Source organism: Pseudomonadota bacterium (assembly GCA_039028935.1).
Lineage (GTDB): Bacteria > Pseudomonadota > Gammaproteobacteria > Steroidobacterales > SZUA-146 > SZUA-146.
In genome coordinates, this window is sequence record JBCCHD010000003.1 from 57,672 (window position 1) to 173,014 (window position 115,343).

The following is a 115,343-nucleotide window of genomic DNA, read 5'->3' on the forward strand; positions in this document are numbered from 1 at the left end:
ACCCCCGCGCCGCGGCATGACCCGCGCGCCTATCGGCAAGCGCTATGCGACATCATTGAGCGCGAACAGGTGGCATTGGTCGTGCCGGTGTCTGAGGAGACGCTGCATGTTGCCGCGCTGGCTGCACAGATCGATTGTCCGCTCTATTGCCCCCCGCCCGCGGCCCTGCTGACCTTGCATGACAAACTGCTCTTTAATAAAGCGGCGCACGCTGCTGGTTTGAGTGTACCGCGGTCCTGCGCACTGGATTCAGAGCAGTCTGCGATCTTGGCAACGGACGCATGCGTGGTGAAACCTCGCCTGAGTTGTTCGGGGCGCGGCGTCGTTCATTATGCACCGGGTGAGCTTTTGTCGTGTTTGCCGTCGCCCCATCGTACGGAAGATCCAGAGCACCCAGATCAACAGACCAAAGTGCCATCCCAGCTTGGCCTGCCGCAGGACTCGCTGGTGCAGCAAGCGGTGGAAGGGCAGGAGCTGAGTTCGTTGGCGCTTGCGCGTGATGGCCAGGTGGTGGCCAACGTGGTGTATCGCGCCAACGTGCGGTCCGGCAGCGTAGCGGTGGTTTTTGAGCGTGTCGCGCACCCGGCAATTTCGCAGTGGGTCGATGCGTTTGTGGCGCACCAACGCCACACTGGCTTTATTGGCTTTGACTTTATTATCGATGCGCAAGGCGTACCGTATGCGTTGGAGTGCAATCCACGGGCAAACAGCGGAATCCACTTTTTCTCTGGTTCTGCGCTTGCGAAGGCGATCCTCGACAGCGAGCAGGTTAACGTTCGTGCCGAATCGGTTCTCCAAGAGAGCTATTCAACCTTTACGACCGTACTCGGGCGTCTTACGAATCGAGACGCCCGACGCGAGGCGTTTGGCTGGCTACGACGTGCGCGCGATGTCACCTGGTCGAGAGACGATCCTTGGCCGTTTTTGCTGATGACAATCAACACCTGGCCGTTGATCTATCGGGCGATTCGACATCGTCAGACCTTTGCCGAAGTGGCGGCATTAGATCTGGAATATTCGCGTGAGTAAGCCGTTATTTGAACGCGGTGATCGGTCACTGTTGTGGCGAGACGGCGCGCTCGAGTTGACCGCTTGCGCGGGCCCGCCACAGGCGGAACGCCAAGCATTTGCATCGCTTATCGCACGCACCGAGTTTGGTGAAGGCGGTATGCGCTACCGGCGCCTGGATGTGGATCGCTCCCTCGAGTCTCTCGGTCGTGATGTCGCCTACGTACGCTTAGTGCGTGCGGACACACTGGTCGGTACGTATCTGCTGCGGCGTCACACGCTTTTGGTACACGACCGCCCAATTCTCGGTGTGTATCGCTCGTCGCTCTGCCTTAACGCGTCGATGAAAGGCAAAGGGTTAGGCACACGCATCGTGCAGCAAACACTCAGTTGGTTGGATGGACTGGCGGCCCGTAACGGCGAATCGTTTGTGAGCTACGGGTGCGTGGAGCGCGCCAATCAACCGTCGATGGGGGCACTCTCGGCGCATACGACGTCTATCGGTACACTGCGGACTCAGCTGGTTTACCGCCAATGGCCACGCGCAACCTTAGCGCTGACCGAACTCGACGCGGACGATCCCCGCGTTATACAGGCGCAGGCGCAGACCTATGACGACTGTGGTGTCAGGGTTGCGAGTGATGCGCCGTTTTTAGCGAAAGTGGAAGATGGTCAAATTGTGGCCGGCGCGCAAGCGCGCCTCGTTCGCATTGATTTTTCAAGAATCGGTCAGCCGTGGGACTTTTTGAGTAAGCACGTGTTCGCGTACGCCTCGCCGGCGCGTCGACGCTTTGATCCTCATGACTTTCGCTACGTGCAGCTTGATAACGCGGTGGTTTTACCTGGGTTTGAAGCCGTATGGAAACCTCTGCTCGCGACCTTTATGGCACGCGCCAACACCCACATGGCCATGCTCACGCTGGATCCGACCTGTCAGGCCAGTTCGCGGCTTGCGCCCTGTATTAGTGGTTATTTTGCGCGAGCCACCCAACAGCATGTGTCGGTGTTGGCCAGAGCGCATGGGCGCGTGCCGGGCTTTGATCAGCTAGCAACAGCGCCGCTCGGTCTCAATCCACGTTGAATCGTTGCTTGGAAAGATTAAAGTGACGCAAAAAACGCATCGAGATGCGCTGCAAACTCGTCGCACTCGAAATGTAGCAGTGCGCCGGCGTCATACGCGCTGACGGTCCAGTTATCGCGTTCATCAGTCCAATCTGCACCACGAAAATCGGCGAAATCGCCTCGTGTGCCGTGCGCCAGAAAGACTGGCAACACGAGCGCTTCATAGATTGTGCGAATGTCCTTGCTAAAGAGCACGCCACTTAGAAAGGCAAACGGAGCACGATCCGCACCAGGTTGATGAGTGGTGGCGTCGCAATAAAGAGCGAGCTTCTCATCAATGACACCAGAACCATAAGTCCGACGGAGAAAATAGCGAATGCTGCGCGGACTGACTAGGGCGGCAAACAGCCGTTTCCGCCACAACGGAAACCGCAGAACTTTGTCGAGTATCGGCATGTAGCGCGTGGTGCCGGGCGGCGCGCGTAATCGATTTGCACCCACGTTAAACCCGGTAGGTGTAATGAGCGTCAGTGAGCGTAATTTGTGTCGCTCGTGTAACGCGGCTCGGGCCAAAAATTCCGCCGATAGCGACAGCGCGACGGCATCAATTGGCGTATCGCATTCTTCATAGATGACGTCGATGATATCTTGGATTGCGGTGACAAACAGAGTGACCGTGTACTCACGCTCACTGCGATCAGAGTGTCCAAAGCCGGGAAGATCAAGCGCAAACACAGTGCGATGTCGACGCAGGTGTTCGAACAGTGGCGCCATTTCGGCGGTTGATCCGGCGGCATTAATGCTGTGAATGAGCAGTACGGGCGGGCCACTGCCCGCACGATAATAGGCCAATCGACCGGCGCGCCCGTTGAGTGCGATAAGCGGCGCATCGACCGCATTAGGCAAAGAAGACGTCAACGCCAACTGTTCCGCTTGAATTGTACGCTCAGCGCGGCGCGAGCCCTAGCAGGTGAGCCATGTCTTTGAAGAAAATCCGTACGTGTGCCACAGGCTTGGCACGGACGAGTTTCTTATTCATATACGCCTGCCAAGTGAGCGTTTGTACATCGGGATCTTTGCAGATGCTGACAAAGCGTTCGCGGCGCTTGTCGCTCGAGTACCAAAAGCGCTGCATGATGCCCAAAATCCAAAATACCCGGCCGTGAAGGCGCATAAAATGTTTGCGCGCAAGCTTGAGTGCTCGAGCATCATTGGTTGCCAAAAACTCGGCGACCGCATCGCCGGCACAACGCCCGCTGAGCATTGCGTAGTAAATGCCTTCGCCCGAGGCGGGCGCGACCGCTCCCGCCGCGTCACCTGTTACGACGACATCGCGACCATTGTCCCAACGTTTGCGGGTTTTCAGTGGTATCGGTGCGCCTTCCGTACGGACGGTTTCGGCATCGCTGAGACCCGATTGGGCGCGAAGTTTTGATACGGAAGCGCGCAATGAAAAGCCCTGTTTAGCGGTGCCCATGCCGACACTGGTCTGCTCGCCGTGCGGAAATACCCAACCGTAAAAATCAGGCGAGCACTGACCCTGGTAATACACATCGCAGCGTTTGGGGTCAAAGTGAATATCGTCGTTAATCGCTTGCGGTGATTTTACGATCTCATGATAAGCAAAGACATTCGGCAGTGGTTTTTGATCATTGAGACACTGCTTAGCAACATTCGAGGCAGCGCCATCGGCACCGATAATGGCACGCGTTCGAATGCGGTGGGTCGCGCCTTTACTGTCCTTGAATTCAATGATTGGATGGACTTCATCGTCGCGCGTTACGCGTGAGAATTTCCCGGTGATACGCGTGGCGCCATTTTTCGCGGCGCGGCTGCGTAGCCATTCATCGAAAGTGCCGCGATCGACCATGCCAACCCAACCACCGATGGGCATGTCGACTTTAACTTTGGTCGGTGAAATCATACGAGCGGTTGTGACTTTGGCCTCGAGTAATGATTCGGGAATATCAAATTCACGCACCAAAATGGGGGGCACAGCACCGCCGCATGGCTTGATCCGACCGTCGCGATCGAGCAGCAATACGCTGAATCCTTTCTGGGCTAAATCGTTGGCCGCGGTAGCGCCACTTGGACCCCCACCGATTACCGCTACATCAAAAGTATTCATTGCCCTATGTCCCTGTTCGAGTGGGTCAAGAACCACCTATTCTGTGTTCTGATCCCAGTGTTAACGTGTCTGCGTCGTTCCAACCCAGTGTGTTGTCCGATTACCGCCGGTATCGGCAGGCCCGGCGGTCGATCGTTTTAATTCGCCGTCAGTGCTGCTGAGCGGCTATCTCGTGCCCAGTGTTCGCGCGCCTGCTGCGAGCTCAAGCTGGCGGCTAGATAACTTGCTACGAGAAAAAACAGCGCCTGAATCGCAAAGGCCGTGGCGTAGGCGGGTGCGGTTGTGCCGACGATGAGGCGGATAACGTCGATCACGCCTGTACCCAGCAGTCCACCGAGGCCAAATGCAATAGCCTGAGCTGCGCCCCATACACCCATGCGTAGGCCATCGCGCTGCCGTCGACCGCTGCTGACGAGGCTCATCATGCAGCCAATCGCGGCGACGGCGAAAATGCCATTCGCTGTGCCAAGCCCAAACACGACTTGGCGAAGTGGCCAACCGACGCCCTCGAATGCGCCAAACGACAACATGCCCAACGCGGCGGCTGATGCCAGGCATCCTCCGATCATGCAGCGCCTGAGTACGTCGTGTTTGCCTTTAGCGATGCCGCTACCGATTAATGCGACGAGCAACATACCGAGCAGTACGCCGCCATGTTGGACACCACCCAGTTTGGTCGACTCGCCTGGCGTGAAATCAAACACCGCGCCGGCGAAGGGTTCCAACAGTAAATCCTGCGCGCTGTAGGCCAGCATCGAGATAAACACAAATAAGGCGAAGCGACGGGTGAGCGGTTCGCTCATGACGTCGCGCAATGCGGAGAGAAATTCGTCGCGCGAGGGTGCCGATTCGGCGCTCGTTGGATTGCCCAGAGTGGACGGCACTGATGCCCGTTTTTCAATGCCCGCTACCGCGAGCGTGGTAAACAGTACCGCGAGTCCGCCAACTGCCGCGGTGAGCCACACTAGTCGACCAAAGGTAAAAGGATCCAGCAGTTGACCGACGATGACGGTGGTGAGCACAAAGCCCATAATCATCATGACCCAGGTGATGGTTGCGGCAGCGGCGCGGCGCGAGGCACTGACCGTGGCGGCGAGTAACACCAGCAGCGAGGTGCCACTTGCACCGACGCCTGCGCCCACGAGTAAAAACGCGAGTGTCGCGACGATGACGCCCATCAAAGTGGAGTGCGCCATCACCAACGTCGACGCTGCCGCCAGTGTGCCACCAAGCGCCAGTACGACCATGCCACCGATGATCCACGGTGTGCGCGACCCGCCGCAGTCGGACGCGTAGCCGAACTTAGGGCGCAGTATTTGCACGGCGTAGTGAAGCGCGACCAGCGCACCCGGAAGCATGGCTGGCAATGCCAGCTCAACGACCATCACACGATTAAGCGTAGAGGTAGTGAGAACGACAATCGCGCCGAGAGAGGCTTGAATGACCCCCAGCCTGAAAATACCAAACCAGCCCAGCCCTGTCGTCATGAGAGCAGCACCTGACGAATCGCAAATGCCGTGAATAACATTCCGCTGACATACAGTGTCACGCCAAATGCGCTATACCAGGTGGCGTATCGAATTGGGTTGCTCAAAAAGCGGCGCATCATCACAAGCTGCACGCCGAGCAATGCGGTGACCGCAAGCGCATGGAAGGGCATGTCGATGTACACGAGTAGCGCAACGACCGCTACTTGCGCCAGCGCCATAATCACGCACGCAATGCGCGCGGCACCATCGGCACCGTGCAGCACGGGCAAACTGTTCACACCCATGCGCGTGTCGCCTTCGATGGCTTTAAAATCGTTGAGTGTCATGATGCCGTGGGCACCAACACTGTAAGCGAGTGCGGCGACAATCGAATGCCACGTGGGCAACATACCGCTGATCACCGCGGCGGCGGTAAACCATGGCAAGCCCTCGTAACAGATGGCCACCGCGCTGTTGCCCCACCAGCCATTCGCTTTGAGCCTGAGTGGTGGGGCGCTATAGACCCAAGCGAGAAGTAGGCCGACACACGCGGCGGTAAACACCCAGGATCCGAGCACTGACGCCACGGCCAGTGAGAGCGCGGTCCAGATCAGAGCAAAATAAAACCCATGGCGACCCGGTACACGGCCTGACGGAATAGGCCGGTCGGGTTCATTGATCGCGTCAACGTGACGGTCATACCAGTCGTTGACGATTTGGCTGGTGCCACAGACGAGTGGACCGGCCAGCGCCACACCGCCGACTACGAACCAGGCCCTCGAACCCAAAGTGGCACCGGAGGCGACCAGCCCACAGCTGAACGCCCACATGGGCGGAAACCAGGTTACGGGCTTGAGTAATTCAAGATACGCACGCCAGGTCGGCGCGCGACTATCCAGCATCGGCGAGGACGTGCGTTCCATCCAATGACCCTAGCGCTGAGGGGCCAATATGTCAATTTGAACTGACAGTAATGCTGGGTTTACAGATTAGTCGCCGGCGGGGTCATCGGCATCGGGGTCACCGATGTCGAATCGGCGCAGCTTGACGTAGAGACTCTGCCGGGAAAGGCCCAGCATGTCGGCCGCTGAGGCGCGGTTATTCGAGGTCATCTTAAGCGCGGCTTCAATGCACAAACGTTCAATCAAATCAGTCGTTTCGCGCACTAGATCCTTGAGAGGCACGCGACCGACTAACTCGGTCATTTGTTCCAGAGACTGGCCGAGCGGCTGTTTGGCCATATCGTCGGTTCGTCGAGGTCGTTTAATGATTCGCCGAATCACGAACCCAAAGCACGGTATGTCACTTTGCAGCGCGGCCACCGCGGACAACTCAACATCGACCGGTGCCCCGAACTCAGGATTTATCTGAGTGCCATACTGACGAACGACCCCTCTTTGCTGCAGGTTCTTACGCAACACGCCGACGTCGACGCCGGGACGTCCCAGCCAATTTTCTAGCGGCTGCAGCTTGATTTGCAGTTCGGACGTGACCTGGCACATTTCCATAAAGGCATCATTCGCCAACAAAATGCGCGCGTCGGGATCGACCACAACAAACGCGTCCGACGAATGCTCGATGATGTTCATCACCGTGCTGGAATGGTGTCCTTCAGCGCGCGAGCTGGCGTCGTTCGATTTGAGATGAATCAAAAAGAGCGACGCGTCGTCCTGCCGCAACAGCTCGGCATTAAGCACGAAATGACTGCCGCGCTGGGTTTCTACCTTAATCGCCGCGCCTTGGCCTGTGGCGCGCACGCTCGCCAACAATTGTTCAATGCTATTGGCACTGTCTTCGATAAAAAACTTCCCGAAACGCTTGCTCACCAAATGTTTGACGGGCTGATCCAAATATTCGGACGCAGCGGGATTGGCCTCTACAATATCCCGGCCGTGCGCATCGACAATAAGGATTGCCTCTGACGACATCTTAAACAGCATTCGATAGCGCGTTTCGGCCTGATACAGCCGTGCATAGTCGTCTTCCATCGAATGCTGCACGTCGAGCAGTTCTTGCTGCATGACCGAGAGCGCACGTAAATCGCGACCCATAACAATCTTGTCGCCATTGGATTTGACACTGAAAACGCGAAAGAGAATCGCGGTGTCGGCTTCTTCGTCTGTGGGTAGATTCACTTGTCGCCAACGTGATGGCGAGCGCTCAGGCGTCGTGCGAAGAAGCGCCTCGATTTTGGGTCGGCTCTCGATGGTGACGGTGTCGACCCAGGACCGACCGATCCAGGCGTTCAGATCGCCAAAAGCGGCCGCGCCTTGCTCGGCGAACGCGTCGACAATTACGCCCTCACCGTCGACAACAAGCGCCACGTCATTGGCTGAAGAGACGATTTGCGCAACGCCGGCTACGTCCAGTTCCGACACGAATTCGGAGGCAATTGAAGTCACAAACAATCCTGTTCTAAGCGAATACCAAGCGCTTTTCTAACGGTTCACTGAAAACTCGAGGCGGTTCGGACCGCCTCCTCGCCGTCGTTGGCAAACCCATCCGCACCATAATCTTCCGCTTTGCGGTCCGTCTCCAAAAAGGCCCTTCCACCGACAAGAATTCGCACGCCCTTGTGCGCGGACTGACGACGGATATTGCGGAGTAAACCGGCAAGCCGATCCAGGTGTCGGTCGGCCGAAATCGACACGCCAATGATATCAAATTCTTGTTCCGTCACGAGTTCAATAATGGCCTTTGTTGTGCCCGGTGCGCCGCTCCACACGTGCCACCCGGCACGGCGGAAAAACTCAACAACCATGAGGTGGCCGAAAGTGTGTTGTTCGCCCGGCATCGGCACGATCAGAGCGGATCGAGTGTGATCAGATTCTGACGTGGGATGCGCGCAAAAACAGGGGCTAAACATGTGGAGTATCTGATGCATCCGCGCAACGCCGACCGTTACTTGAGTAAAGTCGCAGTCGTCGTCCTCCCACATGACGCCCAGACGGCGCGCGGCCGGCGCCAGCAGGGCCAAATAGATATCTCGAAGACGCGCGCCGTCGTCGACGAGCGTTGTAATGTAGCGGGTCGCGACATCGATGGTGTTATTGAGGATTAGCTCCACAAACGCGTCAACTTCGCCGGTCAGACGGGCGTTGTCCCAACTGTCATCGACGACGTCAGTGCTCGCCCGGGAATCGTCAAACATGACCAGCAGTCGCGGGATAATCTCGCCCTCAATCGTTTGGCTCAGCTGCGCCATTTCTGGTGTCAACCGCGCTCGTGAAGATGTCGATGCTTCGTCTTCTCTACCCATTGCTGCCCAGCACTCGTCGTTGACGCGTGACTCTTTAAACCCCATGGCCCGGCCCCCAATTCGCGTAATCGCTACTCGATCATACACACAAGCTTGGGTGCATGTTGACGCGCCGCGCCATAACAAAGCGAACAGCCGTTTGGCTATTTCCCCAAAGTAATCAAACCCCGTAGGAATAAAATTGTCAAGATAAATTGACGTATGGTTTAGTTGACACTGTGTATAAAGCCCTCTAGATTCGGAGTTTGGTAACGACCCATCTGCAAACACCCGAAAGACGGTTCTATGACCACCAAGTCTGAGAGTTCGGCGACATTGTATACGCCTGAGCAGCGCGCCCGACGCGACGCGACGCGCTGGACGCTGGTGCAGGGCGTGCTGGCGCCCCTGCAGTTTGGGGTGTTTTTAGTCAGCGTAGTGTTGGTCGTTATGGCGCTCGATGACCCGTCCTTGGCGCCTCATGCGACGCTGTCTGTTATCGTTAAGACATTGATTTTATACACAATAATGATAACGGGCTCGCTTTGGGAGAAAGCGGTCTTCGGTCAATATTTGTTTGTACGCGCCTTTTTTTGGGAAGACGTGGTCAGCATGCTTGTTCTGGCCCTTCACACGGCCTATCTGTTGGCGGTGTGGCAGCAGTGGCTGCCGTTACGCGAGCAACTGCTGCTGGCGCTGGCCGCCTACGCGGCGTATGTGGTGAATGCTGCTCAGTTCTTGCTCAAGCTTCGTAAAGCACGGCTGACGTCAAGCCCATCCCTGTCGCCGGCCACAGTGAGGGCCGGGCCATGAATAATAAGGAGAAGTGATGGACGGCGCTGTTGTGGGGAGTAGCGCGGTAATCGCCAAAGGGTCGCCGGGTGGGAAATGCGATGCACCGGTGATTCGGCAGCGTGGCCAGCGTGAGGTTTTTTGTGGCCTCACCGGTATCGTGTGGATGCACCGAAAGATTCAGGACGCGTTTTTCCTCGTGGTGGGGTCGCGCACGTGTGCACACCTGATCCAATCGGCCGCCGGCGTTATGATTTTTGCTGAGCCTCGGTTTGCAACCGCCATTATCGACGAGCGCGATTTAGCCGGTCTTGCCGATGTAAATGACGAGCTTGATCGAGAGGTGGCGCGCCTTCTCGAGCGTCGACCTGACATCAAACTTCTTTTCCTCGTGGGCTCCTGCCCGTCAGAGGTGATCAAACTCGATTTATCACGTGCGGCTGAACGGCTATCGCGCGAATACCTGAACAAGGTTCGCGTACTCAATTATTCCGGCAGCGGCATTGAAACAACCTTCACTCAGGGCGAGGACGCGTGCCTGGCGTCGTTGGTGCCGCTCATGCCCGAAACAGACGAGCGCTCGCTTCTGGTAGTCGGCACGCTCGCAGACGTGGTGGAGGATCAGTTTCGTAAACTGTTTGATGGGCTTGAAATCAACGCTCAGTTTCTACCGCCGCGCAAGGCAGCCGAACTTGTCTCGGTTGGGCCCAATACACGATATCTATTGGCGCAGCCGTTTTTAGCGGACACGGCCCAAGCGCTTGAGCGACGCGGTGCGCGTCGACTGCCGGCGCCCTTTCCAATCGGTGAAGAGGGAACGACTCAATGGTTCCAGGCGGCCGCAACGGAATGGGGTGTGAGTGCAAACACCTTTAAAGCGGCCACACAAGCGCCGCGCCGACGAGCGCGCGCAGCCGTCGCCAAGTCACGAGCGATGCTCGAGGGTAAACGCCTTTTTTGTTTCCCCGATTCGCAGCTTGAGATCCCGCTCGCGCGCTTTTTGTCGCGAGAGCTGGGCATGGTCTTGACCGAAGTGGGTACGCCCTACTTGCATCGCGAACATCTCGATAACGAGTTGCCGCTGTTACCGGCCGGTACTCAGTTAAGCGAAGGGCAAGACGTCGATAAACAGCTCGATCGGTGTTTCGCCGCCGAACCTGATTTGGTGTTGTGCGGTTTGGGCCTTGCGAATCCACTCGAAGCGCGTGGGGTTACGACCAAGTGGGCCATCGAGCTGGTGTTCACGCCCATTCAAGGATTCGAGCAGGCGGGTGATGCCGCTGAGTTGTTTGCCCGCCCACTCAATCGCCGCATGGCTCTGGCGGTCTAATATGAAACTAACGGTTTGGACTTACGAGGGCCCGACGCACGTTGGTGCGATGCGCATCGCCACCGCGATGGAGGGGTTGCATTACGTGCTCCACGCGCCGCAAGGGGACACCTACGCCGATCTTCTGTTTACGATGATTCAGCGTGACAACAAGCGTCCACCGGTAACCTACACCACGTTTCAAGCGCGCGATCTTGGCAGCGATACCGCGACGCTTTTTCAACAATCAATGATCGATGCATACGAGCGCTTCAAGCCCGACGCAATGATTGTCGGTGCGTCGTGCACCGCCGAACTCATTCAGGACGATCCCAATGGATTGTCGCAGGCGCTGAATCTACCGATTCCAGTGGTGCCGCTCGAGCTACCGTCGTATCAGCGCAAAGAGAACTGGGGCGCCTCCGAAACGCTCTATCATCTTATTCGTGCGCTGGCCGGCCCACACGCCCCCGCGCCCGGTAGCACCCGCGCTCCGATAACCGAGCGCGAAGCAGGAGTGCGGCCAAGCTGCAATTTGTTGGGGCCCACTGCGCTAGGGTTTCGTCATCGCGATGACGTAAGAGAGATCACAACTCTGTTAGATCAATTGGGTGTTGATGTTCACGTGGTGGCGCCGATGGGGGCGACACCGGCCGACCTGGCCAACATTGGTGCCGCTGATTTTAACGTGCTCATGTATCCCGAAGTTGGGGACACCGCCGCGCGTTGGCTCGAGCGTACATTCAAACAGCCGACCGTGCGCACCGTGCCGATCGGTGTCGGTGCCACCCGGGATTTTGTGCAGGAAGTGGCCGCGCTTACGGGGCTTGACCCCGAGCCGGTGTTGGCCGGTGATCCGAGTCGTCTGCCTTGGTATTCGCGCTCCATCGATTCCACGTATTTGACCGGCAAACGCGTGTTCATTTTTGGTGATGCAACACACGCAGTGGCCGCCGCACGAGTCGCGCACGAGGAGATGGGTTTTAAAGTCGTTGGGCTAGGAACATACAGCCGGGAGTTTGCGCGCGAAGTACGTGCCGCTGCCAAACTATATGACGTTGAGCCACTGATAACCGACGACTACCTCGAGGTGGAAGAGGCCGTTAACCGACTTCAGCCAGAAATGGTGTTGGGCACCCAGATGGAACGCCACATCGCAAAACGTTTGGGGATTGGTTGTGCGGTGATATCCGCGCCGGTGCATGTGCAAGATTTTCCTGCGTCGTACTCGCCACAAATGGGGTTCGAGGGTGCAAACGTGTTGTTTGATACCTGGGTGCATCCGCTCATGATGGGGCTGGAGGAGCATCTGCTGGGTATGTTCCGCGAAGATTTCGAATTTAATGATGACGTGGCGCCTTCCCACCTTGGGGGTAAAACGCGGGTTGAAGCATCCGTCAAAGACCCGCAACCGTCACCGGACGGTGACACAAGTTGGTCGGAAGACGCCGAAAAAGAACTGGGCAAGATTCCGTTTTTTGTGCGCGGCAAAGCACGTCGCAATACTGAGCAATACGCTCGCGATAACGGTGTCACCACTATCACCACCGAGATTTTGTACGATGCGAAAGCATTCTTCAGTCGCTGAGCGCCACTATCGGGTGACGATTGTCAGTCTTGACGGCCACCTGGCCGGCGCCGCTGAACGCGCGTTTGCTGGGTTGCGTAAAGATCTGCCGAATCTTACCGCCACGCTGCACTGTGCGGGCGAGTGGAAGAGTGACCCGCAGCGCCTTGAAGACTGTCGCGCTGATATTGCACAGGCAGACATTGTCATTGCCTGTATGCTCTTCCTCGATGAGCATATTCAGCAGATCGCACCCGCGCTAAAGGCGCGCCGCGATCAGTGCGACGCCATGGTGTGTTTCATGAGCGATGGCGAGATCATGAAGCTTACCCGCATTGGTCAGTTCAAGATGGACGGTTCAACAAGTGGGCCGATGGCGTTGCTCAAGCGATTGCGTGGCAGTAAGAAAGCGCAAAAGAGCAACGGCGCTAAACAGGTGGCGATGCTGCAACGATTGCCACGTATTTTGCGTTTTATTCCCGGCACAGCACAGGATGTGCGCGCGTACTTTCTGACCATGCAGTACTGGCTGGCGGGTTCCGAGCAGAACATCGCCAACATGGTGCGTTATTTAACCCTGCGTTACGCCGATGTCGCCGGCAAGCCCGCGCGTTGCGAGTCGGGCGTACCGCTGCCGGTGGACTACCCGCAGGTGGGTATCTATCACCCGTGCATCAAGCAAGGTGTGAGTGAGTCACTCGACGACCTGCCCGCGGAGAAGGGGGTTCGCGGTACGGTAGGCCTGCTTGTGATGCGGGCATACGTTCTGGCGGGCAACTGCCGTCATTATGATCAAGTTATCCGTGCCATGGAGGCACAGGGGTTACGAGTGATTCCGGTGTTTGCGAGTGGTCTTGATGCGCGCCCGGCGATTGAGCAGTACTTTGTGCATGAGAACGAGGCGGTTGTCGACGCGGTAGTGTCGCTAACCGGGTTCTCGTTGGTGGGTGGCCCCGCTTACAACGATTCGGCGGCGGCTGAGGATATGCTGGCACGTCTCGATGTGCCCTATCTTGCCGCGCACTGTAGTGAGTTTCAGTCGCTGGAAGAGTGGGAAGACTCTTCGCGCGGTCTGCTGCCAGTGGAAACCACCCTCATGGTCGCGATACCGGAGCTCGACGGTGCCATTGCGCCAACGCTGTTCGCCGGTCGCTCAAACACCAATGACGATGCAGGTCGCGACATGCTGCCGCATACCGAGCGCATCGATACGTTAGTCGCTCGAACTTGCAAGCTCATTGATCTACGCCGAACGTCTCGCGCCGATCGCACGCTTGGTGTCTTGCTTTTCAACTTTCCACCTAATGCAGGGGCTACCGGGTCTGCGGCCTTTTTGGCGGTCTTTGAGTCGCTGTACAACACGCTTCACACGCTGGCGGACGCCGGCTATACCGTTGAGCTTCCGGAGAGCGTAGATGCGTTGCGAGAGGCGATACTTACCGGTAATGCGGCCGATTACGGAACCGACGCGAATGTGCTCGCGCATATTCCTGTGGATGATTACGTACGACGCGAGCGATGGCTGGCCGATATCGAAGCGTGTTGGGGTCCGGCGCCGGGTAAGCACTTATCAAACGGCGACGGCTTATTTGTTCTTGGCAAGCAGTTTGGCAATGTGCATGTGGTGGTGCAACCGTCGTTCGGCTACGAGGGTGATCCGATGCGTTTGTTGTTTGAGCAGGGTCACGCTCCGACACACGCGTTCAGCGCATTTTATCGCTACCTTCGTGAAGACCTTGCGGTCGATGCGATGCTCAATTTCGGCACGCACGGCGCGCTTGAGTTTATGCCGGGTAAGCAAGTTGGCATGAGCGACGCGTGCTGGCCTGAGCGACTGCTCGGCGACGTGCCCAACTTTTATCTGTATGCCGCCAATAATCCTTCCGAAGGCGTGTTGGCCAAACGGCGCTCGGCCGCGACGCTGATCAGCTATCTGACGCCAGCTATTACTGAGGCAGGCCTCCATCGTGAACTCAGTGATTTGCAAGAAGCGATCGATCGCTGGCGTGAGCAACCGCCCGAAGCGCAGTCCGAGCGCGATGCGCTCGCATCGACGATTCAAGCACAGGCGATCGACCTTGAGTTGACCGCGCCTGAGCCAGTCTGGGACGGCGACGCCGACCTGCACATTATGACACTCATGGCGCGGCTTAATGAGTTTCGCGAGACGCTGATTCCTCACGGCATGCACGTTGTGGGTGAGCCGTTGACGCGCGATGTTCGTCGCGACTTGCTCAAGGCGATGGAGGGGGGAGACACACTACCGGCAAAGGCGCTCGACGCGCTGGTCGATGGTGGCGCAGTGGAAGAAGTATGCCGTGATAGCCAACTCAATCAGGATGCCGTCACGCGCCTGGGCCAGGCAGCAACGCTATTGAGCGAGGAACATCGTTATGAGACCGACGCGATTGTGCAGGCCTTGGATGGTCGCTATATCCGACCGGTAGTGGGTGGTGACCTCATCAAGTCGCCGGACATCTTGCCGACGGGCCGAAACATTCACGGCTTTGATCCATTCCGAATTCCAAGTAGCTTCGCCGTGAGCGACGGCGCGCGACAAGCACAACTGTTGCTCGACAAGCATCTCGAGACGTCAGGAACCCTGCCGGAATCTGTCGCGTTTGTCTTGTGGGGCACGGACAACCTTAAAAGCCAAGGTGGTCCAATCGGACAAGTGCTGGCACTACTTGGCGCGCAACCGCGCTACGACAGTTACGGTCGACTTTGTGGTGCTGAACTCATTCCGCTTGAAACACTGGGTCGTCCACGAATCGACGTGGTGATGACCCTGTCCGGCATCTTTCGCGATCTGCTGCCGCACCAAATCGCAATGTTGGCTGAAGCGGCGTTTTTAGCCGCCAGTGTCGACGAGCCTGCAGAACAAAATTTTGTGCGTAAGCATGCGCTTGCCTATATGCAAAGCTGCGATTGCGATCTTGAAACGGCCGCCATGCGCGTGTTCAGCAATGCGGAAGGAGCGTATGGCGGGAACGTCAATCATTTGGTCGAAAACAGTCACTGGCAGGACGAAGACGAGCTTGCCAACACCTACATGCGCCGCAAGTGTTTTGGCTACACACGAGACGGTCTCCCTCAGCGTCAGCCAGAATTACTGAGCCGTTCGCTGCAGGATGTCGATCTTGCGTACCAGAATATCGAATCGGTGGAACTCGGCGTGACGTCGATCGACAACTACTTCGATACGCTGGGCGGCATCACAAAGGCGGCGCAGCAGGTGAGTGGCAAACAAATTGAAGTGTATATCGGCGATCAAACCGATGGTCGAGAACAAGTGCGCACGTTGGCTGACCAGGTCGCGCTCGAGGCGCACTCGCGCATGCTGAACCCCACGTGGTACGAGGGCATGCTGCGACACGGTTTTGAAGGCGTGCGCCAAATCGAGAATCATGTGACGAACACCATGGGCCTGTCGGCGACAACCGGCAAGGTGGCGCCATGGGTGTACGAAAAACTCACGCAACTTTACATTCTCGATCCCGAGATGCGCGATCGCATGGCCGAGCTCAATCCCACCGCATCGGCGCGTGTGGTTGGACGCTTACTGGAAGCGCAAGAACGAAATTATTGGAGCCCCGACGAGGAGACGCTGGAGCAGATCCGCGACGTGGGTGATGAATTGGACGATCGACTTGAAGGCATAAAAGAGGTAGTAGCGGCATGACGCAAACTCAGTTTCCCATCCCAGTAAAGGTAGTACCCAAAGTGCCCGACGGTGAGGGTAGCGTGCAGGTCGCGCTAGACCCAAACGATAAGATTTCTGGCGCCAAGGTGTTCGCGGTTTACGGCAAAGGGGGTATCGGCAAGAGCACCACATCATCAAATTTGTCGGCGGCGTTCTCGAAGCTTGGAAAGCGCGTGTTGCAGATCGGTTGCGATCCAAAACACGACTCGACGTTTACGCTCACCAAGCGACTCATGCCAACGGTGATCGATGTGCTCGAATCGGTCGAATTCCATCCGGAGGAACTGCGCACCGATGATTTCGTGTATGAGGGTTACAACGGTGTCATGTGCGTCGAAGCCGGCGGCCCGCCTGCGGGTACGGGCTGTGGCGGTTATGTTGTGGGCCAAACGGTCAAGCTGCTGAAACAGCACCACTTACTTGACGATACGGATGTGGTTATTTTCGATGTGTTGGGTGATGTGGTGTGCGGCGGGTTCGCGGCACCCTTGCAGCACGCGGACCGCGCTTTAGTCGTGACGGCCAATGACTTTGATTCGATTTTCGCTATGAATCGCATTGTCGCTGCGATCAAGGCCAAGGCCAAAAATTACAAAGTGCGACTGGGCGGCGTAATTGCGAATCGCAGTGCGGACACGGATCAAATTGATGGCTTTAACGAAGCGATCGGCTTAAGTCGGCTCGCGCACTTTCCGGATCTCGATGTTATTCGACGCAGCCGCTTGAAAAAGTCGACCTTGTTTGAAATGGACGATGCACCGGGCCTCGAAGAGGTGCAGAACGAGTATCTTCGTCTTGCTCAAGTGCTGTGGGATGGGACTGATCCGCTGATGGCGTCACCCATGGCGGATCGCGAGATATTCGATTTCTTGGGTTTTGACTGATGCACTCAAATACGTATCAACATCGTCGCCAAAAATTGACGACCTACTTTGATCAGACCGCAGCGGACGCCTGGTCGCAGTTAACATCGGATGCGCCGGTGGGTCGCGTTCGTGCGACGGTGCGAGCGGGACGGGATGCGATGCGCGCGCAACTGTTGAGCTGGCTGCCGGCGTCTTTGCAAGGAGTGCGATTACTGGACGCCGGTTGCGGTACCGGCGCGTTAGCCATCGACGCCGCCATGCGCGGTGCACATGTTTTGGCGGTTGATGTGTCCTCGACCCTGGTCGATGTGGCGGCGCGTCGCACGGACGCTCAATTACTCGAGCGCATTGACTACCGCGTAGGCGATATGCTCGATGAGTCGTTTGGCGAGGTTGATCACGTGGTGGCGATGGACTCGTTGATTCACTACGATAGCGATGACATCGTCTCGATGCTGGGCACCTTGGCGGCGCGCACTCGACGTTCTATTTTGTTTACAGTTGCACCGCGCACACCGGCGTTGACGGTGATGCACGCGGTGGGTCGTCTGATACCTTATCGTGAACATCGGGCGCCAGCGATTGTCCCGGTGGCAGCGAGCGGGCTGCACGCGCGCGTTGCCGCTTCCCCGGTATTGAAGGGCTGGTCGCTCACCGACAGCCAACTGATCAGCAGCGGCTTTTATAAGTCACAGGCTTTTCGGCTGGAGCGTGTATGACCAAAACGCGCGACAAGGCGGCGAGTTTCTGGATGCAGGTGGGCAGTGGCTTGTTGCCGTTTGCCGATGCGGCCAGTGACTCATTGCCCTTGTCGCGTCTTCTCCGCCTGGCGTTGTTTCAGGTCACGGTCGGCATGGCCGCGGTGCTGCTCACGGGCACATTGAACCGCGTCATGATTGTCGAATTGGGCGTCCCTGCCTGGTTTGTGGCGCTCATGGTCGCGCTGCCGCTTGTGGTTGCACCGTTTCGAGCGCTGATTGGCTTTCGTTCCGATATTTACTCGTCAGCGCTTGGCTGGCGACGCGTACCGTTTATCTGGATGGGTACGGTGTTGCAGTTCGGTGGTTTGGCCATCATGCCGTTCGCGCTCATTATTTTGTCGGGCGATACGCAGGGCTCGATGCTTACCGCGCAATTGGCGGCGGGCTTAGCCTTTTTGCTGGTCGGGTCGGGGATGCATGTGACGCAGACCGCCGGTCTAGCGCTCGCAACCGACCTTTGCCACGAGGAGCAGCGCCCGCAAGTGGTGTCGTTGTTGTTTGTGGTGTTATTGCTCGGCATGCTGCTTGGCGCTGCAGTGTTTGGCTGGTTGTTGCACGATTTCAATCAGGTACGTCTGATCAAAGTCATTCAGGGCGCGGCGGTGGTTACGCTTGTTCTGAACGTCGTGTCGCTATGGAAACAAGAGCCACGCGATCCCGCTCGCAATCAATTTGCACAAAATACGAAGCCCAGTTTTAAAGACGCCTGGCGTCAGCTTAATTCGGATGCTCGCTCCGCTCGTTTGCTTGTTGCCGTGGCGCTTGGCACAGCCGGCTTCACGATGCAGGACATTTTGTTGGAGCCCTATGGTGGTGAGGTGTTGGGCCTCAGCGTCAGTTCCACGACCGCACTCACGGCGATATTAGCCGGCGGCACTTTGATCGCTTTCGCGCTGGCTGCGCGTCTATTGCATAGAGGTATTGATGCGCACCGATTGGCCGCCTATGGCGCATTGGTGGGCGTGGTGGCGTTTGCCATTGTGTCGATCGTTGCAGGGTTGCGTATTCCTGGCCTATTTCGGGTGGGCGTCGCGTTGATCGGATTTGGCGGTGGCCTGTTTGTTGTGGGCACGCTTATCGCGTGCATGAACCAAGCACGTGAAGGTGGCAGCGGATTGGCGCTGGGTGCCTGGGGCGCGGTGCAGGCGACGTCGGCCGGCGTGGCAATGGCGCTGGGCGGTGCATTGCGCGACGGTGTCGGTGTGTTGGCTGAGAGTGGGGCGTTAGGTGATGCACTCGCCAATCCAGCGACCGGTTACTGCGTGGTTTACCAGCTCGAAATTCTTTTACTTTTCGCGACGCTTGCGGTGTTGGGGCCGCTAGCGGCGCATGCGGGTCGGCCAATGGATGCAAAAGCATCGGTTGGTCTGGCCGAGCTTCCCAATTGATGATGCGATCAGGAGGTTCGTCATGAACGAGTCGATTGACTTAGTAGAAATTTTATTCACATTGTTCTGGCTGTTCTTTTTCGGCCTGGTGTTTTATTTGCACCGCGAGGGCAAGCGCGAGGGGTACCCACTCGAATCGGATCGAACCGACCGTTCGGGTGGGCGCGTGAAGGTACAAGGTTTTCCTGCCGCGCCCCCTAAGAAGTCGTTTCTTGCGCCCTTAGGCGGTGTGGTTTACGTGCCCCGGGATGAGGTCGAGCGGCCATTAGCCGCTGAACCCGCAGCACCGTATCCGGGCGCGCCGATGGTGCCTACCGGTAACCCGATGCTGGACGGTGTCGGCCCCGCTTCTTGGTCTGATCGGGCGGATGTGCCGGACAAAACTTTGCACAACGAGAATCGCATCGTGCCGATGCGGGTGGCGACCGATTTTGTGGTTATGGACCGCGATCCGGATCCGCGTGGTATGCAGGTTGTGGGTGCCGATGATGTGGTGGCCGGTACGGTTTCCGATGTCTGGGTCGATCGGGCGGAACCGCTCATTACGTTCTTCGAGGTTGACTTGGGCAGTGCCCACAATAACAAGCACGTGTTGCTGCCCATCGGGTTTTCGAAGATTCACGCGAAAAAGCGACAGATCAAAGTACGCTCGATTTACGCATCGCAGTTTGCAGATGTGCCGGGACTGGCTTCACCGGATGAGATCACCCTGCGTGAAGAAGACCGCATCATGGGGTACTTCGGTGGCGGCACATTGTACGCGGATGCGGCACGGCAGGAGCCGAAGTTATGAGCGAACCCATCAACGACGTGTACGCCACGGATAGCGAGTTTGAGCCGGTGCCAGGATTGCCGGAAGAGCTACCGGAAGGCGAACACATCCTATGGCAGGGTGCGCCAACTTTTCGCAACGTGGCGATCCACCAGCTGCATCTTCGCAAACTGGCGGTCTATTTTGTGTTGATTCTCGGTCTGCGTCACCTGTGGTTGGCCAGCTCCGGCCATGGTTTGATGACGGACCTTGCCGGCACAATGGGTCTGCTGGTTGCGGCGAATATCGCACTGGGCATTTTGCTGCTCATTTCCTATTTCATTGCCCGCACGACGCTCTACACCATTACGAATCGACGCGTGGTAATGCGGATCGGTATTGCGCTGCCGATGCCGCTCAATCTTCCGTTCAGCGCGCTGAGCGGAGCGGATCTGCGATTACACCGAGATGGCAGCGGCGACATCCTACTGCAGGTTGCCGATCGCAAGCGACTCAGTTACGTCGTGCTGTGGCCTCACTTGAAAATGCGAGGCCTGCTCAATGTGCAGCCAGCACTACGTAGCCTCAATGCGCCGCAAGAGGCTGCTACCACGCTCGCTGCGGCCATTGCCGAGACACCCAATGCGTTGCCGTCGTCGGAGATCGACGCGTCGCCGGTCGTTGCGTGAGGAGAAATCGATGAACAGAACGCCGATGGAAAGACGCTTCCCGCCAATTATGGTGGGCGCCATGATCACTCTGGCGCTGATCGGTACGGGCTACAAAAGCTGGTTCGATCCCAACGGGCCGGCCGTATTGCCCGAGACCCCCATTGAAGCGTCAAGAGCCCTGCGCTTTGAGGACGTGAGCGATGGCCGTGTGGTTGTAATCGACGCGCAGACCGATCAGCCGATCGAGTATCTTGAGATCGGCACCAACGGCTTTCTACGTTCGACGTTACGTGGCCTAGCACGTGCCCGTGCACCTTATGGCCGCGGCGCCGAGACGCCCTTTGTGATTGAGCGCCGGATCGATGGTCAGATCTTGCTGATCGATCCGGTTACGCATCGCTTTTTGGACTTGCGGGCCTTTGGCAAGATTAATGCCGATGTCTTCGCGCGCTACCTTGATCGCGATAGTCCAAGTCCCGCCGTATCAACGGAGGCGCGACTGTGACGCGATGGGCTTTCATTGCGAATACATGCCGACGTCCAGCGGGTAGGTCACGTCGATGCCGGCGCGCGCCAAGCAGGACGCGCGTCGGTTAGGCGGTTCGGGCGATGACCTGGTTTGTGGCAATTGCCATCGCGGTTGCGATGTGGTGGCTGACGACCGTTGTGGCGCTCTATCGTATCGGTCTGCCCGCGTCCACGTATAGCCGCACCTACGGCCTGGCAACTATCGTACTGCTGGTCGGCGTGGTAGCGGTCGCATTTAGTCTACGACTCCCGACCGTCCTAGGGGCGTATCTGGGCTTTACCGGCGCCCTATTGATTTGGAGCTGGCACGAGCTTAGTTACTACTTGGGTTTCATCACCGGCCCAGCACCTCGTGCTTGCCCTCCCAATCGTTCAACTGTTGAGCGCTTCGTCCATGGCGTAAGAGCGAGTTTGCATCATGAGCTTGCCATCATCGCCACCGCGCTATTGTTGTTTGTGATGGCGTGGCGCGCACCAAACCTCATCGCTTTCCATACGTTTTGTGTGCTGTGGCTCATGCGCTGGAGTGCCAAGCTGAATATTTTCTTTGGTGCCCGCAATGTGCACATGGAGTTTCTGCCGAGTCACCTGCAATACCTTGCGACGTATATGTCCTCCCGATCAATGAATGCGCTGTTTCCGTTTGTTATGGCGGCAGCCGTGTTTGTCATTTACCAGCTTATCCGCACGGCACAAGACGGCTCGGCCTATCTGGTAACGACCCATGCACTGCTCGCCACGCTGCTCTTTCTGGCGATTCTCGAGCACGTTTTGCTGATGGTGAAAGTACCCGACGGCATTCTCTGGCGACTCGGCACCGGGTCCCGTGAGGCGAACTCCACGTGAGGGTTTTCATGCGCCGTTTACCGTCGATCTCCTAATGTCCAAAGGCATGGACAGCTTTCCTTTTTCTGCCATCGTCGGACAGGACGACATGAAACAGGCACTGCTGATCAGTGCCATTGACCCAGGTATTGGTGGCGTGTTGGCGTTTGGCGATCGCGGTACCGGCAAGTCCACGGCGGTGCGCGCTTTGGCGGCGCTGTTGCCGAAAATCCGCGTGGTGAAAGATTGCGTCTATGGTGCTGAACCGCTGTCGGGTCGTTGCACCTGCGAGGCGTGTGCCGCGTTTGATCCGGGCAAGCCGCGTCTATCGCGACTTGTGCCGACACCTGTGGTCGATCTACCGCTGGGTGTTACCGAAGATCGCGTCATGGGTGCGCTCGATTTAGAACGAGCGCTGGCGCATGGCGAAAAAGCGTTTGAACCGGGGTTGCTGGCTCGCGCAAACCGGGGGTTTTTGTACATCGACGAGGTGAACCTGCTGGAGGACCACATTGTTGATCTGTTGCTTGATGTAGCGGCATCGGGTGAAAACCTTGTCGAGCGGGAAGGATTGAGTGTGCGACATCCGGCTCGATTCGTACTGATTGGAAGCGGTAATCCCGAGGAAGGCGAGCTGCGTCCACAGCTGCTCGACCGGTTTGGTTTGTCGGTGGAAATCACGACTCCGGTTGAAATCGATCAACGAGTAGACATTATTCGGCGGCGCGCGGAGTACGAATCCAATCCCGAAGTGTTCCGCAAGAAATGGTCGCGCAAAGAGGGCGCCGTGCGGCGCAAGGTCAGTCAAGGTCGTGCGCAGCTTGAACAGGTGAAAACGGGCGATCAGATGCTGACACGCGCTGCGGAGTTGTGCGTGGCGCTCAACACGGATGGTTTGCGGGGCGAGCTCACTCTCATTCGCGCCGCTCGCGCGCTTGCGGCACTAAAAGGAGACAAGCAGGTCGACGTTCATCACTTGCGAGCGGTTGCCGTACCGGCGCTCACCCACCGATTACGCCGAGCCCCGCTCGATGAAGCGGGTGCCGCGGTGCGCATCGAGCGCGCAGTGTCGGAGGTGCTAGGCGATGACTGATCCAGTTGAGACTGCGGGTACCAATCCTCCTGAGCACGCCGACGTGTTCGATGCCTTACAGGCTTTGCTTGTGTTCGCTGTTGATCCTGTTGGATTGGGATTGTGTGTTCGTGGTCGGCACGGACCGGGTCGGTCCGCGGTGCTGCGGGCGATCAAAAGCCTCTATCTCGATACACCGTTTCGTAAGATTCCATGTCACATCGACGAGGATCGTTTGTTGGGCGGGCTTGATCTCGGTGCAACGTTGGCGGCCGGTAAGCCGCTTGTGAGTCAGGGTGTGTTGGCGTCCACGCATGACGGAGTGGCGGTGTTATCGATGGCCGAACGCTTACCCGGCCGCACGATTACGCATCTTGTGCACGCCATGGACACGCATCGCGTGCGGCTTGAGCGCGACGGTTTTTCGTCGATACTGCCCGCTCGTTTTGCAGTCGTTGCGCTGGATGAAAGTGGTGATGATGAACCCGGGCTGGATCCCAGGCTGGCTGATCGACTCGCACTGCAATTCGATGCCGATCGATTGTCGCCCGAAGCGGTCGATGAGTTGCCGCTTACGCCGGCGGATCTGCTTGCGGCCCGCAAAGGTTTGCGCGATGTGACGATGCCCAAGCGCGTGATAGAGGCGCTTTGCCGTACCGCGCTCGGACTGGGCATCACATCAATGCGAAGTGCAATGCAGTGTGTGCAGGCGGCTCGCGTGCTTGCCGCGCTGGGTGGTGAGACCGAGGTTGGGGATGAGCAGGCGGGTGCCGCCGTGCGTCTTGTCCTGGCCCATCGTGCCGTACAGCTACCTATTCCTGAGGCCGAAGAGGAATCGACCGAAGCTCCGCCGGATGAAAATAAAGCGGATGATTCCAACGCCGAATCGACAGAGCAAAAACCGCTGGACGACCAGCTGATCGACGCGGCGATGGCGGCGCTACCGGACGGTTTACTTGAGCTGCTCGCCAGCGGCGCGCACCGGGAACGTAGTGCGCATGTTGCCCGTACGGGCGCGGCGGTGCAGGGTCCGCGTGGACGGCCGATCGGCGATATGCCGGCGAGTCGCGATGCGCGGCTCAATGTCTTGGCGACGCTCCGAACGGCTGCGCCATGGCAGAAGATTCGCGGTGCGGACAAGCGCTTAGCGATAAGACGCAGCGACTTTCGCACCACGCGCCGCAAAAGTAGCACGCAGTCGGTCAATATTTTTGTGGTAGACGCGTCGGGTTCTTCGGCCGCTCAGCGGCTGAGCGAGGTGAAAGGCGCGGTACAGCTGTTGCTCGGTGACTGCTACGTACGTCGCGATCAAGTTGCATTGATTGCCTTTCGAGGCGCATCGCCCGAATTACTGCTCGCGCCGACACGTTCGCTGGTTCGCGCCAAACGCGAGCTGGCCAACCTGCCAGGTGGTGGTGCCACCCCGCTGGCAGGGGCGTTGGATGCGACTCGTGAGCTTGCGCGTCAAGTGACCAAGTCGGGGCAGCGACCAGTGGTGATTTTGCTCACGGACGGACGTGGAAACGTGGGTCGCGACGGCACACCGGGCCATGCGGACAGTGCTCAGCACACCGAAGCGGCCGCCCACGAATTGCGAGCCGCCAGCGTGTCGACGTTGCTGGTGGATGTCGCAAAACGGCCGCGTGGCCGCGGCCGCGACCTCGCCGTTGCGCTCAACGCGCGGTATCTCGCGTTACCGTATGCGTCTTCGCAATCCATTGTCGAGGCGGTTCAGGCGTCGGGGGTTGCCGCATGACGGTCGTGGCACATCCGATGCGTGGCGCTACGTCTGAACGCATCGCTCAGCATGAGCACGTGTCGGCTAAGCGTATTAAACAAGTCGACACGCAGCGTGTGGGGTGGAGCGTCGCGCAATCGGGCCGTGGCCCTGGTCTGCTGTTCCTGCACGGCACGGGTGCGGCTAAACATTCTTGGCGCACGCTTGCGCCGCTCATCGATCACCGCTTTACCGTTTTCGCCCCCGATCTACCGGGCCACGGCGACAGTGAGATCTTTGATCCCTCAGTCATGTCGCTGGCCGAGATGGCTCGCGAGACCGGTGCGTTGATCGACGCGTTAAACGTCAGTCCACAGGTTATCGTCGGCCATTCTGCGGGCGCAGCGTTAGCAATGCGACTGGTCTTGGATGGCTATGCCGCACCCTCAGCGATTGTATCGATTAATGGTGCATTTATGGTCTTTGGTGGTGTCATCAACAGTGTGCTGGCACCGCTTGCGGGTCTGTGTTCAGGCAGCCGCCTGGTCACTCACGCATTGGCTCGAAAGGCGCGGGACTTGAATGCCGTCAAGCGTGTGATCGCCAGTACGGGCTCCAAGCTCGATGATGACAGCATCGCGCGGTACCGCGCGGTATTGCAAAAGCCCGCTCACCTTGAAGCCACCTTCGCCATGATGGCCAATTGGGATTTGGGTACGCTAAGACACGACATGCGTCGCAATAGCATTCCGCTGCATTTACTTGTCGCAACACAAGACGGTGCGGTGGAGCCGCGGCAAGGCGCCATCGTCGCGCGCGAATGTCCACATGCCACGCTTCAATACTTGCCGGGACTCGGTCACGTAGCGCATGAAGAGGCGCCCGAGCAAGTGGCGCAATATGTGCTTCAAATGGCACAACAGTGGGGAGGATAGTTCGGTGAGACGCACTAAAGATCACCCACAGCGCCTACGACTCAACAACGAGGTGCACGCTCGGCCACCTGGCGAGATCAACGGGTCGAAACAGATTACCTATTTGGCATGGATGACCGAGGGCGATCAGGTGGACTTCGAATGGCAGCGGTTGACCAAGCTGTTGGAACATTTCGGCGTCGACATTGGCGAGCCGTCAAATCATGTGAGTGTGAATCTCGGTCCCTGTCATATGCGGTGGGAGCGCCATACGGAATTTACCCGTTTTACATTGATCGACAACGAACCGCTGGGTGAACCATTCGCCAAATCTGTGCTTCGCCATATTCCGCAGACGTGGCTCGACGAGTGCCAAAATCGTGTCATCGTTGCGACAGAGGTGGCGCAATTGATTGAACATGAACCGTCGCGCAGTTTCGGCGAAATCGCCGACCGTTTTTTTGATGGTAACGTTCTGGTGGGGTCGCAAATCGCCGAAGGCGCAGCCATTGCGCTCACTGACTTCGCCGTTCGGAGCGATGGTTATAGTCGGCTGTTGCTGATTAATGATGCGATGCCACCCCAGCAGGCCGGGCGCATGTTGCAGCGGCTACTTGAGATCGATACATACCGCATTATGACTCTGTTAGCGTTACCGGTTGCGCAGAGTTTGAATCCGTTTTTGAACGGTATTGAGGAAGAGTTAGTCGAACTCAGTGAAGCGCTGAGCGACAGTGATGAGCTCGACGAGCAACATCTTTTGGATGTGCTAACTAAAATGGAGGCGGTTAGCGAAAATCGGCAGCTTGCTACTGGCTATCGCTTTAGCGCAGCACGTGCCTACAACGACTTGGTTGATCGGCGTATCGACGAACTGCGCGAAGTGCGCATTCCTGGAAAGCAAACTTACCGCGAATTTACGCAACGACGCTTGTCACCCGCGGTGAAAACCTGCGACGCGATTGCCAACCGCCAACACTCGCTTGCGCTGAGGATGTCCCGTATTACAAAGCTGCTTTCAACGCGCGTAGATATCGCCCGGCAACAGCAGAATCAACACCTTCTTGAGTCCATGGATCGGCGTGGTCGTGTGGCATTGCGCCTGCAACAAATGGTTGAAGGGTTGTCGATCGCGGCGATTAGCTACTACGTCGTAGGCCTTGTTCAGTATCTGGCCAAGGGGCTTGAAGCAGCTGGCTTTGGTGTCAATCCGACGGTAATCGTGGCGGCGAGTGTGCCGTTTATTGTGGTGATTGTGGCGGTAGCGACGTACACCGTGCGCAAGCGTATCGAAAGGGACACTAACCCAACTTGACACTTTAACGAATCGTGCCCAACAGGCACTAATGCATCCACGCAAGGTGGTGACCTATGAATAAACAATGGCAGGCGCTAAGCGCCACAGAAAAGCAGGATATTGCGCTATGTCGCGAAACCCTGCGGCAGGGATCTCAGTCGTTTTATGCGGCATCACTAATTCTACCGCGTGATGTGCGCGAGCCGGCGTCAGCGCTGTATGCGTTTTGTCGATTGGCCGATGACGCGATTGACGTGCCGGGCGATTCGACGGCAGCGGTCCGTGATCTTCACGCACGTCTGGACAGTATCTATGCCGGCGAGCCACAGCACGACCCGGTCGATCGCGCGATGGCGGCTGTTGTGCATCATTACTTTATTCCGCAAACGCTGCCCGCCGCCTTAATTGAGGGTTTCGAGTGGGATGTCGCGGGACGTCGGTATGCGACTCAATCTGACCTTTACGACTACGCTGCTCGGGTTGCCGGCACGGTGGGCGCCATGATGGCGATGCTCATGGGTGTGCGCGCGCCAGATGTGTTAGCGCGCGCGTGCGACCTGGGGGTGGCAATGCAGTTAACGAATATCGCGCGAGATGTCGGAGAAGACGCACGCGCGGGAAGGCTCTATCTACCCTTGGACGCATTAGAACGAGTGGGAGTCGATGCTGATGGGTGGCTTGACAATCCGGTATTCACACCCGCCATCGGTAACGTAGTGGAAGAGTTGCTGACCGCGGCGGACGCCCTGTATACGCGCTCGACGTTCGGTATTGCCCAGTTACCGGTGCGTGCTCGACCCGGCATCTATGCCGCGCGTCGAATCTATGCCGAAATCGGTCGCGTAATCGAATCTCGTGGACTGGACTCGGTGTCTAGCCGAGCGGTTGTGACGCGGTCGCGCAAGCTGGCGCTCCTTGCGCATTCACTTTTATCGACGATAAAACCACGTGTACGTGACTACGCGCCGCCTTTGCGGGAGGTCGAGTTTTTGGTCGATGCGGCCTCGTCGGCTTATAGCTAAGGATCGGCGCATCGCGGCTATGACGCAGCACGTTTGCCGTCAAGTCAGTGAAAGGTCGATGCGACAATCGCGATAAGTTCTGCGCGTGTGGACCGTTAACGCACGAACGGAAACCGCATGCGAAACGGAATCAAGGTAGTTACCCAATTTGCTCTAAATCGAGCAAGCGAGAGACTCTCGTGCATTGTGTGCGAACGGTCTGCGCCGGTGCTGAGCAGCGATCGCGCGTAAAAGGGTGTGTCTTCAAGCGTTTGACTGATCTTCGGTGATGCCATCAGATGCGCGGTTCGGGGTGCTCGCCATAGGCGCGTCGCCGGTAATTGGCACGCTACCGCCGGCTGGGATTTTGCAATTTGGCCATCGTCACGAATCTGCAGAGACAATGCCGACGGTGCGTCGTGACGATCACGCGCATGGTATTCAATACGCGTGTGGTCACGTTCGTGGGTTCGACTCCAGTGCCAGTCGTTAAACCCCTCGTGCAGCGGTTCATCGCCTTGGTTGCTGTCAAAGTAGCCATCGCCTGACCAGCGGATGTCGGGTTTTTCAAACTCAAGCTCAACGCGTGTACGTGGACTAACCGGCCACCAGCGATGCTGGCGGCGCGCATCAAGCTCGTACTCAGTGGATGTGAGGCTATGAGGATGGACGACGATGCGTCCTTGCACCTTGAACGGGAGCGGTGCGGCGCGATCGTTGACGATAATTTCAATCGCATCCTGTCGGTAAACCAATTGCGTGTTCCCAAGATAAAAATGATCGGCGCCTCGCTCAACCTTTGAAGGGTGTGGTTCAGTCATGACCCACCGAGCGTGTTGTCGAGAGTAGAGCGCGACATTGATGGCGCAATACTGCATCGGGTCGGCGCGGCCGCGTGCGACTGCCCGTTTATAAAATGGGGAAAACACGCTGCCGACAAACGCGATCACCACCAGATGATGCTGGCCATCTGAACTACTCGCATCGAAGTACCACCATTTGTAACCCCGATCGAGCACCGGTGTATCGAAAGGCGGAAGTGGGGAAGGTGTGGTGATCAATCGGGTCTCCTAGAGCGGGTGGGCATCAAACGTATACTTGTGCGAAGCAGCAAAATAATGGGTTGACGCGCCGAAAGCGGTTGACGCGCCGAAATTCGATGTCTATTGTAGTTTACAAGCAAAGATGACAACAAAAACTGACACTTTAGCGTGTCTGACCACCGGAGTGTACGCTATGGACCCGCAGACTCGTATCGACACCGCGCTTGAACAGGCGCTTAGTGCCGCGCAACACGAGGATTGTCCGCCTCGTTTGCGAGAGTCGCTGTCGTATGCGGTATTCCCGGGTGGCGCGCGGGTGCGTCCCCGCCTTACGTTGTCGGTCGCCGCCGCGTGCGGTGCGTCAAACGACGCGGTAGTCGATGCGGCCGCTGCGGCGCTGGAGTTGCTGCACTGTGCGTCGCTTGTGCACGACGACATGCCATGCTTTGACGATGCGGATAAGCGTCGCGGTAAAGCCACGGTGCACCTGGCCTTTGATGAACGTATCGCGGTGCTGTGTGGGGATGCGTTAATCGTGACCGCGTTTCAATCCTTGGCAGAAGCGGCCGCATCTTCCTCCGCGTTACCCGAACTAATTCGACTCTTGGGCCAGGCTGTGAGCGTGCCACGGGGCATTGTGGCGGGTCAGGCCTGGGAGTGCGAGCCGGATGTGGCACTGGAGCGCTACCAGCAGCAAAAAACGGGCGCCTTGTTTGTCGCGGCCACTCGGCTAGGCGCGGCGGCAGCCGGGGTGGATTCGGCGCCGTGGGCGCGGTTGGGTGAGCGTATTGGTGAGGCCTATCAGGTGGCGGATGACATTCTTGATGTGACCGCGAATCCCGATGAGATCGGCAAACCGGTGGGGCGCGATGCCGCCCGCCTCAATCCCAATTCTGTACTCGAGATGGGTATGGATGCGTCTGTGTTGAGACTAAAGAAACTCATAAAAGCGGCGGTCGGATCGATTCCACCCTGCCCTGGTCATGAAGCACTTCATGAAACCATAAAGATCGAAGCTACCGCTCTGATGTCAGCGGCGCTTACTTGTCACGCCGCCGCCTAATTCATCGTAATGCCATTGCGCGCGCTGCGCCTTCAGCTCCTTAATTTGCGCAACCATTTGTTGGCAAGCCCGCGTTTTCGCCGTGCTGCCAGCGCGTTTTGGCCCACGCAGCGCATCGCACGGGCACGTGCCCGCGACGTATTCGATTTGGTTGCCGGTTTCACCTATTCGCAAACGTTGTTCGCCTGTATCGAGCTGGGACTATTGGCGTTGCTTCGTCGCGGTCCGCGCACAATACGCGCGCTGAGCGACGCGCTGTCGCTCGATGAGGACGCGACCCGCGCGCTTGCAGAAGCGGCGACTGCGCTGCGATTGCTGCAATCAACTGGCGACGATGAATATGGCTTGGGTGTGCTGGGGGCGGCTGTGGTCGATGACCAAGCCGTCCAAAATATGGTTACACATCATGCGCATTTCTATCGCGATATGGCCGATCCGATTGGGTTGTTAAAGGCGCGTCGACACGACACTGAACTAGCGGCGTATTGGCCCTACGCGGAGGGCAACGATGTGGCGATGGATGAAGAGGCCGTCGCTCGCTATACGGCGCTCATGAGTTCATCGCAGCCTATGATCTACGAGCAAGTGCACGCCGCCTTTCGGATAAATAATCATCATCATCTTTTGGATGTCGGCGGCGGGAATGGCGCGTTCGTCGTGTCTGCGGCTCAAATCGCACCGAGCCTTAAGCTCTCCTTGTTCGATATGCCGCCCGTTGCCAAATTGGCTGAGCAACACTTGGCTGCAGAAGGTCTCTCTAGTCGCGTCACCGTTCATGGTGGTGACTTTACGCGTGACGCGTTGCCGGAGGGGGCGGACCTCATTTCGCTCGTACGGATTCTGCATGACCACGATGACGACGTGGTGCAAGCGCTGCTGGCTAATGTGTACCGCGCACTGCCGGCGCGTGGGCGGGTGTTGATTGCCGAACCCCTGGCGGCTACAGCGGGGGCACCGCGCATGGGGTCGGTGTATTTCACGTTTTATCTTCGCGCGATGGGGAGTGGACGACCCCGTCGTTTTGATGAACTGGCCGGCAGGCTCAAAGCGGCCGGATTTATTGCGGTGCATCAAGAAAAAACGCCCATACCGATGTTGGCGAGCGTCATTCACGCTGTCAAACCCGGTTAACGTCAGCTTTAGTTGACAACATAAATAGTCAGCGTAAACTGACACTTCTCATGAAAAGCGAAATAATTAGCTCATCAGTTTCGGGGGAACTGCACGCGCTAAGAGCGCGGGCCGTGGTGCTCGATGAACCGCACAAACTGTGCGTTCGCGAACTCGATCTGACGCCCCCTGGCCCCACCGATGTGGTGGTGGAAGTGGAGTGGAGCGGGATCAGCACAGGCACCGAACGATTATTGTGGTCGGGTCAGATGCCGATGTTCCCCGGCATGGGCTATCCCTTAGTACCCGGCTACGAGTCGGTGGGCCGTATTACACAGGCTGGCAGCCAAGTGCCAATGTCACCGGGTACTCGCGTATTTGTGTCGGGCGCCAGTTGTTTTGACGACGTTCGAGGCTTGTTTGGTGGTGCTGCCTCTCGTTTGGTCGTTCCGGCCGATAAAGTGATTCCAATCGATGAGACCCTCGAGCAACGGGGTATTTTGCTTGCGCTAGCGGCCACGGCAGTGCATGCGTTCAATCTCGATCGTGCGCCCGAGTTAATTGTGGGCCATGGCGTGTTGGGTCGGTTGCTCGCACGGGTAGCTGTGGCAAAAGGCGCCGATGCGCCAATGGTGTGGGAGATCGACGAGGCGCGCTGCGATGGCGCAGTGGGGTATGACGTGTGTCATCCCGAACAAGACACGCGCACCGATTACACCTGTGCAATTGATGTCAGCGGTGCGCCGCAAGCACTCGATACCGTTATGGCGCATCTTGCGCGCCAGGGTGTTGTGGTGCTGGCTGGTTTTTATTCGGCACCTGTTTCGTTCGCGTTTCCGCCGGCGTTTATGCGCGAAGCCTCAATACGAATCGCCGCCGAATGGCAACCCAACGATTTGCTCGAAGCAACCGAACTGGTGAGCAGCGGAGCGCTATCGCTCGATGGGTTGATCACGCATCAAGCAAATCCACACGACGCACCAAGTGCGTATCGCACCGCGTTCAATGAACCGGCGTGTTTGAAAATGATTCTGGACTGGAGAGAAGTGGCATGAGCGCAAGCGAAAAAGTCGCGGCGGTAGATACCGCTCAAATAAAAATGCGAAATGCGTTACGCGATGAGGCGGCCGTCGAGCCTGATCCGGTACCGAGCGGAGAGCCGGCGAAAGAGACTCAGATTATTGCGATCTATGGCAAAGGAGGTATCGGCAAGAGTTTTACGCTCTCCAACCTCTCTTACATGATGGCGCAGCAAGGCAAGAAAGTGTTGCTCATTGGCTGTGACCCAAAGAGCGACACAACTTCGCTGTTGTTTGGTGGCCGCAGTTGCCCAACGATTTTGGAAACGTCATTGAAGAAAAAAGAAGCCGGTGAAGAAGTGGCAATCGGCGATGTGTGTTTCAAGCGAGATGGGGTATACGCCATGGAGCTAGGCGGTCCCGAGGTCGGCCGCGGCTGCGGCGGGCGCGGCATTATTCACGGTTTCGAACTGATGGAAAAGTTGGGTTTCCATGAGTGGGATTTTGATTACGTGTTACTCGATTTTCTTGGCGATGTTGTGTGTGGCGGATTTGGGCTGCCGATTGCGCGCGACATGTGCCAAAAGGTGATTGTTGTCGGTTCCAACGATCTGCAGTCACTATATGTCGCAAACAACGTGTGCTCCGCAGTGGAGTACTTCCGTCGCCTTGGTGGCAACGTCGGTGTTGCGGGCATGGCGATTAATAAAGATGACGGAACGGGCGAAGCGCAAGCGTTTGCTGAAGCGGTGGGTATTCCTGTGTTGGCGGCCATTCCGGCGGATGAGGATATTCGCCGAAAGAGTGCCAACTACGAGATCGTCGGTATGCCTGGCGGCGTCTGGGCGCCACTGTTCGAAGAGCTCGCTGTAAACGTGGCCGAAGCACCGCCGAAACAACCCACGCCGCTTGATCAGGACGGCTTGCTCAATTTATTTGATGGCGAATCGGTCGGGCGAGATGTGCAGCTTGAGCCGGCCACGCCCGCGGACATGTGTGGTGCCATGGCCCAAACCAAACCGTCACTTGAAGTGATTTACGACAGCGTGTGATTTGTGACTGAAGCGAACAAAAAAACAACGGCTAAAAACCCGGACAAAACACCGAAGGGTGGCTGTCACGCCAAAGACGAAATGCGTCAGGCTGCGGCGGCCGCTGGCAAATCAGAAATGCTGGACCGCTACGCCAAAGACTACCCGATGGGACCGCACGACCAGCCTCAGAGCATGTGCCCCGCATTTGGTTCTTTGCGCGTTGGGCTGCGCATGCGACGCACGGCGACGATCTTGTCGGGTTCCGCCTGCTGCGTTTACGGTCTGACGTTTACCTCCCATTTCTATGGGGCGCGACGCACCGTCGGTTATGTGCCGTTTGATTCAGAGACGTTGGTAACAGGCAAGCTGTACGAGGACATCCGGGATGCGGTTCACGAAACCGCTGATCCCGAAAAGTACGACGCGATCGTAGTAACCAATCTATGTGTGCCGACCGCATCGGGTATTCCGCTACAGATGCTTCCGAAAGAAATCGATGGTGTGCGCATCATCGGCATCGATGTGCCCGGATTCGGTGTGCCAACCCATGCCGAAGCGAAAGATATCTTAGCGGGTGCCATGCTCAACTACGCCCGCAACGAAGTGCAGGATGGGCCGGTTCAGGCACCACGTGAACAGAGCGATGGACGTCCGTCGGTTGCGTTACTCGGCGAGATGTTTCCAGCGGACCCGGTGAGTATCGGTCAGCTTTTAGAACCGCTGGGTTTGAATGCCGGGCCCGTTGTGCCCACTCGTGAGTGGCGCGAACTCTATGCTGCGCTGGACGCGCGAGCGGTCGCTGCGATTCATCCGTTTTACACCGCATCGTGCCGCGAATTTGAAGCGGCTGGTCGACCGATATTTGGTTCAGCGCCGATTGGCCACGACGGGACGGCTGACTGGCTCGAAGCAGTCGGTAAAGCCTGCAACATCGATGAAGCAAAAATCGGCGCTGCGAAAGATCAGTTTTTACCGATTATCAAAGGCGCGCTGGCGGCGTCACCCATCAATGGACGAATTACCTTGTCGGGTTACGAGGGCTCTGAGCTCATCGTGGCGCGATTGCTCATCGAATGTGGTGCCGATGTACGCTATGTCGGAACGGCTTGCCCACGCACCCCATGGTCGGACGCCGACCGCGAATGGCTCGAAGCGCGCAATGTGCATGTGCAGTACCGTGCGTCGCTCGAACAAGACGTTGGCGCCATGAAGGAGTTCAAGCCGGATCTGGCCATTGGCACCACGCCGGTGGTGCAAAAAGCGAAAGAGCTGGCGATCCCGGGGCTCTATTTTACAAACTTGATTTCGGCGCGGCCGTTGATGGGTATTCCCGGGCCAGGCGCTCTGTCGCAAGTGATTAACGGCGCGATGGGGCAGAAAGGGCGCTTCGATGAGATGCGCGAGTTTTTCGAGGGCGTTGGGGCTGGCGATAAAGCCGGGGTATGGAGCGAAACACCGCCGGAACGGAAGCGCGTACATAAGCCGCTGCGTGGCCCCAAGAGCGCCAAGCTGGTCGCGGAGTCGGTGGTCTGATGTTGGTTCTCGATCACGATCGCGCGGGTGGCTACTGGGGTTCGGTGTATGTCTTTGCCGCCATTAAGGGCCTGCAAGTGATTATCGACGGTCCGGTTGGTTGTGAAAATCTGCCCGTCACGTCGGTGCTGCATTACACCGACGCATTGCCACCGCACGAATTGCCAATTGTGGTCACCGGGCTTGGTGAAGAAGAGCTCGGTCAGCACGGCACAGAGGGTGCGATGAAACGGGCGCACGAAGTGCTCGATTCCGATATGCCAAGCGTGGTGGTCACCGGTTCGATAGCCGAGATGATCGGTGGTGGGGTGACGCCGGAGGGGACTAAGATCAAGCGCTTTTTGCCGCGCACGATTGATGAAGATCAGTGGCAGAGCGCCGATCGAGCGCTAACGTGGCTTTGGACCGAATTTGGCCCCAAAAAAGGCAAAGTACCGCCGCGCAAGAAGCGCGCGGACGGTGTGAAGCCACGCGTCAATATCATCGGCCCCAGCTATGGCTATTTCAATACACCGTCTGACCTGGCCGAAATTCGACGTTTGATCGAAGGTATTGGCGCAGAGGTTAATCAGGTGTTTCCGCTAGGCAGTCATACATCCGACGTGCGCAAGCTCGTCAATGCCGACGTCAACGTTTGCATGTATCGAGAGTTTGGTCGCCAACTCTGTGAGCAGCTGGAGCGACCGTATTTGCAGGCGCCAATCGGCTTGCATAGCACAACGAGCTTTCTGCGCGAACTGGGGTCTTTGCTGGAGCTCGATCCCGAGCCGTTTATCGAGCGAGAAAAACACACCACGATCAAGCCGCTATGGGATTTATGGCGGTCAGTGACGCAAGACTTTTTTGCAACCGCCAGTTTTGCCATCGTCGCCAACGAAACGTACACACGCGGCGTGAGAAATTTTCTCGAAAATGACATGGGGCTGCCCTGCACTCTGGCCGAGGCGCGTAAGCCGGGCGTTAAGCCTAAGAACGACTTAGTTCGAGAATCATTACGCGACAATCCACCGCTCATTATGTTTGGTAGTTATAACGAGCGCATGTACTTGGCAGAGACGGGCTCAAAAGCGATGTACATCCCGGCGTCCTTCCCAGGCTCGGTAATTCGCCGGCACATCGGTACGCCGTTTATGGGTTACAGCGGTGCGACCTATCTCATTCAAGAAGTGTGCAACGCCTTGTTTGACGCACTGTTTCATATTCTTCCGCTCGGTACCGAACTCGATAAGGTTGAGCAAACACCGGTTCGCGTACTCCACGCAATCGAATGGGAAGATATCGCGAAAAAACGGCTCGACGAGATTGTCGAAGCGCGGCCGGTTTTGGTTCGCATCTCTGCGGCCAAACAGATGCGCGATGGGGCCGAAAAAATTGCGCGCGACGAGGGTCGCGAACGGGTAGACGTTGAGTGTGTAGAAATTGCTGCACGCAAAGTGAATCAGGCTGCTGCATAGAGCGGCCATCGGAGAGGGTATGAATTCTGTCACAACCACATCGACTCTAAGTAAATCGCGCGTTGACGTGTCGTTTTTTGGTCGAGCGTTGTTTGCCGTGTTGTTTGCGGTGCTGCTGCCTGTCGCGCTGATTGCGGCTGCGACGGGGTGGCGTTGGCAGCCTTGGTCGCCAGGTGTCCAGGGTTACCGGAACTTTCTTGTAGAGGCGAAAATAGCCGCGCGTATTGCAACGGAGACGGCATTGTCGCTTTAAGTATTTCGCTAGACGCGTAAGCGTCTGGTGATTTTCCCCGCCGTGCGGGATTTGTGCGGTAACGGCCGAAAGGCCAAGTCATAAGGAATACTACTATGGCTGAAAATGGAAATGCGGGGGGCAGCATGTCCGGTCTTTCCGCAAACGAAGCGAAGGCGTTCCATCGATTTTTTATGATGGGCATCATCGCATATGTCGTGATAGCAATCATTGCGCACTTTTTAGTGTGGCAGTGGCGCCCATGGTTCCCCGGAGTCGACGGGTATGCGTCATTAACGGATAGCGTTAACGCTATCTCAAACTTCGTGTTTACGCGATTCACATAGGAGAAATGTTATGTGGCGTATTTGGTTGATGTTTGACCCGCGCAGAATGATGATCGCACTGACCGTTTTTCTCGCGGTACTGGCATTCTTCCTTCACTTTCTGGTTTTGAGTACCGACCGATTCAATTGGGTCGAAGGTACGACTAAAGCAGCATCAGTGATCGAGGTGCCGGCTATGGACGACGTAACGTTTCGCGTTACGGAGAGTTCACTGCAAATTGTTAGCTAGACAAGGTGTAGCTGGCGGCCCACTCGCTTAGCGTGGGTCGCCTGCTGCATCACCTAATTGACTGACACAATTTTTTGACAGGCTGCATGGTGCAGCGTGTCCGCTAGCGGAGATGAAGCCGTGGCAATGCTAAGTTTTGAAAAGAAATACAGAGTTCGCGGGGGCACGCTGATTGGCGGCGATCTGTTTGATTTCTGGATGGGGCCGTTTTACGTCGGTTTCTTCGGGGTGCTGACCGCATTTTTCGCGCTGTTGGGTACAGCGCTAATATTTTATGGGGCGGCACTCGGGCCGACCTGGAACATATGGTTGATCAGCATCGATCCGCCGCCGATTAGTTATGGACTCGGTATGGCGCCGCTGCAGGAGGGCGGGCTTTGGCAGATCATCACGCTCTGTGCGATCGGCGCGTTCGTGTCGTGGATGCTGCGTGAAGTCGAGATCTGTCGCAAGCTCGGTATGGGCTATCACGTGCCGTTTGCGTTTGGTGTCGCGATTTTCGCCTATGTGACGCTCGTTGTGATTCGGCCGGTGCTGATGGGTGCATGGGGGCATGCGTTCCCGTACGGCATCATGAGTCACCTCGACTGGGTGTCGAGCACAGGCTATCGCTACCTGAACTTTCACTACAATCCCGCGCACATGATCGCCGTATCGTTCTTTTTCGCAACGACACTGGCACTTGGGCTACATGGCGGCGCCATTCTGTCGGGTGCTAATCCGAAAAAGGGTGAGCGTGTGAAAACGGCGGAACATGAAAACACGTTTTTCCGCGACACGATTGGCTACTCAATCGGATCATTGGGTATTCACCGGCTCGGCTTGTTTTTGGCGCTGAGCTCGGGAATCTGGAGCGCCATTTGTATTGTCATCAGCGGTCCGCTTTGGACGCGCGGTTGGCCGGAGTGGTGGAACTGGTGGCTGGCGCTACCGATTTGGAGTTAATGGGGTATCCGGATCATGGCAGAATATCAAAATATTTTTACGCGAATTCAGGTTCACTCTGGTGGTGAAGAAAGCGTGCCGTTTGAAGGCGGCAGCTGGGTACGCCAACTGGGACCTTATCTTAACTATTGGCTGGGCAAAATTGGTGATGCACAGATCGGTCCGATCTATCTCGGCGGTTTGGGTGTTGCGTCATTGTTGTTTGGTTTTATTGCGTTCGAAATCATCGGACTCAATATGTGGGCATCCGTAAACTGGGATCCACTCGAATTTATTCGACGTCTTCCTTGGTTAACGCTTGATCCACCGGCGGCAAAATACGGCTTAGGCATTCCGCCCATGAATGAAGGTGGTTGGTGGCTACTCGCAGGCCTGTTCCTCACGATCTCTATCTTGTTGTGGTGGGCTCGAATGTATCGGCGAGCGCGGGCACTCGGCATGGGCACGCATGTGGCCTGGGCGTTTGCCGCAGCGATCTGGCTGTACCTGGTGCTGGGTTTTATCCGTCCACTTATGATGGGGAATTTTTCGGAAGCGGTGCCGTTTGGTATTTTCACCCACCTTGATTGGACCAACGCGTTTTCATTGCGCTATGGCAACCTGTTCTACAACCCCTTCCACATGCTCTCGATTGCGTTCCTGTATGGATCGGCGTTGCTTTTTGCCATGCATGGCGGGACCATTATTGCGACTGAGCGTTATGGTGCACACCGGGAGCTTGAGCAGATCTTGGATCGCGGTACAGCGGCCGAACGCGGTGCCTTGTTTTGGCGCTGGACGATGGGTTTCAACGCCAGTATCGAGTCGATTCATCGCTGGGCCTGGTGGTTCGCTATTTTATGCCCGCTAACCGGTGGCATCGGTATCTTGCTCACTGGCACCGTGGTTGATAACTGGTATTTGTGGGGACTTGAAAACGGTCTGGCCGCGCCATAGCGATCAGACTGACACCGTGCATCCCGTAGTCGGCACCACACCGGCTACTTAAAGGGTGCGACAACCCGAGCAAACCATGTTTGCTTTCATCATCACATTGCCCTGCTTCGGCAGGGCTTTTTTTTGTCTGCGAACTGCTGATCACGCGGGAGCTATCAGGGCGGATTGCGCGGAACGGCCCTCGCTCGCTCATGAAATGAACCGGTCTGCCGCTTTTTAGAGGTCGAAAATTATGGGTAAAATCGACATTTTTGCTTTTTAATATAGGCACTTATATTGCTTTGGTTGTCGATGGTCTAAATGCCGCGTGACACGACGCTCAGTGGGCCTTTGCTAAATCGGAATCAAATGTATAATGAGAATCATTCGCAAATATGCGGGTGCTGACGGGTGCGACGTTAAGACTGTGCAATACGGTCAACACGGCGTGTCAGCAATATACAGCGAACAATGACAATAATATTTTTTGGAGGGTTCCCTATGTTATTTCGCAAGTCTTTGATGACTGCTATGGCGCTGATGGTCGCAAGTGCCGGCAGTCAGGCGTTTGCCGCGTTTCAGGATCCAGCAACCGCCAGTTGGGGTGGCTGGGATCGCAATACTGGTGCAACGATCTACGTGCATTGGGATGATTTTGCCTACGATCCCGATCCGGCACCGGCTTTAACGGACGGTACTCCTGACGTTAACAGCTATGGCGTTGCTATCGCCGGTGTTACGGCCAACAACCCCACAACACTCGTTACGAGCACGGAGAACCTGTACACCCCAGCGGGGCCAGCAAACTTCACCGTGTCGGTCATTGCCGATGTGCTGTTGGATGAGAGCGCAAATGGTGTGACCGTGGCGCTGCAGTTGGCGACGCTCGGTACGCAGCTGGATGCCTCAAGCGTGTTTCTGACCGACGGGGTGAACAGCCCGATCATTCCGGATTCAGCTGAGTCTAGTTTCTCTGCTGGCTTTACGGAGTGGCTGTTCTTGTGGAACCTGGATGCAGACGTATCGACCTACTTCTTCAACTTCAGCTCCATGACCAATAATCTGTCACTCGCCGCAGTATCGGTCGACATCGGTCCTTCACCTGTGCCTGTACCGGCTGCCGTGTGGCTGTTTGGCTCAGCGCTGCTCGGCCTCGGCGCGATGCGCAAGAAAGGGTAAACCTTAACTGGTTTTTACCGCCTCAGACGGGCTGCTTCTTCGGAAGCAGCCCGTTTGTTTTGCGCGATCAAAAACCACGCGAACTGTGTGCCGAGCAGAGAGTGCAAATCATTGGTTTTTATTATGAAAAAGCGTTAAATTAACACCTCGCATACCGGTAATTACAAGGTTGAACACTATGTCATCGAATTTCTCTCGCGTCAGCGCACTGTCGCTGGCCCCGATCAAAAATATCTCACTGGTTTTGACGGCGCTTGCCGTGTTGTCATTGAGCGCCTGCGGTGGTGGCGACGACGCGAAATCAGCGGCTAATGCCGTCAAGGACGACATGGCTAAAGCAGCGGAAACGGTTAAGGAAGAAGTTGCCGACGTGGTTGACGATGTTAAAGAGGAAGTGGAAAAAGCCATGGACGACATGGACCACAGCGCGATGTCAACCGAACCGCCAACAGCTGTCGGCGGGGATGACGGTGATCCGTGCAACATTACCGTGACGGTGGGAGACGCGATTGCGTTCAGCACCGATGCCATCAGCGTACCGTCATCGTGCGGTACGGTTAACGTCACACTCACGCATACCGGCAAGCTGCCCGCCCAGGCGATGGGGCACAACTGGGTGCTGCTACCGGAAGACTCGTTGGCCGAAGTCGCGGGCGCGGGTATGGGCTCGGGTCTTGAAGGGAACTACTTGCCGGCTGATGAGCCGCGTATTGTGGCCGCGACCAAAATTATCGGTGGTGGTGAGAGCGCATCGGTCTCCTTCTCACTCGACAAACTCGAAGACGGGCGGGACTACATTTTCGTCTGCACGTTCCCCGGTCATTGGAACATCATGAAGGGCACATTCTCGGTGAGTGGCTAAACCTCACGTTGAGCAGAAACGGCCGGCTTGCTTCGAGCGAGCCGGCCTTTTTTATGGCGGCTGCTGTTGATCGAGAAAGGTGTGGATCAACACGTTCGCTGCTCGCCGTATGGCGATAGCCTGCTCCACCGTCACTTCCAAAAACCACAGCGCATCACCTGGTCTGGCTTGTGCCAATTGATCGATGTCGGCTGAAATCACGGTCGCGATTTTGGGGTAGCCGCCGGTGGTCTGATGGTCGGCCATGAGCACCGTCGCGTCTCCGTTACCCGTCACTTGAACCGTGCCCCGCACCAGTGCTTCGGACGGTAAGGCCAACGATGTGTTGATCGACAGCGCTGGTCCAACGAGCTGAATACCCATCCGATTGTAATGGGGTGTGATTGTAAACGGCTCCGAGCAAATTGCCTCGGCAGACGCTTCAGCGAACGCGTCGATTTGCGGTCCCTTAACAACCCGCGCCACCTGATTGAATGCCGCGAAATGTGGGACGCTCAATGGCCGGTGCCATGTCGACTCCACGTGAGCGTCATCCAGTGTCAGTACGTCGCCTTGCCGGAATGGATGGCCGCAGAGTCCGGAATCCAAATGCGTTGCACGACTTTCTAACCAGATGGGCGCATTGATGTTCGCGCAAAAACCAATATACGCCCAACTCCCTTTTTCGCCTGCCTGTACCGACAGAGTTGATCCCTCTTTGAGCTCGAAAACCGACCAGGGTGGCTGTTCAATGCCATCGATGTGCACGCAAAACTCACCTCCGGTGACACCTGTGGTGATATTGCCCGCTTGGCATGTGAGCGAAACGCCCTGTGCGGACACTTCGATGGCGCTAAAGTTGTCCGCTTTTCCGAGTGCGCGATGCAGAGTGGCAAACGCCAGGCGATCCATGGGTCCGGACCTCGGTACACCGAAGCGCATGTGACCGGGACGACCGGTATCCTGCACCGAGACGCCGGGTCCAACCTGGTCGAAGTGAAGTGTGGCGCTCATGCGTGATCGAGTGTGTCGAGTTCGTGGAGCGATACGCGTCGAAAGCGAATCGAACTGCCCACTGGAATTGGAAATGGATCTGCGGATTGGCCGCGCAGAAATCGAAAGGGCGAGAAGCCGACACGCCACCAACCTGCTGGCATAGTCAACGTGGTTACCAGGCACTGTGGTCCGGCTATGATCACACTGCCGGCCGGAACGCCGCTAACCGGAGTGGGCTTGCGGGGCAATTGAATGGACGTGGGGACACCGCGCATGTACGCATAGCCCGGCGCAAATCCATAAAGACTCACATGGTAGTCGCCGCTTAAATGGATATTGATGATGGCGTCGCGGCTCATGCCGAGCGAATTGGCTAAGACAGCCAGGTCATTGTCATGCGGTCCGTCGTAGCAGATGGGCACGTCATAATGTGGCGCCACCGGTATCGCGTGCGCGTCGTCCAATTCGAGTAGGTCTAGCTGCGCGCAAATCGACGCGTAGTCGGTAATTGCAGCATCGTAGCCAATAAACAGCGAAGTATAGGAGGGGATGGTTTCCGTGACGCCGGGAAGCTCGGCGGCGAGTATCGCACGATCGGCGGCTTGTACGGTGTGTTCCGCGGCCTCGGAGATGGCTTGATCAACTCGCATAAGCACGCCGACATCGGCAACGGGTACACACTCGAACTGGCGTAGCACTAACGGCATGAGGGCAGCGTCGGATTACTCAGTCGCGTGACAAAACGGTTGTATAGCAACCCCTGCCTGCTGCAATCCGTCCCGAACGCCTTTGGCCATTTGCACAGCGACGGCGCTATCGCCGTGCACGCAGATCGACTCCGCCCTGAGCTCGACCTCGCCCCCGTCGTGAGTGGGCATGCGACCGGTCTGAATAAATTGAGCGAGTCGTTCGATCGCGAACGGTACATCGTGTATAAGGTCGCCCGCCTGGCCTCGGGGAATCAGGCCGCCCTGCGCGGTGTAGCCGCGGTCAGCAAAGATCTCACAGACCGCGACGATGTGATGAGCGTCCGCTGCTTTGACCAATTCCGATCCGGCAATGGCCAATACGCGCGGATGCTCGGGCATGACGGCTTTTACGGCGCGCGCGATTGCGTTGGCCACCGCTCGGTCCTCTGCGGCCCAGTTGCCCAGCGCGCCATGCGGCTTAACGTAGGCCACGTGGGTGCCCGCTAGTGCTGCGATGCCGCGTAGTGCGCCCACTTGCGATGCCACTAGACGTTCGATGTCTCGCTCGCTAAGTGGCAGCCGTCGTCGTCCAAAGCCCTTTTTATCTTCAAAACCAGGGTGTGCGCCGACCGTGACGCCGGCTTTGGCGGCGGCGGACACGGTATGGAACATGGTGTCACTGTCGCCGGCATGGCCACCGCACGCAATGCTGGCGGACGTCACGATGTCCAGCATGGCGAGATCGTCGCCCATTTTCCAGGGCCCGAAGCCCTCTCCCAGATCGGCGTTGAGATCGATGCGCATCGGCTGGGTCATTTGCTGCGGTACTTCTCGAACCAGGCCAGAATATGATCGATCTTGGTAATGAGTTGGCTGGGTCGTCTGGCGATGAAGTGGGAGGCATCGGGTATTTCAACCAACGCTGTGTCGACATCGCGAAGCTTTAAGGCATGGTAAAGCTGCTTCGATTCGGACAAAGGTGTGCGCAAGTCGTTAGTGCCCACCATTACCAGCGTCGGCGTCTCGATATTGCCCACGAGCGAAAGTGGTGAATACTTCATATAGGTCTCGAAGTTCTCCCAGGGCTGGCCTGGGTAGCGGTAGTCGGCGTAGCGATTGTAATTGTCTGCCACCAGCGTTTTGCTCACCCAATTCATAACCGGTTTGATGACGGCAGCGGCCTGAAAGCGATTATTCTTGCCGATCATCCAGGCCGTCATAATGCCGCCCGCGCTACCCCCTGTGACATACAGTTGATCCTCACTGGTCAGACCTTTTTTGATGAGCACATCAACGCCGTCCATCACATCGTGATAGTCGTCGCCAGGGTAGTTGTGATACAGCAAATTACCAAACGCCTCGCCATAACTCGTGCTACCGCGTGGGTTCGGATAGAACACCAGGTAACCCGCCGCCGCGTAGAGCTGAATTTCCGGTGAGAACCAAGGGCCGTAATTAAGAATTGGACCACCGTGGTTCTCGATCAGCAGAGGATAGGTTTTTCCAGACTGATAGCCGGGCGGCTTAACGATCCACCCTTGAATGTCTCGTTCGTCAACACTGGATTGATACCAGATTTCTTCGACTTCACCGAGCGTACGATCCGCCAATAGCGCCTCGTTGAACGCGGTGAGGAGCCGTGGTTCACCGCGGCCGTCGGTAACCGCTAATTCGGCGGGACGGTAGGGTGTGCCGTGAGTAAATGCAATAGTGTTGTTCTTTGCCACGGAGAATGCGCCGCCGCTGTAGGGGCGACCGATCGAGACACCGCCCACGTTCTGTGTGATGTCTCGATAGCGGCCGCGCAATGACACAAATCCGACTTTGGTGTCGCCATGATCGTTGTACTGCACAAACAGCCCGTTGCCGCGGCTATTCCACGCAATGGCGCTAATGCTGCGATCAAGGTCATCAAGCAATGTTTGCGTATTGCGGCCGTCGGCATCCATCACATGGAGTCGCATCAGCTGGTAGGTTTGAATCCGATCTTCAAAACTTAAGTACGCAATTTTCTTGCCGTCGGGGGACACTTTCGGATGTTGATCAGGTCCGTTGCGGTCGGTTAATGCATCGATTGCGCCGTCCTCGAGCGCCACACGATAAATCTCCGAATTTCGATAATTGCGTTCCCAGTCGACATTGCGATTGCCGGAAAAGACTAACGCCCGACTGTCGGCTGTCCATTGTGGTGTGCCGCTGTGTTGAAAATTACCGTGTGTGATTTGGCGTGCCGTGCCGCCGAGCGGTGAAATGACAAAATAGTGTTGGTATCCAGGCTCAATAAAGCCCGCGCCATCGCGTTCGTGATTGAGACGCGTGGTGACGCGCGGCTCTTTGGCCCAGTTGGCGTCGTTGGGTTTGGGTGGCGCTTTGACCAGCACCGGTGGTTTCTCAGGCACGAGCATGGAAAACGCGAGGTGCTGTCCATCCGGTGACCAGCTCAAACCGGAAGGGGTACGATCCAGTTGCGACAGGCGCATGTTCTTGCCGCTTTTGATCCAATGCACAAACAGTTCGGTGCCGTGTTCGGTGCCGGTCGTATAGGCCACGCGGTCACCATTTGGCGACCAGGTCGCATTGGCTTCATTGGCATCGCGACCGGTGAGTGGTTCATTGTTGGTGCCGTCGATATTGATAATCCAAAGTCGAGCGGTGCGCTTATCGGTCATGATGTCCATGCCGTTGCGTGTGTACACCACGCGGCTACCATCCGGGGAAATCACTGGGTTTGATACCCACTGGAGCGCAAACACATCCATGCGGTCGAATGGGGCTTTCGATTGCGCGTAGCCAGACGGACAGAGCGCAAGCGAAAGAAAGAGCGCCGTGAAGAGTAATCGCATGGCATTTTCCATTGGTGAGCAAAACGCCACTATACCATCGTGCTTGAAGGGTCAGGACGTTTGCCGTTGCGCCGTGCGAGTGGGTGGCTTTATGCTTTGACTTGGGTTTTTAAAAGAAAGAGCGCTATGACGCATACGGGTCTGATCGATGCGATTGGCAACACGCCGCTGATCCGTCTTAACACGGTGTCCGCCGCGACTGGCTGCCACGTTTTTGGCAAAGCCGAATTCATGAATCCAGGTGGCTCGGTCAAAGATCGAACTGCATTGGGTCTGGTGCTCGCGGCGCGCAAATCCGGCGCGCTGAAAGAAAGGGGTGTCATCGTTGAAGGCACGGCTGGCAATACCGGTATCGGTCTTGCGATGGTCGGCGCCGCGCTCGGACATCGCACGATCATTGTTATGCCCGATAATCAAAGTCGCGAAAAAATCGATGCATTGCGCTCATTTGGTGCGGAGGTGCGCCTAATTCCCGCAGTGCCTTACAAAAATCCGAATCACTTTGTGCACACGTCTGAGCGCCTGGCCCAGGAATTGAATGCGCACCAACCCGGTAGTGCGTTTTTTGCTAATCAGTTTGAAAATCTCGCGAATCGTCACATTCACGAAACGACGACCGCGGAAGAAATTTGGCGTCAAACAGACGGCGCGGTCGATGGTTTTGTGTGTGCCGCGGGAACCGGCGGCACGTTGGGTGGTGTGGCGCGAGTGTTGAAGCATAAAAAACCCTCAGTCCGTGTGGCGTTGGCTGATCCAGGCGGGTCTGGACTGCACCACTATTTCGCGCATGGAGAACTAAAAATTGAGGGCAGTTCGATTTCCGAAGGAATCGGCAACAGTCGTATCACCGCGAATTTGGAGGGCGCGCCGATCGACCAGAGTTTTCGCATTGTCGACGAGGAAGCCATACCGATGGTGTACACGTTAATTCGAGAAGAGGGTTTGGCGTTAGGTAGTTCGAGCGGCATCAATGTGGTGGCGGCGCAAAGGCTGGCCGAAGAACTTGGGCCAGGGCACACGGTGGTGACGATACTGTGCGACGCGGCGGCGCGTTACAAAGAGCGTTTGTTTAATCGCGAGTATCTGACGTCGAAAGGCTTGACGCTACCGGACTGGTACACCTTGGCCTAAGCGATCCTAACGGGCGATCGCCCAAAGCGCATCGACAAGCCGGTTTCGACGGTTTTTGCGTAGCGCGAATAGGCCAACTTCGAGTGGTTTGAGCACTGGGCGGATGGGCAATACTCGAACGCGATCCCGAATCGGACTGTTATCGAGCACGATTCGCGGCACCACACCCACGCCGCTGCCCAGGCTCACCATGCTGACAATAGCCTCGTTTCCAGCAACCTGCGCGGCCACATCTGGTGACAGCCGTTGTTGTCGAAACCATCGCGTCACGCGCTCGCGCGCGACACCACGCTGCGGCAAGATCACGGGTCCATCAATGCGATTGGCGCCGCGGCGCGTGCCCGTCTTGGGGGCGATGAACACCAGCGGCGTGGTGGCAATGGTCTTAAAAACCAAACCTGCTGGCATCGATGCCGGCCGCGCACCGATGCTGACCAATGCCTTGCCCGATTGCACTTGCTCCACCGCGAGCTCCGGATCGCCGGTTTGCAAGGCTAAGCGTATCCCGGGGTGTTGTGTGCGCAGCTTGGCGAGCAGGTCAAATAAAAAACTGTAGCTCGCCGTCACGGAGCTGTAGAGCTGCAACGTGCCGGTGAGCTGGCCGCTCTCATGCTGGAGCGAGTTATGGAGTGAGCGCCAAAGTGCGCGCGCTTCTAAGGCGTATTGTCGAAAAAGCTCACCTTCGCGCGTCAACGTCACGCTGCGATTGTCGCGCTCAAATAGCGTGGCGCCCGCGTCCTGCTCGAGCTGCTTGATCGCGCGCGTGAGTGTCGAAGGACTCATGTGGCACGCATCGGCGGCCCGCCCAAAGTGAAGGGTGTCGGCGAGCGTCAAAAACGCGGTAAGGGCACGCATGTCCATGATCCTATTATTGCACTAATAGAAATCATAAATTGAAAATATTTCAATTTACGCAATCATGTGGAGCCGATATGCTAGACCGTATTCCCATCAAATCATTGAGTTTAAGGACAACGGCCATGAATATTTATTACGACAAAGACTGCAATTTGGATCTGATAAAAAACACCAAAGTGACGATCGTGGGCTATGGTTCGCAAGGTCATGCTCATGCCTTAAATCTCAAAGACAGCGGCGTGGACGTGACCGTTGCGCTGCGGCCCGGATCGGCCTCGGTGGCTAAGGCTGAAAAAGCCGGACTGAAGGTGGCCAATGTTGTCGATGCGGTCCGTGGGGCAGACTTGGTGATGATGTTAACGCCTGACGAGTTTCAAGCGCAGCTGTATAAAAACGACATTGAACCCAATTTGCGAGAGGGCGCCACGCTGGCGTTTGCGCACGGTTTTGCCATTCACTACAACCAAGTGGTACCGCGGGCGGACCTCGATGTGATTATGGTGGCACCCAAGGCACCGGGGCATACGGTGCGAAGCGAGTTTGCCAAAGGGGCTGGCATACCGGATTTGGTGGCGATTGCGCAGGACGCATCGGGTAACGCGAAAGCGTTGGCGTTGTCTTACGCGAGTGGAATTGGCGGCGGACGCACGGCCATTATCGAAACCACCTTCAAAGATGAAACCGAAACCGATCTATTCGGCGAGCAGGCGGTGTTGTGTGGCGGTGCCGTTGAATTGGTGAAAGCTGGATTCGAAACGCTCGTCGAGGCCGGTTATGCGCCGGAATTGGCCTACTTCGAATGCATGCACGAGCTCAAATTAATCGTCGATCTGTTGTTTGAAGGCGGCATCGCCAACATGAACTACTCGATCTCGAATAATGCTGAGTTTGGCGAGTACGTGACCGGCCGTAAGGTGATAAACGAGGAATCGCGCAAAGCGATGAAAGAGGCGCTACACAACATCCAAACCGGCGAGTACGCCAAGCAGTTCATCAGCGAAGGCGCGCTGAACTATCCGTCGATGACGGCGCATCGTCGACTCAACGCCGCGCATGAGATCGAACAGGTGGGTGGCCGCTTGCGCGATATGATGCCCTGGATTACCGCCAATAAACTGGTGGATAAAGACGTTAATTGACAAGCAACCGGCTGGCGCTGGCCGGTGGGCGTGGTCGCCGTTGAACTTCGCTGCGTTCGATTTTGTTGCGCGATGATCGAACGGGGAAGCGTAAAGGCTGGTCAGCAGGTCTCGGCGTGACTTTGCTGCGTCGCAACGTTCCCATTGTGAGCACGTGCCCGGGCAAGGGTCGGCTGCGTCCGGTTGAACATCAGGGCGCGAGCAAAAACTGGCCCAACGGCCGGTAGTTAGGTGCCGGTCAGGCCACAGAAGAAAACAGCGAGGTCTTCACCGCTCGCCTCGGATGATTTGACAATAATGAAATTTCCCGACTTTATGTAATAAATCCTACAATTTTTAATATCTTACGCGACTGCTAAGCGTTCTGCAGGGTAGCGCTCAACGGCCGGTTGAGGTATCTTTTTAAGACACGCTCGCGCCGAGCTGCGCGACAAAATAATAACGACAACACTAACGATAAAATTCAGGGTAAGAGAATGAAGAATTTCAAACTGATGTTAGCCACGCTGCTGATGGCGTTCAGCTCGGCAACATTCGCCGCGTCGATGACGTTTGAGCTTGGCAATCACGAAGACGGCGCGCTGTACGATGGTGTGACCAATCCCTACGGGCTGCGTCTGGACGATTCGGGCCAGACCTTCACCGTTGGCGACAATCTACCTGCCACGTTTACCGGCGCCTCATTGTTTTTGACGTTTGATCCCGATGATCTGGCGGCTGGCGCCGTGCTGTCGGGCACGATCGTCGACAACGCCAATGGCGGCGCGTGGGTGGTGAACTACACGCTATCAGATTTGACCGCGGCGCCGAACGGCGGCTTCATTGCGCAAACCGGCATCGGTACGCTAACGGAAGTGGGCGGCACAACGGTGTTCGACCTCATCGGGAAATCGAACGGAACCGGCGCGTTCATTTTTGACAACGATGGCCACCGTCTCGGAACGAGCGATGGTTGGGTGGGTCGCGGCTGGGTAGAGGGTTATGGCAGCGCCAATGACTTCCTTGTCATTGCCACACCAGTTCCCCTTCCGGGCGCCATCTGGATGATGGGCGCCGCAGTGATCGGCTTATTCGGTGCTCGCCGCCGACGCTAGTCCGGTCACACTAAACGACACAGAAGAGCCCGCCGTTTGTGCGGGCTTTTTTGTTTTGCACGGATCCCGACGCTGACTTTCTGGTGAATCGTTGAGGATCGACGGGGAATCTCAGTCCGGCCGGCGCGTCGTCCGCGCGTCGGAGACGCCTGCCAGCCGCGACGGATTGGCTCGATTGGTGCGATGCGAAAAAGACTGGCCTGCCAGACGGTTAGTTTTCCATGCTCGATACGTGACAAAAAGCGAGCGGTAAGTGGTGACCCAAATCCACTTTACAATAATTCTATTCTGTTAAGTTGAGCCTGGAAATCGTTTCATTTTTAACGGCTTGCACCAAATTAGTGTGTAAAAAAAACTGGCAGTGAGGAGCGGGTTATTGTAATGTCACGTGACACGCTCGCATCAAATGATGCCTCGAATAAGACAAACAGGGTACTCACCATGAAAAATATAAGAATGGTTCTTGCTGCGCTTCTGATGGCGTTCAGCACCGCGACATTCGCGTCAACAATGACTTTTACCGTCGGCGACCATGAAGACGGTGTGCTGTATGACGGCGCCACAAACCCATACGGTGTCCGTGTGGATGACACTGGCCAGCTTTTTTCGACCGGCGATAATCTGCCCGGTGCCTTTGGTGGCGCGTCGGTTACGCTGAGTTTTGACCCAACGGATCTGGCGGCGGGTGCTGTTTTGATCGGTACGGTGATCGATAACGCTACCGGCACAGCGTGGGAGATCGATTACGTACTGTCTGACTTGTCGGCGGCAGCCAACGGCGGGTTTATCGCTCAGATGGGTGTCGGCACACTCACCGAAATCGGCGGTAGCGGTATGATTGACCTCATCGGCGAATCGAACGGCACAGGCGTGTTCGTCTTCGATAACGATGGTTTCCGTCTTGGCGCGAGCGACGGCTGGGTAGGCCGTGGCTGGTTCGCTGGAAGCGGTTCGGCGAACGATATCCTGATTGTCGCCACACCGGTTCCGCTGCCCGGCGCGATCTGGATGATGGGCGCTGCACTGCTGGGACTGACCGGTCTTCGCCGACGTCAATAAAGAAGGTCCAACTGAATAATAAAAGCCCGCTTAAGCGGGCTTTTTTTATGTGGGTGACCGGTGGTCACTCCTCGACCGATCGTGGTGTTCTTATTCGGTCGAAAGACGAGGCGTCACGCCGGTCGAGTGATGACTAGGCCTGGAGGCGTGAACGTCTTGCGAGAACAAGCCCGAATAGGCCGGTGCCGAACAGGATGAGCATGCCAGGCTCAGGGACGGTTGCGGCTCTTAGATTGTCCACTGACAATGCCATCCACGTGTCGCCGCCATCGATACTAAATCGACCGCTTTGTCCGCCGTTGCAGCAGGCTTCGGCCCAATAAACATCCAGGACGTTGGTGCCATCGAAAAGAGCGGCGCCATGACTCAGTAACGTCTCGCCGGTGCGCGTCCAGTTGTAGCCCCACCATAGGTCCGTCGCGCGTTGCTGCACGAGCGTATTGTTCATGTACAGCGCGCCGCCGAACCCCGCGTCGGGTGCGATCTGAAAGAGGATGTTGTCCAACGCGCTGGCGTTGAACTCAACGCGAAGGTGTGAGTGATGGTGCGAACCGGGCGCTCGAATATTGGTGAGCGAATCAATCTCGATCGTTGTGATTGCCGAGGTTTGGGCGTTCCACGAAGCGAGATAATCCGTGTTGTTCACACCCGAGTTCGTATGACGAACTTCATAGGTGATCAACGTTGCCATCGCGCTGGTGCTCACCAGGGCGGTAACCGCGATGAGGAGCGGTTTGATGGCACTGCGCAGTCGGCGTATGTAAATTGACATAGTTCTTGGCCTTTTGTTAACTAATTCATGGGGTTGTGTCGGATTCAATAGTGCAAGAGCCATGCCAGTAAACGGCAATGTGAACGCGGCGAGTGACTTGCGGACGGCGCTCTTTTTTATGGTGAGTCAAATTCGTTTGACGTGTAAATTATCGCGTCACTCCCGGTGAAACATAATAGAATAGTGAAGACTAACCGCGTCCGGTTGAGGTGACTTAATACGAAGCCAACACGCATGCTGTACGACGTATCGTGCAGCGTGAGTTGGCCGCAATCGTTGAGCAACATGGTCACCGTTTAACTAGGCCGCTTGTGGGACTCACACACCCCACCATGACCAGACGTTCCCACTCACACTGCAGAGAACCCAATGACCGATTTCTTATTGTTAGCGTTTATTTTTTTGATTTCCGGTGTGATCGCCGTACCGGTCGCTTCGCGGCTCGGACTCGGCTCGGTGCTGGGCTACCTCATTGCCGGCATCGTAATCAGTCCGCTGCTCGCCTGGCTGCACGTCGATGTCATTTCCATTCAGCACTTCGCCGAATTCGGCGTAGTGATGATGTTGTTCTTAGTCGGGCTTGAACTCGAACCCAAGTTGTTGTGGTCGATGCGTTCGCGGTTGCTCGGGTTGGGTGGCGGCCAGGTCGCCCTGACCACCGCGGTGGTTATGGCCGTAAGTTTGGCGTTGGGGCAGACATGGACGGTGTCATTGGCAATCGGACTGGTGATGGCCTTGTCGTCGACGGCCATTGTGCTGCAAACGCTCAGCGAGAAAGGGCTGATGAAAAGTGATGGCGGTCAGTCGAGTTTTTCGGTCTTGCTGTTTCAGGACATTGCGGTGATTCCAATGCTCGCGTTAATTCCACTGTTAGCGATGCCCGAGTTGGTTGACACGCTAGCGCAGGATTCACATGGCGGAGAGGGTGGTCACGGCGCCGGTTTTAGTCTGGTTGACGGCCTGCCGGGTTGGGCTGCGGCGCTGGTTACGCTGGGCGCCATTGCGGCGGTGGTGGTGGTCGGTTCGTTTTTAACCGGGCCGATTTTTCGTTTCATTGCTGACGCTCAACTTCGCGAGCTGTTTGTCGCGACGGCGTTAATGATTGTGATTGGCATTGCGTTGCTCATGTCGATGGTGGGTTTGTCTCCAGCACTCGGTACTTTTCTGGCCGGTGTGGTGCTGGCAAACAGTGAATACCGACACGAGCTTGAGAGTGATATCGACCCGTTTAAAGGATTGCTTTTAGGGCTGTTCTTCATGACCGTTGGAGCCAGCATCGACTTTGGACTGCTGGCCGATAACGTGGGGATGATTGTCGGCCTGACTCTGGGTCTTATGGTCCTCAAGATTGCTGTGCTGTACGTCATGGCGGTGATATTCAAGATTCGTGGCCCAGGCCGATGGTTGTTTGCTCTTGGACTGGCCCAAGCGGGAGAGTTTGGGTTTGTACTGCTGTCGTTCACGGTCGCAAACGCTGTGATACCGGCGGCGCTTGCCGATCAATTGCTGCTAATTGTGGCGTTGTCGATGCTACTGAGCCCCGCGCTCTTTATTTTATACGATCGGGTCATCGCGCCGCGCTTTTCAAATGCCGAAGAACGCGAGATGGATGAAATTGATGAACAAAGCCACATCATTATCGCTGGACATGGTCGTGTTGGTGGAATCGTTAACCGCATTCTACGCGGCAGTGGCTTGGCCCCGACTGTGATGGACTTCAGTTCAAAGCAGCTGGCTATGATTCAAAAATTTGGCATGCACGCGTACTACGGGGATGCGACGCGGCCGGACCTTCTGCATGCTGCGGGCATCGCCGACGCGAAGCTCCTAGTCATTGCCATCGATGACAAAGAGCAGATTACGCAGCTGACCAAGTATGTGCTGCACCACTACCCTAAGCTCCATGTTGTCGCGCGTGCTGTTGACCGCAACCATGTCTATGACCTGTGGTATGCCGGCTGTCGCGACATTATTCGTGAAACATACGATAGTTCGCTGCGAATCGGGCGCTCTGCGTTTGAAGCGCTGGGCCATTCGCGAGAGCAAGCCGAACGAATGGTGGACGTATTTAATGATGTCGACCAGAGCATCATGCGAACCGCCGCCAATCACTATGACCCAGAAATTCCGATTGAAGACAACGAGATCTATATCCAGAAAATTCGCGAGATGCGCGACGAATGGGAAACAGACCTCAAAAACCGCATGTTAGCGATTGTGGCTGAGGGGGAGGCGGAATCAGCGTAAGTGCCTCTTGAAGTTTGGTGTTTCGACCGCACTTTACTATGCACACTGCCGGAGAACCGACATGCTGAAATGGGATGATGTGCTCGCCCTTGCGCAGGGTGACAACCTGGCACCAGATCGTCGCGTTGAAAAATCGATGGATGAATGGCGCGCGTTGCTCACGCCAGAACAGTTCGCCATTACGCGCCAGAAGGGCACGGAGCGTCCGTTCAGTTCGGATGCCTGCAGCCTGTTCGAGCCGGGGCAGTACAATTGCGTGTGTTGCGGCGCCGCCCTGTTTGATTCCAGCACGAAGTTCGAATCCCACTCGGGCTGGCCATCCTTTGACCAGCCTCTAACGGATAACGCAGTGGCGTACCATGCCGACCTCTCTCACGGTATGGCGCGCATCGAAGCAGTGTGCAATACGTGTGACAGTCACTTAGGCCATGTGTTTCCCGACGGGCCGCCGCCCAGCGGTCTGCGCTACTGCATTAATGCGTTGGCGCTTGCCAAGCAGGCCGCTTAACGACTGCGTTACATTTTAACGCTTTGATTGCGGCCGTTTCGTTTGGCTTCATAGAGCGCTTTATCGGCGCGTGCAAACACGGATTCGGGCGTGTCATCTTCTCGAAAGTCCGTTACCCCACACGATGCGGACACCGACACCGGTTGGCCCTTGCACAAAAAATTTGCGGCGTGAATGCGCTCGCGGATCTGTTCAATTTTGCCTAATGCACTGGCTATGTCGGTTGAGGGGAACAAAGTGACGAACTCCTCGCCACCGATTCGCGCGACAAAATCTTCCGTGCGCGTAGACTGCGATAACATGGCCGCGATCACTTTCAAGACGCGATCGCCTACCTGGTGGCCATAGGTGTCGTTTATGCGTTTGAAATGATCGACATCCCAGATGGCGAACGTTACGGGTTGCCCATGGCGCCGCCATCGCTGGCATTCCTCTTGCAATCGCTCGGTATAGGCCAAGCGTGAGTGCACACCGGTGAGTGTGTCGTGCATCAGGCGTCGTTCGTGATGGCGACACTGCTCCGCGAGCTGCGCAGTGCGCGATTTAAGCTGATTCACTTCTTCACGCAGTTGTTGATTTCGTTCGCTAGCCTGGGCGGCACGCAGCGTCTCGCGTTCACGGAATTGCCGGAGCTGATCCGCCACCGAGTCGAGCCGCTGTTGCACGCGCGCTTTTAGGTCGACGGTGTCACGCGAATGATCAATGTCCTGTTTCAGTCCGCCAAAGTGACGCTCAACGTCGACTTCCAGGGCAAGCGTGTCGCGCTCTCGCGCCTGCCGCTCCTGTTCACTACCCTCGGCCCAGTGCTCAAACTGTGCGAGCTGTTGTGTGACCTGCTCTAGAAACTGCTCGAGTTCTTTCTTGTCCTTGCTGACGGAGTCGATGACCTGGCGCACGGCGACCGCCAAGTTCATCAACAGTGTATCCATTGATTCGTTCGATAATCCCGCATCGATTTGTTGCTGCAAGGATGCGACAGCCAGCTCGAGTTCAGGCACGCCACTCATGTGTCGAGCGAGCGCACTGAGCACGTCGCCGAGGGTGCTTTCGGTAGTGTCCGCGTCATCAGCCTCGGTGAGCAGGTCATTCAACTCGCTCGCCAGGTCTTTAAGCGCTTGGGCGCGAATGATGCCCGTGTCCGACTCCCAGCCCTCAATGAATTTCTTTTGCAGCGGTGTATCGAGCGGCAGACTCGTGACGAATCCAGTCAGGTCAGCGTTTTCGTCAACGGTAATCTGCTTTTCGTGACGCATGACTTCGGCGGCTAGACCATCGAGTTCTCCTTCCAAAGCATGGGCCGGTTTACCGTTTTTGAGCACCTCGAGAATGGTGTTGAGGTAATCGTCGACTCGCGCGTCGCGGCCCATGGCCGCGATGGCTAGGCGAACCGCCACGCCTCGGAGGGCGGTTTCTTCCTGTTCCCAGGCCCCCTCCTTTTGATCGAGCTCGCGCAAAAGTTGGCGATACTTCGATTTCCAGTCATCCAGGCTGATGGCTTCGGTCATGCGCGGTTCCAGACAATCACTCCCCTTTGGTTAGCGGCCGAAAACCGAAAAACATGAGAACGATGACGTGCCGCCGGTTTGATCCAGGGCGCGATGGCCGCGGGGCTTCATCACGCCGTGGACACTGTGAATTGGCTTCCCTCAAGCCATCAGCATTGGAGCAGGGTACGGGCCTGCCCATCCTGGCGTTAGCTCAGGTCATCGGTGGCTTCAATCAAAAAATGGACGCTATGGGAGCCCGCTGTTCGAGCTTCTAAGTGCGGTATGTAGTCCGGGTCGCTCATGAAATTCAGCGCCGCCTCTTGTGTTGGCCATTCGATGATGATGCGCAGCGCCGCCGGCTGTGACTCGCCTTCGATTTGCTGGTGTGCGGCGGTGCGTGCCAAATAGCGGCCGCCGTGTTTGGTGACGAGCTGATTGGCGGGCCCGATGTAGTCGGCAACCCAGGCGTCGGTGGTGGGGGTGACGGCCAGTACTGAGTAAACGGTCATGTGTCTGCTCCTAAATTGGATAAGTAAGAGGCGCCGCAGAGATCAATCTTGATAGGACGCGATAGACACAGGGTATTGGTATAGTAAAAACAGATAAACAGGTCTATACGAGTTTTAATATATTGAAAAACCGAATAATAAGAGAGCGAATCAGGACTAAAGGGCCTTTGGAGGTCGATGTTGGGCGCCGGAAGCGGTGGCGTGAGCGCGACCTCAAGGAGGGCAATAGAAAGAGACTATCAAGAGCATAAATACAATCAATTTCAAAAATGACCGAGCGACCAGTATTCTAAGCCCATCTTTTCAACAACCCGACCTAAGGAATTTTCAAGATGGCGTTAATCAACACGAAAATTAAACCCTTCAATGCCTCGGCGTATCGCCAGGGCGAGTTCGTTGAGGTATCCAGCGACGATCTCAAAGGCAAGTGGGCGATCTTTTTCTTCTACCCAGCTGACTTTACGTTTGTCTGTCCCACCGAACTGGGAGACCTGGCCGATCACTACGCGGATCTACAAGGACGCGGCGTCGAAGTGTACTCAGTGTCGACCGACACGCACTTCACGCACAAAGCCTGGCACGACGCCTCCGACACCATCGGTAAGATTCAGTACACCATGATTGGCGATCCAAATGGCGAGATCACGCGCAACTTTAAGGTGATGCGCAAAGGTCAGGGCTTGGCGGATCGCGCCACGTTTATCGTCGATCCTGACGGCATTATCCAGGCCATGGAAATCACGGCAGAGGGTATCGGCCGCGACGCCGCGGAACTTGTGCGCAAGGTTAAAGCGGCACAATACGTCGCTGCCCACCCGGGCGAAGTCTGCCCTGCGAAGTGGCAGGAAGGTGAAGAAACACTCGCACCTTCACTGGAGCTTGTCGGCAAGATCTAGCCGCTGACGAACGCTGTCAGCAGCACGGCAGGACGCAGGGTCGGCAGGATGCCGACTCTGCTTCCGGCCCACCATCCGCGCTCAACACCGAACAGAGATACACCAATCAAGGACTCCACTATGTTAGACGCAAACATCAAACAGCAGCTCAATACGTACCTTCAAAATTTGGTGCAGCCCATCGAGCTTGGACTCGCGCTCGACGATTCCAATAAGGCGCGCGAGCTTGAAAACCTGGCGAATGAGATTGCTGGGTTGAGCGAGTATGTGAGTGTTAAGACGATCAATGAGCAGGAAGGTCGTCGACCACTCATGAGCGTTGGTGCAGTGGGTGAGACGGCGCGCATTCATTTCGCTGGCGTGCCGTTGGGCCATGAGTTTACGTCGCTCGTGCTCGCACTTCTTCATAGCGGCGGACATCCACCCAAAACTGAGCAGACGCTGCAGGATCAGATTAAGTCACTCGATGTATCGCTTCGGTTCGAAACCTTTGTCTCACTGTCGTGCAAAAGCTGTCCGGATGTGGTGCAAGCGCTCAACCTCATGGCGGCTCTGAATCCGAATATTGAACACACCATGATCGATGGTGCGTTATTTCAAGATGAAACCGAAGAAAAAGACATTCTGGCTGTGCCGGCGGTGTACCTCAACGGTGAACACTTTAGTCAGGGCAGACTGACACTCAATGAAATCCTAGCAAAAGTTGACACAGGTGCTGCGGAACGGGCGGCAACGGAACTTAATGACAAGGCGCCTTACGACATGCTGGTGCTGGGTGGTGGTCCGGCTGGCGCGGCAGCGGCAGTGTATGCCGCCCGCAAAGGTATTCGCACGAGCCTGGTTGCCGATAAGCTCGGCGGCCAGTTACTCGATACGCTGGGCGTGGAGAATTTTGTCTCCATCAAGCAAACGACCGGCTCCGAGTTAGCCAATAATCTTGTGCAGCACATCAACGACTACGAAGTGGATGTGATCGAAAACCAGCGTGCCAGCGCTTTGACGCGCGGCGATTTTGTCGAAATTGAACTGGAAAGCGGCGCGACCCTGAAAAGTCGTGCAGTAGTGCTTGCCACAGGGGCCCGCTGGCGCGAACTCAATGTTCCTGGTGAACACGAATACCGCGGTAAGGGAGTCGCCTACTGCCCGCACTGCGATGGCCCCTTGTTTAAGGGCAAGCGAGTGGCGGTTGTGGGTGGCGGCAACTCAGGCATTGAGGCGGCGATTGATCTGGCCGGCATCGTTGATCACGTCACTGTGCTGGAGTTTGCCGACAAACTGATCGCCGATGAGGTATTGCAACGCAAGGCGCGGTCATTGCCCAACGTTGACATTATTTTGAACGCGCAAACGACGGAAGTTACCGGCGACGGGAGCCGAGTGAATGGCCTTGTTTATACCGATCGGGTGAGCGGCGAGTCACAAACCGTCACGCTGGCTGGCGTGTTCGTGCAGATCGGTTTGATTCCCAATACCGAGTTCTTGCAAGGGAGTCTTGCTTTGTCTGACCGTGGCGAAATTGAGATCGATGACCGAGGCCAAACTTCGATGAAGGGTGTTTATGCGGCCGGTGATGCCACCACAGTACCTTTTAAACAGATTGTCGTGGCGTCCGGCGCCGGGGCTACGGCCGCGCTCGGCGCATTCGATTATTTGATTCGCGAATCGGCACCGGATCAAGACGTGCAGGAAGACGCCGCTTAGCCCGTTGCGATGTACGGTCAATTGGAGGGTGGTTTTGGCGAGTCGCGTCGCTTAGAGGTCAATGTGCATGACGGGCGCAACGCAATTGACGGTGGGCATGGAAGCCGACCGAGCAATGGCAGAAGGGCTGGTTAACGCCTCTTCCACGGGCTTGCGAGTGTAGTCATTCACCTTGGTCCAAACCGCCAGATCCGAAAGCGCCAGTGCGGCCAGCGCAATAAATAAAAATATTTCCCGTGTCGTAAACATGGTTTTCTCCGGCCGGTTGCGCATGCTCCGGCTAATGCATAGCGATCGGATCGGGGTTAGCCGACGATCGTAGCGACGGTTCGATCGAGGTCGTCGCGTGTTCAAAATGAAGACCGCGTCGCGCAAAGTCACGACATAGATCGGCGGCACTGAGTAAGAACTGTCCCTGAAAGCCCTCGTCGACCAGCGAATTGCAGTACGCTTTGGCATTCATGACATTACCGTCGTACAGCGCATCTAATACCTGCAAGATTGCCTGCTCACGTTGATCGATAAATCGTTGACAGACCGGCGGCCACGTTTTGATCGTTGCGCGCTGCTCCGATAGACAGACGGCGAGCTCGCATAAATTAAGGTAGCCCTGATCGAGCCCGGCCTGCGAAAAGCTTTGCCAAACGCAGGGTAGCGAGGCGGTACGATGACCCGACGCAACGGGATACAAATGCCGCAATCCCCACACCGTTAGCTGTGCGCCAATCGGTAAGGTTAGAAACAATGGAGGCTGGTTAAGGTCGTTCTGGATCAATGGGGTCACCTTGCAACTGCTGTTGACCCCTCGATGTTAATGCGAATGAATCTTATTTACAAGTGAGAATTATTCTCGAATTGATGACATAACGTCTGACCCGTGAACCTGACAGCGCGTCAGCAACCTCGCGTGGCAACCGACCCAAACGGCGGACGGTTCGCTGGACACAATATCTTGTAACCGTTTGATAGCGAACTACTAAATACGGGATTGCAGGCGCCTGTGGGCCGTCTCCCGCCTCGTCCGTACGTACCCAGTCGTCGCCGCGCTGAGTCGGCATGAATTGTTAGGCTCGGCTCTGGGCTGATCGCTGTTGGCACGCGTGTTGCGCGAAAGACCATGGGCGGTCCATGGGATGTCGGATTCCTCTTTAAGAGGGGAAAACCGTCGTCTAAACAGCGACATAAACTCGTCGATAGTCGGTGTTGACGCCCGGTAAATGGCGGGGTCGACGCGATGCACGGTGCGGCGAGTTCATGGCGGTTGTCTTGCGTGCTGAGACTATTCGGCCATAACGCGCGCGATTGCTTCGGGAGTCTTCCAACGCCCGTGCCACAAGCGGCCCACAAACACGATAGCGATGGCGAAAATCATGAAGCAAAATGCGATCCAAGACGCTTTTGCCCCAAGATTCCAGACGCGAATAATCAAAAACTGCGCGACTAACATCGCCCAATGCAACGAGACGGACGCCACCATGATCCATCGAGTGTCTCCTGCGCCGCGCAATATGCCGCTTGATACTAAGATCACGGCATCGGCAACCAGGTAACTGGACAGACCGATCATCATGAAGGCGGTCAACTCACGGATGGCAGTAAAGTCGCCTGTCGGTGGTGCGAAGACTTCGACCAGAGGATAGCGAAACACAATGTACGCTAATGCCAGCACGCCGGCATACAACATGGCGACCGAGAAGGCCGCCGTGGTCACTTCATTGACGCGCGTCATATCGCCACGCCCCACGTAGCGGCCCACCATGCTGATGATGCCGACATTTAGACCGATTAATGGAATGAACGAGAGAATGTCCCAGTTAAAAACGATGGCCGCGGCCGCGCCCTCTGTGATGCCGTAAGACTGGAACATCAACAAAAAGAGATTAAACGCCGCGACATTCAAAAAGAGCTCGAGACCAGAGGGAAAACCGAGCCGCCAGTAGCGTTTAAGAATACGCGGTTCCAATGTGAACGAGCGCATGACGCCAAACGCGTCACGGTGTTTCTTGCGAAAGTAAAACCAGGCGAAGAGCGAAAACGACAAAACGGTGGCGACAACGGTTGAGATGGCCGCGCCGGCAATCCCCAATTCTGGAAAACCGAATTTGCCAAAGGCCATCGCGTAGCACAGCGGCACGTTAATAATGAGCCCAAACACATCGCAGATCATCACAATGTGCGTGCGACCAATGCCTGCGAAATAGGACGATAACACCACTTTAGCAAGCGTAATGAGAATGCCTGACATAAGGATCAGGTAATACACGCGTTCTAAAGCGACCTGTTCGGGTGGGTGATCCATGCTCTCGAACACACCAGCGACCAAAAAGGTGATCAACGTCAGAAACGGCAAGCTCATCAGCGTCATGATCCAGCCCTGCGTCACGACTTTTGTGCACTTTTCGACTTCATCTGCGCCAAGATACTGCGCGGCCATGGCGTTGGCGTAAGAGAGCAACCCGATGAAAAAACTGAAAGAGAAAAAGGCCGCGACGCCACCACCCATTGAGGCGGCGATGTGCACTGGATCGATTTGGGACATGAAATATCGATCAGTGAAAATCATAACGGCGAACGCGCCCTGCGACACTACCATTGGCAGCGCCAGTTTCAGTAGTTCGATCGTGGTGCGTCGATCAAAATAGCGACCGATTGAATTCATGGGTTTGTCACCGCGTGCGTGATGTGGATAGTCGGTTGTTGTCCTCAGGCGTGATTCTACTGCCGGAACACCGAGCAACGCTATCCACAATTACCTTGGCCGTTTTGCTCGATGTGCCGAGCATAAAAAGGCGTGATGGTGTCCGCTCACCCGCGCGTACTGATACGGCCGAGCGATCGCCGTGACCGATCACGGGGTCAACAATCAAAAAGAGTGGGCACAGGGTTCAGTGGTATGGGATAAACCGCCAAACAGCGTGCGATATCTCGATGCGTTGTCGTTTGGGTGGAGGCAGGAGGCGACACAAAAGGCGGCGCCAACGGAGTTCGGTGTCTGGCAGGGAAGCCGTGTCGCGTCGTTCGAGCCGCGTCATGAATGCGAACCACTCAGTAGTGATGGTAGGCCTGTGCTGTCGGACTGCTGAGGCGATAGGGCCAACGGTATAGCGTTGCAATATCGTCACAAATTGTCACAACAAAACGTTGGTGTGTGGCCATAGGGTAACGCCACATTCTGTGACGATCTGCCTAACGTAAGTGCATCGCTAGAACCGAAAGGCGTTTCGGGGTTGATCGCTTAAACAGCGTGAATACAGCGTTTTACGCTCCCCCGATATTCGTCGCCATAAGACAAGCGGTGTGCAGCAGGCAACGTCGCTTCTTATCCACAACGGCTTGGCGATAGCTCAATCGACAGGGAGAGAGGCAAGTTTAGTCGCTTGAGATATGTAAAACGGACGCTGTTTTGCTGACGAAATATGTCAACATTACAGTGCAGGTCACAAAAGATCCGCCCTAGGGAATGGCGCGATCGAATAAGAATTTGGGTACAGATTATGGCTTTTCAAATCGCATTAGAAGCGGCGCTTGCGCCTTTTATTTTCTTTGGTTGTGAGGTCGCTGCACTGGATCACAATACGATGCAACGGGCGTCGGATGTGGGCTCGAGCGAGTGCGTGGTGGCACAACCGTTGGCGGCCATTGATCGATTGAACACCGCTCGTTTAGGGGCCTGTTCCATCACAGGGCAGTCGGCCAGCAAACAGCCAGTTAATAGTCCGATCGGTTCACCGCACATCGGTGACCTGCCCGGAGGCAATTTGGGCGGTGTATTTACCGGCTCGCAACCCGGTGGCGCGATCAACCCTGCACCGCCTGGTGTTAATGCGCCTGCCGTCACCCTCATCGCTAATCCCAGCACGATTCAGACCGGACAAACCGCGATGCTGGTTTGGGAAGGACGCAACGTGGACCGGTGCGTTGGCGGAGGCGGCTGGTCCGGCGAACGTAACACGACTGGCACCGAGTCGACGACAACGCTTTCTGACGACACCACTTACACGCTTCGCTGTGATGGGCCGAACGGTCAAATAGTCGGCAGCGTGGTGGTTAACGTATTTAATCCTAACCCACCACCCACGCTGAGCTTTAGTGCCAATCCGGCGACCATCGATGGCGGCACGGCGTCGACATTGTCCTGGTCTGCCAGTAACGCGGATTTTTGCGTGGCTAGCGGCGGTTGGAGCGGTATGCAAACCCTGGTTGGTTCGCAATCGACCGGTGCACTCAACGAAACGAGCACCTACACATTGGCATGCGCCGGATCCGGTGGGTGGGTGTCCGACACCCTTGTCGTAACGGTCGATGGGGCACCTGCGCCGCCCGCGGTGTTTGCCAAAAATTCGATCGATACGGATCGAGCCCCGTGGGGTAAGAACTTAGCTGACGTCGACGGGGATGGCGAACTCGATATCCTGACCGGCGGTGGTTTACTGGGCTCGGATGTGTACTGGTATCGCTCGCCGAATTGGGAGCGTTTTCAGATCGGCTCCGTTGGTGGAGGTGACGATCTTCAGGCCGGTGACATCAACGGCGACGGCGCAATCGATATCGTTGTCAATCGGGACCCGATTGCGTGGTATGAAAACCCCGTTGGCTCGGGCGGTAACGTTGAAGATCCATGGCTGGCCCATACGATCGTACCCTATCGCTCGCACGACATTGCACTGGTTGATATGAATAGCGACAACAAGCTCGACGTGGTCGTTCGTTTCGCTGGGGTCACGTTTGGCACGACGCGGGTGTTTCTGCAAGGCGCAACGCCAGATACCTGGACCACGGTGATTCTCAGTAACGATTCCAACGGCACGGGCGGACTGAAAGTGGCTGACATTGATGATGACGGTAAACCGGATGTCCTCGGCGACGGCTATTGGCTGCGGCAACCGGATGGCGATATCACGGTTGGCGGTGACTGGCAGCGTTACCCGATCGGTGACTGGCCGGCCGGTTCAAGTATCGACGCGGCCGATCTCAATGGTGACGGCAACATCGACGTAACGCTCGCGGTGTCGGAAGTGGGAGTCGGCGAATTTTCGTGGTTTGAAGCGCCCGATGATCCACTGACCCAGCCCTGGATTCGACATGTGATTGACAGCTCGGTGGAAGACGTTCATCGACATCACCTTGTCGATCTGAATAACGATGGTCAGCTCGATATTCTGTTTGCCGAGATGTTCCAGTCACAAACCGATCGCGTTGGTGTGTATTACAATGACGGTAACGCGGAAAGTTGGACGCTTGATATTCTTGAAACGCATGCGTCGCACAACCTCGCCATCGGGGATATCGGAAACGATGGCGACATCGACTTTCTGGGGTCTAACTGGCAGCTCAATGCGCCTGCGGGTGGTGATATATTCCTTTGGATTAACGAGTCTAACTGATTCACGCAAAACCTCGCTTAGAAAAACGCCCGCGTCGCGGGCGTTTTTTTATGCGTTGACTCAGTGTTAAAAGTTCGAGCCTTACCGTGTCCGTGGGGTGGCGCTCCGATTGACGTTCGCAGGTTAAGCGCGTTCGGACTGTGTGGTCAGGATGAGCCCATAACCTGGACCTAAGCGGCAAGTTCGAGCTCAAGCTGCTCGAGTGACTTGCCACGCGTTTCGGGCATGAGCCAAACCATCAGCATAAGAAATACTACGGCCGAGGCGGCGTAAAGCATAAAGGTACCGGCACTACCCAGCGTCGCCAGCTCCCATGGGAAAACGAATTGCACCAGCCAGGATACGCCGCTGTTCACCGTTCCCATTAGGGCAATGCACAGCCCTCGAATTCGGTTTGGGAAAATTTCAGAAAACAACACCCACATCACGGGGCCCAACGAAAAGGCGAACGATGCGACGAATCCCATAATGCCAATTAGGATGATATTGGCGTTCATGTGGACGGCGGCTTGAATAATGGCGGCCTCGTGTTTGACCAGTGCGGTTTTTCCAATGACGGCTTCCGCCGCGGCTTTAAAGGCAACATCATTTTCAAAGCGCTGCCCGACAAGTGGCTCAAGGCCGCTGAGGCTGTGTTGATCCGACAGCATGACAAATTGCTCGATCGGAAGCTCATAGTACGCGGCATAAAACCCATACGCCGCCAGCGCCATACTGACCGCGACGCCCGCCAGCCCAGCGAGCATTAACGGTTTACGGCCAATTTTATCGATCAAGGCGATCGCCAGTAGCGTGAATACGACATTGATGAGACCGACATAGGTTGCTTGGGCAAACGCGGCATTTGTTCCAACACCACTTTGCTCAAAGATAGTCGGCGCATAAAAAAACACGACATTTATGCCGCTGCTTTGTTGCGCAACCCCCGCTATGAGTCCAATCACAAGTACTCGTCTCAGTTCGGGGCGAAACAGGTCGCGAATTTTTCCGATCAGCCGATCCGTAGCATCCACGGAACTGGCAGCGATGCGCTGCACGAGATCGTCGATCTGTCCGGCTGGTGCGATCCGCGCTAATATTCGGCGCGCCTCGTCGGTACGGTTCTGCAGCACGAGATAGCGCGGGCTTTCGGGTGCGAGCAGCATAAAAAAGAAATACGCCAGTGCAGGTAGCGCCTCCAATCCAAGCATATAGCGCCAGGCGTTGTGTTCGAGTGATAGCGCTAACGCCAGGTCGGACTGGCCCTGGCTAAGATTTAGAATGAAGTAGTTAGCAAAGTATGCGGCGGAAAAACCGACCACAATATTGAGCTGATTGATCGATACCATGCGACCACGAAGATGCGCCGGTGCTAGCTCCGCAATGTAGATGGGCGCTAGCATCAGCGTACCGAAGGCCAGCCCGCCAATAAATCGGGCAATCAAAAGCGTAGTGGCATCGGGAGCCAGTGCGGACGCCACTGCAGACACTGAGTAAAGCACAGCAAGTCCGAGCATGACTTTTTTACGGCCGATGTAGTCTGCCAACGGCCCAACAACGAGTGCCGCGACTATCGCCCCCAAACTGGGTGCACTGACAATGGCGCCAATCCACCATTCGTTTAGCGCAAAGTCATTGCTGACAAAGCCGACGACGCCGGAAATGACGGCGGCATCAAAACCAAACAGAAAACCGCCAAGTGAAATGATCGTTGCGTAGAATAAGGCGGTGCGGTCGGTGGGGTTCATCGAAACGAGTTCCGGTGGTCGCGGTAAGGCGGGCGATGCTAGTCGTGTTCAGCCACACTGTAAGTGTCTACAATTCGAACTTCAATACGTCGGTTATGGAATAGATAATGAACACCCATTCGCTTCCTGATATCCACGCTTGTGAAATCGTATCGCACTCGGGTCTGCGCCTGAGGGTACTGAATCTTGGAGCTACCTTGCAGTCAGTCGAGGTGCCGACGCACGCCGGTGTTCTAAGCGCAATACTCCAACATGAGCGGATCGACAACTATCATACGGACACTGTCTTTCTGGGTAATACGATTGGACGCTATACCAACCGCATTAAGGCCGCGAATTTTGCGTTGGATGGGAAAGCGGTCTTGCTGGATGCCAATGAAAACCCGGCAGGCAATTGCCTACATGGCGGTGACTGGGGGTTTCATCGGCGTTATTGGTCGCTTGAGCGTGCGCCTGATGGTCAATCCATCACCTGTTTTTATCGGTCGGCGCACGGTGAATGTGGTTTTCCCGGAAATCTCGATGTGACGGTCACGTATCGACTCATCGGGGAGTATGGTTTTGGCATCGAATTTGAAGCTCATACCGATCGCGATACGGTGGTGAGCTTAACTAATCACGCTTATTTCAATCTTGATTTAATCCCAACAACTATCGATACGCATTCGCTCGCTGTGTATGCAGGCGCCTATACGCCCACTGATAAACACCTTATTCCAACCGGGTCGATCTGCGATGTGTCGCACACCCGATTCGATCTGCGTGAGCAGTCCTCGCTCGATCGTGCGGAAAATGCTGGTGTGTTCGATCACAACTTTGTGTTACCAAACGTTGGCGGGCGATTGCAGCGGGCGGCGGAACTGCGCGGCGCGGACGGTATCGGCATGGTGTTTTACACAACCCAACCAGGTCTGCAGGTCTATACCGGGGAGTATCTGACAGAGCCGTTTGTGCCGCGTCAGGGCCTTTGCCTTGAGAGTCAGTGTTTTCCTGATTCCCCAAATCAGGCTGACTTTCCCAGCGCCGTGGTGCGTGCCGGTGATACCTACCGGGCGAACAACGTCTACGAATTTTCGGTCGGAACCCTTTAACGCCGTAGCGATCCAAAGACAGGCGCGCCAGAAACTACTGCCGATTTTAGGCCAGTCTGCGCATCGAGGGTGTCGCACGCGCGTTCATACAGGGGGCAATATGGATAAGATTAAGTGGACGGCGTTGCTGCTAGTGCTGCTAAGCGCGGGTTTGTTGATTTTACAACAGAGCAAAGTTGGCGATTCGGGGCAGATTGCATCGGATAATGTGCTGGTGACGACGTATCTTGAGGCGGATCAACGTTGGCGCGACAGGCTTGAGGAAATCAGCGCCGGGCCGGGCACCTATGAAGAAAAGGATCCTCAGCTGGAAGTGGTGCGACAACAACGGCCGGATGCAGAGCCGGCTGTGTCCGCTGCGATACGCTTAACACAGTCCGATGCGTCGCTTGACGACAAGACGCGCGCTGCCGATTTTTTAATCTATCGTGCGCAAGGTGCGGAACATCGCGATGAGGCGATTCTCAAAGGCATGAAGGCCATGGCCAAGCTCGACGCCGATTATTCGGAATGGCAAAAGGCGCTGCTTCTTGCCGATATCTACATGCCTCCGGGATTCAACACAACACTGGATGCGTTCTTCGAAGAATTCGACACGTACGTGTCACAGCCTAACGCACGCGCCGCGGCTCGCTATCATGCCGCTATGCGACGCATGATGCTCGCCAATCGAGGCGACGAAGCGGTGGAGGTTCGCGCGGCGCATCGTGCGCGGGCGCTCGAGCTGGCGCAGGGATTGAGTGTGGGGGTAGAGAACGACACATTAATGAGGCGACAGCCCCCTGATCAAAAGGGTGAGCGTCAGCCTTATCCGACCTTTTCGGTTGCGGAGAAAGAGTTACTGTTTTTGTTGAACGCGGTGACGCTGGGTCAGCCTCTACCTAACGTCGAACAACCCGCGATCGAGGGTCACACAGATTCACTGGCCGCGTACCGAGGCCGCACGGTGCTGCTGGATTTTTGGGCGACCTGGTGTTCGCCGTGCATCGACGCGTTGCCAACCCTCGACACGTTAAAAGCCGAACTTCCCGATGAGAAGTTTGAAATTATCTCCATCAATACAGACGCAGAGTTGGAAACGCTGAGCCGTTTTCTAAACGAACGGCCAATGCCATGGGTACATTGGTATGTGGGCGAATACTCCCCTTGGTTGCAGCAGTGGTCGATCCGCGGCTTCCCCACGTATATGCTCGTTGACGGTGAGGGTGTGTTGGTGGCCAAGCAGCATGGGATTAATGACGAGTTTCTGACGCTGGTGCGCGATACAGCCTGCCGCGGTACGTCCGGAGTATGTTGAACGAAGATGTTCAATTGCTTACACACCGATCTGTGTTGACGTGTCGAGGGTCGTTGCGTGGAGAGGTGATTGACGCGGGGATAGGGTAATATGCGCGGCCTATGAGTGCACAGTTTTTATCCATCACGAATGTGATCGTCATTGGGACCTGCATCATTTCCTTTGCGTTGATGAACAATCAAGAAGGAAAGGCGGCCTTAATTTTCCATCCGGTCACCATTCGGCAGAATAATCAATGGTACCGTTTCTTAACGTCCGGCTTAATCCATGGCGATGTTTGGCATCTGCTGATCAATATGTTTGTTCTTTGGTCGTTCGGAAACGCGGTCGAACGCTTGTACTACCCCTATTTTCTCGGCGAAAACAGCGGATTGTTGTTCCTCATCTTGTACTTTGGCGGTGTCATTGTGGCGTCGGTGCCGAGCTATCTTCGTCATGCCAATGATGCGCGATATGCGGCGCTAGGGGCGTCAGGAGGCGTATCGGCGGTAGTCTTTGCCATTATTTTGTTTGCCCCTTGGGATAACTTGTATTTGTATGGCGTAATTGCGATACCGCAGATTCTTGCGGGTGGGGCCTATCTGTATTATTCGTGGTACCAAGATAAGAACGGCCATGACAACATCGGGCATATGGCTCATTTCACTGGAGCGATATGGGGTTTCGCCTTCACGGTTTTGATGAATACGCAGTTGTTTGGTCGTTTCGTCGGCCTGACGCTACAGGGACCTGACTGGGGATAGTGCTGATCGGCCTTCCGCACGGATAGAGCCCTCGGCGATCTGAACACCTCCGCTGCCAAGGTCAGTCGCGTTCTGGTCGCGGAACATCGCGCGGCCGGTTGAGCGTCGATGAATGAACTCGATACGCTCATCATTTACTTTTACGGAACCATCACCATGAGCATATTTAATCGAAGAGGAGTCATTTGCGGAGCGATGTTGGCGATTTGCGGGCCAGGCGTTGTTCAAGCCGAGGTCGTGACCTCATCCGACACGCATTACGTACTCAAACACGAAGGGAAATCGACGCTTGAACCTCAAGCACTTTGGCGCAAGCTCATTAAACCCGCCACCTGGTGGCACCCGGATCATACGTATTCGGGTGACGCGACCAACCTCTCGCTCGCCGCTATCGCTGGCGGGGAATGGCGGGAGGATTGGGCCGGTGGCTCTGTCTTACATGGGAAAGTGGTCTTGGCGTTACGCCATAAGACGCTTCGGCTTGAAGCGCCTTTTGGCCCATTGCAGGAACTCGGTGCTTACGTTATTTGGACCATCACCCTGACGCCGAATGATGGTGGCTCCAACGTGGTGTTCGAGGAACGGGCAGTCGCGCCGATGGGCTCGGCGCTCGATTCGTTGGCACCGGTTGTGGATGGTGTTAAGGCCGAGGCGATGAGCCGACTGGTCAACGAGTAGCTCATAGTCAAACGGTTGGGCTCCTTCTTTCGAAGGAGCCGTTTCCGCCCTCATGTGATGGTTTGCTTACACACTTTCGGTTGCATGTTGATACTGAATCGGGTCGTTTGATCCCACGTCGAATCATGCCGCGATTCACGCTTAATCCGGCTAATACTCCGCCGCGCGAACAAGACCCACAATGCCTTATGCACGCCTAAGCGCTAACTAACATGCGCGTAATCCGAGAGAGGATTGCGTTGAATCTTAGGGGAATTCATGCGCGTATTTTCTCGGGGTCTTACACGTTGTGTCGCCATCCTCGCGACACGGAATGCCATATCAGATCAATCGATATGGCCGAAACACTGGGTTAAAAGTTCACCGTAAACGCCAGCGACACAACCGGGTAGTGCTCGTAGTCACTGATGGCGTCCTCTAGCTCTTGACGCTCAACGTCAAGCTCGTTTTGAAAGGTGGGGTCCGTGGCGATCGGCCCTGTCGCGTTCACAACCACATTGGCGTCGCCTTGAAATAGCACACCCGCGTCCAGACTAATGCCCACTGTGTCCGCGACCCGAAAATCAAGACCGACGCCGGCGTAGGGCGCCACACTGTCAAACTTGCTACGCGCCTCAAGGCGGCCCAGATCGGCGGCTTGATAAGTCGTGCTACCGATAACGAATGAATCACCATCACGGCTATTTAAGACCACTTCATTGCCGTTGGAGAAGACACCTGCCGTAACGCGAAATGGGCTGAGCGGCATGCGTAGATTAGCGGTTACAAAGCCGGTGCTCAGGTCGAGCTCACCATCATAGGCAATGCCGGCTTCGTCGCGACTGTCTTCATAGGAAAAGGCGTTGTAGCCTGCGCGTAGATCGAGATAGGGAACGGGCCGCCAGGTCGCTTCGAGCCCCAGGCCTAAGGTGCCGGCTTTGACGCCGAACCATAGGTCATCGTCGGCGGCGGCGTGTGCACCGACGCCCAGAGTGAGGGCGGCGGCGAGTAGAATCTTCTGCATGTTGGAACTCCGATTGGCGTGGATCATGCGTTGAGTGTACAAATCCTGTCGCCCGAAAATGTCGACTCCATCTCACTTTCCATCACGCAGTGTGACGTAGAACCATGTCCATTACGTGCAGCCATAAAGACTCAGTGTTGTGCGCAACCATTAAGTCAAGCCAATGCCTAGGCGGGCAGTAGTGTTGCCATTGGGAACCACGCGCCGAGAGCGTGATAAGATGTAGAGGATGACGTAGGGGGAAGCGATATGCCTGAGATAATTCCACTCGGCTGGTTTCATACGATTGTGGGTATTGCAGCGTTGCTCAGCGGCGCCGCCACACTCATCCGTTATAAAGAAATCGGTGTGCACACGCGCACCGGTCAATTTTACTTGCTCGCCACATTGATCACGGCTGCAACGGCACTGGCGATTTTTCAGCACGGCTTTTTTACGCCAGCTCATGGTTTAGCGGTGCTGACGCTGATCGCGTTGGCTGTGGGGACGGTTGCCGCCGTATTCAAGCCGATCGGCGGCTGGTCACGCTATCTGCAAGCCTTGGCGTTTTCGGGCACGCTGCTGTTTCACTGTATTCCCGCGATCACGGATGCCTTGCTCCGCTTACCGGTGGGTGATCCGATTCTCGATTCAATCGAGAGCCCCGTGCTTAAGATGGCCTATCTTGGGTTGCTCGTCTTGTTCTTGATTGGGATTGCCTTTCAGTTTCGCTGGATCGCTCGAAATAACAAAGAAACGAGCGACGTAGCAGCCACAGTCGCGACGGGATAATGGGTATGACAGACCCATCACTCGAGGCGCTGGAGCATATGCTAAGTGCCTGGAATGAGCAGGATGGCACCAAGCTGCGGGGACACCTTGAACGAGCGCTTACCGACGATGTGCACTTTGTCGATCCATCGATCGATCTCCACGGCATCGACGCATTTGAGCAAAACGTTCGGTCGGTACATGCGCGACTACCGGGCGCGCGGTATCTACGCACCAGTCGTGTGGATGCTCAGCATAACTGGTGTCGTTATCATTGGGCGATTGAGCACAACGGTGTGACCGTTATTGAGGGGTTTGACACAACCGAATTGCGCGACGGGCGCGTAAGTCGGGTGGTGGGATTTTTCGGTCCACTGCGTATTGAGCGTTCTTCCAATTCGTAACCAACTGAAAAAACTAAAGATTCGAATAACCGTCTAAGCGTGCGACGACCATTCGTCGGTGACAACGTTGTCAGGGGTGCGCTATTCTTTGACGGAATACGAACCTGACCGTACTGCGAAAACAATAATGAGAAGACACATGCTGGCGGTGTGCCTGCTGGGATTCGCCACGAGCGCCTGGGCCACCGATAACGACGGCGATGGTGTGCCCGACGCCATCGATAATTGTCTTTACGTAGCGAATCCCGATCAGCGCGATACCGATGCTGATTGGATCGGCAACGCGTGCGATGCCGATATCGATAACAATTGCGTGGTCAATTTTCTCGATCAAGCGGCGTATGCCGCGAACTTCTTTCAGTCAGGGGATTTGCCTACCGACAATAACGGGGACGGTGTCACCAACTTTCTCGATTTCATCGTGTTGCGTGATCAGTTTTTTGCGAGCCCCGGACCCAGCGCGCTATTCGGCGCGTGCAATTTCTCCAGCGAACTCGATGCGACGGCGACATCGGACTCTGAATTACAGCCGTCGGGGTTGGCGATCGACAATAATATGGCGACTCGCTGGGAGTCCGTGCACGGTGTCGATCCGGTGGTGCTGACTCTGGATCTTGGGCTCAGCTATGCACTAAGCCATGTCGATATTCACTGGGAAGCGGCCAATGCAGGCAGCTATTTGATTGAAGCGTCGAATGACGGCCAAACTTGGACGGCATTGTCCGCTCAATTTGGCGGTCAGTTCGGTGACCGCACCGATACGGTGACGCTGAGCGGCTCGTGGCGTTATGTGCGGATGAACGGACAGACACGCAGTCCGGGTAATGTCTACGGTTATTCGATTTGGGAAATGGATGTGTATGGTGATGTTGATAGCGGCTTTACTGTCGATGTCGACGCCGACAACGATGGCGTAGTAGACGCGCTGGATGCGTGTCCCAATACGCCTCCCGGGGTAACTGTGGATGCTCAGGGCTGCCAAATCGTCGTGCCGATGGTCGAAGTGAGCGTCGACAATGCCATTTTGGTAGGCGGTGCCGGTTCAAGCCGACCCGGGTTTGCGTTGTATGTCTTTGATGACGATGTGGGCAGTTCAGGCAGCACGTGCAATGAGGCGTGCGCGGTCACATGGCCGCCCTTGCTGCTCGAAGACGGCATCCCCAATGGCGCCGCGGGATTGTCGTTTATTACGCGAGACGACGGCACTTCACAAATAACACATCAGGGACGACCGCTTTACTTTTACGCCAATGATTTGATCTCAACAGATAGGAACGGCCAGGGCGTGGCAGGCGTATGGTGGTTGGTCGATTACACGACGGCGTATGATCCGCTATTTGATGCGTTCACCCCGCTTGAACCGGCGTTGCAGGACGATACGCCATCGGCGCTGATTACACGTTTTTCTGACCGGGCTCGGGATCGCCATGCGCGGGAAGATCAGTTTCAAGCCTACGATCATTACCTTTCGTTTTACTGGGAACACCGTACGGCGGCGGTTGAAATAATCGATCCCATCGGCAAAGGCGGTAACACCATTACTTTTAACGTGACCACACAGTGGCCGTTGAGTCCCATCGAAGCGGAGCTTCGCTTTTTCTACCGCGGTTTAAACACGGTGGCGGAATACCACAACAACGGTGTGATGAGCCTTGTGAGTCCAAACCAATACACGCGATCAGTGAGTTGGAATAACAAGACCAACGCGCCGCTTCAGGTTGGCGATCGACTGGAGTTTGAGCTCAGTCAGTTTTTGCAAGGGGTTCCAAACGGCCGCAACAATTACTACGGCACTGCGTTTCTCTACATTGTGGGGCAGGGGCTGGTGCCATGGGAGGCGCGCGGCGAATTTGGCAACCCGGCAACCGAACGTGAAGACTCCTACCCGATACCGCTCGTCGGCTGGTCAGGCGGTGACGGCACAGTGTCGTATCAATATTCGAACGAACCCGACAACTACTTTTTGCAGATGCCGACCAATTTGTCAGACGTCAACGGTCAAGTATTTGTCGAAGGCCGTCGTGTCCATCACACCGACTTTGGCGATGGTACGCACAATGAGGCTCCAGATAACGCAGCCTTCCCGGCGCTGGCCGGTGCGCTGGGCAATCACTATGTCAATCGTTCGTGCGTGTCGTGTCACACACGCAATGGACGAGCGCTGCCACCGGATACTGGCGTCGCATTATCGCAGTACGTTGTGTCGGTGAGCGATGAATTTGGGCAGCCGCATCCTGATGTTGGAGCAGTGTTGCAACCGCTATCCACCACACCGGGAACCGAAGGCTCAGTGCAGATTGCGAGCTGGACACAAAGCGATGGATTGCGATCGCCCAATTTTCAGTTTAGCGGCGTGCAGCCACAATACTTCTCCGCGCGCATCGCACCACAGCTTGTTGGGTTGGGCCTACTCGAGGCGATCGATGAAGCGGATTTGGAAGCGCTTGCCGATCCAGATGACACCAATAATGACGGCATTTCAGGCCGCCTGCGGATCGTGAACGATGCCGTCACCGGTCAAGCGCGCGTTGGGCGTTTTGGCTGGAAAGCCTCGCGGGCGAGTGTACGTGATCAAGTCGCGTCGGCGCTCAACACCGACATTGGTGTGCTCACGTCTGTTGAACCTCAGCCGGATTGCGGTGCGGCTCAAACCGACTGCGGTGCGTCAGTCGAGGAACTCAGTGATGACAATCTTGATAAGCTCACGGCATATATCGCGCTGCTTGGCGTTCGCGCGCGCCGTGACTTGGGCGACCCAGAGGCGCTGGCGGGTGAAGCATTGTTTGCATCGGCTCAGTGCAACCGCTGTCATGTCGAGACTTTTGAGACCACGGCTTTTCACCCCCATGCCGAATTGCGCGGCCAGACCATTCACCCGTACACCGACTTGTTGCTTCACGATATGGGTGATGGACTGGCAGATACACTGGTTGAAGACGGCGCGACGCAACGCGAATGGCGAACACCGCCCTTGTGGGGTATTGGTTTAACCGCCGGCGTCAGTGGTGGTGAAGCCTATCTGCATGACGGACGCGCCCGTAGCTTGCATGAGGCCATTCTTTGGCACGGTGGCGAAGCCGAGACCGCACGCGCTGCCTACGAGGCAATGTCTCAGACGGATAAGGACGCCCTGTTGGTGTTCTTGCGTTCGTTGTAATCGGCCGGCGTTGCGCTGACTTGAGTCGCGATGCTGATGTCGGTGGGCGATAGTCGAAGACGTTAGGCGAGCGTAAGGAAGGAGTCGTGATCTTGAGCGTGAAGTTAGCCCTGAAGCTCCGATTTCAAACACGAAATGCGCGAAAAGGCGTGGTTGTTTTTACGGGTTTGAATGAGTGACTAAATCGCGGACTTAGCGTCGGCGAACAAACCAATCAAGTTCATTGCCATGGTGGCGGCTGCTAATGCGGTGATCTGACTCACATCATAGGCGGGTGCAACTTCTACCACGTCGGCACCGACAAGATTAATGCCTCTGAGGCCGCGCAAGATCTGTTGCGCCTCCATTGTCGTCAAACCGCCAATCACGGGCGTGCCGGTACCGGGTGCCATTGACGGGTCAATGCCATCGATGTCAAAGGTGAGGTATACCGGTCGTTTGCCCACTGTTTCGATCACTTTCTGAATGACGACTTCAACACCGACGCGCCGTACGCGCTCGGCACTGATTACATTGAAGCCGTGCGAGTCTTCGTTGTAAGTGCGAATACCGATTTGCGTCGAGTGCTCCGGCGCGATGAGCTGTTCGTTAGCCGCGTGATAGAACATCGTGCCATGGTGCAAAGACTGTTTGTCTTCAGACCAAGTGTCACTGTGCGCATCGAAATGGACCAACGCCAGAGGTTCGCCGATATGTGTTGCCAGCGCTTGCAGTACCGGATAGGAAGCAAAGTGATCGCCACCCAGCATGAGCGTTTTGACGTGCTGTGCATGAATCTTAGCAAACTCTGCACGAATCGCGTCGGGCACCGTATGTGGCTGTCCATGATTAAAATAGACGTCGCCATAATCGATGACCGACAGCCGTGTAAACGGATCGTAATCCCACTCATGCACCCGATCCCAAGCGACCATCGACGACGCCTCACGAATAGCGCGTGGTCCTAAGCGGGCACCGGGGCGGGAACTGGTGGCAAGATCAAATGGAACACCCACGACAGCGACATCTGCGCCATCGAGCGTTTTGGTATAGCGTCGGCGGGCGAAACTTAAGGCACCCGAGTAAGTGGGTTCCTCAACGGTGCCGGAACCCGTCTCACGCGTGAACGCCAAATCCGTTTTCGAGGGATGATCGCTCATGACCGCGCTAACAACACCTCTTTATCAATCTGGTCGTCACACCGCGCCGCGCCGGGCCTCGAGCTGCGTACGAATATCGTTGGCACGATCTTCGGTGAGTGAGTACGACCAGATCGCCCAAATCGCGATGGCCGATGCGGCGGCAGGAATTAACACGTCAAACAAACGCAATAGCAAGAGTGTTTGCTCGGTTTGATCGCCACCCAGGTCTACATCGAATCCGGTCGCATTGAGAAGGAAACCACTGGCACCGAGTGCGGCGGCCATGCCGAGTTTAACGACCCACCAAAATATTGAGCCGTACATGCCCTCTCGGCGTTCTTGTGTTTGGAGTTCGTCGTAATCGACCACGTCTGCAATCATTGACGGCATGAGTGTAAACAAGCCGCCCAGTCCGAAGGCAATAAGCGGTGCTGGCACCAGGATGAGCCAAGGAATCTCGGGGTTATAGCAAAACCACTTGAGTAAGTAGCCGACAATGGAAATACCAGTGGTGACAAAAAACACTTGGCGTTTGCCGTAGCGCGGACCAAATTTAGTGATGGCGGCGATAATGAAAAACGTGGACACGGCGCCGATGGCACCCGCATGGCCCACATACTCAGACCCTGCTTTGGTGTCGCCGCCAAACACATAATAAATAATCACGTAGGACTGAAATGCCGCAATTAGCATAAAGCCGTTAAAGACCAAAAAGGTGGCGACCGCGAGTTTGAGAAAGGGCTTGGACTTCATCGTTGTCATGAACCCTTTGAAAAACTCAGCAATCTTGGTGCCAATTGAGGATTTGGTCGAACTACCATCGCCGCTGTCGACGAAGCGTTCGTGTAAAAACAGAGCCGGCAATACGCCGAGCGACACGACCACAATCGCAATCACAATCGACAATCCGGCTGCCCCATCGACCATGTCGTCAAAATACCGCTCGTTTTGCATGATGAGCAGGAAGTAGGGCGCGATCACATATGGAATTTGGCCAATAAAATTCTGCACGCCCATCAAACGAGTGCGTTCATGGTAGTCGGGTGTGAGTTCGTAACCTAGCGCGACCCACGGCGTGACGAAGATGGTGTAGGCAAGATAAAAGAGCAAAGAGCCGATCAAAAAGTACCAAAAATAGTACGACTCGCTTCTTGCCTCGGGTAGCTGCCATAACAGTGCAAAGACGATGGCCACCAAAACGGCGCCGCAAAAAATATACGGTCTTCGTCGTCCCCACCGCGAACGTGTATTGTCTGAGATATAGCCCATCAGTGGATCGGTTAGCGCGTCGGTCAGTCGGGGCAGCATGCCCAATAGTCCGACCAGTGCTGGATTCATGCCAAGGCCGAGATTGAGCACAATCATCATGCCGCCAATCGACGCGGCGAGCAGATTGTTGACGAACGCCCCGGCGCCGTAGAGAACCTTCTGAATAAACGGGATGCGATCAGCGGGCGCGGTGGTGTGTTCCTGGCTCATGCTTTTTCTCTTGTTAAACCGAGGTTGAATCTGTACGTGCACGCATCGTGTGTCAAATTGACAGCGCTGTCAAATATTGCTAAAACGGCCCAACTCCGCTGCACGCCACACATCTTGTTGCCCGTCCGCGGGCGATTGCTTTGCTGCGCGTCTACGACATGAATGCACATCTTTCCTCAAGTCACTCTCCCCATGACCAACGCATTACTGCGCAGGCGCAAACGCTGCTGGCGCAAATGACGCTCAACGAGAAAATTGGTCAGATGAATCAAGTTCACGCGTGCGATGGATTTGCGCCGGATTATTTAGGCGACGAAGTGCGAGCCGGCGCGATCGGTTCGGTGATAAATGTCGAGGATCCCGCTGCCATCCGTGAATTGCAGCGGTTGGCCGTCGAGGAGAGTCGACTCGGTATTCCACTGCTGGTCGGTCGCGATGTGATTCACGGCTTTCGTACGATTTTGCCTATTCCACTTGGCCAGGCGGCGAGTTGGAATCCGTTGCTGATTGAACGCGGCGCGCAGGTGGCGGCCAGCGAGGCGGCCACGGTGGGGATCAACTGGACGTTTTCACCCATGGTGGATTTGGCGCGCGATCCCCGGTGGGGCAGGATCGCAGAGAGTTTTGGCGAAGATGTCTTTTTGAATCAATGCTGCACGCGCGCGATGGTGGAGGGCTATCAAGGGAATAATTTAACGGATGCCGGATCGATTGCCGCTTGCGTTAAACACTTCGCCGGCTATGGCGCCGTTGAAAGCGGGCGTGATTACGCAACAACTCTGGTGCCTGAACTGGAGTTGCGCAGTGTTTATCTTCCGCCCTTTCAGGCCGGTGTCGACGCGGGTGCCCTGTCAGTGATGACCTCGTTCAGCGATTTGAACGGCGTGCCCGCCACTGGCAACGCGTTTTTATTGCGCAATGTGTTGCGGGAGGAATGGCAGTTCGATGGAATTACCCTCAGCGATTGGGATTCGGTACGACAGTTGACCATTCACGGCGTGGCCGAGAACGAACGAGATGCGGCGCAACAAGCGGTCGTGGCCGGCGTCGACATGGAAATGGAGGGGCGATCCTTTTTGCGGCACCTCGAATCACTTGCCAATGATGGTCAGGTCGAGATCGAGCGCATTGATGAAGCCGTGCTCAATATTCTCTCGGTCAAACTCAAGCTGGGCTTGTTTGAACAACCGTATGCGCGACGGGACGAGCTTCCGCCCGTTCTTGATGGGCACGCGCTCAACGTGGCCCAAGAACTGGCGACACAGAGTGCGGTGCTGCTAAAAAATGATGAGGCACTGTTACCGCTCAATTCGGCCAAGCCGCTGAAAGTGGCCGTGCTCGGGCCGCTTGCGGATGCGCCGTACGAGCAATTGGGCACGTGGATTTTCGACGGAGACGCGAACGACTCGGTCACGCCATTAATGACGCTTCGCGACCGGTCGAATCTTGCGTTAGCCGTTGAGCCGGTGTTCGCCCATTCGCGCGACCGGGATCGGTCGAGGTTTGATGCAGCCGCGGAGTGCGCCGCCTCAAGTGATGTGGCGCTGCTGTTTTTAGGTGAGGAATCGATTCTCTCTGGAGAAGCCCATTGCCGGGCGAATATTGATCTACCTGGTGCGCAGGCGGAACTGGTGGCGCGCCTGCGTCAAACCCAAACACCGCTCGTGGCCGTCGTGATGGCGGGTCGACCGCTGACACTGTCGAACATTCTAGGCAATGTGGATGCACTGCTTTATGCCTGGCATCCCGGCACGATGGCAGGCCCAGCACTGGTCGACTTGCTGTTTGGCGAGGCGGTGCCATCAGGTAAACTCCCGGCCACTCTGCCGCTGATGGTCGGACAGATTCCGATCTACTATAACCAGAAGAACACCGGTAAGCCGCCGTCTCCTGAAACGGTTGTGCACATCGATGACATCGATACGTTTGCGCCCCAGACTTCACTGGGAATGACCGCGTTCCATTTGGATGCGGGTTATCGTCCTTTATTCCCCTTCGGCTTTGGTTTGTCCTATACCACCTTCGACTATTCTGATACTTGGGTCAGTGCTCAGCAGATTGCGGTGGACGACTCGATAACCGTTTCGTCGACGGTCACCAATTCAGGTGGTCGCGAAGCAGAAGAGGTTGTGCAGCTGTATTTGCGCGACAAGGTGGGCACTGTGACGCGGCCGGTGAAAGAGCTTAAAGGGTTTCAACGTGTGCGGCTGCGCCCGGGCGAAGCCTTGGAGGTGTCGTTTGTGATCACGCCCGAGGCGCGTCGGTTTGTGGGGCGCCAGATGGTCGAAGAGCCGGGCGTTGGCGAATTCGCCGTAGCGATTGGCGGGCACTCCGATGTGACGCTTAACACGACTTTCTATGTCCATCCAGGATCCTTCGATTAAGGCGACGCGACCATGATCGTTATTCACAAACGTAAATCTGCGCTGCTGATAGGGCTGCTCTTTGTGCTCACAGCTTGCGAACATGTGCGAGATACTATGACCAATTTTGATCACACTAATCGAATTGCCGGCGAGGTACTGGCGGTTGCCTATTCCGGTTTTCGGGAGGGGCAGCATCCCGATCGGGGCGACGGCGCCGTGAACCCCAGTCGCGAGGAGATTCTTGAGGATCTCAACATTCTCGTTGCTCACAATTTCAATCTTATCCGCTTATACGATGCAGGCGACAACAGTCGAACCACACTGGCACTGATTCGTGAGCACAAGTTGCCGATCAAAGTGCTACTGGGGATGTGGTTGCAAGCCGAAGTCAGTAACCATGAGGGCTGCCCCTGGCTCGATGAGCCGATCCCCGACGAGGTGCTACGCGCCAACACTCAGTTAAATCGCGAAGAAGTCGACCGAGGTATTGCATTGGCCAGGGCATACGCCGATGAGGTGGTGGCGGTGAATGTGGGTAATGAAGCATTGGTCAGCTGGAATGACCATATGGTGAGTGTTGAGTCGGTGATCGACTACGTCAACGATGTAAAAGCTGCCATCGAGCAACCCGTAACCGTGGCGGAAAACTACGTTTGGTGGGCAGAATCGGGCGCCGAACTGGCCCAGCACGTCGATTTTTTGGGTGTGCACACGTATCCGGTGTGGGAAGAACGCGACATCGAACAAGGCTTGAGCTACACGCTGGAGAACATGGCCTGGGTGCGCCAAGCGATCCCGGACACGCCGATCGCGATTCTCGAGGCGGGATGGGCGACGACCGCCAGCGAATTCGGTCCACGTGCATCTGAGGCCAAGCAGGTTCGCTATTTCAACGAGTTGTATGAATGGGCGGCGCGCGAGCACATAACGGTGTTCTTCTTCGAGGCATTTGACGAGCCGTGGAAAGGGAATCCGGCCGACCCACTCGGCGCGGAAAAGCATTGGGGGCTGTTCAAGGTGGATCGAACACCCAAGCAAGTCATCCACGGCGAGCACTGGCGCCGGGTGGCTCCGTGAGGCGTCGCCTCAAGAAGGTTATGTCAATTATCAGATCGGTAAACGCCTTACCGGTGTGTGGTCAGCCGGTTAAATTTCACACAAAAACGACTTTTTATCTGTAAGGCTTAGGCTGACGCCGTGCGCGTGCTCGGTTGGCCGTGACCACAGCATCAAAATCCGCTTGACAACGTTGTCCGCCATTTTTGACAACGTTGTCACCTTTTGCTTAGTATTGATCGACCGGCGTCGCTTGCTCGGGTGCACCCCTCGCCGCAGATCGATAAATCGAAGAGTCGCCAGCGCGACCAAAAGAATAAAAGCACGCCTTTTCATATAGTTAGTTTGAGATTTTGTGATGTATTTGAACGTAATTAAGCCGTCCTTTCGTTTGCTCACTCTTTTGGCCGCGTCGTTGGTACTCGTGGGATGCGGTCAGGGTTCCGGGCCGGAGCCTGTCGCCGGCACGCCGCAGCCCCCTCAAACCGGTGTGCTCGTCGATGCGCCGGTGTCAGGCGTTGCGTGGTCCGCATCGGGTGGCGCGTCGGGTGTGACGACGACGGCGGGTGAATTTCAATACCTACCATTGGAAACCATCACGTTTTCAATCGGTGACATCATGCTCGGAAGCGTGGCGGGCGCGCCGTTTGTCACGGTGGTCGAACTCACCAACAGCGTGTCACCAACCCAGCAGGCCGCGGTCAACCAGCTGGTATTTTTGCAGAGTATCGACGAGGACGGCGATCTATCCAACGGTATCCAGGTTAGTGCCACTGCCACTGCAAACGCGGGTGGCGTGACGCTCGACTTCACTGCCGACGATTTTCCGATGCAAGTGGCCACAGTGGTCGAAACACTGATGGGTGCCGGCGCCGAAGTGCGCAGTGAGTCTGAAGCACTGAACCATTTCTATAATACGTATGCCGAGATGGGCGGCACGGACACCTTCGGCTTTTTGTTCCCAGGCTATCCACCGGTCGGTGGGGGCAACGACACGTTCGAATTAGTGTTTGCCGACGAGTTTGAGTCGGGTTCGGTGCCGGATCCGACGAAGTGGACGCTTGAAACAGGCTATGGCCCTAACAATGACGGTTGGGGTAATAATGAATGGCAGCTTTACACCACGTCGCCTGACAACGTGCGTGTCGAGGAAGGCAACCTGGTTATTCAGGCGCGCTGCGATACGCCCCCGTGTGGCTCGCGCGATGGCACAGTGACCTCCGGCAAGATCAACACCCTCAATAAATTCAATTTCCGCTACGGCAAAGTTCAGGCGCGTATCAAACCGCCTGTTGGCGTTGGCGCGTGGCCTGCGTTCTGGGCGCTCGGGGCTAATCATCCGGTCATCGGCTGGCCGCGCTCTGGCGAAATTGACTTTATGGAAATGCATAACGCGATTTCCAACAACCGCACGACACACTCCACCATTCATTGGTGCGACGAGACCATTCAAGCACCAGCGCAATGCACGTTCCCTGATGGTTGGCGTTTCGATTCGCAAACACGCGAGTTTGCCACGTCGCTGGGTGATGACTTCCATATTTGGGAAGCCGATTGGAACGAAGATCGCATCACCATGAGTATCGACGGCATTACCTACTTCACACGCAACATTCAGCCGTCGACGATGGAAGAATTTTTGCGTGAGTTTTATATGATTTTGAACGTTGCCATGGGGGGCACGTTAGGCAGCAACAGCCAGCCGCCAAGTGGACTGGAAACATGGCCACAGACGATGCTCGTCGATTATGTTCGCGTTTTCCAAAACGTAGGCGACTCGTCCGGTGGCAGTCAAGTCATCGACTTTGAAGAGGCGCCGGAAAACTATGACTTTGGTCCATCCGGTGGATTCGGTGGTGGTGCGGCTGCGGTGATACCCAATCCCGTGGCAGAGGGTATCAATACCAGTGCGCAAGTCGGTCGTATGCTCAAGTTTAACGGCGAACTGTTTGCTGGCAGTAAGCTGACGCTATCGTCACCGATTGCCGTGCCGTCCGGCAGTGCGTTCACGATGAAGGTGTGGTCGCCGCGCGAAGTCGATGTGCTGTTTAAACTCGAGGGAGAATCTGAAGCCGAGCGCGAGGTGACGCACACCGGCTCGGGTTGGGAAGAGTTGACCTTTGACTTTGGCTCGACGAGCCTGACCGCCGAAGCGATCACCTTGATTTTTGACAACGGCACCGCCGGTGATGCGGAAGGTGATCCCGATAACTGGACGTTCTATTTCGACGACATCACGTTTACACCGTCATCTGGTGGTGGTTCGCCGGGCGGTGATGCGACCTTCCCGATCGACTTCGAAGAGGCGCCCGAGAGCTACAACTTTGGTATCGACGGCGGCTTCGGTGGCGGCGCTGCAGCAGTCATTGATAATCCGGTTGCGGATGCGAATAACAACAGCGCGCAGGTAGCGCGCATGCTCAAGTTTAGCGGCGAAGTGTTTGCCGGTTCGCTACTGGAGTTACCCACGCCTCTAGATGTCGTGTCGGGCAGTTCGTTCACGATGAACGTGTGGTCCCCGCGCGAAGTGATGGTGCTCTTCAAGCTCGAAGGGGAGCAAGAAATTGAACTCAACGTGCCGCACGGTGGCACTGGCTGGGAAACGCTGACGTTCGATTTCGGTAGTTTTGCCGGAACAGCAGAAGGCATTACGTTCATTTTTGATCTGGGCGTGGTCGGTGATGCGACGGGCGATCCGGATAACTGGACATTCTACTTCGACGACATTGTTTATCTGCCTGGCGACGACGGCGGCGCAGGCGGTGGTGATACCGATGACTTTGGTGGCGATTTTGAAGCGCCCGCATCGACTTACGATTTCGGTCCTGATGGCGGCTTTGGCGGCGGTGCCGCGGAAGTGATTTCAAACCCGGTGCCGGGTGGAATCAACACCAGCGCCCAGGTCGTGCAGATGAGAAAGTTCATGGCGGACGATTTCGGTGGCGCCAAATGGAATCTGCCCACGCCGCTCGATGTGATGGCCGGCAGTACGTTCACGATGAAAGTGTGGTCGCCGCGAGCGGTCATGGTGCTGCTCAAACTTGAGGGGCCGACGGAAGCGGAAATTAATTTGCCGCACAGTGGCTCCGGATGGGAGCTGTTGACCTACGACTTCAGCGCCTTCTCGGGCATGGTAGAAGGCATAACCGTGATCTTCGATCTGGGTGTTGTCGGCGATGCGGGTGGCGACCCCGATAACTGGACATTCTACTACGACGACATCACGCTTATTCCGCCCGATGACGGCGGTGGAATGGGCGGTGGATTGGCACAGATCGATCTGCCGATCACGTTTGATGACGCGTCCGTCGATTACACCGTGACGGATTTTGGCTCGCCGGTGGCAAACATGACCACGATCGTGGTGGATCCGGAAAATGCCAGCAATATGGTTGCGTCGACAACCAAGCCGATGGGCACGCCCGTCTGGTCAGGGACAACGATGAGCACGACCGATGGGCTAGCGAGTGCGATTCCGTTTACCGCGAACGACACGACAATCGGTATGCGTGTGTACTCGCCGGCGGCCGGATTGCCGGTCCGTCTCAAGGCGGAAAATGTGGTCAGTGGTGTGATTGGTGTTGAAACCGAAGTGTTGACCACAGTGGCCAATCAGTGGGAGACACTGGTCTTTGATTTTGCCAATCCGGTCGCGGGCACGCCGGCCCTGGATTTGAATACGAGTTACCGTTCGCTTTCCGTGTTCTTTAACTTCGGCACCTCGGGTGATGACGCCGGTTCGCTCACCTTCCTGTGGGACGATGTTGAGTTTGGTGTGCAGCCAGCAGGCGATACAACCGCGCCGACGCTAACTGCTCTGACGATCGCATCAAACAATACAGCAGCCGATCAGGCGCAGTCCGGCAACACAGTGACATTGAGTATTACCTCCGATGAGCCCATCGGCGCACCGACTGTCACCATTGGCGGTGGTGCGGCAGATAGCGTCACTGGCGCCGACGCAAGTTGGATGGCCAGTCGGGTGCTGCCGGCAGGCACGGCACAAGGGCCGGTGGCGTTTACCGTTGACTACGCCGACCTGGCGGGCAACGCCGGTGTAACGGCTACGCAGGTGACTGATGCCAGTGCGGTCAACTTCGACTCGGTGGCGCCCACGGTTGCGATTACCGGGTTAGACGCCGCGCTCAATTCGCTCGACCCCGTGACGCTCACCTTTACCTTTAGCGAAGACGTCACCGGCTTTGACGCGTCGGACATTGTGGCGATTAATGCCACCGTGGCGAATGTAGCGAGTGTCGATCCGGCAACCTACACCGCGGACATTACGCCTGTGGCGCAGGGCGCATTGACAGTCAATGTGGCGGCGGGTGCTACCCAAGATGCCGCCGGTAACGACAGTGCTGCCGCGACCGAGGCCGCGAGCACCATCGACACGGTGGCGCCGTCGGTCAGCATCACCGGTCTTGCAGCCGATTTTGCGACGCTCGACCCGATTGCGCTGACCATCCAGTTCAGCGAGGCGGTCAATGGCTTTGATGTGACCGATATCGCTGTGACGAACGGTGTGGCGTCGAACTTTGTGCTGGTGGATGCCGCTAACTACACGGTTGACGTGACGCCGGATGGTGGTGGCGATCTCACTGTCGCTGTTACCGCGGGTGCGGCACAGGATGCGGCGGGCAATGGTAATCTCTTCGCCGATGCCGGGTCGTTGATCGATGGTGTTGCACCAACGGTATCGATTGATGGGGCGCCGACGGAGTTTACGTCGCTGACCGCCATTAGCTTGACGGTTCAGTTTAGCGAGGCCGTGAGCGGCTTCACGGCGGTGGATGTTCAGGCCACCAACGGAGCGGTCAACACGCTCACCGCGGTTGATGCCGATACGTACACCTTGGACGTCACGCCCACCGGCGTTGGCGACCTCCTCATCGATGTCGCGGCAAACGTGGCGCAGGATGGCGTAGGCAACGGCAACACGGCGGCGACGACGGTGACGATCACCAACAATCTCGATACCGATGCGCCGCTGTTGACCGCGATCAGTATTGCGTCGAACAACGCGGACACCGCGCTTGCGACGGTGGGCGATGTGGTCTCGATCACGATGACCGCGAACGAGAACATTACCGCGCCGACCGTCACGATCAACGGCGTTGCCGCCGATTCGGTAACGGGCGCAGACGACACGTGGAGTGCTACCCGCGTGATGACGGGCGGCGATGCGGAAGGCGTGGTGGCCTTCACCATCGACTTTGCGGACATCGATGGCAATGATGGTCCACAGTCGACGGTGACCACCGACGGATCGAGCGTGACCTTTGATCTGGCGCCGCCCACGCTGACTACCGTGAGTATGGTCTCCGACAATGCCGACACCACGCTGGCAAAAGCCGGCGACACCGTGACGATATCGATCACCGCCAGTGAAGACATCGCCGAACCCACCGTGACGATAGCCGGTTCGGCGGCTAGCGTGACAGGAAGCGGCGACACCTGGTCGGCATCGCGTGCACTGTTGGTCACTGATGTCGAAGGCGCGGTCGCCTTCACGATTGATTTTGTCGACGCCAACGGCGTGGCGGGTACACAGGTGAGTGCGACAACCGACGCGTCGTCGGTCGAGTTCGATCGTACCGCACCGACTCTGGCTATTACGGGGCTGGGCGCCAACTTCACTTCACTCGACCCGATCACGGCGACCTTTACTTTCTCTGAAGAGGTCAGCGGATTTGCGCTGGCGGATATCGACGTGACAAACGGTACGGCCGGCTCTTTCGCCACGACGGACGCGGCCACCTATACCGCTAGCATTACACCTACCGGGGGTGATCTGGTCGTGAGCGTGTCCGCCGACGCGGCAGCGGATGCGGCTGGGAACGGCAGCGCTGGCGCCACGGAAACCGTGCTCAGTCAGATTACGGAGTGGTCATTGGTGTGGTCCGATGATTTTGAATCGGGCGCGTTAGAAGGGGCCAATTGGACCGCGCGTACCGATGCGGATTGTCCGGCACCGTGCTCCGGTCAGCAGTCTTACGCGACGGCTAATGTGTCCGTAGCGGGCGGCGTGCTGAGCATCGAAGCGCAGCAAAATGCCGGGCCGTCTTATGTGTCTGGGTTTGTCGATTCTCGCGGTAAGCAGGAGCTGACCTACGGCCGCGTTGAGATCGATGCGCGTATGCCGGGCACGCCTGGTTCGGCACCCGCGCTGATGTTGCTTCCAGCCAGCGATACCTACGGTGCTTGGCCCCTGTCAGGCGAAATCGACATCGCGACCGCGCCGGACCTCGGTGGTGGTAATGCCGATGTCGAGCAGTCGCTGCACTATGGTCTGCCGGTGCCAGAAAACACGACAACGACCGGCACGTATACCTCACCCACCGCACCCGATACGGCGTTTATCACCTATGCCATCGAATGGGAGAAAGGTGAAGTGCGCTGGTTTGTGGACGATGTTCATGTGCTGACCCAAACGTCGGGCAACTGGTACACCTATGCCGAAGATGCGGATGGGGTCTTCGAAGTCGGCGCGGGGGCGGCCCCGTTCGATCATGCCTTCTACGTTGCGATTGGCTTTGGTGTGAATGACAACGCCGGCGGCGGCACCTTCCCGCTAACGCTTCAAGTGGATGAAGTACGTGTGTACGAATGCGCCAACCCGACTGATCCAATGGCCGGCACCGGATGCAGTACGGGCGATCCGGGTGTCACACCCGTGGTAGCACCGAATGCCCCCGCGACCGCCATGCTGGAGGTGTACACGGATGCACCGGCGACGGTATCGCTCGATGGGGTCGATAACACCCTGGTCCCCGCTTCCTCAGGCGGCGTAACGGCCAGCGACACCAATGTCGATGATGGTGGCAACACGATTTGGCGCGTGAATGTGAGCGGTTCGGGCTCAGTCTCGATGAACTCGCAGGACTTTAGCGCCGATCCGCTAGTGGAATCGGGTTTCAACCTCAGTGGCGCTGATGCAGCCGGTGAACTGATTTTCGACATGCGCGTGAACTCGGCCACGGTCGGCACCACGCTTGCTGCGCGCCTAGACAGCGGTAGCGGTAATGGTGGCTCAGTGGCGATACCGTTACCCGGGGACACCAACTGGAATACCTACTCGGCCAAAATCGCCGATATGCTCGGTAACCAGACCGGCACCGGTTTGAATTTAGAGCAGGTCATCGCCTTGTTTGGTTTGGATGTGGCGAGCGGCACGGCAGAGATTGACGTGGACAATATTCGCGTGAAGGTGGCTTGTCGGGACGCGGGTACCTGTGATCCGGCGGCACTACCCACCGATGTGTTCTATGCGCAGGATTTTGAGGCCATGACGCCAGCACAGAACGCCGTGCCAAACGACTTGAGCGAAGATGGCTGGTTGGTCGGTGCGAACGTCTTTGATCCAGGCGGTACCTTCCTGTTCAACTACTTCTCATTCCCATCGCCAAACGGTGGCGCAGCGTTCTCGGCTGTCGTTGACGGCCAGGGCGGCGCGCCGCAAGGGCTCAACTCAATGTCGGTCTATAACGACTACAACAATACGGGCGCTCATGATGTGGGTAACCGGGTTGAAGCCAACGTGTTCCAGGAATTCACGATTACTGCCGATGATGTCGGCAAGACGTTCTATTTCAGTTTCGATGCCAAACGCGGCAATATTAATGACGCGACTGAGTGTGCGGCAACGACCAATCCGCCCTGCGACTCAACGGCCCAGGCGTTTCTGAAAGTGATTAATCCGTCTGCTGGTTTTTCTGAGACCACTAGCGATACGGAAGACACCACGAATCTGACCACCACCTGGGATCGCTACACGCTGGTGGTTGACGTGACGGATGCGAGCTTTATTGGCCAGCTTCTACAGTTTGGCTTTTTGAACAATGCATCAAACTACGAGCCATCGGGTGTGTTCTACGACAATCTGGAAGTAAGAACATCGCAGTAAACGCACGACAACACGCAATTTATTAACCTTTAATAACGAAAAGAGTAGTAGTTATGGCGTACAACAACGTCCTGTCTGGGGGTAAGACGATTGTCGCTCTGGCACTTGCTTTGGTGAGCTTGATGGTCGCCAGCAACGCCGCGGCGCAGGCCGATCGGGTCACCACCTACAAAGACGATCAGGGCTGGAAGCTTCAGGTCAATGGTGAAGACTTCTACATTAAGGGGATCGTGTGGGGCTATACGCCACGCAACGAAAACTACTCGTATAATTTGTGGGGGCATTCCGACGATCATATTCGAAAGGTGCTCGATTACGATTTTGGCCTCATGAAGGCAGCGGGCGTTAACGCGATTCGCTCGTTTTCCATGATTCCGCCAAAGTGGATCACGTACATCTACCGTGAGCACGGCATTATGACCGTGGTAAACCCATTAATGGGTCGCTATGGCTATTTAGTGGGTGGGCGCTGGATTCCGAATACGGACTACTCTGACCCACTCACGCGTGCCACGCTCAAAAAAGACATGCTCGAAATCGTCAATCAATACAAAGATGTGCCGGGCGTTCTGATGTTTGCCTTTGGTAATGAGAGCAATTACCAGCTCTCTTGGACGAGTTTTGAGATTGAAAACTTGCCGGAGGGCGAACGCAACACAGAAAAGGCGCGCTACTTGTATAGCTTGTTTAACGAGGTGATGAAGGCGGGTAAAGAGATCGCACCGAATCACCCATTCACCATTGTTAATGGTGATATCCAGTACATCGATCTGATTGCTGAATACTGCGTAGACATGGATCTGCTTGGCAGTAACGTGTATCGCGGCGTGAGTTTCACCGATTTGTGGGCGCGCGTCGACGAGAAGCTCGACGTGCCCGTCGTGTTTTTTGAGTTTGGTAGTGACGCGTTTAACGCGCGCGAGTTTCAAGAAGACCAATATGCTCAGGCATCTGTGCTGCAGCAGCAGTGGCAGGAGATGTACAACAAGAGCTACGGCAATGGCGAAGAGGGCAATGCAATCGGCGGCTTCGTGTTCGAATGGCGTGACGAATGGTGGAAGTACTTGCAGACCGAAAACCTCGATGTGCAAGATAACAATGCCTCGTGGTCGAACCAGGCTTACTTGTTCGATTGGGCAGAAGGCAAGAACAACATGAACGAAGAGTGGTTCGGTATTACCGCTCTGGGTACGCGCAACAGCGATGGTGTCTACACCGCGCGACCGCGTATGGCCTACGATGTGCTCAAAGAGATTTGGGCGCTGGATCCGTACAATCTTAAGAAAAGTTCATTTAATCAGTCGATACGCGACATCAATATGGACTACCTCGAACTCAAGGGCGAGGTGCGACTGCTCAAGAGCGAATCGAAAGAACAAAAGCAGAAGCTGCAGTTCACCGGCGGCAGTCTGATTGGAGAGCTGGTGCTTAAAGGCACTGAACAGGACATTAGCCTTAATGGCGAGAACGGCACCGAGTTCGAAGATGGGCAGATGATCTTCCTGGACTTTGGTCTGCAGCCAACCGACAACATTGAAGGCCAGTTCACGCTGAACATACTGGGCAATGTGGCGGACAAAGAGCCCCTAGAAATTCAGTATGGTCGTCGAGGCTTGCCGCTGGTGTTGCGTGGCCTGCAGCAAATTGGCGAGGAGTTTGAGACGCGCGATATTACCTTCAATGATCGCGAACGCATCGAGATCTACGACTTTAGCGCCACGTATCAAGGCGAAAATTTCGATGTCGAGGCGTTTTACCACGTGCCGCGATTCCATTGGGGTTACAAAGGCGATTTCTATGGCCTGCTTTGGGAAACCACGGACATGGAGGGGCAGGACATCTGGAACTCGAAGGCCCCTGAAGGGATTGAGTTCATCGGAAAGAACCAGTTCGAGGGATTGACGATTCTGGCCGGGCCCGAGGTCTACTGGGGCGCCAACCCCAAGATTATGCTCAAGTATGATCGTAAATTCGGCAAAACCGACATGACTTTCATACACTCTGAAGACATTGCGCGGCAGGGTGAGTCTTCATCGGCGACGGCGGCGACCCTTCGCCAGTCGCGTCAGACTACGGTTTATGCCAAACGTCCGCTCACCGACGGGATGACGCTGGAACTCGGTGCCATTGTGTCCAGCACCGAAGAAATCGATGAAGAGTTTTCGCGCGTGGTGGGTACGGAAATTATTCGCGATCAAATCGATTTTGAAGACACGCTCGGTGTAAAAGCCAAACTGTCGTTCCCGCTGTTCGGTTCGTTGGCGTACATCGGCGCCAACTACGGTGGTTTGGTGGCGGACGGCGGGCAGCCGCTTCGCGAGCTTGGCACACAACTTCCGTATTCGTCACAAGGCAACAAGCAGGAATACGAAGCCGGTGTGATGATGAATTTCGGCTACTGGATGGTGTTCCCGCGTATTCTCTATCGCGATAACTTAGTGCACGCCAACCCTATACTCGAGTCTTCGGTGAGCCCATTGGGTGTACTCAACCCCGGCATCACGCCGCGAGATACCGATAGCGATCCGTTCGCCGTGTTGGACGCGCGCGAGGCACGCTCGGCCGAGTTGATGATCACCTATGACCCAACTGGTGCGACGCCGTTTTACGATTGGGATAACGATCTTCGCGAGGACGCACCGTTTGCATTCAATATTGGTCTGAACTATACGAATTACCCGACACCAACTGATGCGAGCCTGTTCTTCTTTGAGCCGGCCAGTATCAACGCCTCGTTTGGGGTTGGACTGCCGGCGGAGGAAGTGTGGTCGGTACGAAGTCGCATGGTGTTTAACCCCAACAGCCGAATGAAATACATCGCCAACTTTATGACCGGTAAACAGCAGTCGACCGGCGACCCTAATGGCGGCACCCGTGAGTTTTGGGAGCTCAGTGGCAAAGCGGTGATTGGTGGTAAACACATAATCTCGGGCTACTTCAAAAAAGACGCGTTCGGTCCTTATGACTTCCATCGCCAGTTCAATGTCACGTTCCCGGAGCAATACAATATTGATTACTCGGTGATATTGGATGGCAGTGGTGACCAGTTCGGTTCAACGGTCGGCAATGCAACCAAGGTGGGCATTCGCGCGCTGTACCGTACGAATGATGAGAACTCACCGCTGGACGAGTTTTTGGATGGTGAAAACGACTACATTTTTCAAACCGTGTTCTACTTTAACTATCTGTTTTAACGGGTGGTTGACCAGCACGTAGAGGGTCGGTGCCGAGTAATGTGTTGAGCACAGCACCGCAAAGAAGTAAACAACTTGTTGCAAGCGCACACAATCCGCAGATAGCGATAACGGCTGAGTGCGATATTTAGGAACTATTATCATGAGTCATCAAACCTCTAACACATGGCGCGTCCGCACAGCCGGCATGGTGTTCGCCGCGACAGCGCTGCTTGTCTTAAGCGGTTGCAACGAACTGGAGCGTGATGAAAGTGACGGCGAAGTCGTTACCGAAATCGTGCTGCCAACCGATACCTTGCTTAATCTTTCGTGCGCCGATATGGGTATCTATATTGAAACGTGCGTGCTCGAGGATCCGGACAATCCTTTCCGCGATGCGCTTATTCGTGAGTTTGATGTCAACAACTCTGAGGCGGAAACCAAATTTGATTTGGTTAACCAAATTCCGGCTGGTCCCAACTATGCGAAAGCGCGCGTTTATTTTTGGTCGACCGCACTGGCGCGACGTGCCTCAGGGGAAAATCAGTGGTTTACGGCCCGCGCGCTGCACGAGTTGTTTAACGTCAATGGCGACCCGATCATCCAACAACAAGCTCTGCGAGCGTATCGCTCGGTACTCGATAACTTTTTTGGTTCAGTGGTGTTTTTCGAGTGCTGTGCCAATGTCAATCCGAGTGGCAATCCCGTGCCATTTTCCATTCCGCTCAACGAGCTCGCGGCGGATGACATCTACCGCACGGCCGCGACTGGTTTTGCGCGATTGATTCCAGGGGATCCGCTGCTCGCGCTGTCAGCATTGTCTGAGTGGGGTTACTCGTATCAACCGGCTACACCGCCCAATTTTGATAACGGTGTCGTCAGTATTAACGGTGGCTAGCAACCCATTCAACAACGCACAGCCATCCTACCCAACGCGTTGCGCCACACTGTCTAGGCGTTGGGGTCTCTTCAGCATATTGGCCGGTGTGTTGATCCATGCGTGTGATTTGCCCAAGTCGATTGTCCGACGACAACGACTGGTTCGTGATGGGATTGTCCGCGCGGCCATCGCGTTGCTCGGATTTGCAATTACGTCTCCGGTCCTCGCTGAGCCAATTCCTGTCACACTCACGAAAACGGACAGTGGCTGGCAGCTCCTGAGGGGCGGCGAGCCATACGTAATTCGTGGCGCGGGGGGCACCGGCCCGATGGCGCAACTCGCGGCCACGGGCGCAAACTCTATTCGGACTTGGGGCGTAGAAGGCGCGGATGCCATTCTTGATGAGGCCCACGCGCTTGGACTGACCGTCACGATCGGCATCTGGCTCGGTCACGAGCGTCATGGCTTTGACTATGGCGATGAAGCGCAGGTGGCCGAGCAAATGGCACGGGCCAAAGCGGCTGTGCTCGCCCACAAAGACCATCCGGCATTGCTTATGTGGGGCATTGGCAATGAAATGGAGGGCTTTGGTGACGGCAATGATCCGACGATCTGGAAAGCGGTGAACGATATCGCGGCAATGGTCAAAGAACTGGATCCGCATCACCCCACTATGACCGTGACTGCCGAGATTGGCGGTGATCGAGTTGAGTGGCTGCACCGGCGCAGTCCGGCGATCGATGTGCATGGCATTAACTCCTACGGCGGCGCGCCCTCCTTGCCCAAGCGCTTGGCCGAGGCGGGCGCCACAAAGCCGTATGTCCTGACCGAATTTGGCACCGTCGGCTCGTGGGAATCGGGTAAGACCGCGTGGGGTTCGCCCTACGAGCAAACCAGCACCGAAAAGGCGGCGTTTTTTAAACTCAGCTATGAATCCGCCGTGCTTGAGCAACCGGGCAAAGCACTTGGCGCGTATGTCTTTACCTGGGGTTTCAAAATGGAGGGCACCGCGACATGGCTGGGCTTACTTTTGCCCGATGGTTCAACGATTGCCACAGTCGACGCCATGACCGAATACTGGACTGGTGAACCACCGGCCAATCGTTCTCCGGTGGTGACGCCTCTGCGCATCGACGGACCTGATCAGGTGAAACCGGGCGCGTTGATCTCCGTATCCACCGACGTGTCCGATCCAGAATCCAAGTCGCTGACCGCCCGATGGACGTTGAGGCCCGAGTCCAGCGAAATGTTGACGGGCGGTGATTTTCGCCGCGATCTGCCCGATATACCCGAAGCGATTGTTGAGGCAACCCTCGATGACGTGCGACTGCGCATGCCGCCTGAACCTGGCGCGTATCGTCTCTTCTACTACGTCAATGATGGAGCGGGAAAAGCGGCGACTGCCAGCCTGCCGATTCTCGTGATGGGCACGCCGCGTCCCCGTCTGCCAATCGACGTTTATACCGACGGGCTTGAGGCGATGCCCTGGGCGCCGGCTGGCTGGATGGGTAACGTCGATGACTTGACCCTCGACGGGGATTATCGAGCTAGCGTCCATCGTGGTGATCGCAGTGTGCGTCTGCATTACACTGGCACCTTTAACTGGGTAGGCGTGGCCTGGCAGCACCCGCCCAACAACTGGGGTGATCAAGAAGGTGGCTTCGACGTGACCGGCGCGCGCGCGCTGGAAGTCTGGGCGCGCGGTGAATACGGCGGGGAAAAGGTCACCTTTGGCGTTGGAATTATCGGTAACGACAAGCCTTTCGCCGATTCGGCAATCGTCAAAGGCAAAGCGGTCGAGCTGACCGATTCTTGGACACGCTACACCGTGCCGCTAAGTCGCAAAGATCTCAGCAGTATCAAAACGGCGTTTGTGATTACGATTAGTGGCCGCCGCACACCGGTAACCGTGTATCTCGACGACGTTCGTTTCGTAAAATAAGCCCATAATCGGCGTCACAAAAGTGACATAAAACGATCACACTCTCGTCATATCGGTGTGGTCTCCTACAATTATCTTCCTGATTGTACGAGATGCGATGCCGTTTGCCAGTATAGTTCTTGCGGATTCTAATCCAACGATTGCCGAAGCGGCGATTCGAAAACTAGCCATTTCGGGTCATTCGGTAAGACGCGCAGAAAACGCGTGCGGCGCTATGTCGCTGCTGCGCGACAGCAAGAGCGAACTCATTATTGTTGATTTCAATCTTCCCGACGTTGTCGGATTGGATCTGCTGCGCGAAATCAAAAATGACCCCCGACTTCATAGTGTACGCGTGCTGATGACTTCACCGAATGGTCATCGAGATGCCGTCGAAGCACTTGAGGCAGGGGCCGATGATTATTTGCCTAAGCCTTATAGCCTCGATGAATTGAATGCACGCGTGGCCACAGCATTGCGCCGGCCGCCGGTTAGTCGCGTTATTGAGACAACAGAACGAGTGGGTTCAATTTTAGTGGATGATGTGAGTTGTCAAGTCACCGCCAATGGTTCCCCAGTAGATCTTTCGCCGCTCGAGTACCGCTTGTTGAGTTTCTTGATTAGAAATCCCGGGCGTATGTTCACACGAGGTCAGTTAATCAGCAACGTCTGGCATGACGTCGAGTGTGTACACGCTCGCACTGTTGATGTAAATGTGCGGCGCCTACGTAGTCGTCTTGCTGAACAGGGTTGCGACCGTTACATACAGACCGTGCGTGGAAAAGGGTACCGGCTTCAAGCGCAGTACAGCTAGTCGTTGAATTTACAACAATTAGTTTTTTGAAATAAAACTTTAACATTCGTGAAACGGCTTTGTCACACAAGCCGTAGAACATGCCAGCCGAAATGCAGGTGTTCTCGTGTCAAGTGAAAAGGATCTTCCGCGCCTGTTAACAGTAATTTTTTGGAGTGTAAGAAAATGATTTTTAAGCGCGCTCTCGCGATTTCGCTGGCCTGTGTACTCGTTGGTTGTGGGGGAGGAGACATCAATATAGAGCCTCGAACCACGGTGGAGAACAGCAACAACACTACCAACACGGGCGCTACTAACCCAAATGCCAATGCTAACGATGTATGTGCTTCGTATACGAATTCAGGGGGCCAAGTCATCGAGGGCGTGTTTGATGGCACCAACTGTAACTATAGCCCTTCGTTTGTCGATGCCGGCAACAACCTAACTGTGGATATGACCATTCCAGCGCTTGATAACGGCGGCGCACATATCTTCGAGGGTAGTCTCTTCGTCGGCGAAACGTACGACAATGATTCTGACATGATGGTGGCAGGCATTTCAGAAGGTGGAGATGGCCCTGTTTTGACGGTTGAGGCGGGTGCGACGGTTGCCTTTCAGTCCAGCTCTGACTTCATGATCATTAACCGTGGATCTCAGTTGTTTGCGGTTGGCACTGCCGATCAACCGATCACTTTCACCTCGGTGTCGGATGTTACCGGCACGTTGCCAAGCTTCGACGCTGTGCAGCAGTGGGGTGGCATGGTGATCAATGGTTTCGGCGTGACGAACAAATGCGACTATACGGGCTCAAGAGCGGGCGGCGATCTCGCCACCACGGACTGTCATGTCGATGCAGAGGGCGCCGCGGGACTCGATGAGTCGCAATACGGTGGCGATAATGACGATGATAGCTCGGGACGCCTGGAGTACGTTGTCATCAAGCACACGGGTGCAACGGTTGGCAACGGCGATGAACTTAACGGCATTTCATTTGGCGGAGTGGGCCGCAACACGATCGTCGAGAATTTACAAGTTTACTCTACGTTTGACGATGGCATCGAAATGTTCGGCGGTGCGGTCAGTTTCAAGAATTTTGCTGCGCTATATGTTCGTGATGATTCAATTGACATTGACGAAGGCTGGTCCGGGTCGATTGAAAATGCGTTGGTGATTCAGGCCGGTGGTATTGGTAACCATTGCATCGAAGCGGATGGGATTGGCTCATTTAGTGGACTCACTGCGGTCGAAGTCGAAGCGGTAATCGCTCAAGGAATCAACTCTCGGGCCACAATTAGCAACCTCACGTGTATTATTTCTCCGAGCGAAGCTCAGGGTGATTTTGATCCCGGCGCGGGCTGGCGCCTACGCGAAGGTCTCTTCGCAGATATTTCCGATTCGATGGTCATTACGTCGTTCGGCGTCGATTCAGCCGACAATAATTACTGCCTGCGCATCGACAATCGCTCTCAACAAGCTGCTCAGGATGGTGACTTGACCATTTCATCATCCGTGTTTGCCTGTGAAGAGCGAACCAATGGTGGATCCTTGCCGAATGGAACCTCGGTCGAGCAATTCGCGATAGACAGCGGTAATACATTTGCCACGCTCGCTGGGCAGACTAACCCCACCGCAGCAAATGATTCGGATCTTCAGCTCTTGGAAGGCGCTCCTCCCATTTACTCCATCGACTACGCCACCATGAGTGTGGACGGCATGATGCTACCAGGTGCACCACAAGACGGCGCCTACATCGGTGGGCTTAGCTTAGGTGATGTGAACTGGGCGGCTGACTGGACATTCGGCATCTTTGATGGCGCTCGATCTGAGTCTCTTTGGATCGAATAGGTTAGGGAAAGTAATAGAGCAGTAACAATGGCGCTCTCAGATTCTGGGAGCGCCATTGGTTGTTAACAACGGCAGCCGCACGCTGTCCATTGATTGCAGAGAGAATTTATGAAACTTCGATACACCCTTTTGCCGATTGCGATAGCGGGCGCGGTGCTGGTTCAAGCGCAAGAAGCGGCAGACGATTCAATTCAGCCTCCGGTCCCGGAGATTGCCGCTCCTGAGGTTGCGGATGTAATCGAAGAAGTGATCGTGATGGGTCGAGCCCGAAGTAGTTTCGAGCAATTGGTCGACGAGCGACTTCAGGATGAGGCGTCGGTAGATGTGCTGGGTGCAGAGTCTATAGGGCGTCTTGGGGACTCTACTGTATCGGCGGCTCTAGTGAGAGTGCCGGGCATCGCGCTCGTGAACAATAAGTTCGTTTATATTCGAGGTTTAGGTGAGCGCTATTCAACCAGCTACTTGAATGGCGCTACGATTCCTTCCCCCGATCTGACTCGAAACGTGATTCCCCTTGATATTTTCCCGACGTCGATTGTTGATTCGCTGCGCGTACAAAAGTCCTGGTCCGCCGATCAGTCAGCTAACTTTGGCGGTGGTAGCGTCGATGTGCGAACCAAAGGAATTCCCGACGGGCCAGTTTTCCAGTTTGAAATCGGAAGCGGCACCAGCACCGAGAATAGCGGTGATGCACTGAGCTACGAAGGTGGAAGCGATGACGACTTTGGCACGGACGATGGTAGTCGAGCGTTGTCGCCCGAATTGCTCAATCAAATTAATCGATTCCAGGGTAACGTCGACGTTCAGAGTATTTTGAATACGTTGCGTCGCGAAGGCAATGTCAATGCAACGGTTGCTGATGCTCAGCGAGTTAATCGTGAACTGGGCTTGCTACTCAATCGTGAGATTGGCATTCAAAGCGAGAACATCCATCCCGACATTGGGCTTAAAGTAAATGCGGGTAACAACTTTATTCTCGACGAAAACTGGGAGGCTGGTGTGTTAGCGGGAGCTGCCTATGAATCGCAGTGGCGAAACACCGAAGCGACTAGCCGCAACTTCAATTTCCCGGATGAGCAACTTGATCACGAACGGGAGTCTACGCGGTCGATTAATATAACTGGCACGCTAGCTGCTGGGCTGCGCTTTGGCGAAGATCATGCGATCAGTACAACGTCGTTGTTTATTCGAAACACCGATGATGAAACGGCCATTAATACTTTCTTCAATGAAAATCGACAAGTTACCGATGGTTTCGGTTTTCAACGATATCGCTTTCAGTTTGAAGAAAGAGAGCTGACCGCACATAACATTAAGGGCGTGCACATTCTCGGAGACCAGACCCGCAACATGCTGCCGAGTTTCTTGCAGGGTGTCGCGGGCATGATTCCCGCTGAATCTCAGTTCGATTGGTTCTACTCCGATGCGGGAGCAGTAACGGATATTCCTAATCAGGTCAGTATTGCCGCGCAAGCCGAAACCGATCCCATTACCGGCGAGGTGATCAGCTCAGCTGTGGGCCTCAACGCGACGGCAGCGGACTATCGTTTCACCGAATTGGATGATGATGTGCGTAACTACGGATGGAACGTTACTCTCCCATTCGCACTCGAAAAATCGACTCTCGACGTAAAGTTTGGACTGGAGCATAGTCAAAAAGCGCGTATTTACCGCCAGAGTCAATTCAGTCTAGGCGCCCTGAGCGTGACGGATCCGGCCGTGCTTTCGGGCGAGTTAAATGATGTTTTTTCTGACGCCAATATTCTCAATTCCGGCAACGATTTCGTGTTCGATATTCAGGGTACAAATAACCAGAGTTATATCGCGGTAACGATGGTAGATGCTGTTTACGGCAAACTCGATTGGCAAATCGGAGACTCTTGGCGCGTGGTGGCAGGAGCACGATGGGAAGACTATCGTCAGGTTGCACTGGATTGGAATCCCTTTGGGTTCTCACTCGATAATCCGGTGTTAACGACCGATGTTGAGACGCTTGAAAACGGTGTTTTTCAAGATGATAGAGTGTATCCAGCGCTCGCCTTAACCTATTCGGGTAATCTCTGGGCGGAAACGTTTCAGGCGCGGCTGGGTTTTAGCCAAACGACAGTTCGCCCCGATCTTCGCGAAATCACAGACGCGAGCTACATTGATCCGATAACAGACGATTTAGTTGACGGCAACCCTGGCGTTGTTCCGTCCGATGTCGACAATATTGATTTGCGGTTCGAATGGTTTTTTAGTTCCGGTGATAACCTGACCGCGACGCTGTTTTATAAGTCTATCGATAATCCGATTGAGTTTTTCGAGTCGGCGGCGAGTGATACCACAACGGCGCGAGAAATTGTCAATGCCGAGTCGGCGACTATCCGTGGTATTGAATTAGAAGGTTTTAAAGATCTCAGCTTCCTGGGCGAGGCGTTTAGCCCATTTTTCTTGCAGGGCAATATTACGCTACAAGACAATGAGCTCGTCGCGGGTGAAGAAGCCGATGCGCCCACAAACCCCGTTAGGGGTCTGGCGGGTTCGTCTGATTACGTGGTGAATGCGTCTCTTGGCTATGATTCGCCAAACGGCAATCACAGTGCGTCACTCGCCTATAATGTTTTTGGTGAGCGACTGTATGTAGCAGGACGAAACGGTGCGCCTGATGGATTTGAGCAGCCGTTTCATTCATTGGATATGACGTACAGCTGGTACCCAACAGACCGCATCACGGTGAAGGCCAAAGCGCGGAATATTCTTGACGAAAGCATTGAGATTGAACGCGTCGGTGTCACGACCTTTGAGGAGCGCGTGGGGTCGTCGTTCAGCTTAAGCTTTCAATGGAGAATGTAGAAAGTTCTTGCTGTGAACGACAAGTGCTTGTGAGGGGCGTTATTCGCTCCATCGACAGGACGACTCGATGAGGAGAAATCGAGTTTCTCGCACCGCTGCTAGCTTGTCCGCTATCTGCTCGGTACTGGTCCGGTGGATTCACGAATCTTGAGCTCGGCGGGAATAATTTCATTACCGATTGAGACGGTGCCGGCACGCTTGTCCTGAATAAGGACCGAGGCTGCTCGGTCGGCCATCGCGGCGAGCGGTTGGCGAATGGTGGTGAGAGTGGGGTATAGCTGCTGACACAACGCAATGTCGTCACAGCCTGCAATCGACAGCTGCTCTGGGACCTTGATGCCATGGCGCAAAGCGGTTCGCAGCACGCCAGCAGCCATGTCGTCGTTGGCCGCGAAGATCGCGGTCGGCGGGTTGGACTTCGATAACAATCGCTCAGCGCAGCGCTCGCCCGAACCGATAGAATTATCGCCTTGTTCGAAAAATCGACCGGGAACAGTGAGCGCGAGTTCGTTGAGCGCATCCTTAAATCCTTGGCGGCGCTGCGCCACGGCCTTGTGACGTTTGTGACCAGCAATAAACGCGATGCGTGTATGACCCAATGACGCCAAGTAATGAGTCATTTGCGCACTCACTTCGCGATCATTTGTCGCGACAATGAATTCATCGGTGTTGTTGGTGCCGGGGGCAAGTCGTACAAACGCCGTGCCCGTATCCTGTATAGCGTTGACGACGCGTGGCATGTTGGACAACGGCGCTGCGATGATCATGCCGGCTGGCCGTACCTGCTCAATAAGTGCCTTAAGCTCTTCGTCGACTCGTCGGCTACGATAATTGCAAGGGTGGATTAAGAGCTCATACTGCGCGGCGCGACAGGCTCGAAGGCTGCCTTCCTGAAGACGGGTAATGTAGCCGGAGCTAGGGAGTTCAAAGGCGCTTGGGTCATCGTAGATGAGGCCAACAAAGCGCGAACGATGGCTGGCCAGATTGCGGGCCGATTGGTTCGGTGTGTAGTTTAACTGCTTTATGGCTGCCGCCACTTTCTCTTGTGTGGACGCTCGCACATTTGGTTCGCGATTGACCACTCTCGAAACAGTTTTGATCGATACGCCCGCCAGGCGGGCGACATCATCAATCGTGGTACTCGTACTTGATTTCATTTAAACGCTACGTGTATTTGGGTTTACCGTCTTTGTCCCAGAGTCCCCAGTAGGCACCGACGTCGCCCTCTGCAGCGACCTTCCACTCCTCATCGAATGAGGAAAAGTAAAAGACATCAATGTTTTCTTCTTCCGCCCACTGATAGGTGTCAACAAAATATTTTATCGCGCTTTGTAATGACGGTACCGATCCTTCAAACGCCGTACCTCGGTCTGGCCAACCGGTTTCGGAGATGATGACTTTTTTGCCATTCGCCACACGCTGCGCTTGTCGATACATGTCCTTCATATAGAGTAGTGCGTAATCGGCCGGGCAACCTTCCCAAAAGGGGTAACAGTTGGTTAACAACACATCGCAGGCATCGGTGACTCTCGGAAAATCAACAAATTTGAAGTAGGCGTCAACATAGCCTACGGGAATGCCCGTTGTGGCTTCCCTCACACGCTGAATGTAGTCGATGAGTTGCTCTTCACTGAGATCCTCGCGCAGTAGAACTTCGTTGCCCACAGCGAGTATGTTGGCGTGGCCAGCTTGTGCGATGTCTATTGCATTGTGAATCTCGATTTCGTTTTGCTCGAGATTGTCATCGAGCCAAATGCCAACCATTGTCTTTAGGCCCATCTGCGCCGCAATGGCCGGGATGCGTTCGTTGCCTTCGCTGCAGGAAAACGAGCGCAACCAATTCACGTAGGACGCAATGATGCTCATGCGTTCGCGAATCTGCTCATCGCTTAATGCGGACCCTGGGCCCTGGCCTTCGATGTAGGGGCTGAAGGACAATCCATGAATCTTATTCGATAAGAGTTTTCGGACCAGGGCGCGGAGTTGCTCTAGGGATAGCGCCGCCACATCGATGCCGGCCAAAGAGAGTTTTCGGTGATAGAGATTGGACATAGTTTTAATCGATCAGGTGTGAAGAAGAGCGGGGGAGAAGCGAACATCGACGCGTTTGATCTCGCCTTTGCGATTAAATAGGGAATCAGCGGCTTTCGGCGGCAGACTCAGATTGTCGATACGATCCTGTTTATCGTCGGTATACCTTATACCGGTTGAACCGCCGCGTTCATCCAGCGTGTACACGAAGGGCACCTGGCACCAAGTAAACGCCAAGCTGCCGGGTTCGAGTTCAATAGATTGCCATTGATTGTGAACATCCAGATATCGAAATGGTTGCGATGTTGTACAGAACTCCTGCCGACGTAGGAGAGCGGGGTAAATACTGACCTGCCCATGTTCGACTCGCAGCCCTAGTTCGGCAAATCGACATATGACTTCTTCTTTCACCTGTCCGGTCATGCCAGGCTGGCGTGCACCAGATCCACTCGGCGTGTGGGAGTATGGATCGGTTGGAAACGCGCCATATTCATGCGGTGTTTTATTAAAGCCAATGCCGTCGCGGATCGTGTAATACAGCTCGCCGAGTCGTTGGCGTTCGGCCGAATTCGCGGTGTTGGTATAGAAGTTTTCCATTACGGCGAGCAGTAGCTTCGACACCATATGCCAGTAAATCGACCCCAAGCCCTCAAATCCAAACATCGTGCCAGAGCGACCGGTAAAGGCTTTGTGCTTGAACACCTGTTCAAACAGCGCACAAATCGGCCCCCGGGCAGCATCGATTTCGTTAGGGTAGTTGGCGGTCGCATTGTCCAGCGCGGCATTGAGATCCCCGACATTGCGAAAATCGGGATTAAAGCGGATGACATCATTGCTGTCTCGTGCCACCAACCGCTGATCGCCCGCACGGAGCATCGATTGCAAGAGTGGGATATCGTGTACCAGCTTGGCATCAATGCGATTTTTCTCGAGAAAACCAGGCAGTGCGCGATCGGGGTAGAGCATGAAGCTATGTTGATCGGCGCGATAGATATCGCTGGCGTAAAGGTTCTCGAGGATGTCGATGACCTGTTGCGCATCGAGTGCACCGGCACTGAGTGCGGCCACTTGCCCTTCCAGCATCGGATAGAGGGTGTCGACCGAAACGCTTTGCTCGTTGATGCCAATCAAATTGTAAGCATTGTAAAGACCGTCGCCTCGTTGGTTGGTGCCGATGCTATGATCAATGCACGCGATGGCCCGATCCAGCATCTTTTGTATCTCCGCGCTGTCACAATCTACTCTTCGCGAGAAGCCTTCCGCATAGACCCGTTCGCGATAGCGCCCCGACGCCTCGCCAAGCGTGGTCAGAGCACTGAACCGATCGTTGTCGTCGAGTGGACCGTTGCCAAGCAACGGTTGAACATCGGCCAGCGCGTTGCTTGTGTCCATCAACCAATCGTTCACTTCGCTTGATAGATTAAACGGCTGGCTTTCGCTTTGAAGCAGATCGTTAAGAAAAAGTGCATAACGGCGCATATAGTAGAGCGTGACCATCGATAAGCCGTGCCCCACCAGCGCGTTGTTGGCGTCATTCCACTCAGGTCGCTGAGTGGTGAGCCAAATACCGCCGTCGATCACCAGATTGCCAATTTTCGCAAGTAGCGGTACGAGCAGCTTCTCAATGAGATTGACTTGATAGACAGCGCCTTCTTGGTCGAGGAGCAACTTGCCGTCAGCACCCATCGACGTGACGCGCTCGTTGATCAGGTGTTCGAGACCTTCGTCAAAACGCACGGTGTTTTTCGGGTCACTCATCAGCTCGCCGTATGACACGATTCGATACGGTACATTGGCGTAGCTAAACACGTCCCGTCGCAATAGTGCGCTTAATGCGCCGGGATGAAAATCGCGCGATTGTTCAAGCAGCTTGAGCAAATAAATGATCTGGTGATCGCCCCAATAACCAATATAGCTCCAAGGGTTGTCCGGTTCTTCCACTTCCCAGTCGATGCCTTCCTTGGTGATGCGGTACGGGTTGTAGCCGTCAATGGTCGATGCATTCACAAATTTGGCAATGACGCTCTCGATGAAACCGGGGTAACTCCACAAGAGTGCTTCCCAGTTTTGAAAAATATCCCGCCAATTGCCTTGGTAGGACAGCACGCCTTCCCCTTCTTCGTTCTTTACTTTGATCTCGAACAAGTTCCAGGGGCGACTCGGGTCACCATGTCGTCGCCCAAACGTAATGGGCAGGTATTCGTAGGTTAGGCGTGCGAGCTGTTCATCATCTTGCGCATCGACCTTGGCGAGCAGCTCGCCGAGCGATATAGGTGTGGGCAGCGCAGCCAGAAAATCGGCGTGATGGTTAAACGTGGCATGACTAAAATGGCGCACCGAGTCGGCGTAGTCGCGACTGGGTATACGATATTGATCGACGAAAATGCCGCCACGCATGACATTGAACAACACATTGGCATAGTGGTGCGTTGAGACATTCTCTTCAGCGGTCGCCTGCAATCCATCGCTGCGCGCCATGATGCGTTCGAGATCGTCGCAACCTAGGGCGATGGAGCGAGTAATGGCGTCATCGAGCGTGCTGGGGTCTTCCAGCTGTTGGTTGAGTTTCACCACGTCGGCCTGACTGCGCTCAACGTCAGACACGATACGCCACGAACGCGAAGTGCCTGCCTCGAGCGCACGCTGCAAGCGAACAAAGTAGGCACCCCGAATGCCACGCGTATGCGTCTCGGTTGTGAACGCTTCACCCTGCCTGAACGCTCGGAGCTGTTTGTTCGAAATGGCTCTGGCGACAATGTCTGCGCCCACGCTGAACACGGTGGTGGCACGCAGAGATTCACTGGGCTCCGCTCGGTCTGTGATGCCCGAATAGAGCGTGAGGCAGGCAAGACCGGTTTTCTCGTCAAGCTCCGACCACTTATACGCATCGACTAAATTGCTACTGTTCGTTTGCGCAAAAGGTGGGGTGCCAGCGGGCAGTAGGTTTTGCAGTCCATCGACGATGTCGATGTGTGCTTCGGCGTTCCCGTCATTGATGAGCTGACTGTCGCGTACAAAACCAAACGCATCGCTCGTTGCCCATGTATAGCGGAAGGTCAACTGAAGATCGTGGTTGATTTCTTCAAAGCACAGCTTATTGCCCAAAGTGTTCTTATAAAGATTGCGACTGAGTGAATACAGCCCGTCGTGTTCGCGATTGAACGGCTCCCAGCAGACTTTATGCCCAACACGAACAATGGTTTTGGGCCCCGTGGTGCCCGCGTTGTCATGAATCTTGTCAACGGTCACATAGGGAAACAGCGCGGTTTCAGGGGCCACCCGACCGGCCGTCAGGCCACCGGTGGTGGACACGAACAACCAGTGATCGAGATTTGAAACGATGCTCATGAAAAAGGGCTTCATCTGATCGACATGGCGGATGGCGTAGTAGCGCTCGCCCGCAAAGTCGACAAATTCGCCCGAAACGGTCGGTGAGGTCATAGTGGGTTACTCGTCAAGAATGAGGCGGCCAAAGATGCCCGCGTCGATCCAGCCGCGATCGGTGGCGCCTTCTAGCACCGCTTCCGAGCCAATAAAATTTTCGCGAATGTCGCTGCCGTCGTTGTCGCAATAGGCGACCATCAGCCCCATGACTTTGCCAGAGGTCAGCGGTACGGGCTGATTGTCGTCGGCGCCATCCACGTAGTTGTCGGCATACACTTCAATGGCCACTTCCCAAATAATTTTGTCACCCTGTTGCCGCCAACGACTGTTTACATGGTGGGAGTAGCTTTGCGCCTGTTGGTTTGTGCCGATATCAATCGCCTGATTATCGAGTGATAGGTGATAGGCAAACGCATTGTGGTTGTACTGATGGTTGCCGCCCGAAAAGTCCTCATCGAGAAAAATCTCCAAACAGTCGTCGTCCCAATACTGCACGAGCGGGTCGCGATGAGTATCAATCAAAATATCGTCGGTAATTTCGGCAAGAATATAAAGGTGCGTGGGTGTCCACATCACCTTGTACCGGCCGTTAAAGTCAGCCGACGTGTGCTCGGGTCCTAGCCAGCGGTGCTCAAGCGCCTGCCACGGGGCGCTGCTCCAGACTGCGTCGGTCCGGCCATCGATAGTCGGTGCGCTGCGTGCGGCAGGGGCGTGATAGGTGGTGCGCCCGGGTGCATGGGTTGTGCTGGCGCACGCGGTGGTGCACAAGCCGGTGAGCGCCAGAACAAGCCAGGCGCGGAAAAAATGTGAGCGAGTGATCATAGAGCGTTCCAGTCAAGCCATGTGCGTCGGGTTCAATGGGTGGTGTCTCAGCACCAGCTGCCCCGCTAAGTGCCTTCATTGTCTGGCGAATTGACAGCGCTGTCAATCTGAAAATAACGCTGGCCGAATTGGAATGTTCCCCGTGCGCGTTATGGGTGGTAGAGGCGGCTGTCGAAATTTAACATCATGTATTAATTGGTTATTTCGGCCATTTATCGCGCACTCGACTGTTCCATCGACACGTGCCGTCTACCCGTTAAGGCTGGGGCCGTGAGATGATGACTGTCTCGTGTTTCTCATCGGTTAGCCGTGTGACAGTAAACGTATTTGGTCTCGATTTCACCAGCCGACCTAGCCGCGGCAAGCCCATAACGTGTGCGGTGTGTCGTGTCGACGGGCGTACACTGCACGTCCGTCGTGTAGACGGGTTTGAGTCCTTTGCCGAGTTTGAGGCGTTTTTACTTGCCGACGGTCCGTGGGTTGCGGGCTTCGACTTTCCGTTTGGCCAATCGCGTCGGTTCATCGAGAACATCGGTTGGCCCGCTAGCTGGGCGGAGTACGTCCGGTATGTGGCCACCCTAGAGCGTCAATCGTTTCGCGATCAGCTGGATAATTATCGTGTGGGCCGGGCGGATGGAGACAAAGAACATCGACGGAGTACCGACGCTCGCACTGGGGCCATCAGTCCACAAAAACTGTATGGCGTACCGGTTGGACTGATGTTTTTCGAAGGGGCTCAGCGACTACTAAGCAGCGGCGTAAACATTCCCGGGTTGTACAGGGGAGACAACCGCCGCACGGCCTTTGAAGTGTATCCGGGCGTATTGGCCAGGCGTGTGACGCGCCAGGGTTATAAGAGTGATAGTCGTGCGCTTCAGTCCGAAGCGCAAAAACAAGCGCGGGCGGATATTCTGGCCTATCTGCGCGGCGAGGGCTGCCGTCAAGATTATGGACTGGTGGTTACGATCGAAGGGACCTTAAACGAGGACCCGTCGGGTGACACACTCGATGCAGTGATGTGCGCCGTACAGGCCGCTTGGGCCCATCGCCAGGGCGACACCTTATTGCGTCGTCTTTCGGATGACCAACAGCTTGAGGGTTGGATCGCCGACCCGAAGGCGTTTGAGCCAGACGTTTGATGAATCGGATCGCCGACCGGCAAGCGTTTGCGCCAGACGTTTGATGAAAAGGGCAGCATCGACCTCGTGGGGTGTTCTATGGCCACCCAGTCCGGGTCCTATGACGTTAGGTGTACGTTGAACGCATAGCAGAGCGAGGCCGATTTATCCGGCCGCGTCACGCAGCCGCTGCGCAGCCACTTCGGGGGTAATATCGCGTTGTTTCTCGGCGAGCAATTCGAAACCCACCATGAACTTTGGAATCGTGGCCGACCGCAAGGCGGGCGGGTAGATGTGCATGTGTAGCTGCCAGCCGTCGTCGTTTGACGCAGGCGCGCTGTGCCAACCCATCGAGTAGGACATGGGGGCATTAAACAGGCCGTCATACTGTGTGAACAGTGTTTGAATCAACGCGGTGAGACCCGCCTGCTCGTCAGTGTTGAGGTCGTGCAGTCGGGTAACGGGCCGGCGCGGCAGCACCAGGGTCTCGAAGGGCCACGTCGCCCAGTAGGGAACAAGAGCCACCCACTCATCGTTCTCGGCGACGAGTCGTTCCGCAAGTTCACACTCTCGTGCGAGATAATCCATGAGCAAAATGCGGTCGTAGCGCTGCTGATACTGACGCTGTTGGTCAGCGACTTTCGCCGCCTCGGTCGGCAAACAGTCGATGGCCCATATTTGGCCGTGTGGATGGGGACTGGAAGCCCCCATCAGGCCACCTCGATTTTCAAAAATCTGCACCCATTCGAATTCTTTTGAGAGCTGCTCGCTTTGGTCCATCCACGCGCTGACCACTCGACCAATTTTGTCGGGCGGCATCTGGTGAAGGCCTAGATTGTGCTCTGGGCCGTAACAGATCACGCGACAACGGCCACGCACGGGCTCGGCCACGAACAGGGGGTCGCCGCTGCTTTGAATATCGGATTCATTGAGCAATGCGGGAAAGTCATTGTCGAAAATATACACATCATCGTAGTCGGGATTAATGACGCCGCCGGCGCGGCCATTGCCTGGACACAGGTAACAGTTTGGGTCGTAAGAGGGAAGCGGACTCGTGGCGTCTCCCTCATGCCCTTGCCAAGGCCGCTGTGTGCGATGAGGCGACACCACCACCCATTCTCCCGTGAGCGCATTACGGCGGCGATGTGGTGTGTCGAGTTTTCCCGACATGGGGCGTCTCCTGTTAAGCGATCAGCTGCGCGCCCCCCGATGGGGAGGAGCTATAGGTTTCAAGTTCAAGGCCGGTGGCTTCTTTGTATCGCTCAAAGAGCGTTTTAATAATGGCGTCGCGTCGATCGTGCTGAATGAGCGCGACAGCGCAACCACCAAAGCCACCCCCGGTTATGCGCGCACCGTATAGGCCCGCTTTAGGGCCAAGGTCATGTGCAATGGCATTGAGCGCATCCAGTTCCGGCACGCTGGTTTCATAGTCTTGCGACAAAGAAAGATGGCTTTGATGCATTAGCTCGCCGGCTTCTTGCCAACGTTGTGCCTGAATAGCGGCCACCGTCGCGCGTGTGCGCGCATCCTCGGTGGTTACATGCCGCGCGCGCTTAAAACGCAGTTCGCCGAGCGCGTCGCGGGCAGCGTCAACCTGTTCAGGCGTGACATCCCGCAGATGACTGACGCCAAGAATACCGCACGCCTCCTCGCACGTGGCGCGGCGTCGGGCATACGCGCCGTCGCGTAATTCACGACTGACTTTGCTGTTGATAATGAGCACGGATACGTTTGGATCCGCGATCGCAATATGCTCGACATCCAGCGACCGGCAGTCGAGAAACATCAGATGGCCTTCCTGTGCATAGGCCACGCAAAATTGGTCCATGATACCGGCCGGCATGCCAGTAAACGCGTGCTCAGCGGATTGGCACAGCGCCGCGAGGTCCTGGTCCGGCACGCAAGTGGGATCAAGGTGCTGAAGCAGGCGCGCGATACCAAGCTGCAGGGCTGCGCTGCTCGACAAACCGCAGCCCATGGGAACCGCTGACATGACCATCAAATCCAAAGCGGGCATTGCCATGCCGCGCTGTTGGAACTGGTCGACAACACCTTTGAGGTAGTCCGTCCAGGTGTGGCTCACACTCAGTGCTTCGCCGTCGACGCCAAACGATTCTTGGAGCTCAAGATTGACGCTATATACCCGTATGCCCGGTGCGCTGCGCGGTGCCGCAGCCATCCATATCGCGTGATCAATGGCCATGGGCAACACAAAACCATCGTTGTAATCGGTATGGTCACCGATGACATTCACGCGACCGGGAGCGCGTACAAACCATTTTGGTTCGTGGCCGTACCGCTCAACAAATCGTTGACGAAGTGTTGTTTGCATTGTCAGGAGACATGTCCTGCGGCGCCGGCATCGCGCGCGAGTTCAAGCTTGATGCGCTCGATGGTGTCCATCGCGGCGTCGTCATTGACTAACCGATTATGCCGTTGGATCAGCGCATTGAGCTGAAAAACGGAGATGAGCATCGCATAGAGTGGTGACAAATATCCGCGCTGACTAAATTCAGTGAGCGTCTCCGCGTCGAGCGCCTGAAGCTTCTCTTCGTCGATCGTATGCAGACCATTGATAGTCTGCGCGGTGTCATTGTGAAACAGCACCTGGATGCTCAGTTCTTTGATTAGGCCGGCGTTCTCAATGGTGTTAGCGAAGTGTTTGGTCTGATGGTTCGCTTGAAGCTGGGCATCGAGTTTGCGGGTGAGTGCATCGAGCCAAGGGGCTAACTTTCCGTCAGCATGAAAGAGCGCATCGCCTTCGCTATTGCTAAAGGCATCCGCAGAGGAATCAAAACCGACGGCACGCTGGTCGTCACTACCTGTATTGACCAAATAAAACGGAAACGTCTCGATGACTTGAGGCAGGTACGTGGCGTGCCATTGCTGCGAGTCACAAAACAAATTTCGCTCGATCTGCAAGCTCGTCACAATCGAGAACGACCAGTCGCCGCTGTCAGTGTTACGCGTGAGAAACACCGGGAAATTACTGACGGCCTTGGCGATTTCTTCTGCACGAATGGGCAGGACGTGGTGTTGCGACGCAAAGCGAACGCCGCTATTGGGGCGAAGACGGAGGTCAGCGTGTAGTGCGCTATCGAGCAGTGTCGGTGAGGTCATGATTGAGTTCCAAAAGGGGTTTAACTAAGCCCGGGCCGCTAGCCATTGCTCGATGTAATCGCGGTGCGCTGGCAACTTTTGCAACATCTGTTGAGTGAGCTGCTCATTGCGTTGAATAATCTTGGTGGCGTGCTCACGTTCACTGTAAAGATGCGCGTGATTACTAAAGTCTGGCCGGAATCCCATGCCATACAGCACATACTGATAGCTCGCGGCAGGGAATAGCTCGACCGCGCTGTCAAAATCGCTGCGTAGCGGTCCGCGATATTGCCACATAGCAAGGTCTTCTTTGAGCGAGTCTGGAATCGTGTCGGGATCGCGGTGAGCCGCCCAATAGGGTTCGGGTCGTTGATTGAGCATGTAGTGCAGTTTTAGAAAATCGATAATTCGCTGCCAGCGATAATCCATCTGCTGGTTAAACCGCCGCGCAGTAATCGGCATGATGTCGCCGCTAGGCGGTAGATTCTCCGCGATATAGCGCGCGGAAATTTCGACCAACATAATGGCGGTGGCTTCAAGTGGCTCCACAAATCCAGCCGATAAGCCGACGGCTACGCAGTTGTGTTTCCAATATTCGGCGCGATGACCCGAGCCAAACTTGATGTGTCTCGCGTCAAGCCCGTCTGCACGATCGCCTAGGTACGCGCGTAAATTGCGCTCAGCTTCGTCATCGGATAGGTATTGCGACGAATAGACATGGCCAACGCCGCGTCGGGAGGTGAGCCCGATGTCCCAAATCCAGCCAGCGTTTTGCGCCGTGGCAATGGTGTGACAGGCCATAGGATCTGAATCATTAGCGTAGGGCACTTGCATCGCTAGAGCGCGGTCGTTAAACAGCACATCGTCTTTTTGCAAAAAGGGCACGCCGAGCTGTTTGCCGAGCAACAACGACGCGAAGCCTGTGCAATCGACAAATAAATCGGCTTCGAAAAGCCCGCGCTTTTCGAGCTGAACCGCGGTAAGTGCTCCCGATGCATCTTGTTCGGCAGACTGCACGGTGTCGACCACGTGCTGAACGCCCAACTGATCTCGACAGAATTCCTTGAGTAGGTCGGCAAAGGCACCCGCGTCGAGGTGGTAGGCGTAGTTGCATTGACCCTGGTAATCCGATTCGGTGATGGTGCGCGGCGCGAGTCCCGCCTCGCACACGTGCTGCTGAAAATTCGATTCCGTCGCGTAGTTGGCGATGTCGGCGACATAGGGCGCCAGATCGATGCGCCCATAGCCTAGCGGCACCGTGAATGGGTGGTAATAAAAGTCGCCGTTGCCGTGCACCCAATCGACGAATTTGCCGCCCTGCTTGAAACCCGCGAAGCAGCGCCGGAATAGCTCGCTTTCTTTGATGCCGATTTGCTTGACGGTGTTTTTCATAGTCGGCCACGTGCCTTCGCCGACGCCCACGGTGGGAATGTCAGCCGATTCCACGAGGCTAACGATAAGATTGTCGGCGTGTTGGTGATGGGCCGCGATAATGCCGGCAGTCAGCCAGCCTGCGGTGCCGCCGCCGACGATTAAAATGTGCTGTATGGGCTTGCTCAAGGTTGTCTCTCGCTATGCCGAAATGAGGCCGCTTTTACGACCCTAAGATTAGCAAAAAAAACGGCCCGCGAGTGTCCCCGCGAGCCGTCGTTTTGGTGGGTGCCGCGCCCGTTAGTACTGGTAGCGGAATCCAAACGCGTATCGCGAACCGTTGTCTTCAATACTGTAGACCTGGTTGGCAAAACGCCCTGTCTGTCGCCGTTCTTCTTCGGTGATATTGATGCCTTCGAAGAACAGTTCAAGATTGTCGCGTAGGTTGTAGCTGGCGCTGATGTCCCACTGACCAAAGGAGTCAGTGTTGATCGGCTCGCCGTTGAACCCGTTGTCGATTTGTTGCAGGAAACCTTCGCGGTTGTTGTAGGCAATACGCGCCTGCAAAATGTCGGTCTCGTAAAAGAACACAATATTTTGCGAGTCACCGAGGCCCTCCAGCGCAAAGCGCTGAGTGGTGTCGGCGGTGAGCTGCACATTACTGTCCACAATCGTTGCGTTGGCCTGGATGCCAAAGCCGTTCGCCCAGACATGGGTCACACCGATTTCGTAGCCCGTCACCCGTGCCGATTCACCGTTTCGCGGACGGCTCACCGTGTAGACCTCTTGCTCACCATTCAACTCTTCCGTGGTGCCCACAATGTCCACGCCCGGGTTGGCAGGATCAACCAGCGCGCCCGGCGCACACAGTGCGTCTCCGCAACGGAAATCAGGTCCGAGGCGGTTGGTCAACGTGAAGGTCTCTGGGCCGGTGAGAGTGGTAATGAAGTCTTCCACTTCTTTATTGAACACCGTAAACGTCGCGTTGCTGTTTTCGGCGTAGTACCACTCGAAGGCGATATCCCAGTTGCTGGAACGGAACGGTTCAAGCGATGGGTTACCCCCGGACGCCGTGAGGTTTTGGCGACGCGGCTCATTGAAGTTGGTTGACGGTGACAGCTGCGACATGGTCGGGCGAGTCAGTGAATCATAGGCCAAAAATCTCAGCACCATGTCGTCACGAATGTCGAGCTTGGCGGTGAAATTGGGTAGCAGATTCGAGTAGCTGTCGCCTTGCGTGATGTCCGTAGCCGGGCCCAGCACGTTCGAGAAGAGCGTGAGGTCGGTGGTTGGGATCACATCGACGATGAAGCTCTGCACCGCGTCTACGTCGATATCGGTCTGAGCATAGCGCGCACCCAGTTCAACGGTCAGCGGCATATTGCTGAGTTCAAAATCAAAATTGAAGTTGAAATACAGACTGGTCACGTCTTCGTTAATGGTGTACCGATTGTTCTGCAGCGTCGGTGTAATCGGGTTACCAGACGAAGCGAGAAAATCGACGTAGGCGTCACCATCATACGTGTAGAACGTATCGATTAAGCCTGGGAAGAAGTTGTTGGCGGTAAACGGTCTAAAATCGATTGTGGCGTTGGGGGCGGCTGTGCCATAGCCACAAAACGCACACTGATTGCCGAATATCTGGAACGACTTCTTCTCTCGGTCTTGATTGTAGACACCAAATTTGGCGCCGGTAAATGCGCCCGCGTCAGCAGCAAATTCGAAATCAAGCTTGAACTCGGTGATTTCATCTTCGGCGGAAAAGACATTGCCTTTTTCGTTGTAGTGCAGTCGCGACAGGCTGGCATCGGGCAACGCACCGTTACCAAAGCCATCGTGCGAAACGACGGGGGTGCTGCCGGTTCCATCAAACTGGTAGTTGTTGATGATGCCGACTACGTTGAAGCGGTCACGGCCGGCACGGTCATTCTCAGCCGACGAGGTTGATGCGTCAAAACTCGCGGTGAGTCGGTCGTTCACGTCCCAGGTCAGATTGAGACCAAAGCCGTTGTTGCTGACATCCCGTGAGTTACGTGTTGTCGACACAAAGTCAGTGGCGGGATCGCCGCTGCCCTGGTGAAGGTCGATGCCTTGAGTAAACTGCACCAGCGTGTTGGTCGCGGGGTCCAGCGTGCCTGAACCCACGCGATCGGGCTCAAACCAAGATGCCAAGTCAGTGACTAGAGAATCGACTTCGTATTCCGAGACAAAACCATCCACCGTGACCGTGATGTCATCAGTCGGCATAAACTGGAAAACGAGATTGGCGTTGGTGCGCTCACGTTCCTGATCATCGACGATCTGGTCCCAGTTACGCGGGATAAACGCGTTGGTAAACAATACGCCGTCATTGCGGTTCGAGATCGTTTGACCTGGGCGCCAGCCCGCCGTCTGAATGCGGTTGATCTGCACGTCTCGCTGCTGATGACTCACCGAAAACAACACCCCAGCGCGATCGTCCGCAAAGGTGTTGCTGACAATCAGCGTACCGGCCGGCGTAATTTCCTCAGAAAGACTCTCGTAGGTGCCTTTTAGTGAGCCTGCCAGTTGGAAGCCCTTCTGGTCGAAGGGACGCGCCGTTTTAATGTTGATGGTTGAGCCAATACCGCCCTCTTGCAGGTCTGAACGGGCGCTTTTGTAAACATCCGCACCAACAATCAGTTCAGACGCGAGTGTGTCGAAGTTGAATGAGCGATCCGGCGCATCGGTGGCGACTTGACGGCCGTTCACCAGCACGGTGTTAAACGAAGGACCAAACCCTCGCACGGTCACCGCGCGGCCTTCACCGCCATCGCGATCGATCGACACGCCTGTGATGCGCTGAAGTGACTCAGCGACGTTGAGATCCGGAAATTTGCCGACGTCCTCGCGAGCGATGGAGTCGACAACGCCGGTGGCGGCGCGTTTCACGTCGGCGGCCCGACGCAAACTGCCGCGGATACCGGTGACCTGAACTTCTTCAAGCACCG

General features: G+C 55.9%; 88 protein-coding genes (2 of these 88 cut by a window edge). 57 read left to right on the forward strand and 31 right to left on the reverse strand.

The features are described from left to right. On the forward strand, nucleotides 1–1,029 hold the 3' portion of the coding sequence (locus AAF465_02475) for an ATP-grasp domain-containing protein (protein ID MEM7081571.1). It extends 246 nt beyond the left edge of the window; the window shows 1,029 of its 1,275 coding nt (coding positions 247–1,275); the start codon falls outside the window, past its left edge; it ends in the stop codon at nucleotides 1,027–1,029. Then, nucleotides 1,022–2,089, forward strand: a complete 1,068-nt coding sequence (locus tag AAF465_02480) for a hypothetical protein (GenBank protein MEM7081572.1) — start codon at nucleotides 1,022–1,024, stop codon at nucleotides 2,087–2,089. The genes AAF465_02475 and AAF465_02480 overlap by 8 nt, the downstream gene beginning before the upstream one ends. A 17-nt stretch (nucleotides 2,090–2,106) precedes the next feature. Here the strand turns inward: AAF465_02480 and AAF465_02485 are convergent, their stop codons facing one another. The 6 genes from AAF465_02485 to AAF465_02510 all read right to left on the reverse strand — a co-directional run bounded on the left by AAF465_02485 (nucleotide 2,107) and on the right by AAF465_02510 (nucleotide 8,971). Next, nucleotides 2,107–2,988, reverse strand: coding sequence for an alpha/beta hydrolase (locus AAF465_02485; protein ID MEM7081573.1), 882 nt, complete (start codon nucleotides 2,986–2,988; stop codon nucleotides 2,107–2,109). A gap of 28 nt (nucleotides 2,989–3,016) precedes the next feature. Next, the gene (locus AAF465_02490; GenBank protein ID MEM7081574.1) at nucleotides 3,017–4,198 is read right to left on the reverse strand and encodes a geranylgeranyl diphosphate reductase; all 1,182 of its coding nucleotides are present in this window, start codon (nucleotides 4,196–4,198) and stop codon (nucleotides 3,017–3,019) included. A 137-nt stretch (nucleotides 4,199–4,335) separates the two neighbouring features. Further along, nucleotides 4,336–5,685 (reverse strand): BCD family MFS transporter, encoded by a 1,350-nt coding sequence (locus tag AAF465_02495; protein MEM7081575.1) that lies wholly within the window; start codon nucleotides 5,683–5,685, stop codon nucleotides 4,336–4,338. Continuing rightward, nucleotides 5,682–6,590, reverse strand: coding sequence for a chlorophyll synthase ChlG (chlG, locus tag AAF465_02500; protein ID MEM7081576.1), 909 nt, complete (start codon nucleotides 6,588–6,590; stop codon nucleotides 5,682–5,684). Before chlG ends, AAF465_02495 begins: the two co-directional genes overlap by 4 nt. 66 nt (nucleotides 6,591–6,656) lie before the next feature. Continuing rightward, on the reverse strand, nucleotides 6,657–8,069 hold the full coding sequence (gene ppsR / locus AAF465_02505) for a transcriptional regulator PpsR (protein MEM7081577.1): 1,413 nt from the start codon (nucleotides 8,067–8,069) through the stop codon (nucleotides 6,657–6,659). 44 nt (nucleotides 8,070–8,113) lie between these two features. Further along, nucleotides 8,114–8,971, reverse strand: a complete 858-nt coding sequence (locus AAF465_02510) for a cobalamin B12-binding domain-containing protein (GenBank protein MEM7081578.1) — start codon at nucleotides 8,969–8,971, stop codon at nucleotides 8,114–8,116. A 240-nt stretch (nucleotides 8,972–9,211) separates the two neighbouring features. On the opposite strand from AAF465_02510, the gene bchF reads away from it, so the two are divergent. The 16 genes from bchF to AAF465_02590 all read left to right on the forward strand — a co-directional run bounded on the left by bchF (nucleotide 9,212) and on the right by AAF465_02590 (nucleotide 28,088). Further along, on the forward strand, nucleotides 9,212–9,718 hold the full coding sequence (gene bchF / locus AAF465_02515) for a 2-vinyl bacteriochlorophyllide hydratase (protein ID MEM7081579.1): 507 nt from the start codon (nucleotides 9,212–9,214) through the stop codon (nucleotides 9,716–9,718). A gap of 16 nt (nucleotides 9,719–9,734) precedes the next feature. Then, a complete protein-coding gene (locus AAF465_02520) occupies nucleotides 9,735–11,027 on the forward strand; it encodes a ferredoxin:protochlorophyllide reductase (ATP-dependent) subunit N (GenBank protein ID MEM7081580.1) in 1,293 nt (430 codons plus the stop codon). Between the two features lies 1 nt (nucleotide 11,028). Then, nucleotides 11,029–12,594: a ferredoxin:protochlorophyllide reductase (ATP-dependent) subunit B gene (gene bchB / locus AAF465_02525; protein MEM7081581.1), complete on the forward strand. Its 1,566-nt coding sequence runs from the start codon at nucleotides 11,029–11,031 to the stop codon at nucleotides 12,592–12,594. Then, entirely contained in the window at nucleotides 12,569–16,255 is a 3,687-nt protein-coding gene (locus AAF465_02530; protein ID MEM7081582.1) for a magnesium chelatase subunit H, read from the forward strand. The genes bchB and AAF465_02530 overlap by 26 nt, the downstream gene beginning before the upstream one ends. Further along, the gene (bchL, locus tag AAF465_02535; protein ID MEM7081583.1) at nucleotides 16,252–17,160 is read left to right on the forward strand and encodes a ferredoxin:protochlorophyllide reductase (ATP-dependent) iron-sulfur ATP-binding protein; all 909 of its coding nucleotides are present in this window, start codon (nucleotides 16,252–16,254) and stop codon (nucleotides 17,158–17,160) included. Before AAF465_02530 ends, bchL begins: the two co-directional genes overlap by 4 nt. Continuing rightward, nucleotides 17,160–17,861, forward strand: a complete 702-nt coding sequence (gene bchM / locus AAF465_02540) for a magnesium protoporphyrin IX methyltransferase (protein ID MEM7081584.1) — start codon at nucleotides 17,160–17,162, stop codon at nucleotides 17,859–17,861. Before bchL ends, bchM begins: the two co-directional genes overlap by 1 nt. Beyond that, on the forward strand, nucleotides 17,858–19,291 hold the full coding sequence (locus tag AAF465_02545) for a BCD family MFS transporter (protein MEM7081585.1): 1,434 nt from the start codon (nucleotides 17,858–17,860) through the stop codon (nucleotides 19,289–19,291). Before bchM ends, AAF465_02545 begins: the two co-directional genes overlap by 4 nt. 22 nt (nucleotides 19,292–19,313) lie before the next feature. After that, a complete protein-coding gene (puhA, locus tag AAF465_02550) occupies nucleotides 19,314–20,084 on the forward strand; it encodes a photosynthetic reaction center subunit H (protein ID MEM7081586.1) in 771 nt (256 codons plus the stop codon). Further along, the gene (puhB, locus tag AAF465_02555; GenBank protein ID MEM7081587.1) at nucleotides 20,081–20,731 is read left to right on the forward strand and encodes a photosynthetic complex putative assembly protein PuhB; all 651 of its coding nucleotides are present in this window, start codon (nucleotides 20,081–20,083) and stop codon (nucleotides 20,729–20,731) included. The genes puhA and puhB overlap by 4 nt, the downstream gene beginning before the upstream one ends. Nucleotides 20,732–20,741: 10 nt before the next feature. Then, on the forward strand, nucleotides 20,742–21,218 hold the full coding sequence (gene puhC, locus AAF465_02560; GenBank protein ID MEM7081588.1) for a photosynthetic complex assembly protein PuhC: 477 nt from the start codon (nucleotides 20,742–20,744) through the stop codon (nucleotides 21,216–21,218). Between the two features lie 104 nt (nucleotides 21,219–21,322). After that, on the forward strand, nucleotides 21,323–22,087 hold the full coding sequence (gene puhE, locus AAF465_02565; GenBank protein ID MEM7081589.1) for a putative photosynthetic complex assembly protein PuhE: 765 nt from the start codon (nucleotides 21,323–21,325) through the stop codon (nucleotides 22,085–22,087). Nucleotides 22,088–22,121: 34 nt separating this feature from the next. After that, complete coding sequence (bchI, locus tag AAF465_02570; protein ID MEM7081590.1) at nucleotides 22,122–23,159, forward strand: magnesium chelatase ATPase subunit I; 1,038 nt, start codon at nucleotides 22,122–22,124, stop codon at nucleotides 23,157–23,159. Beyond that, a complete protein-coding gene (locus tag AAF465_02575; protein MEM7081591.1) occupies nucleotides 23,152–24,894 on the forward strand; it encodes a magnesium chelatase subunit D in 1,743 nt (580 codons plus the stop codon). The genes bchI and AAF465_02575 overlap by 8 nt, the downstream gene beginning before the upstream one ends. After that, the gene (gene bchO / locus AAF465_02580) at nucleotides 24,891–25,790 is read left to right on the forward strand and encodes an alpha/beta fold hydrolase BchO (GenBank protein ID MEM7081592.1); all 900 of its coding nucleotides are present in this window, start codon (nucleotides 24,891–24,893) and stop codon (nucleotides 25,788–25,790) included. Before AAF465_02575 ends, bchO begins: the two co-directional genes overlap by 4 nt. Before the next feature lie 4 nt (nucleotides 25,791–25,794). Further along, nucleotides 25,795–27,084: a DUF3422 domain-containing protein gene (locus AAF465_02585; protein ID MEM7081593.1), complete on the forward strand. Its 1,290-nt coding sequence runs from the start codon at nucleotides 25,795–25,797 to the stop codon at nucleotides 27,082–27,084. A gap of 56 nt (nucleotides 27,085–27,140) precedes the next feature. Next, complete coding sequence (locus AAF465_02590; GenBank protein ID MEM7081594.1) at nucleotides 27,141–28,088, forward strand: phytoene/squalene synthase family protein; 948 nt, start codon at nucleotides 27,141–27,143, stop codon at nucleotides 28,086–28,088. 95 nt (nucleotides 28,089–28,183) lie between these two features. Here the strand turns inward: AAF465_02590 and AAF465_02595 are convergent, their stop codons facing one another. Then, on the reverse strand, nucleotides 28,184–29,128 hold the full coding sequence (locus AAF465_02595) for a carotenoid 1,2-hydratase (GenBank protein MEM7081595.1): 945 nt from the start codon (nucleotides 29,126–29,128) through the stop codon (nucleotides 28,184–28,186). A gap of 175 nt (nucleotides 29,129–29,303) precedes the next feature. On the opposite strand from AAF465_02595, the gene AAF465_02600 reads away from it, so the two are divergent. The 13 genes from AAF465_02600 (at nucleotide 29,304) to azu (ending at nucleotide 41,032) form a co-directional block, all read left to right on the forward strand. Then, on the forward strand, nucleotides 29,304–30,173 hold the full coding sequence (locus AAF465_02600) for a polyprenyl synthetase family protein (protein MEM7081596.1): 870 nt from the start codon (nucleotides 29,304–29,306) through the stop codon (nucleotides 30,171–30,173). A gap of 9 nt (nucleotides 30,174–30,182) precedes the next feature. Then, complete coding sequence (locus AAF465_02605) at nucleotides 30,183–31,304, forward strand: methyltransferase (protein ID MEM7081597.1); 1,122 nt, start codon at nucleotides 30,183–30,185, stop codon at nucleotides 31,302–31,304. Between the two features lie 50 nt (nucleotides 31,305–31,354). After that, the gene (gene bchC / locus AAF465_02610; GenBank protein ID MEM7081598.1) at nucleotides 31,355–32,338 is read left to right on the forward strand and encodes a chlorophyll synthesis pathway protein BchC; all 984 of its coding nucleotides are present in this window, start codon (nucleotides 31,355–31,357) and stop codon (nucleotides 32,336–32,338) included. Beyond that, on the forward strand, nucleotides 32,335–33,354 hold the full coding sequence (locus tag AAF465_02615; protein MEM7081599.1) for a chlorophyllide a reductase iron protein subunit X: 1,020 nt from the start codon (nucleotides 32,335–32,337) through the stop codon (nucleotides 33,352–33,354). Before bchC ends, AAF465_02615 begins: the two co-directional genes overlap by 4 nt. Nucleotides 33,355–33,435: 81 nt before the next feature. Further along, complete coding sequence (gene bchY / locus AAF465_02620) at nucleotides 33,436–34,869, forward strand: chlorophyllide a reductase subunit Y (protein ID MEM7081600.1); 1,434 nt, start codon at nucleotides 33,436–33,438, stop codon at nucleotides 34,867–34,869. Beyond that, nucleotides 34,869–36,323, forward strand: a complete 1,455-nt coding sequence (bchZ, locus tag AAF465_02625; protein MEM7081601.1) for a chlorophyllide a reductase subunit Z — start codon at nucleotides 34,869–34,871, stop codon at nucleotides 36,321–36,323. Before bchY ends, bchZ begins: the two co-directional genes overlap by 1 nt. A 19-nt stretch (nucleotides 36,324–36,342) precedes the next feature. Continuing rightward, nucleotides 36,343–36,576, forward strand: coding sequence for a hypothetical protein (locus AAF465_02630; protein ID MEM7081602.1), 234 nt, complete (start codon nucleotides 36,343–36,345; stop codon nucleotides 36,574–36,576). Between the two features lie 125 nt (nucleotides 36,577–36,701). Then, a complete protein-coding gene (gene pufB / locus AAF465_02635; protein ID MEM7081603.1) occupies nucleotides 36,702–36,902 on the forward strand; it encodes a light-harvesting antenna LH1, beta subunit in 201 nt (66 codons plus the stop codon). Between the two features lie 10 nt (nucleotides 36,903–36,912). Beyond that, entirely contained in the window at nucleotides 36,913–37,131 is a 219-nt protein-coding gene (gene pufA / locus AAF465_02640; GenBank protein ID MEM7081604.1) for a light-harvesting antenna LH1, alpha subunit, read from the forward strand. A 120-nt stretch (nucleotides 37,132–37,251) separates the two neighbouring features. Then, nucleotides 37,252–38,076, forward strand: a complete 825-nt coding sequence (gene pufL / locus AAF465_02645; protein ID MEM7081605.1) for a photosynthetic reaction center subunit L — start codon at nucleotides 37,252–37,254, stop codon at nucleotides 38,074–38,076. 15 nt (nucleotides 38,077–38,091) lie between these two features. Then, complete coding sequence (pufM, locus tag AAF465_02650; protein ID MEM7081606.1) at nucleotides 38,092–39,012, forward strand: photosynthetic reaction center subunit M; 921 nt, start codon at nucleotides 38,092–38,094, stop codon at nucleotides 39,010–39,012. 480 nt (nucleotides 39,013–39,492) lie between these two features. Further along, entirely contained in the window at nucleotides 39,493–40,170 is a 678-nt protein-coding gene (locus AAF465_02655) for a VPLPA-CTERM sorting domain-containing protein (protein MEM7081607.1), read from the forward strand. A 178-nt stretch (nucleotides 40,171–40,348) separates the two neighbouring features. After that, on the forward strand, nucleotides 40,349–41,032 hold the full coding sequence (gene azu / locus AAF465_02660; protein ID MEM7081608.1) for an azurin: 684 nt from the start codon (nucleotides 40,349–40,351) through the stop codon (nucleotides 41,030–41,032). Between the two features lie 51 nt (nucleotides 41,033–41,083). Here the strand turns inward: azu and AAF465_02665 are convergent, their stop codons facing one another. The 4 genes from AAF465_02665 to AAF465_02680 are packed head-to-tail and all read right to left on the reverse strand — an operon-like array spanning nucleotide 41,084 to nucleotide 45,539. Next, nucleotides 41,084–42,025 carry a biotin-dependent carboxyltransferase family protein gene (locus AAF465_02665; protein MEM7081609.1) on the reverse strand — a complete coding sequence of 314 codons (942 nt, stop codon included), beginning with the start codon at nucleotides 42,023–42,025 and terminating at the stop codon, nucleotides 41,084–41,086. Further along, the gene (locus AAF465_02670) at nucleotides 42,022–42,714 is read right to left on the reverse strand and encodes a carboxyltransferase domain-containing protein (protein ID MEM7081610.1); all 693 of its coding nucleotides are present in this window, start codon (nucleotides 42,712–42,714) and stop codon (nucleotides 42,022–42,024) included. Before AAF465_02670 ends, AAF465_02665 begins: the two co-directional genes overlap by 4 nt. Nucleotides 42,715–42,729: 15 nt before the next feature. Continuing rightward, complete coding sequence (locus AAF465_02675; protein MEM7081611.1) at nucleotides 42,730–43,512, reverse strand: 5-oxoprolinase subunit PxpA; 783 nt, start codon at nucleotides 43,510–43,512, stop codon at nucleotides 42,730–42,732. Continuing rightward, the gene (locus AAF465_02680) at nucleotides 43,509–45,539 is read right to left on the reverse strand and encodes a S9 family peptidase (GenBank protein ID MEM7081612.1); all 2,031 of its coding nucleotides are present in this window, start codon (nucleotides 45,537–45,539) and stop codon (nucleotides 43,509–43,511) included. Before AAF465_02680 ends, AAF465_02675 begins: the two co-directional genes overlap by 4 nt. A 126-nt stretch (nucleotides 45,540–45,665) precedes the next feature. On the opposite strand from AAF465_02680, the gene AAF465_02685 reads away from it, so the two are divergent. Continuing rightward, a complete protein-coding gene (locus tag AAF465_02685; GenBank protein ID MEM7081613.1) occupies nucleotides 45,666–46,670 on the forward strand; it encodes a cysteine synthase A in 1,005 nt (334 codons plus the stop codon). 6 nt (nucleotides 46,671–46,676) lie between these two features. On the opposite strand, the gene ilvY is transcribed toward AAF465_02685, so the two are convergent. Then, complete coding sequence (ilvY, locus tag AAF465_02690) at nucleotides 46,677–47,525, reverse strand: HTH-type transcriptional activator IlvY (GenBank protein MEM7081614.1); 849 nt, start codon at nucleotides 47,523–47,525, stop codon at nucleotides 46,677–46,679. 125 nt (nucleotides 47,526–47,650) lie between these two features. Here ilvY and ilvC point away from each other — a divergent pair, with 125 nt between their 5' ends. From ilvC to AAF465_02705, 3 genes are all read left to right on the forward strand, one after another. Further along, nucleotides 47,651–48,667 (forward strand): ketol-acid reductoisomerase, encoded by a 1,017-nt coding sequence (gene ilvC / locus AAF465_02695; GenBank protein ID MEM7081615.1) that lies wholly within the window; start codon nucleotides 47,651–47,653, stop codon nucleotides 48,665–48,667. A gap of 476 nt (nucleotides 48,668–49,143) precedes the next feature. After that, nucleotides 49,144–49,761 carry a VPLPA-CTERM sorting domain-containing protein gene (locus AAF465_02700; GenBank protein ID MEM7081616.1) on the forward strand — a complete coding sequence of 206 codons (618 nt, stop codon included), beginning with the start codon at nucleotides 49,144–49,146 and terminating at the stop codon, nucleotides 49,759–49,761. 441 nt (nucleotides 49,762–50,202) lie between these two features. Continuing rightward, on the forward strand, nucleotides 50,203–50,820 hold the full coding sequence (locus AAF465_02705; protein ID MEM7081617.1) for a VPLPA-CTERM sorting domain-containing protein: 618 nt from the start codon (nucleotides 50,203–50,205) through the stop codon (nucleotides 50,818–50,820). Nucleotides 50,821–50,953: 133 nt separating this feature from the next. Here AAF465_02705 and AAF465_02710 read toward each other — a convergent pair whose 3' ends face one another. Next, entirely contained in the window at nucleotides 50,954–51,592 is a 639-nt protein-coding gene (locus AAF465_02710; GenBank protein MEM7081618.1) for a CCXG family PEP-CTERM protein, read from the reverse strand. A 369-nt stretch (nucleotides 51,593–51,961) separates the two neighbouring features. Between AAF465_02710 and AAF465_02715 the strand changes: the two genes are divergently transcribed. Together AAF465_02715 and msrB are read left to right on the forward strand one after the other, a co-directional pair. Beyond that, a complete protein-coding gene (locus AAF465_02715; GenBank protein MEM7081619.1) occupies nucleotides 51,962–53,839 on the forward strand; it encodes a cation:proton antiporter in 1,878 nt (625 codons plus the stop codon). Between the two features lie 61 nt (nucleotides 53,840–53,900). Next, the gene (gene msrB, locus AAF465_02720; GenBank protein MEM7081620.1) at nucleotides 53,901–54,347 is read left to right on the forward strand and encodes a peptide-methionine (R)-S-oxide reductase MsrB; all 447 of its coding nucleotides are present in this window, start codon (nucleotides 53,901–53,903) and stop codon (nucleotides 54,345–54,347) included. Nucleotides 54,348–54,355: 8 nt separating this feature from the next. Here the strand turns inward: msrB and AAF465_02725 are convergent, their stop codons facing one another. After that, a complete protein-coding gene (locus tag AAF465_02725; protein MEM7081621.1) occupies nucleotides 54,356–55,852 on the reverse strand; it encodes a diguanylate cyclase in 1,497 nt (498 codons plus the stop codon). Nucleotides 55,853–56,040: 188 nt separating this feature from the next. Next, the gene (locus AAF465_02730) at nucleotides 56,041–56,343 is read right to left on the reverse strand and encodes a DUF1330 domain-containing protein (GenBank protein MEM7081622.1); all 303 of its coding nucleotides are present in this window, start codon (nucleotides 56,341–56,343) and stop codon (nucleotides 56,041–56,043) included. A gap of 332 nt (nucleotides 56,344–56,675) precedes the next feature. On the opposite strand from AAF465_02730, the gene ahpC reads away from it, so the two are divergent. After that, nucleotides 56,676–57,239, forward strand: coding sequence for an alkyl hydroperoxide reductase subunit C (gene ahpC, locus AAF465_02735; GenBank protein MEM7081623.1), 564 nt, complete (start codon nucleotides 56,676–56,678; stop codon nucleotides 57,237–57,239). A gap of 120 nt (nucleotides 57,240–57,359) precedes the next feature. Beyond that, complete coding sequence (ahpF, locus tag AAF465_02740) at nucleotides 57,360–58,940, forward strand: alkyl hydroperoxide reductase subunit F (GenBank protein MEM7081624.1); 1,581 nt, start codon at nucleotides 57,360–57,362, stop codon at nucleotides 58,938–58,940. 51 nt (nucleotides 58,941–58,991) lie between these two features. Here the strand turns inward: ahpF and AAF465_02745 are convergent, their stop codons facing one another. The 3 genes from AAF465_02745 to AAF465_02755 form a co-directional block, all read right to left on the reverse strand. Next, nucleotides 58,992–59,189: a hypothetical protein gene (locus AAF465_02745; GenBank protein MEM7081625.1), complete on the reverse strand. Its 198-nt coding sequence runs from the start codon at nucleotides 59,187–59,189 to the stop codon at nucleotides 58,992–58,994. Nucleotides 59,190–59,220: 31 nt separating this feature from the next. Continuing rightward, nucleotides 59,221–59,724: a hypothetical protein gene (locus AAF465_02750; GenBank protein ID MEM7081626.1), complete on the reverse strand. Its 504-nt coding sequence runs from the start codon at nucleotides 59,722–59,724 to the stop codon at nucleotides 59,221–59,223. Between the two features lie 495 nt (nucleotides 59,725–60,219). Next, the gene (locus AAF465_02755; GenBank protein MEM7081627.1) at nucleotides 60,220–61,599 is read right to left on the reverse strand and encodes an MATE family efflux transporter; all 1,380 of its coding nucleotides are present in this window, start codon (nucleotides 61,597–61,599) and stop codon (nucleotides 60,220–60,222) included. An 835-nt stretch (nucleotides 61,600–62,434) separates the two neighbouring features. On the opposite strand from AAF465_02755, the gene AAF465_02760 reads away from it, so the two are divergent. Further along, nucleotides 62,435–64,324, forward strand: a complete 1,890-nt coding sequence (locus AAF465_02760; GenBank protein MEM7081628.1) for an FG-GAP-like repeat-containing protein — start codon at nucleotides 62,435–62,437, stop codon at nucleotides 64,322–64,324. Nucleotides 64,325–64,494: 170 nt separating this feature from the next. Here the strand turns inward: AAF465_02760 and AAF465_02765 are convergent, their stop codons facing one another. Beyond that, on the reverse strand, nucleotides 64,495–66,051 hold the full coding sequence (locus AAF465_02765) for a sugar porter family MFS transporter (GenBank protein ID MEM7081629.1): 1,557 nt from the start codon (nucleotides 66,049–66,051) through the stop codon (nucleotides 64,495–64,497). Between the two features lie 107 nt (nucleotides 66,052–66,158). On the opposite strand from AAF465_02765, the gene AAF465_02770 reads away from it, so the two are divergent. From AAF465_02770 to AAF465_02785, 4 genes are all read left to right on the forward strand, one after another. Continuing rightward, nucleotides 66,159–67,142, forward strand: a complete 984-nt coding sequence (locus AAF465_02770) for an aldose epimerase family protein (GenBank protein ID MEM7081630.1) — start codon at nucleotides 66,159–66,161, stop codon at nucleotides 67,140–67,142. Between the two features lie 100 nt (nucleotides 67,143–67,242). Continuing rightward, on the forward strand, nucleotides 67,243–68,439 hold the full coding sequence (locus tag AAF465_02775) for a TlpA disulfide reductase family protein (GenBank protein MEM7081631.1): 1,197 nt from the start codon (nucleotides 67,243–67,245) through the stop codon (nucleotides 68,437–68,439). A gap of 101 nt (nucleotides 68,440–68,540) precedes the next feature. Beyond that, nucleotides 68,541–69,182, forward strand: coding sequence for a rhomboid family intramembrane serine protease (locus tag AAF465_02780; GenBank protein ID MEM7081632.1), 642 nt, complete (start codon nucleotides 68,541–68,543; stop codon nucleotides 69,180–69,182). A 108-nt stretch (nucleotides 69,183–69,290) separates the two neighbouring features. Continuing rightward, the gene (locus AAF465_02785; GenBank protein MEM7081633.1) at nucleotides 69,291–69,860 is read left to right on the forward strand and encodes a hypothetical protein; all 570 of its coding nucleotides are present in this window, start codon (nucleotides 69,291–69,293) and stop codon (nucleotides 69,858–69,860) included. Nucleotides 69,861–70,212: 352 nt separating this feature from the next. Here the strand turns inward: AAF465_02785 and AAF465_02790 are convergent, their stop codons facing one another. Beyond that, entirely contained in the window at nucleotides 70,213–70,863 is a 651-nt protein-coding gene (locus AAF465_02790) for a hypothetical protein (GenBank protein ID MEM7081634.1), read from the reverse strand. 249 nt (nucleotides 70,864–71,112) lie between these two features. On the opposite strand from AAF465_02790, the gene AAF465_02795 reads away from it, so the two are divergent. From AAF465_02795 to AAF465_02805, 3 genes are all read left to right on the forward strand, one after another. After that, the gene (locus AAF465_02795; protein MEM7081635.1) at nucleotides 71,113–71,634 is read left to right on the forward strand and encodes a hypothetical protein; all 522 of its coding nucleotides are present in this window, start codon (nucleotides 71,113–71,115) and stop codon (nucleotides 71,632–71,634) included. 5 nt (nucleotides 71,635–71,639) lie between these two features. Further along, a complete protein-coding gene (locus AAF465_02800; protein ID MEM7081636.1) occupies nucleotides 71,640–72,017 on the forward strand; it encodes a nuclear transport factor 2 family protein in 378 nt (125 codons plus the stop codon). Nucleotides 72,018–72,156: 139 nt separating this feature from the next. Beyond that, on the forward strand, nucleotides 72,157–75,174 hold the full coding sequence (locus AAF465_02805) for a di-heme oxidoredictase family protein (protein MEM7081637.1): 3,018 nt from the start codon (nucleotides 72,157–72,159) through the stop codon (nucleotides 75,172–75,174). A 179-nt stretch (nucleotides 75,175–75,353) separates the two neighbouring features. On the opposite strand, the gene speB is transcribed toward AAF465_02805, so the two are convergent. Beyond that, a complete protein-coding gene (gene speB / locus AAF465_02810) occupies nucleotides 75,354–76,313 on the reverse strand; it encodes an agmatinase (GenBank protein MEM7081638.1) in 960 nt (319 codons plus the stop codon). A 36-nt stretch (nucleotides 76,314–76,349) separates the two neighbouring features. Then, nucleotides 76,350–77,774, reverse strand: coding sequence for an MFS transporter (locus tag AAF465_02815; GenBank protein MEM7081639.1), 1,425 nt, complete (start codon nucleotides 77,772–77,774; stop codon nucleotides 76,350–76,352). A gap of 158 nt (nucleotides 77,775–77,932) precedes the next feature. Here AAF465_02815 and AAF465_02820 point away from each other — a divergent pair, with 158 nt between their 5' ends. The 9 genes from AAF465_02820 (at nucleotide 77,933) to AAF465_02860 (ending at nucleotide 100,549) form a co-directional block, all read left to right on the forward strand. After that, entirely contained in the window at nucleotides 77,933–80,158 is a 2,226-nt protein-coding gene (locus AAF465_02820; protein ID MEM7081640.1) for a glycoside hydrolase family 3 N-terminal domain-containing protein, read from the forward strand. 96 nt (nucleotides 80,159–80,254) lie between these two features. Continuing rightward, the gene (locus tag AAF465_02825) at nucleotides 80,255–81,217 is read left to right on the forward strand and encodes a glycosyl hydrolase (protein ID MEM7081641.1); all 963 of its coding nucleotides are present in this window, start codon (nucleotides 80,255–80,257) and stop codon (nucleotides 81,215–81,217) included. Nucleotides 81,218–81,554: 337 nt separating this feature from the next. After that, on the forward strand, nucleotides 81,555–89,102 hold the full coding sequence (locus AAF465_02830; protein MEM7081642.1) for an Ig-like domain-containing protein: 7,548 nt from the start codon (nucleotides 81,555–81,557) through the stop codon (nucleotides 89,100–89,102). A gap of 53 nt (nucleotides 89,103–89,155) precedes the next feature. Next, complete coding sequence (locus AAF465_02835) at nucleotides 89,156–92,296, forward strand: hypothetical protein (GenBank protein MEM7081643.1); 3,141 nt, start codon at nucleotides 89,156–89,158, stop codon at nucleotides 92,294–92,296. Nucleotides 92,297–92,438: 142 nt separating this feature from the next. Continuing rightward, complete coding sequence (locus tag AAF465_02840) at nucleotides 92,439–93,173, forward strand: hypothetical protein (protein ID MEM7081644.1); 735 nt, start codon at nucleotides 92,439–92,441, stop codon at nucleotides 93,171–93,173. 310 nt (nucleotides 93,174–93,483) lie between these two features. Continuing rightward, complete coding sequence (locus AAF465_02845) at nucleotides 93,484–95,097, forward strand: glycoside hydrolase family 2 TIM barrel-domain containing protein (GenBank protein MEM7081645.1); 1,614 nt, start codon at nucleotides 93,484–93,486, stop codon at nucleotides 95,095–95,097. Between the two features lie 97 nt (nucleotides 95,098–95,194). After that, nucleotides 95,195–95,890, forward strand: coding sequence for a winged helix-turn-helix domain-containing protein (locus tag AAF465_02850; GenBank protein ID MEM7081646.1), 696 nt, complete (start codon nucleotides 95,195–95,197; stop codon nucleotides 95,888–95,890). A gap of 165 nt (nucleotides 95,891–96,055) precedes the next feature. Then, nucleotides 96,056–97,714, forward strand: a complete 1,659-nt coding sequence (locus AAF465_02855) for a serine/threonine protein kinase (GenBank protein ID MEM7081647.1) — start codon at nucleotides 96,056–96,058, stop codon at nucleotides 97,712–97,714. Nucleotides 97,715–97,822: 108 nt separating this feature from the next. Continuing rightward, nucleotides 97,823–100,549: a TonB-dependent receptor gene (locus AAF465_02860; GenBank protein MEM7081648.1), complete on the forward strand. Its 2,727-nt coding sequence runs from the start codon at nucleotides 97,823–97,825 to the stop codon at nucleotides 100,547–100,549. Nucleotides 100,550–100,659: 110 nt separating this feature from the next. Here the strand turns inward: AAF465_02860 and AAF465_02865 are convergent, their stop codons facing one another. Genes AAF465_02865 through AAF465_02880 form a run of 4 tightly spaced genes read right to left on the reverse strand, consistent with a single transcriptional unit; the run spans nucleotide 100,660 to nucleotide 106,786 of the window. Then, a complete protein-coding gene (locus AAF465_02865) occupies nucleotides 100,660–101,706 on the reverse strand; it encodes a LacI family DNA-binding transcriptional regulator (protein ID MEM7081649.1) in 1,047 nt (348 codons plus the stop codon). Nucleotides 101,707–101,713: 7 nt separating this feature from the next. Beyond that, a complete protein-coding gene (locus tag AAF465_02870) occupies nucleotides 101,714–102,601 on the reverse strand; it encodes a glycosyl hydrolase family 17 protein (GenBank protein MEM7081650.1) in 888 nt (295 codons plus the stop codon). Nucleotides 102,602–102,613: 12 nt separating this feature from the next. Beyond that, nucleotides 102,614–106,021 carry a hypothetical protein gene (locus AAF465_02875; GenBank protein MEM7081651.1) on the reverse strand — a complete coding sequence of 1,136 codons (3,408 nt, stop codon included), beginning with the start codon at nucleotides 106,019–106,021 and terminating at the stop codon, nucleotides 102,614–102,616. 6 nt (nucleotides 106,022–106,027) lie between these two features. Beyond that, nucleotides 106,028–106,786: a CBM9 family sugar-binding protein gene (locus tag AAF465_02880; GenBank protein MEM7081652.1), complete on the reverse strand. Its 759-nt coding sequence runs from the start codon at nucleotides 106,784–106,786 to the stop codon at nucleotides 106,028–106,030. A 311-nt stretch (nucleotides 106,787–107,097) separates the two neighbouring features. Here AAF465_02880 and AAF465_02885 point away from each other — a divergent pair, with 311 nt between their 5' ends. Then, a complete protein-coding gene (locus tag AAF465_02885; GenBank protein MEM7081653.1) occupies nucleotides 107,098–107,925 on the forward strand; it encodes a DUF429 domain-containing protein in 828 nt (275 codons plus the stop codon). A 144-nt stretch (nucleotides 107,926–108,069) separates the two neighbouring features. Here the strand turns inward: AAF465_02885 and AAF465_02890 are convergent, their stop codons facing one another. The 5 genes from AAF465_02890 to AAF465_02910 all read right to left on the reverse strand — a co-directional run. Beyond that, on the reverse strand, nucleotides 108,070–109,074 hold the full coding sequence (locus AAF465_02890) for a UDP-glucose--hexose-1-phosphate uridylyltransferase (GenBank protein MEM7081654.1): 1,005 nt from the start codon (nucleotides 109,072–109,074) through the stop codon (nucleotides 108,070–108,072). Nucleotides 109,075–109,087: 13 nt separating this feature from the next. Beyond that, on the reverse strand, nucleotides 109,088–110,236 hold the full coding sequence (gene galK, locus AAF465_02895; GenBank protein ID MEM7081655.1) for a galactokinase: 1,149 nt from the start codon (nucleotides 110,234–110,236) through the stop codon (nucleotides 109,088–109,090). 2 nt (nucleotides 110,237–110,238) lie between these two features. Further along, a complete protein-coding gene (locus tag AAF465_02900; protein MEM7081656.1) occupies nucleotides 110,239–111,024 on the reverse strand; it encodes a SapC family protein in 786 nt (261 codons plus the stop codon). Between the two features lie 24 nt (nucleotides 111,025–111,048). Further along, on the reverse strand, nucleotides 111,049–112,563 hold the full coding sequence (locus tag AAF465_02905) for a tryptophan halogenase family protein (GenBank protein MEM7081657.1): 1,515 nt from the start codon (nucleotides 112,561–112,563) through the stop codon (nucleotides 111,049–111,051). 111 nt (nucleotides 112,564–112,674) lie between these two features. Further along, a protein-coding gene (locus AAF465_02910) for a TonB-dependent receptor (GenBank protein ID MEM7081658.1) crosses the window boundary here: on the reverse strand, nucleotides 112,675–115,343 show its 3' portion. 109 nt of this gene lie beyond the right edge of the window; only the last 2,669 of its 2,778 coding nucleotides appear in the window; its start codon lies off the right edge, out of view; the stop codon is at nucleotides 112,675–112,677.

What these genes read in the sequence shown, in the direction of transcription:
- AAF465_02880 (MEM7081652.1), bottom strand. Translation starts at nt 106,786, where the DNA reads ATGATCACTCGCTCACATTTTTTCCGCGCCTGGCTTGTTCTGGCGCTC.
- AAF465_02835 (MEM7081643.1), top strand. Translation starts at nt 89,156, where the DNA reads ATGGCGTACAACAACGTCCTGTCTGGGGGTAAGACGATTGTCGCTCTG.
- AAF465_02630 (MEM7081602.1), top strand. Translation starts at nt 36,343, where the DNA reads ATGAATTCTGTCACAACCACATCGACTCTAAGTAAATCGCGCGTTGAC.
- AAF465_02575 (MEM7081591.1), top strand. Translation starts at nt 23,152, where the DNA reads ATGACTGATCCAGTTGAGACTGCGGGTACCAATCCTCCTGAGCACGCC.
- pufB (MEM7081603.1), top strand. Translation starts at nt 36,702, where the DNA reads ATGTCCGGTCTTTCCGCAAACGAAGCGAAGGCGTTCCATCGATTTTTT.
- ilvC (MEM7081615.1), top strand. Translation starts at nt 47,651, where the DNA reads ATGAATATTTATTACGACAAAGACTGCAATTTGGATCTGATAAAAAAC.
- AAF465_02820 (MEM7081640.1), top strand. Translation starts at nt 77,933, where the DNA reads ATGAATGCACATCTTTCCTCAAGTCACTCTCCCCATGACCAACGCATT.
- AAF465_02685 (MEM7081613.1), top strand. Translation starts at nt 45,666, where the DNA reads ATGACGCATACGGGTCTGATCGATGCGATTGGCAACACGCCGCTGATC.
- AAF465_02785 (MEM7081633.1), top strand. Translation starts at nt 69,291, where the DNA reads ATGAATGAACTCGATACGCTCATCATTTACTTTTACGGAACCATCACC.
- galK (MEM7081655.1), bottom strand. Translation starts at nt 110,236, where the DNA reads ATGCAAACAACACTTCGTCAACGATTTGTTGAGCGGTACGGCCACGAA.
- bchB (MEM7081581.1), top strand. Translation starts at nt 11,029, where the DNA reads ATGAAACTAACGGTTTGGACTTACGAGGGCCCGACGCACGTTGGTGCG.
- AAF465_02855 (MEM7081647.1), top strand. Translation starts at nt 96,056, where the DNA reads ATGATTTTTAAGCGCGCTCTCGCGATTTCGCTGGCCTGTGTACTCGTT.
- AAF465_02850 (MEM7081646.1), top strand. Translation starts at nt 95,195, where the DNA reads ATGCCGTTTGCCAGTATAGTTCTTGCGGATTCTAATCCAACGATTGCC.
- bchL (MEM7081583.1), top strand. Translation starts at nt 16,252, where the DNA reads ATGACGCAAACTCAGTTTCCCATCCCAGTAAAGGTAGTACCCAAAGTG.
- bchF (MEM7081579.1), top strand. Translation starts at nt 9,212, where the DNA reads ATGACCACCAAGTCTGAGAGTTCGGCGACATTGTATACGCCTGAGCAG.
- puhE (MEM7081589.1), top strand. Translation starts at nt 21,323, where the DNA reads ATGACCTGGTTTGTGGCAATTGCCATCGCGGTTGCGATGTGGTGGCTG.
- AAF465_02760 (MEM7081628.1), top strand. Translation starts at nt 62,435, where the DNA reads ATGGCTTTTCAAATCGCATTAGAAGCGGCGCTTGCGCCTTTTATTTTC.
- speB (MEM7081638.1), bottom strand. Translation starts at nt 76,313, where the DNA reads ATGAGCGATCATCCCTCGAAAACGGATTTGGCGTTCACGCGTGAGACG.
- AAF465_02700 (MEM7081616.1), top strand. Translation starts at nt 49,144, where the DNA reads ATGAAGAATTTCAAACTGATGTTAGCCACGCTGCTGATGGCGTTCAGC.
- AAF465_02615 (MEM7081599.1), top strand. Translation starts at nt 32,335, where the DNA reads ATGAGCGCAAGCGAAAAAGTCGCGGCGGTAGATACCGCTCAAATAAAA.
- AAF465_02665 (MEM7081609.1), bottom strand. Translation starts at nt 42,025, where the DNA reads ATGAGCGCCACACTTCACTTCGACCAGGTTGGACCCGGCGTCTCGGTG.
- pufA (MEM7081604.1), top strand. Translation starts at nt 36,913, where the DNA reads ATGTGGCGTATTTGGTTGATGTTTGACCCGCGCAGAATGATGATCGCA.
- AAF465_02775 (MEM7081631.1), top strand. Translation starts at nt 67,243, where the DNA reads ATGGATAAGATTAAGTGGACGGCGTTGCTGCTAGTGCTGCTAAGCGCG.
- AAF465_02815 (MEM7081639.1), bottom strand. Translation starts at nt 77,774, where the DNA reads ATGAGCCAGGAACACACCACCGCGCCCGCTGATCGCATCCCGTTTATT.
- AAF465_02530 (MEM7081582.1), top strand. Translation starts at nt 12,569, where the DNA reads ATGCGAAAGCATTCTTCAGTCGCTGAGCGCCACTATCGGGTGACGATT.
- ilvY (MEM7081614.1), bottom strand. Translation starts at nt 47,525, where the DNA reads ATGCGTGCCCTTACCGCGTTTTTGACGCTCGCCGACACCCTTCACTTT.
- AAF465_02600 (MEM7081596.1), top strand. Translation starts at nt 29,304, where the DNA reads ATGGACCCGCAGACTCGTATCGACACCGCGCTTGAACAGGCGCTTAGT.
- AAF465_02830 (MEM7081642.1), top strand. Translation starts at nt 81,555, where the DNA reads ATGTATTTGAACGTAATTAAGCCGTCCTTTCGTTTGCTCACTCTTTTG.
- AAF465_02715 (MEM7081619.1), top strand. Translation starts at nt 51,962, where the DNA reads ATGACCGATTTCTTATTGTTAGCGTTTATTTTTTTGATTTCCGGTGTG.
- AAF465_02870 (MEM7081650.1), bottom strand. Translation starts at nt 102,601, where the DNA reads ATGTCCAATCTCTATCACCGAAAACTCTCTTTGGCCGGCATCGATGTG.
- AAF465_02860 (MEM7081648.1), top strand. Translation starts at nt 97,823, where the DNA reads ATGAAACTTCGATACACCCTTTTGCCGATTGCGATAGCGGGCGCGGTG.
- AAF465_02675 (MEM7081611.1), bottom strand. Translation starts at nt 43,512, where the DNA reads ATGACCCAGCCGATGCGCATCGATCTCAACGCCGATCTGGGAGAGGGC.
- AAF465_02800 (MEM7081636.1), top strand. Translation starts at nt 71,640, where the DNA reads ATGACAGACCCATCACTCGAGGCGCTGGAGCATATGCTAAGTGCCTGG.
- AAF465_02710 (MEM7081618.1), bottom strand. Translation starts at nt 51,592, where the DNA reads ATGTCAATTTACATACGCCGACTGCGCAGTGCCATCAAACCGCTCCTC.
- msrB (MEM7081620.1), top strand. Translation starts at nt 53,901, where the DNA reads ATGCTGAAATGGGATGATGTGCTCGCCCTTGCGCAGGGTGACAACCTG.
- AAF465_02840 (MEM7081644.1), top strand. Translation starts at nt 92,439, where the DNA reads ATGAGTCATCAAACCTCTAACACATGGCGCGTCCGCACAGCCGGCATG.
- AAF465_02495 (MEM7081575.1), bottom strand. Translation starts at nt 5,685, where the DNA reads ATGACGACAGGGCTGGGCTGGTTTGGTATTTTCAGGCTGGGGGTCATT.
- bchO (MEM7081592.1), top strand. Translation starts at nt 24,891, where the DNA reads ATGACGGTCGTGGCACATCCGATGCGTGGCGCTACGTCTGAACGCATC.
- bchM (MEM7081584.1), top strand. Translation starts at nt 17,160, where the DNA reads ATGCACTCAAATACGTATCAACATCGTCGCCAAAAATTGACGACCTAC.
- AAF465_02875 (MEM7081651.1), bottom strand. Translation starts at nt 106,021, where the DNA reads ATGACCTCACCGACCGTTTCGGGCGAATTTGTCGACTTTGCGGGCGAG.
- AAF465_02725 (MEM7081621.1), bottom strand. Translation starts at nt 55,852, where the DNA reads ATGACCGAAGCCATCAGCCTGGATGACTGGAAATCGAAGTATCGCCAA.
- puhA (MEM7081586.1), top strand. Translation starts at nt 19,314, where the DNA reads ATGAACGAGTCGATTGACTTAGTAGAAATTTTATTCACATTGTTCTGG.
- AAF465_02865 (MEM7081649.1), bottom strand. Translation starts at nt 101,706, where the DNA reads ATGAAATCAAGTACGAGTACCACGATTGATGATGTCGCCCGCCTGGCG.
- AAF465_02790 (MEM7081634.1), bottom strand. Translation starts at nt 70,863, where the DNA reads ATGCAGAAGATTCTACTCGCCGCCGCCCTCACTCTGGGCGTCGGTGCA.
- AAF465_02520 (MEM7081580.1), top strand. Translation starts at nt 9,735, where the DNA reads ATGGACGGCGCTGTTGTGGGGAGTAGCGCGGTAATCGCCAAAGGGTCG.
- puhC (MEM7081588.1), top strand. Translation starts at nt 20,742, where the DNA reads ATGAACAGAACGCCGATGGAAAGACGCTTCCCGCCAATTATGGTGGGC.
- AAF465_02670 (MEM7081610.1), bottom strand. Translation starts at nt 42,714, where the DNA reads ATGCCGTTAGTGCTACGCCAGTTCGAGTGTGTACCCGTTGCCGATGTC.
- AAF465_02755 (MEM7081627.1), bottom strand. Translation starts at nt 61,599, where the DNA reads ATGAATTCAATCGGTCGCTATTTTGATCGACGCACCACGATCGAACTA.
- AAF465_02890 (MEM7081654.1), bottom strand. Translation starts at nt 109,074, where the DNA reads ATGTCGGGAAAACTCGACACACCACATCGCCGCCGTAATGCGCTCACG.
- AAF465_02745 (MEM7081625.1), bottom strand. Translation starts at nt 59,189, where the DNA reads ATGTTTACGACACGGGAAATATTTTTATTTATTGCGCTGGCCGCACTG.
- puhB (MEM7081587.1), top strand. Translation starts at nt 20,081, where the DNA reads ATGAGCGAACCCATCAACGACGTGTACGCCACGGATAGCGAGTTTGAG.
- AAF465_02770 (MEM7081630.1), top strand. Translation starts at nt 66,159, where the DNA reads ATGAACACCCATTCGCTTCCTGATATCCACGCTTGTGAAATCGTATCG.
- AAF465_02605 (MEM7081597.1), top strand. Translation starts at nt 30,183, where the DNA reads ATGCCATTGCGCGCGCTGCGCCTTCAGCTCCTTAATTTGCGCAACCAT.
- AAF465_02490 (MEM7081574.1), bottom strand. Translation starts at nt 4,198, where the DNA reads ATGAATACTTTTGATGTAGCGGTAATCGGTGGGGGTCCAAGTGGCGCT.
- AAF465_02825 (MEM7081641.1), top strand. Translation starts at nt 80,255, where the DNA reads ATGACCAATTTTGATCACACTAATCGAATTGCCGGCGAGGTACTGGCG.
- AAF465_02900 (MEM7081656.1), bottom strand. Translation starts at nt 111,024, where the DNA reads ATGACCTCACCGACACTGCTCGATAGCGCACTACACGCTGACCTCCGT.
- bchC (MEM7081598.1), top strand. Translation starts at nt 31,355, where the DNA reads ATGAAAAGCGAAATAATTAGCTCATCAGTTTCGGGGGAACTGCACGCG.
- AAF465_02795 (MEM7081635.1), top strand. Translation starts at nt 71,113, where the DNA reads ATGCCTGAGATAATTCCACTCGGCTGGTTTCATACGATTGTGGGTATT.
- AAF465_02780 (MEM7081632.1), top strand. Translation starts at nt 68,541, where the DNA reads ATGAGTGCACAGTTTTTATCCATCACGAATGTGATCGTCATTGGGACC.
- bchI (MEM7081590.1), top strand. Translation starts at nt 22,122, where the DNA reads ATGTCCAAAGGCATGGACAGCTTTCCTTTTTCTGCCATCGTCGGACAG.
- AAF465_02765 (MEM7081629.1), bottom strand. Translation starts at nt 66,051, where the DNA reads ATGAACCCCACCGACCGCACCGCCTTATTCTACGCAACGATCATTTCA.
- azu (MEM7081608.1), top strand. Translation starts at nt 40,349, where the DNA reads ATGTCATCGAATTTCTCTCGCGTCAGCGCACTGTCGCTGGCCCCGATC.
- AAF465_02510 (MEM7081578.1), bottom strand. Translation starts at nt 8,971, where the DNA reads ATGGGGTTTAAAGAGTCACGCGTCAACGACGAGTGCTGGGCAGCAATG.
- AAF465_02705 (MEM7081617.1), top strand. Translation starts at nt 50,203, where the DNA reads ATGAAAAATATAAGAATGGTTCTTGCTGCGCTTCTGATGGCGTTCAGC.
- AAF465_02655 (MEM7081607.1), top strand. Translation starts at nt 39,493, where the DNA reads ATGTTATTTCGCAAGTCTTTGATGACTGCTATGGCGCTGATGGTCGCA.
- AAF465_02805 (MEM7081637.1), top strand. Translation starts at nt 72,157, where the DNA reads ATGCTGGCGGTGTGCCTGCTGGGATTCGCCACGAGCGCCTGGGCCACC.
- AAF465_02590 (MEM7081594.1), top strand. Translation starts at nt 27,141, where the DNA reads ATGAATAAACAATGGCAGGCGCTAAGCGCCACAGAAAAGCAGGATATT.
- AAF465_02845 (MEM7081645.1), top strand. Translation starts at nt 93,484, where the DNA reads ATGGCGCAACTCGCGGCCACGGGCGCAAACTCTATTCGGACTTGGGGC.
- bchY (MEM7081600.1), top strand. Translation starts at nt 33,436, where the DNA reads ATGCGTCAGGCTGCGGCGGCCGCTGGCAAATCAGAAATGCTGGACCGC.
- bchZ (MEM7081601.1), top strand. Translation starts at nt 34,869, where the DNA reads ATGTTGGTTCTCGATCACGATCGCGCGGGTGGCTACTGGGGTTCGGTG.
- AAF465_02680 (MEM7081612.1), bottom strand. Translation starts at nt 45,539, where the DNA reads ATGCGATTACTCTTCACGGCGCTCTTTCTTTCGCTTGCGCTCTGTCCG.
- AAF465_02545 (MEM7081585.1), top strand. Translation starts at nt 17,858, where the DNA reads ATGACCAAAACGCGCGACAAGGCGGCGAGTTTCTGGATGCAGGTGGGC.
- ahpC (MEM7081623.1), top strand. Translation starts at nt 56,676, where the DNA reads ATGGCGTTAATCAACACGAAAATTAAACCCTTCAATGCCTCGGCGTAT.
- pufM (MEM7081606.1), top strand. Translation starts at nt 38,092, where the DNA reads ATGGCAGAATATCAAAATATTTTTACGCGAATTCAGGTTCACTCTGGT.
- chlG (MEM7081576.1), bottom strand. Translation starts at nt 6,590, where the DNA reads ATGGAACGCACGTCCTCGCCGATGCTGGATAGTCGCGCGCCGACCTGG.
- ahpF (MEM7081624.1), top strand. Translation starts at nt 57,360, where the DNA reads ATGTTAGACGCAAACATCAAACAGCAGCTCAATACGTACCTTCAAAAT.
- AAF465_02730 (MEM7081622.1), bottom strand. Translation starts at nt 56,343, where the DNA reads ATGACCGTTTACTCAGTACTGGCCGTCACCCCCACCACCGACGCCTGG.